The organism is Pseudomonas sp. 2024-210 (assembly GCF_045062345.1).
Lineage (GTDB): Bacteria > Pseudomonadota > Gammaproteobacteria > Pseudomonadales > Pseudomonadaceae > Aquipseudomonas.
The window spans coordinates 57,672-171,758 of the sequence record NZ_JBJGEJ010000005.1 but is presented as its reverse complement, the minus strand read 5'-3'; the positions used below and the strand labels follow the sequence as shown (position 1 = coordinate 171,758).

Here is a 114,087-nt window from a genome sequence, read left to right as displayed (position 1 = left end):
CCCGCAACCAAACATTAAAAGGCTACTCGAAAGAGTGGCCTTTTTTGTGCGCGCGTGTTTTTCACGATGATTGCCAAGCCAGGCCATCAAGCATTAAAACGGCGTATTTCAATCACTTACGCGATTTAAGCTTGACACCCCGGCGATCCTCTGTAGAATCCACCCCACAGACGCGGGATGGAGCAGTCTGGTAGCTCGTCGGGCTCATAACCCGAAGGTCGTCGGTTCAAATCCGGCTCCCGCAACCAAACATCAAAAAAGGCTACTCGAAAGAGTGGTCTTTTTTGTGCGCGCTCAAAAAGTCATGTGCAGACGTTTATTGACAATAAACGTCATATTTCTGAAAGTTCGACAGTCCATGCTTCGCGCCCACAATTAACTGTTTTTCACACACCTAACCTGAACATCAGGCAAACAGCTGCAAGTTTTTCAAATTATTTTGACCAAAAGGATTGGTAACTTGAGTCGATGCCTCCATCCTGTCGCGCACGATCCACGAGGTGATTGATGCCCGATAATTCGCCAGAACCCACAGAAGCCGTTACAGCTACCCACCCCATTGCCGCAACACGGTTGCGCTGGCTGGACTTGCTGAGCAAATACCGCCAACCCATTGGACTCGCACTGACCCTGCTGCTGTTTGCAATAGCATTGATCGCTTGTCGTCATTTGTTAAGCGAACTGGATCTCTACGCCCTGCAAGACTCCCTTCAGGAAGTCCCCAAGCCCGCCCTCCTCGGCGCCTTGGCTGCGACAGCCGTGGGGTTTTTGATACTGCTTGGGTATGAGTGGTCGGCGAGTCGTTATGCAGGGGTCAAGCTGCCCACCAAGACCCTGGCCTTCGGCGGCTTTACGGCGTTTGCCATTGGCAATGCCATCGGACTGTCCTTGCTGTCTGGCGGATCAGTGCGCTATCGGCTTTACGCGCGCTATGGCGCAGGTGCCTCTGAAGTCGCCCACATGACGCTGTTTGCCAGCCTGTCACTGGGGTGCGCATTACCGCCTTTGGCTGCACTCGCAACGCTGAGTAATCTGCCAGCAGCTTCGACAGCCCTGAATATTCCTGTCTGGATATTAGGCTCAGTGTCTGTTGCCGTACTCGCGCTGTTTGCGCTACTGGCGCTGGGCATTTACCGCCGTCGTTTGCCTGAGCAACCCATCCCGAATAATCTGCTGGTGAAGGCCGGACGGCGCACCCTGCGATTGCCCAGCCCACGCTTGACCTTGCTGCAACTGGTGATTACCGCGCTGGACGTCGCGGCTGCGGCCACAGTGCTGTACTTACTGCTGCCTGAAGCGCCCCCGTTTGGCCCCTTCCTGCTGGTTTATTTGCTGGCACTGGCCGCAGGCGTTCTCAGTCATGTGCCTGGCGGCGTCGGGGTTTTTGAAGCCATCTTGCTCGCTGCGTTCGCCGACAAACTGGGCGCGGCCCCACTGGCAGCCGCGCTGCTGTTGTATCGCATGATTTACGTGATTTTGCCGCTGCTGGTCGCGTGCTTCATGCTGCTGCTCAATGAGGCACAGCGACTGATCCATACCCGACAAAGCTTGCGGGTAGCCTCCGGTCTGGCAGCACCGATTCTTTCAGTTCTGGTTTTTATGTCCGGCATCGTGCTGCTGTTTTCAGGCGCGACGCCCGAAATTGATACACGCCTTGAACACATCGGGTTTCTGATCCCCCATCGCTTGATCGATGCTTCGCACTTCGGCGCGAGCCTGATCGGCGTGCTTTGCCTATTGTTGGCTCAAGGCCTGAGACGCCGCCTGTCGGCCGCCTGGATGCTGACCACGATTCTCTTGCTGGTCGGCGCCGTGCTATCCCTGCTCAAAGGTTTTGACTGGGAAGAGGCCACTATTCTGGTACTGACTGCCAGCCTGCTGGGGCTGTTTCGCCGCTCCTTCTACCGCCCGAGCCGACTGACCGAACTGCCCTTTTCGCCGCTGTATCTGGTGTCCAGCATCTGTGTGCTAGGTGCCTCTATCTGGCTACTGTTATTCGCCTATCAAGATGTGCCTTACAGCCATCAACTGTGGTGGCAATTCACCCTCGATTCCGACGCACCCCGCGGCCTGCGCTCTCTGCTGGGTGCTGCCGTGCTGCTGGTGATTGTCTCGCTCACTTGGCTGCTGCGCACCGCACGCCCGGTCATCCATTTGCCGGATGCCAGTGAGTTGGATAAAGCCGCCAAAATCATCCTGGCCTCTGACCAGCCCGATGGCGGGCTGGCCTTGACGGGCGATAAAGCACTGCTGTTTCACCCTGATGACAACGCCTTCTTGATGTACGCACGTCGTGGACGCAGTCTGGTTGCGCTGTATGACCCGATCGGGCCGCCTCAGCAACGGGCCGAATTGATCTGGCAATTCCGTGACCTGTGTGACGTCTATCATGCTCGCCCCGTGTTCTATCAGGTTCGCGCCGAAAACTTGCCGTTCTACATGGACATCGGTCTGACTGCGATCAAGCTGGGAGAAGAGGCCCGGGTGGACTTACATCGATTTGATCTCGACGCCAAAGGCAAAGAGATGAAAGACCTGCGCTACACCTGGAACCGTGGCACCCGCGACGGCCTGTCGTTGGAAATACACGAGCCGGGTGAGGCGCCAATGGCTGAACTCAAAGTGATTTCCGATGCGTGGCTGACGGGCAAGAATGTGCGCGAAAAGGGCTTCTCGCTGGGGCGCTTCAGCGAGGACTACATCAAGCATTTTCGCGTGGCGATTATTCGTTTCGAAGGCAAACCGGTGGCTTTTGCCAACTTGCTCGAGACCCACAGCCATGAACTGTCGAGCCTCGACCTGATGCGCGCTCACCCGCAAGCCCCCAAGCTGACCATGGAGTTCATGATGGTCGGTCTGATTCAGCATTATAAAAAGCATGGATACGCACGATTCAGCCTGGGCATGGTGCCCTTGTCTGGCCTGCAACCGCGCCGCGGCGCGCCACTGACTCAGCGTTTAGGGTCAATGTTGTTCCAGCGTGGCGAGCACTTGTACAACTTTCAGGGTTTGCGTCGCTTCAAAGACAAATTCCAGCCTGACTGGGAACCTCGTTATATGGCCGTTCCCGCCGGACTTGATCCACTGGTGGCACTGGCCGATACCGCCGCCCTGATTGCAGGCGGCTTGACTGGATTGGTGAAACGTTAATGAAACATCGTTCCTGGCGGTTTTTATGGCTTGCATTGGTTGTTCTGGTCGCGCTCGCCGCTGGCGGTTATGGGTGGTGGAATCGTCCCGCCCCCGAACCCACCGTTGAACACCTGACCCAGACTGACGGCTCGACCCTGACCAGGGTGTCACCAGGGCAGAAGGCCCAAGCCCGCGTGGTTATCGCAACGCCGGCCGAAGAGGCCTTGACCGACAAACAACTCACGGCGTTAAGCCAGGGTGGTAAAGCGCAACTGGTGCAAGTGATCCTGCCCAAGGATGATTGCACCTTGCAGCACAAAGCCCTGGAAACGGCCCTGCAACAGCTTAAGGGCCCTGCCACGCTGGTCAGCGGCATTGGCCCAGGGGCAACGCTGGCGTGGCGCTGGCTAGCCGAACAGACAAACGACAAAGCCCAGGCCGTGTCGGTGGGTTTCAAGCTGGAAGAACCCGGTTGTACCCTGCCCGTGCCGAAATCCGCAGCCCACGGCAACTGGCTGGTGGCTTGGAATGACAACCCTGACGACCCGAGCGCAGCCTTTGTGCGCGATCAACCCAATGCCCAAACCAGCATCAGCGATTACGACATTCACTTCCCACAAGTGTTGAGCAACGAACTGCGCAAAATTCTGGTGGGCGATGACAACGGTGGGCTGAACATGCCCGTGGTTGAAGTGCCTGCTGGCCAGCAAAACAGTACCGTGACGTTATTTCTGTCAGGCGACGGCGGATGGCGTGACCTGGATCGCGACGTGGCCGGGGAAATGGCCAAGATCGGTTACCCGGTCGTCGGCATCGACATGCTGCGTTATTACTGGCAGCACAAGACCCCCGAGCAAAGCGCCACCGACCTGACCGAACTGATGCAACACTACCGCCAGAAGTGGGGCACTCAGCGCTTTGTGCTGGTGGGCTATTCGTTTGGCGCGGACGTATTGCCCGCCACCTACAACCGTTTACCCGAAGCCGAACAGAATCGTGTCGACGCCATCATGCTGCTGGCCTTTGCCCGCAGTGGCAGCTTTGAGATCCATGTCGATGGCTGGCTGGGTAAAGCGGGTGCAGAAGCGGATACCGGCGAAGAAATGTCCAAACTGCCTGCCAGCAAAGTGGTGTGCATCTATGGCGCAGAAGAAGTCGATGAAAGCGGCTGCACGGCCAAGACGGCGGTGGGCGAAAGCCTGAAGCTGCCGGGCGGGCATCACTTTGACGAGAATTACCCGGCGCTGGCCCAGCGTCTGGTTGACCTGATCAAGAAGCATCAAGTGACACCGGAGTAAAGGCCGACCCTCACCCCAGCCCTCTCCCAGAGGGAGAGGGAGCTTGATTGTGATGTTGCCCAAATCTGCTTTTGCTTTTAGTCCCCTCTCCCTTTGGGAGAGGGAGCTTGATTGTGGTGTTGCCCAAATCTGCTTTTGCTTTTAGTCCCCTCTCCTTCTGGGAGAGTGAGCTTGATTGTGGTGTTGCCCAAATTTGCTTTTGCTTTTAGTCCCCTCTCCCTTTGGGAGAGGGAGCTTGATTGTGGTGTTGCCCAAATCTGCTTTTGCTTTTAGTCCCCTCTCCCTCTGGGAGAGGGAGCTTGATTGTGGTGTTGCCCAAATTTGCTTTTGCTTTTAGTCCCCTCTCCCTTTGGGAGAGGGAGCTTGATTGTGGTGTTGCCCAAATCTGCTTTTGCTTTTAGTCCCCTCTCCCTTTGGGAGAGGGAGCTTGATTGTGGTGTTGCCCAAATCTGCTTTTGCTTTTAGTCCCCTCTCCTTCTGGGAGAGGGAGCTTGATTGTGGTGTTGCCCAAATCTGCTTTTGCTTTTAGTCCCCTCTCCCTTTGGGAGAGGGAGCTTGATTGTGGTGTTGCCCAAATCTGCTTTTGCTTTTAGTCCCCTCTCCCTTTGGGAGAGGGAGCTTGATTGTGGTGTTGCCCAAATCTGCTTTTGCTTTTAGCCCCCTCTCCCTTTGGGAGAGGGAGCTTGATTGTGGTGTTGCCCAAATCTGCTTTTGCTTTTAGTCCCCTCTCCCTTTGGGAGAGGGCTAGGGTGAGGGGGCTTTGGCCTTTTCTACATCTCCACCTGCGTCCCCAACTCAATCACCCGATTGACCGGCAACTTGAAGAAACGCAGGTTGCCATTGGCGTTCTTCAACATAAAACCGAACAACGCTTCGCGCCAACGCGCCATGCCCACCAATTTTGACGCGATCACCGTCTCGCGACTCAGGAAATAAGTGGTGCGCATCGGATTGAAGTCCAACTCATCGAGATGGCACAACTTCAGCGCTTGCGGCACATCCGGCTCATCCATAAAGCCAAAGTGCAGAATCACCCGAAAGAACCCCTCCCCATAGGCATCCACTTCAAAACGTTGCTGTTCTGGCACTCGCGGGGTGTCTTCGTTCATCACCGTCAACAACACCACCTGCTCATGCAGCACCTGGTTATGCAGCAGGTTGTGCAGCAACGCATGAGGCACTGCATCAGGTCGGGCAGTCAAAAACACGGCCGTACCTTGCACACGATGTGGCGGCTGTATTCGAATGCTGCTGATAAACAACGGTAACGGCAGCGCATTTTCATCCAGGCGATCTACCAGTAACTGTTTGCCGCGCCGCCAGGTGGTCATCAAGATGAACAGCACAATCCCCGCCAGAACAGGGAACGCCCCGCCTTGCACGACTTTCGGTACGTTGGCAGCAAAAAACAATCCGTCCACCAACAAAAACCCTATCAACACCGGCACCGCCAACACGGGTGGCCACTTCCACAGCAACAACATGACGGCGGACACCAGAATACTGGTGATCAGCATGGTGCCCGTGACGGCCACGCCGTAGGCCGATGCCAGCGCCCCCGAAGACTCAAAGCCCAGCACCAGCAAAATCACCCCGACCATCAACGACCAGTTCACCGCACCAATATAAATCTGCCCCTGCTCAGCGCTGGAGGTGTGCTGAATGTGCATGCGCGGGATATAACCGAGCTGAATGGCTTGGCGGGTCAACGAGAAGGCGCCCGAAATGACCGCCTGGGACGCAATCACGGTCGCCAGCGTGGACAGGACAACCAACGGGATCAACGCCCAGCTGGGTGCCAGCAAATAGAACGGGTTGCGCGCCGCGTCAGGGTTCTCCAGCAACAGAGCACCCTGCCCGAAGTAATTGAGCACCAGCGCGGGCAGTACCAGCACAAACCAGGCGCGAGCAATCGGCTTGCGCCCAAAGTGCCCCATGTCTGCGTATAGCGCTTCAGCGCCGGTCAACGCCAGTACCACAGCCCCTAAAATGGCCACGCCCATGCCGGGATGTGAGACAAAGAAACGCACGCCCCACATAGGGTTCAGCGCATGCAACACCTGCGGATGCTGGAGGATGCCGTGAACCCCCAGCCCTGCCAGCACCACAAACCACAGCACCATGATCGGGCCGAATAGCTTGCCCAGCGTCGCCGTGCCTCGTCGTTGAATCAAGAACAGCGCCACCAGCACGATCAAGGCCAAAGGCACGACCCAGCGATCCAGACCGCTAAACGCCAGCTCAAGCCCTTCAACGGCCGACAAAACCGAGATCGCCGGGGTAATCATGCTGTCGCCGTAAAACAGCGAGGCACCCACCAAACCCAGAATCACCAGCACCGAGCGCAATTTGGGATAAGGCGAGGCTGCCCGCCGTGCCAGCGCCGTCAGCGCCATGATGCCGCCCTCGCCTTCGTTGTCCGCGCGCAAGATGAACAGCACGTACTTGATCGACACGACCCAGATCAGCGACCAGAAGATCAGCGCCAAAATGCCGAACACCCCGTCGTGATTGACTTGAACGCCATACCCACCGGAAAACACTTCTTTGAGGGTGTACAACGGACTGGTACCGATATCGCCATACACCACACCGACGGCGGCAACCAGCATACCAATGGGCTTTGCTGTTGAATGACCGTGTTCCGCTGCCTGACTGCTGACCTGCCCCATCGACCACTCCTACGACTCTAGATCGCACTTTTAAACACCGAGCACCGCACTGAACAGCGCACTCTGTTTTTCTGACTGCTTGTGCAGACACTTTCCTGCAAAACACGGGCGTAAAATACGCTCTTTTCACGACGGCGCGCAGCATAGCGCAGCACTCGTCGCAAATCCCCGTTTAACGCTGGTCAAGCGCGTTGCCCATAGCTAGAATTGCGCACTTTTTTTCATTAGAGGCGCACTAAGCGCCCGTTCGTCGTGCAGCCTTTTACGGGCATGTAACGTCACTACATACCGAGGTTCGCCATGTCCACCGTTACCAAGCCAGCCAACCCGAAGGTCGGGTTTGTTTCCCTGGGTTGCCCTAAAGCCCTAGTCGACTCCGAACGCATCCTGACGCAGCTGCGTATGGAAGGCTACGATGTTGTTTCCACCTACCAGGACGCTGATGTCGTGGTGGTCAACACGTGCGGCTTTATCGACAGCGCCAAGGCTGAATCGCTGGAAGTCATCGGCGAAGCCATCAAGGAAAACGGCAAGGTCATCGTCACCGGCTGCATGGGCGTCGAAGAAGGTACTATCCGCAACGTGCACCCTAGCGTTTTGGCCGTGACCGGCCCGCAGCAGTACGAGCAAGTCGTCAACGCCGTACACCAGGTTGTACCGCCCCGCCAGGATCACAACCCGCTGATCGACCTGGTGCCACCACAAGGCATCAAGCTGACACCGCGCCACTATGCCTACCTGAAAATTTCCGAAGGCTGCAACCACAGCTGCAGCTTCTGCATCATCCCTTCCATGCGCGGTAAATTGGTCAGCCGCCCGGTCGGTGACGTGCTCGACGAAGCCCAGCGCTTGGTCAAGTCCGGCGTTAAAGAGCTGCTGGTGATTTCCCAGGACACCAGCGCTTATGGCGTTGACGTAAAATACCGCACCGGTTTCTGGAACGGCGCGCCGGTTAAAACCCGCATGACCGAACTGTGCGAAGCCCTCAGCACTCTGGGCGTATGGGTGCGCCTGCACTACGTTTACCCGTACCCGCACGTTGACGAGCTGATCCCGCTGATGGCGGCAGGCAAAATCCTGCCCTACCTGGACATCCCCTTCCAGCACGCCAGCCCCAAAGTACTCAAAGCCATGAAACGTCCGGCTTTTGAGGACAAGACCCTGGCCCGCATCAAGAACTGGCGCGTCATCTGCCCAGACCTGATCATCCGTTCGACCTTTATTGTCGGCTTCCCCGGCGAAACCGAGGAAGACTTCCAATACCTGCTCGACTGGTTGACCGAAGCACAACTTGATCGTGTTGGCTGCTTCCAGTACTCGCCAGTAGAAGGCGCACCCGCCAACTTGCTCGATGCCGCCATCGTGCCGGATGACGTCAAGCAAGAGCGCTGGGAGCGCTTTATGGCTCACCAGCAGGCCATCAGTGCCGCCCGCCTGCAACTGAAGATCGGCAAGGAAATCGAAGTGCTGATCGATGAAGTGGACGAACAAGGTGCTGTGGGTCGTTGCTTCTTCGACGCTCCGGAAATCGACGGCAACGTGTTTATCGCCACCGAGAAAGATATCAAGCCCGGTGACAAAATCATGTGCCGTGTGACCGACGCCGACGAGTACGACCTGTGGGCTGAAGCGATTTAAACCGCTAACGCTTCTAAAAAAGCCCTGCCGTGCTCGCGACAGGGCTTTTTTTACGGCTATGGTTAATCCATCACGCTCGCCATCTGCGCCAGGAGACACGCCGATGCTACACAAGTGGGCCATTCATACACCGCGCCTTGGCGATTTTGCAGAATTGACTGACGTATGGGAGTCATCTGTTCGTGCTACCCACGATTTCTTGCCTGACAGCTATATCCAACTGCTGCGGCCCTTGGTCAAAGATCAGTACCTGGACAGCGTGATGCTCGCGTGCTGCAAAGACTTGGCTCGCAAAAAAATCTGCGGCTTTGTGGGCGTGGCAGCCAACAAGGTTGAAATGCTTTTTATCCACCCTGACTATCGGGGCCTGGGAATCGGCAAAAGCCTGCTCTCATTCGCCATAAACGAGCTCAACGCCCAGGAACTGGACGTCAACGAACAAAATCCGCAAGCCATCGGCTTTTACATCAAACAAGGCTTTGAAGTTGTCGGCCGCTGCGAAAAAGACGGCTTGGGCCAGCCCTATCCGTTGCTGCACTTGCGTTATAAACGCCCACTCCGCGCTTTCGGTAAATGTAGCCGGGCTTAACCAGCGCCAGCCGGGTACAATAGTCGCCCCATTCTATTACGGCCCCTGTCATGTCTGAACCGATACGTCTCTCCAAACGCCTCATCGAACTCGTCGGCTGCTCGCGCCGTGAGGCCGAACTGTTCATTGAAGGTGGCTGGGTCACGGTAGATGGCGAAGTCATCGACGAGCCACAATTCAAGGTCGGCGACCAAAAGGTCGAGCTGGATCCGCATGCCAAGGCCACACCACCCGAGCCTGTGACCATTTTGCTGAACGCACCTGCGGGCCTGGACACTGACAGTGCCCTGGCTCTGATTGGCCCAGAGACCCTGAGCGAAGAACACCGCTACGGCAAGCGACCGCTTAAAGGGCATTTCCTGCGTCTGACCGTTGGCAATGAGTTGCAAGCCAACGCCAGCGGCCTGCTGGTGTTCACCCAAGACTGGAAAATCGTGCGCAAACTGACTGCCGACGCCAACAAGATTGAGCAAGAGTATGTGGTTGAAGTCTCTGGCGAGATGGCCCCGCACGGTTTGAACCGCCTTAACCACGGCATGACCTACAAAGGTCGCGAGCTACCTGCCGTGAAGGCCAGCTGGCAGAGCGAAAATCGTCTGCGCTTTGCGATGAAGAATCCGCAGCCGGGTGTCATTGCACAATTCTGCCAGGCCGTCGGCCTGACCGTCATTTCCATGCGCCGTATTCGTATTGGTGGCGTATCGATGGGCAAGCTGCCTGTCGGCCAGTGGCGCTACATGGCGACCACCGAAAAGTTCTAAACACCGCCTGCCCCGAACATTTCGACACCGCAGCATTGCCTGCGGTGCTCACTGCTGAATATCAGGATTGACCCTATGATTCATAACGACGTACTGCGTAGCGTGCGCTACATGCTCGACATCAGCGACAACAAGGTTGTCGAAATCATCAAACTGGGCGGTATGGACGTCACCAAAGAAGACGTGCTGACCTACCTGAAAAAAGACGAAGAAGAAGGTTTTGTACGCTGCCCTGACGACGTCATGGCGCACTTCCTTGATGGCTTGGTGATCTTCAAGCGCGGCAAGGACGAAAGCCGTCCGCCGATGCCGGTAGAACTGCCCGTGACCAACAACATCATCTTGAAAAAACTCCGGGTGGCCTTCGAGCTGAAAGAGGATGACATGCACGCCATCCTCAAGGCGGCAGAGTTCCCGGTATCCAAACCCGAATTGAGCGCCCTTTTTCGCAAGTTTGGCCACACCAACTACCGCACCTGTGGCGACCAGTTGCTGCGCAATTTCCTGAAAGGGCTAACCCTGCGGGTTAGAGCTTAAAAGCAGCGTTAAGCTGCAAGCTGCAAGCTGCAAGCTGCAATCAAAAGCATCATTGTGAATACTTGTCGCTTTTAGCTTGCAGCTTAAAACTTGCAGCTTGCCACTGGGAGCCCGCGACCATGACCTACAGCGTTTCACCTATTGGCTTTGTGCGCTCCTGCTTCAAGGAGAAGTTCGCCATTCCGCGTCAGCCGCAGTTGGCCCCGGCTGCCCGCGGTGTACTGGAGCTGGTTGCGCCTTTCAATCAGGGCGACGCAGTACAGGGACTGGAACAGGTGAGTCACGTCTGGCTACTGTTTGTGTTCCATCAGGCACTCGAAGACAAGCCTCGCCTCAAGGTGCGCCCGCCCCGGCTGGGCGGCAACACGTCGATGGGCGTATTCGCTACCCGCGCCACCCATCGCCCGAATGGTATTGGCCAGTCAGTGGTCAAGCTGGACAAGGTTGAACCCGGGCGCTTGTTTATCTCTGGAATTGACCTGCTAGATGGCACGCCGATTCTGGACATCAAGCCCTACGTGCCTTACGCCGACATCATCGACAGCGCCAGTAACAGCATGGCAAGTGCACCCCCGGCCTTGATCACCGTGCACTGGAGCGAGAACGCGCTGCACCAGGCGCAAGACCATGCCCTGCGCATTCAAGAGCCGCTGGTGGCGCTGATAGAGCAATGCCTGGCCCAAGACCCACGGCCGGCCTACCAAACACCTACAGCCGAGCGCGAATACGGCGCAGTTTTTTGGGATGTCGATGTGCGTTGGCATTACCCGGAACCCGGAGTAATTCGCGTGCTTGAAGTGATTCCAAAGCTGTAAGCGCAAACGAAAAGAGGGAGCTGGCAAGCCAGCTCCCTCTTTTTTTGATCAGCGCTGCTTACTTCTCGACGAAGGCACGCTCGATCAAATAGTCACCCGGCTCGCGCATCCGCGGCGAAACAGTCAGGCCGAAGCTGTTAAGCACTTCGCTGGTTTCGTCGAGCATGCTTGGGCTACCGCACAACATGGCACGATCGTCCTGCGGGTTGATCGGCGGCAGACCAATATCGGAGAACAGCTTGCCGCTGCGCATCAGATCGGTCAGACGCCCCTGATTTTCGAAAGGCTCACGGGTTACGGTCGGGTAGTAGATCAGCTTTTCGCGCACCGCTTCACCGAAGAACTCATTCTGCGGCAAGGTCTCGGTGATGAATTCGCGATAAGCCACTTCATTGACGTAACGTACGCCGTGGCACAGGATCACCTTGTCGAAACGCTCGTAGGTTTCAGGGTCCTGAATGACGCTCATAAACGGCGCCAAACCTGTGCCCGTGCTCAGCAGGTACAAATGCTTGCCCGGCTTCAAATCGTCAAGAACCAGCGTACCAGTAGGCTTTTTGCTGATCAGGACTTCATCGCCTTCCTTCAAGTGCTGCAATTGGGAGGTCAGCGGACCATCCGGCACCTTGATGCTGAAGAACTCCAGATGCTCTTCCCAGTTAGGGCTGGCGATCGAATAGGCACGCATAAGCGGACGACCGTTAGGCTGCATCAGGCCGATCATCACGAACTGACCGTTCTCAAAGCGCAGGCCCGGGTCACGGGTGCACTTAAAGCTGAACAGGGTGTCGTTCCAGTGGTGAACACTGAGGACACGTTCGTGGTTCATGTTGCTCATGTACGGGGCTCCTAAAATTCGCCTGCGCTGACAATGGGCGCGATTGCGCAGCATTCTAATGGCGAGGACAATATCTGTTAACTGAATTATTAAGATAAGGGTTATCGGTTATATCGATATGCGATTTACTCTCAGACAACTCCAGGTTTTTGTCACCGTCGCCCAACAAGAGAGCGTGTCACGCGCTGCGGGTTTGTTGGCCCTTTCACAATCAGCTGCCAGTACATCCATCACTGAACTGGAACGTCAAACCAGCTGTCAGCTATTTGATCGTGCGGGCAAACGACTGAGCCTCAATGCCTTGGGTCGCCAGTTATTGCCTCAGGCCGTCGCGCTATTGGATCAGGCCAAGGAAATCGAGGACTTGCTCAATGGCAAATCAGGTTTCGGCTCGCTGACCGTGGGTGCCACACTGACCATAGGCAACTACCTGGCCACGCTGCTGATCGGTAGTTTTATGCAGGCGCACCCTGAAAGCCAGGTCAAATTGATCGTTCAAAACACGGCGCATATCGTGCAACAAGTGGCCCACTACGAAATTGATCTGGGCCTGATCGAGGGTGATTGCAGCCACCCTGATATCGAAGTGCAAAGCTGGGTTGAAGATGAATTGGTGGTGTTTTGCGCCCCTCAACACCCGCTGGCTGCACGTGGGCACGCGACACTGGAAGAGCTGAGCCGCGAAGCATGGATTTTACGAGAACAGGGATCCGGCACCCGCCTGACTTTCGATCAGGCCATGCGCCATCATCAGACGTCGCTCAATATCCGCCTCGAACTGGAACACACCGAAGCGATTAAGCGAGCGGTGGAATCAGGACTGGGTATTGGATGTATCTCTCGTCTGGCCCTGCGCGATGCTTTTCGGCGGGGCAGCCTGGTGGCAGTAGAAACCCCTGATCTGGATCTCGCTCGCCAGTTTTTCTTTATCTGGCATAAAAAGAAGTACCAGACCTCTGCAATGCGCGAGTTTCTGGAACTGTGCCGCGCTTTTACCGCAGGTGTTCAGCGCAGCGACGAGATCGTGCTGCCGAGCATTGCTTAAAGCAGGATCACGGCCCACACCACGGCAATCAGCGTGAGCACCACAAATTGCGCGGCACTGCCCATGTCTTTGGCGTTTTTGGACAACGGGTGCAGATCAAGGGAGATTCGATCGATGGCTGCTTCAATGGCCGAGTTCAGCAACTCCACGATCAGTGCCAGCAAACACACAGCGATCAATAGCGCACGTTCTACCCGACTGACATTCAAGAAGAATGTCAGCGGGATCAACACCACATTAAGCAACACCAATTGCCGAAATGCCGCCTCGCCGGTGAAGGCTGCTCGTAAACCGTCCAGCGAGTAGCCGCTGGCATTCAAAATCCGTTTAAATCCGGTTTTACCCTTAAAAGGCGACATAGATAAGCAACTGCACAAAAAATGAGGGTGGAACGCTAGTTCACTGCTTGTTAAAAAAGCGTGAAAGCCAAGCGCTTAATGGCTTGAAATTGATTCAAGCTGTTGCAGAAGGAGCGCCGCCTGAGTGCGGGTACGAACCCCCAACTTGCGGAAGATAGCCGTAACATGCGCCTTGATGGTGGCTTCGGACACGCTCAATTCATAAGCGATCTGCTTATTCAGCAGCCCTTCACAGACCATGGTCAACACCCGGAACTGTTGTGGCGTGAGGCTGGCCAACCCTTCACTTGCCGCTTTGGCCTCAGCAGAGACCTGAACAGGCTCAAACGCCTGAGGCGGCCAGCTGACATCACCCTCCAACACAGCACGCACAGCCTTCTGAATGTCTTCCATCGAGCTGGATTTGGGGATAAAACCACTGGCGCCAAATTCACGCGAGCGCACCATAATTGACGCTTCTTCCTGAGCCGAAACCATCACCACCGGAATTTGCGGGTACTGCCCACGTAGCAATACCAGCCCGGAGAAACCGTAAGCACCCGGCATGTTAAGGTCGAGCAGCACCAGATCCCAATCGGCTTTGGCTGCCAGCTGTGCTTCAAGCTCGGCAATACTGGCGACCTCGACCAAGCGGACATCAGAACCTAAGCCCATTGTTACCGCTTGATGCAAGGCAGTGCGGAACAATGGATGGTCGTCAGCAATCAGGATTTCGTATGTGGCCATTTTTTAAATGATCCTGTTTTTTAGGCGAGCCCTGAAGCATTTCAGTACTCGCTAAGGCAACTCGAACAACAGCGTATAGGCGCGTTTCAAAACACGCGTTTTACGCTAAACGTCGGTAAATATAAGCGTTTTAACAGCCGTTGCCGCCCAATGGGCGCCAAGCATGCCGAGCGAAGCCAGAGGGGTCAAGTCGAAAACCTGACGCCAGACTCAACTAAATGCCATTACAGCGCCATCATGCAAAACCGTTGATGGCGTTAAGTGACATCGCGGTCAAAATTGTAGCGCTACTTCTTTAGTCTATTGAGAGCGATTCTGGGGAAGGTCTTTTACAAAAACGCCCAGTTCGCGGTGTGCGGCACTGCACTCATTCATCGGCAACTGGTTTTTCGCATCCAGATAATGCTGACTGAATACATCAAAGTAAGCGTCCAGCGCACAGGAGGCCTCGGTGTCTCCAGCAAGGTCCAGGCACAAGCTGGCCACCTCGGCTGTACACAAGTGCTCGCTGCGCGTTGATCTGCGTAAACGATAGCGAGACAGTTTTTCTGGCAGCAAACTCAAAATCGGCAAGGCATCAAAATACGGGCTTTTGCGAAAGATCTTTCGCGCCTCAGTCCAAGTGGCGTCAAGCAAAATAAAGAGCGGGCGCTTGCTGCCATCCAACGCCACCGAATGCGTGACACGCTCAGGGGCTACATACTCGCCCGGAAACACCAGATAAGGCTGCCACTGTGGGTCAGCCAGCAAGGCAAGCAATGCATCATCGGTTTCAGTGCGCGACCAGATAAAAGCAAAGTTGTCCCTGACCACGTCAGCAATCAACCAGCCTGTATTGCTCGGCTTGAAGACTTCCTTTTTGGTCATGATCAGGCACACGCCAGCGCGAGTACTGACCTGGGGCCGCCAGTTGCACAGACAATGACTTACGATCACTCGACACGTATGACAGCGCGGCGCACGTGAACCACGCGCCAGATAAGGCTTGGTGCTCTCCTCTTCACGCTCGTCACGTAAACGGGCAACAGCATTGGGGGAAAAGGTCATCAGGGTCATGGTCTGGGGCAACGACGGATAGTAAAAAGAGAGCCGGGAAGTTTAACAGAGGCCGAGCCACCATGACCGGGGGCATTTCCTGTCCTCGAATGCTGACCTATACTCCTGCGCCACTGAACGCACCGATCTATGACGGGTCGAAGCTTGCGTCACTGAAATCAGGAGAGTTTCATGCTGCGCACTATCATCCCGACCCTTGCTCTACTGTTTGCACTGCCACTGAGCGCACAAGCGGCCTCTCTTGCAGAGTTCAACTTGAACAAGGACTTGCTCAAAGTTGCCAAAGTCAGCAATGAAGGGAAACCCCGCGCCATCAGCCCCGACCTTCTGGACAAAGGCTTTTCCGTTGACAGCACGGTGCTGATCAATCATCTGGAAGCCAGCCCTACCCTGTCAGCACAAATGCGCTCTGCTCCGGAAGCCGCCGTTCCGCAACTGGGACGCAGCGTTTGCAGTAACCCGAATTTCCGTAAATTGATGGCCAAGGGCGCGACCATGCGCTTTGACATCCGGGAATACAAAACCAACACAGCGGTTTTGACCCAGGACATCGGCGCCGACAACTGCCAGCGCAAATAACCGTTACCTGCTTTTCTTCGCGCGCGCCGTGGCATAAAGCGGCGTGCAGCCCTCGCCGTATTTTTCATCGTAATCCCATGTCTTCTTCCACATCAGGCAATTAGCTATTGCCAGTCAAGACAACACCGGACCATCATCAAGGCATCGCTTTTGACACCTTGTGTCGTCGCGCTTGGCTGATCGGGCGCACCCAAGGATGTTGTCTAGAAGGAGCTATAAATGCCCGACCAAACCCAGGACACCCTGTCACTTTACTTCGAGAGCCACGGCCTGAACGTTGCCGAAGAGGTTGAAGCACAATTACAGCGGGTGGCCCCTAACAGCCCGAACCAACCGCTTTATCGTGAAATGCTGCTGACCGTCTTGCGCATGGCCCATGACGATATCGATCGCTGGAATGCCAAAATCACCCTGCAAGCCATTCGCGAGCTTGAGAAAACCTTTCGCGTACTGGAGCAATTCAAAGGACGCCGCAAAGTAACCGTCTTCGGTTCAGCCCGCACGCCCGCTGAAGATCCGCTGTATGCGCTGGCCAGGGAGGTGGGCGTAACACTGGCACGCTCAGACATGATGGTCATCACCGGAGGTGGCGGCGGAATAATGGCCGCTGCACATGAAGGCGCCGGTCTGGAATACAGTTTAGGGTTTAATATCACCCTGCCGTTTGAACAACGCGCCAATGCAACGATCATTGATTCAGAGCATTTGCTGGCTTTTCACTTCTTCTTCACCCGCAAGCTGTTTTTCCTCAAAGAAGCGGACGCCTTGATCATTTGCCCCGGCGGTTTTGGCACGCTGGACGAGGTGCTGGAAGTGCTGACGCTGATGCAAACCGGCAAAACACCCTTGGTGCCGATCGTGCTTCTGGATATGCCCGGCGCATCGTTCTGGCAAAGTGCCCTGGACTTCATCCATAACCAGTTGCAAGCCCATCAGTACATACTGCCCAATGATCTGAAATTGATGCGTCTGGTCCACAGTGCTCAAGACGCGGTTGATGAGATCGAGCAGTTCTACAGCAACTATCATTCAAGCCGCTGGCTCACCAAAACCTTTGTCGTACGCATGAAAAGGGCTGTAAATGGCGAAGCCCTTGAACAGATCAAGCTGAACTTTGCCGACATTTGCGTTCATGACAGTTTTCAACAGCAAGCCTATGGACAGGTTGAGCACGACAATCCTGCGCTCAACCACTTGACGTGTCTGAGCTTCGCCTTTAGCGGGCGTAATCAAGGGCGCTTACGCGAACTTGTCAATTTCATCAATCTGCCCGAAAACTGGGCGACAGCAACGTCATCGCTGGCACCGCAAAGGCCCGAGTCGGTCACTGAATAAGAGAGGGGGAGTGAGGCTACGACACGTTGCTTAGTGATCAAGCCTTCGTAGTAGGAACGAAGGTCAGACAACGCTTATCGTAGCCTGCGGCAGTGACTACAGATGGCCGCCGTCAGTCATCAAATTCTCGGCCACTTAACAAGCGGCCGATCATTTCTAGCGGATACCCTCGATAACTCAAGAAGCGCCCTTGGCGAGCACGTTCTTTCGCATCTTCCGGTAACTGCGCAGAGAACTTGCGACGCCAAGTTTCTTCCAATCGTTCTTGCCAGTTAAATCCGCACTCGCGCAGCGCATCCTCTACATCGCCACGGGGCAATCCGCGCTGATTAAGTTCTTCGCGGATGCGCAATGGACCATAACCGGAACCGGCACGATAAGAGATATAGCTTTCAAGGTAACGCGCCTCCGACAGCAAGCCATCTTCCGTTAAACGGTCGAGGGCGATGTCGATCATGTCGGGGCAAGCACCGCGCTGACGCAACTTGCGTGTCAATTCAACTCGACCATGCTCGCGTCGCGCGAGCAGGTCCATAGCAGTTCGACGCACCGCGGCCAGATTATCCAGAACTACGGTCATGAGTCAGATCAGTTGTTATTGGAGTCTGAGCCGTTTTCCAGCGCCATTTCTGCTGCTTCAGCTTCATCCGCGGCCGCTTTGGCTGCTTTACTCATTTTTGGCATGATTTTGATGTCAGCCATCTCGGCATCCGACTTTGGCCCCAACAACTTGGCGCGCAACTGCTTCTCAAGGGCTTCCTTGATTTCAGGGTTATCGTCCAGGAACTTAGCCGAGTTGGCTTTGCCCTGACCAATCTTGCTGCCGTTGTAGCTGTACCAAGCGCCCGCCTTCTCGACGAAACCGTGCAATACACCCAGGTCGATCATCTCGCCATTGAGATAGATGCCTTTGCCGTAAAGAATCTGGAATTCAGCCTGGCGGAATGGCGGAGCCATTTTATTTTTGACCACTTTGACGCGGGTTTCGCTGCCGACCACCACATCGCCTTCTTTCACCGCACCCGTGCGGCGGATGTCCAGACGTACCGAGGAGTAGAACTTCAGCGCGTTACCACCGGTGGTGGTTTCCGGGCTACCGAACATCACGCCGATTTTCATGCGGATCTGGTTGATGAAGATCACCAGGCAGTTGGCGTTTTTGATGTTACCGGTAATTTTACGCAGAGCCTGAGACATGAGACGGGCTTGCAGACCCACGTGCATGTCACCCATGTCGCCTTCGATTTCGGCTTTTGGGGTCAAGGCTGCCACAGAGTCGATGATGATCACGTCAACGGCGTTGGAACGCACCAGCATGTCTGTAATTTCAAGCGCCTGTTCGCCGGTATCAGGCTGAGAAACCAGCAGATCATCGACGTTAACACCCAGTTTGGCAGCGTATTCAGGATCAAGGGCGTGCTCGGCATCGACGAAGGCACAGGTGGCACCCGCCTTTTGTGCTTGAGCGATTACCGACAGAGTCAGTGTGGTTTTACCCGACGATTCTGGGCCGTAAATTTCAACAATACGACCTTTTGGCAGACCGCCAATGCCTAGCGCGATGTCCAGACCCAGCGAACCGGTAGAGATTGCCGGCACTTCCTGGCGCTCTTGCTCGCCCATGAGCATTACGGCACCCTTGCCGAATTGACGTTCGATCTGACCCAAGGCCGCAGCCAAGGCTTTCTTCTTGTTGTCGTCCATTAAAGTCCTCTCGTAATCAATAAGGCCGGTCGGCCGATAACTGTATAAGTAGCCAGTATTATTCCACAGGGTTAAACGATCGCCTACCCCTGTTTTTTTATTTCTCGTACCGTTCGGCGTATTAGGCCTTCCAAAGCCGCGATTACGGTTTGCCGACGCACCTCATCACGGTCACCGGCAAAATACCGGCGTTCGGTCGTGACCTCGCCGCCATCCCCCCACGCCAGCCAAACGGTGCCGACCGGTTTCTCTTGCGATCCACCACCAGGCCCGGCCACGCCACTTACGGCCACAGCAAAGCGTGCTCCGCTTTGCACCTGAGCCCCCGCAACCATTGCCTCGACCACTTCGCGACTGACAGCACCTACTTGGTCGAACAAGCCCTCAGGAACCCCCAATTGCTTAGTCTTTTGCAGGTTGGAATACGTGACAAAACCTGCCTCGAACCAGGCAGAACTGCCGGGGATACGGGTAATGGCTTCAGCAATACCACCTCCAGTGCAGGATTCAGCCGTCGTGACCTGAGCATCTAGCGCCTGCAGCAGGTGTCCGAGTTCGGCAGCAAGGTGAGACAGTGAGTCCATAGTAATTTCCTGAGCGGCAAGGGTTTCGACATCGTTGTAAGCACTGATCGATGCCATAACCTACACGAAAACTAAGGATCGATACGTGAGTCCGTTGCAGAACTCTCCACCCCAAGCCGCTTAGCAGCCCAACGTTGGTACAGGCTGATTGCAGCATCTGCACCGGCCAATGCAGTCAGGCATCCAAAGGCTCCCGCCGCCAGCACGGACATACCTGCCGAATACAACAACATAAAGGTCGAGACGCCGCAGACCACGCAGGCCCCCGAGCGCAGCGCAAGGCGTCGGATCAGCAACCATCCACTGGCACCGTCTTTATCAGCACGCCACATCTCGCCAAAAACCCCCCCCACCAAAGCCAGAAGGATGACCAGTAAAACCGGCATATCCAGCAATACCTGCGGTTCATTCATCGTGTCATCACTCCTGGGTCCTTAGGGATAAATAGTCAATGCCGACCTGAGGTGCCGGCGCTTTCGATCGCGCCACTTCCCTGTTTGAATTCGATCGCCGACCGTCATGCAAACTAGACTATGCATGTATGGATATACAGTCAATGCACCAGTGCATATATTTATATACCGCCCAACTCAAGCCACCCTTGAATACGTGTTGCGCAATAAACACCGCTTTAAAACCAGAAAAGCCCACGTTTATGTGGGCTTTTTACATGAGATGTAGCTCAGCGTGCGTACATGCCCCACCAGAACACATGGCCTAGAATGACCAGTTGCTCATCCTCCATGTCACTGTAGGCATAGTCCTCGTCTGGATACTCGTCCCGGTTAAAACTTCGCAAACGAATACCTTGGGGCAACCGATAGAGCTGCTTTACCCGTAGCTGACCGTTGTGATTGATCGCATACAGATCACCATCAATGACCTCTTCAAGCGCACGCTTGCCTGCATTGACACCCACCGTTGCGCCATCGCGCAAAACCGGGAGCATGCTGTCACCGCGCACTGTTACACACTTGGCCTGATCGAATTGCACGCCATTATGGCGCAGGCTGCGCTTGCCAAAACGAAGCTTCGCACGCTCGCTCTCTTCAATGGCAAAACGCCCGGAACCGGCTGCTAATTCGACCTGGCGCAGAAAGGCGATGGCCACTTCATCATCAGCCACAGGGGTGTCGTCATCCCATAAGCAAATATCCCGCAGCTCCGGATGTCTCGGGTCGGCATCGGATAAAACAGGCCTGCGAGGACTCCCCCGGCCACGTAATTGATCGGTACTGATTTGGAAATACTCGGCGATTCTTGAGATTTGCCTGTCAGACGGATCGACAATTTTGCCATTCAAAATTCGCGAAAGTGTTGACTGCGGCACACCCGTACTACGGTGCAGCGCCATGGCCGTGAGCTGATGGCGAGCAAGCAGTTCTTTGAGGACGATAGAAACAGTTCGTTTAGGCATGGAGAGAATAGTGCTAGCGGTGTTTATAGATGGCAAATGCTATTTCTTCTATTAATAGCAGCGCCCATGAGCGCCTGTAGATGCACATGGCTGACATGTTAACCTTGCGCCCATTGCGAAAACTTCAGGCCACGCGCCTGCCTTTGCCCACTTTTAAAACGAATCCGCCTAAGCCTCTCATGAGTAAAAATACTTCCGACCTTTCCGGCCACACGCCAATGATGCAGCAGTACTGGCGCCTGAAGAACCAGCACCCTGATCAGCTGATGTTCTATCGCATGGGCGATTTCTACGAGATCTTCTACGAAGACGCGAAAAAAGCCGCCAAGTTGCTGGACATCACCCTCACCGCACGTGGGCAATCTGCCGGGCAGGCTATCCCTATGTGCGGGATTCCTTACCACGCGGCCGAAGGTTATTTGGCCAAACTGGTAAAGCTTGGCGAGTCGGTGGTGATTTGTGAGCAGGTGGGCGACCCGGCAACCAGTAAAGGCCCGGTCGATCGTCAGGTGGTGCGAATTATCACACCCGGCACGGTCAGCGATGAAGCGTTGATGGATGAGCGCCGCGACAACCTGATTGCCGCCGTACTGGGCGACGAGCGTTTGTTTGGGCTGGCGGTGCTGGACATTACCAGTGGCAACTTTTCGGTACTGGAAATCAAAGGCTGGGAGAACCTGCTGGCCGAACTGGAGCGAATTAACCCGGTTGAGCTGATGATCCCGGATGACTGGCCTCAAGGCTTGCCAGCAGAAAAACGCCGTGGTGTACGTCGCCGCGCGCCGTGGGATTTCGAGCGCGACTCCGCCTTTAAAAGCCTGTGCCAGCAATTCTCTACCCAAGACCTTAAAGGCTTCGGTTGCGAGAACCTGACCCTGGCTATTGGTGCCGCCGGTTGCTTGCTCAGCTATGCCAAGGAAACTCAACGTACCGCCCTGCCCCATTTGCGCAGCCTGCGTCACGAACGCCTTGATGACACCGTGGTGCTCGACGGTGCCAGCCGACGCAATCTGGAACTGGACACCAACCTGGCGGGCGGGCGCGACAACACGTTGCAATCGGTGGTTGACCGCTGCCAGACGTCGATGGGCAGCCGCTTGCTGACCCGTTGGCTGAATCGTCCACTGCGCGACTTGAGTGTACTGCTCGCGCGCCAGTCGTCGATTACGTGCCTGCTCGATGGCTATCGCTTTGAAAAGCTCCAACCGCAGCTTAAAGAAATTGGCGACCTGGAACGCATTCTGGCTCGAATCGGTTTGCGTAACGCCCGCCCGCGAGATCTGGCCCGGTTACGCGATGCCCTGACGGCCCTGCCAGAGCTGCAGGATGCGATGATTGGCCTCGAAGCCCCGCATTTGCAGCAACTGGCCAGCCTCACTGGCACCTATCCTGAGCTGGCTGCGCTGCTCGAAAAAGCCATCAACGACAACCCGCCTGCCGTCATCCGCGATGGCGGTGTACTCAAGACCGGCTATGACGCCGAGCTTGATGAACTGCAATCATTGAGCGAGAACGCGGGCCAGTTCCTGATTGATCTTGAAGCCCGCGAAAAAGCCCGTACGGGCCTCGCCAACCTCAAGGTCGGTTACAACCGGGTTCATGGCTACTTTATTGAGTTGCCCAGCAAACAGGCCGAACAAGCCCCGGCAGATTACATTCGTCGCCAGACGCTTAAAGGGGCCGAGCGCTTTATCACACCGGAGCTAAAAGCCTTCGAAGATAAAGCCCTGTCTGCCAAAAGTCGCGCATTAGCCCGCGAGAAGATGCTCTATGAAGCCTTGCTCGAAACCTTGATTGGTGAGTTGCCGCCCCTGCAAGACACAGCCGCCGCGCTGGCCGAACTGGATGTACTGAGCAATCTGGCTGAGCGTGCGTTAAACCTCGACTTGAACTGCCCACGTTTTGTCGACGAGCCGTGCATGCGCATCAACCAGGGGCGTCACCCGGTGGTTGAACAAGTGCTGACCACGCCGTTTGTGGCCAACGATCTGGCGCTGGATGACAACACCCGCATGCTGGTGATCACAGGTCCGAACATGGGCGGTAAATCGACCTACATGCGTCAAACCGCATTGATCGTTTTGCTTGCGCATATTGGCAGTTTTGTACCGGCGGCGAGTTGCGAGCTATCACTCGTTGATCGCATCTTTACTCGCATCGGCTCCAGCGATGACCTGGCGGGCGGACGCTCGACCTTCATGGTTGAAATGAGCGAGACCGCGAATATTCTGCACAATGCCACCGACCGCAGCCTGGTTCTGATGGACGAAGTGGGTCGAGGCACAAGTACCTTTGACGGCCTGTCGCTGGCCTGGGCTGCCGCTGAGCGGCTGGCTCAACTGCGTGCGTATACCTTGTTCGCCACTCACTACTTCGAGCTGACGGTTCTGCCCGAGAGTGAACCATTGGTCGCCAACGTGCACTTGAGTGCAACCGAGCACAATGAGCGCATCGTATTTCTGCACCACGTGCTGCCGGGGCCAGCCAGCCAAAGTTATGGTTTGGCCGTGGCACAACTGGCTGGTGTGCCAACTCCCGTTATCACCCGTGCCCGCGAGCATTTGAGCCGCCTGGAGACCACCAGCCTGCCGCACGAATTGCCAAAACCAGCCCCTGGCAAGAAGGCCGCGCCCCAACAAAGTGATTTGTTTGCCAGCCTGCCTCACCCGGTTCTGGATGATCTTTCCAAGCTGGATCTGGACAATCTCACACCGCGTAAAGCACTTGATTTGCTCTACACATTAAAGACACGCCTTTAAAAGCTGCTAGAATCGCGCGCGGTTCGGGATGCTACTGACCTTTTAGCCTGTTCAGTAGATATCACTCCCGAACCCTGCGAGCCCGAACTGGAAGGGCTTCGCTGCCGCCGCCTGAGGAGAAAATTAGAAATGACCTTCGTCGTCACCGACAACTGCATCAAGTGCAAGTACACCGACTGCGTAGAAGTCTGTCCGGTGGACTGCTTTTACGAAGGCCCGAACTTCCTGGTGATTCACCCGGATGAGTGCATTGATTGCGCGCTTTGTGAGCCTGAATGCCCAGCTCAGGCCATCTTCTCTGAAGATGAGATTCCTGCTGGCATGGAGAATTTTATTCAGTTGAATGTCGAGCTGGCTGAAATCTGGCCAAACATCACTGAGCGTAAAGACCCTCTGCCGGACGCGGCAGAGTGGGATGGCAAGCCAGGTAAGATTGCCGACCTGGAACGCTGATTGATGCTGTAGCTGAAAAGCCCCGTCTCGTTTGAGCCGGGGCTTTTTGCGTTTCAAGGCCGTTACGCGCTTATTTTGCAACCTGTGGCTTCTTGTAGTTGCTCACGCGTCACGCCTGACGCCAGCTCTACCAGTGTCAGACCGTGCTCGGTGACGTCGAGCACGCCCAGATCGGTAATGATCCGGTCAACCACGCCAACCCCGGTCAGGGGCAAATCGCAGGCTTGAAGCAGTTTATGGGCACCGCCTTTAGCGGTGTGCTCCATCAGCACAACGACACGCTTGACCCCCGCTACCAAATCCATCGCGCCACCCATGCCCTTAACCATCTTGCCAGGGATCATCCAGTTGGCCAGATCGCCTTTCTCCGAGACTTGCATCGCCCCCAGAATAGAAAGATTGATATGCCCTCCACGGATCATGGCGAATGAATCGGCACTGTTGAAAAAACTGCTGCCGGGCAAGGTGGTGATGGTTTGCTTGCCTGCGTTGATCAGGTCGGCGTCCACTTCGTCTTCAGTCGGGAACGGGCCAATACCGAGCAATCCATTCTCACTCTGTAGCCAGACATCCATGCCCTCAGGGATGTAGTTGGCGACGAGCGTCGGCAAGCCGATACCCAGATTGACGTAAAAACCATCCTGCAATTCTTGGGCGGCGCGGTGCGCCATTTCTTCACGAGTCCAGGCCATGATCAGGCGCTCCGCACAGTGCGTTGTTCGATGCGTTTTTCCGGGGTGGCGTTGAGCACCAGCCGTTGTACGTAAATACCCGGTAAATGAACGTGGTCAGGTTCGATCTCGCCAATCTCAACGATTTCTTCCACTTCAACCACACACACCTTGGCTGCCATGGCCGCTAAAGGGTTGAAGTTACGTGCAGTTTTGTTAAACAGCAGATTGCCGGATTTGTCAGCCTTCCACGCTTTAACCAAGGCGACGTCGGCCCGCAACGAACGCTCCATGACATACCACTCACCGTCGAATTCACGCGTTTCCTTGCCTTCAGCCACCAACGTCCCGTAACCCGTCTTGGTGTAAAACGCTGGAATACCGGCTCCACCAGCCCGAAGCTTTTCAGCCAGGGTGCCTTGTGGGGTGAATTCAAGCTCCAGCTCGCCTGCCAAATACTGACGCTCGAACTCTTTGTTTTCACCGACGTAAGAGGAAATCATTTTACGAATCTGACGAGTCGTCAGCAGTTGCCCTAAACCAAAACCATCGACGCCGGCATTGTTGCTGATCACGGTCAGGTCACGTTTGCCGGTATCCCGCAGGGCTGCAATCAAGGCTTCAGGGATGCCGCACAACCCAAAACCTCCCACAGCCAGGGTCATGCCGTCTTCAACAAGCCCCAGTAAGGCGGATTCAGCACTCGAGTAAATCTTGTTCACTTGTTATTCCTCGAATTTGCCGCGACGCTCTCGGCGATTCGCAGCCTGTTTGCTTAAGTTCAGGCAGTCCAATTGACCGGCACGCTGAACTCTGGCAGCTCTGGCCCAAGGCCAAAGCGTGTGCCGAGTGTAGGGGATACGTAGGCAACAACTCTAGATGCGCAAAAAAAGTCGAGGCTTTTTCGCAGTTCCACACCTGAACGACGCTCAAGCAAAAGGTTGCTTGAGGCACGACTTAATAGACTCTTAACCATACGGTAACAATTGGGCTACAAAATACTTAGCTGGCTACCTTTAAACCCGCGACCTAGACGTATATAAAGACCGCTCGGAATGAAACGGCCTCGATTGGGAAATCTTCCTACCCTTATTCTTTGTTCCGACTAAACTCTGAGCGAATTTGGCATTATTTGCGTAGGCTCAGGCTCAAGCTGATCATTTCGATGCCGGCATCAACCCATATTTCAGCTTCCTTGTGCAGCTCGAAGCTGTCGGGAACCAGTAGCCATTGACCGAGAATTCCGTCGATGTAGGCATGCAGACAAATAGCCGCGCGACGAGCATCGAGGTTTTTGGGGAGTTGATTGCGATGGATCGCGTTATTCAGTGTGAGCTCGATTCGACTATTACAGTCGACCATCGCCACTTGGCGTTGACGACGCAAATCGCACATTTCGTCAGTGAATTCACACTTATGAAACAAAATCTCATTGATGCGCCGGGTTTTAGGGTCAATGGCAATCTGGCAAAACAAATGGACCAGCAGCTTGCGCATGCACCCAAGCGGGTCAAGCTCATCCTGGCTTTCACTGGCTTTGGCCAGCTCCTCCAACGGCTCATGCAAACTGTCCAGCATGGCTTGCACAAGATCAGCCTTGTTGCTGAAGTGCCAATAAATGGCGCCTCGTGTAACGCCAGCCAACGCGGCAATATCGGCCAGCGTCGTGCGCGCGACACCACGCGTATAAAAGGCCTGCTCAGCCGCTTCGAGAATCGCACTGCGCGTTTCCTGAGCTTCTTCTTTGGTACGACGCACCATGGCAATAAAAACCTCAATCAGGAGGATCTGGACGGTTGCACTCACGCGTCCAAACCGACATCGGGTGGCGGTTGTTATGCCTTATCCCGGCCTACTTCACGCTCTAAAAAGGACTCAGTAGCGCACGTTGCAAAAGGGCCACGCTATTTACAAACAGACACGAATGTAAGTATATTCCTTAGCAAGCTACTTATCCACCCGGAACAGCTTTCTTTACCCTTCCACTATTCTTGTGCGCTTTCGCGTGCCTGACCCGAGGATCTTCATGCAATTCAAGCCAGCTGTTACCGCTCTGGTTGCTGCCATCGCCCTAGCTTCGCTTATCAGCGGATGTAAAAAGGAAGAGGCAGCACCTGCCCCGCAAATCCCTCAGGTCGGCGTCGTGACGCTGAAAACCCAACCATTTACCCTGACCACCGATCTTCCAGGGCGCACGACGTCTTATCGTTCGGCAGAAGTTCGTCCCCAGGTAAACGGGATTATTCTTAAGCGCTACTTCAAGGAAGGCAGTGACGTCAAAGAAGGTCAACAGCTGTATCAAATCGATCCGGCTATTTACCAAAGCAATGTATTGAGCGCCAAGGCAACGCTACAGTCCGCCAAATCACTGGCTGACCGCTACAAGCAATTGGTCGCAGAGCAAGCCGTAAGCCGTCAGGAATACGACAACGCCGAGTCGTCCCGTCTTGAAGCCGAAGCGGCCCTCAATACTGCGATGGTGAACTTGCGATACACCAAAGTACTGGCTCCGCTGACAGGCCGTATTGGCCGCTCGATCTACACTGAAGGCGCTCTGGTGACCAGCGGTCAGGCCAACGCATTGGCCGTGATCACGCAACTGGACCCGATCTATGTTGACGTGACCCAGTCCTCCGTCGAGATGCTCGAACTGCGTCGTGACCTGGCTGATGGCCGCTTGAAATCCGCAGGCGCCAACGCTGCCAAAGTGAAACTGACCCTGCCAGATGGCAGCCAATACTCAGAAGAAGGCCGTCTGGAATTCTCTGAAGTGTCAGTGGACGAAACCACCGGCTCCGTCACCCTGCGTGCCGTGTTCCCGAACCCGAAAGATATCCTGCTGCCGGGCATGTTTGTTCATGCGCAACTGGAAGCCGGTATCAACAGCGATGCCATTCTGGCCCCGCAAATCGGTGTGACCCACAACTCCAAAGGCCAGCCGACGGCACTGATCGTAGGCCCGGATAACAAGGTTGAGCTGCGCGTACTGCAAGCGACCCGTACCGTCGGTAGCGACTGGTTGGTGGAAGACGGCCTGAAACCGGGTGATCGTCTGATCACTGACGGCCTGCAATACGTCAAACCAGGTGTTGAAGTGAAAATCATGGATAAATCTCCAGGCGCATCCCCGGCATCTGCCCCGGCCACAGAAAAAGCTGCGGGCACTAAAGGGGAATAAACCATGTCGAATTTTTTCATCGACCGTCCGATTTTCGCCTGGGTAATAGCCCTGGTGATGATGCTTGTCGGAGCGCTGTCGATCCTCAAGCTACCGATCAACCAGTACCCGAGCATTGCACCACCGGCCATCTCGATTTCCGTGACCTACCCGGGCGCTTCGGCGCAGACCGTGCAGGACACCGTGGTTCAGGTGATCGAGCAGCAATTGAACGGTATCGATCATTTGCGTTATGTCTCGTCGGAAAGTAACTCCGACGGCAGCATGACCATTACCGCGACCTTCAACCAGGGTACTGATCCTGATACTGCTCAGGTTCAGGTACAAAACAAGCTCAACCTGGCGACACCGCTGCTGCCGCAAGAAGTTCAGCAGCAAGGTATCCGCGTGACCAAGGCAGTGAAAAACTTCCTCATGGTCGTTGGCGTGGTGTCCACCGATGGCTCGATGAACAAGGACGACTTGTCCAACTACATCGTTTCCAACATGCAGGACCCTATCTCCCGTACCGAAGGTGTGGGCGACTTCCAGGTGTTCGGTTCCCAGTACGCCATGCGTATCTGGCTCGACCCGGCCAAGTTGAACAAGTACAACCTGACCCCGGTAAGCGTCAAAACGGCCATTTCAGCTCAGAACGTGCAGGTGTCCTCCGGGCAACTGGGGGGTCTGCCAGCCGTCAAAGGCCAAGAACTCAACGCCACCATTATCGGCAAGACGCGTTTGCAGACCGCCGAAGAGTTCAAGAAAATCCTGCTCAAGGTCAACACGGACGGTTCTCAGGTTCGCCTGAGTGATGTGGCCGATGTGGCACTGGGGGGCGAGAACTACAGCGTCAGCGCTCAGTACAACGGCAAGCCGTCCTCCGGTCTGGCAATCAAGCTGGCCACTGACGCTAACGCACTGAACACCGCCAAGGCGGTACGCCAAACCATCGCGGATCTGCAACCCTTCTTCCCGCCTGGCATGGAAGTGGTTTACCCGTATGACACTACACCCGTGATCTCTGCCTCCATCGAAGGGGTTGTAGAAACACTGGTTGAAGCGGTTGTGCTGGTGTTCCTGGTGATGTTCCTGTTCCTGCAAAACTTCCGCGCCACCATCATCACAACGATGACGGTGCCGGTGGTATTGCTGGGTACGTTCGGGATCCTCGCTGCAGCTGGCTTCAGCATCAACACCCTGACCATGTTTGGCTTGGTGCTTGCCATCGGCTTGCTGGTGGACGATGCCATTGTCGTGGTTGAAAACGTCGAGAGGGTGATGGCCGAAGAGGGATTATCGCCCAAAGAAGCCACCAAAAAATCCATGGGGCAGATTCAGGGCGCCCTGGTCGGTATCGCCCTTGTACTGTCAGCCGTATTGCTGCCAATGGCGTTCTTCGGCGGCTCTACCGGTGTGATCTACCGTCAGTTCTCGATCACCATCGTATCGGCCATGGCGCTGTCGGTTATGGTCGCCTTGATCTTTACTCCAGCCTTGTGTGCCACGATTCTCAAACCGATTGCCAAAGGCGATCACGGCGAGAACAAGCGCGGGTTCTTCGGTTGGTTCAACCGCACGTTCGACAGCGGCGTCAAGCGCTACGAAAACAGCGTCGGCAGCATCCTGCGCCACAAAGCTCCGTACTTTCTGGCCTACGTATTGATCGTCGTGGGCATGATCTTCCTGTTTACGCGCATTCCTACCTCCTTCCTGCCAGAAGAAGACCAGGGCGTATTGTTTGCTCAAGTTCAGACACCACCCGGAACAACAGCCGAACGCACACAGGACGTCATCGACAGGATGCGTGAATACCTGCTCAAAGATGAGTCGTCGTCCGTATCGTCAGTCTTTACGGTAAACGGCTTCAACTTTGCAGGTCGCGGTCAAAGCTCTGGTCTGGCATTCATCATGCTCAAGCCGTGGAGCGAGCGTGGCCCTGAAGACAGCGTATTTGCCTTGGCAGCACGGGCACAAAAGCACTTCTCCACATTCCGCGATGCGATGGTGTTCGCCTTTGCTCCCCCTGCCGTAATGGAGCTGGGTAACGCCACCGGTTTTGACGTTTATCTGCAAGACCGGGCCGGTATCGGTCATGACAAACTGATGGAGGCGCGTAACCAGTTCCTCGGTATGGCCGCGCAAAGCAAGATCCTGTCCGGCGTACGTCCAAACGGATTGAACGACGAACCTCAGTACAAACTGATCATCGACGATGAGGCCGCGCGCGCTCAGGGCGTCAGTCTGTCAGACATCAACGACACGCTGTCTATCGGTTTGGGTGCCAGTTACGTCAACGACTTTATCGACCGTGGACGGGTGAAGAAGGTGTTCTTGCAAGGCAATGAGACCTCGCGCATGAACCCCGAAGACCTGAAAAAGTGGTACGTCACCAACGATGAGGGAACGATGGTGCCCTTCTCGGCCTTCGCCCGCGGCGAATGGACCTACGGCGCACCCAAGCTGTCGCGTTACAACGGTGTAGAAGCCATGGAGATTCTGGGTGCACCCGCTCCGGGCTACAGCAGCGGCGAGGCGATGGCAGAAGTTGAAGCGCTGGCCAAGAAGTTGCCTGCAGGTGTGGGTATAGCCTGGACGGGGCTGTCTTACGAGGAGCGTCTGTCCGGTTCGCAAGCACCTGCACTGTACGCAATCTCCTTGCTGATGGTCTTCCTGTGCCTTGCAGCCTTGTATGAAAGCTGGTCGATTCCAATTGCGGTCATGTTGGTGGTGCCACTGGGGATTATCGGTGCATTGCTGGCCACCAGCCTGCGCGGTTTGTCCAACGACGTTTACTTCCAGGTGGGGCTGTTAACCACCATCGGTCTGGCAGCGAAAAACGCCATTCTGATTGTTGAATTTGCCAAAGAGCTACACGAACAAGGGCGAACGTTGACGGAGGCCGCGATTGAGGCGTGCCGTATGCGTCTGCGTCCGATCATCATGACGTCGCTGGCCTTTATCCTCGGGGTGGTGCCATTGGCCATTTCCAATGGTGCAGGTTCGGGCAGCCAGCATGCCATCGGTACCGGCGTAATCGGTGGTATGTTGAGCGCTACCATTCTGGCCATCTTCTGGGTGCCTCTGTTCTTCGTAGCCGTGTCCTCCATCGGCAGCCGCGCCGAAGGTAAAAAGAAAGTGGACCTGACTAAAACTCCAAACAAAGAGGCTGGCCAATGAGCAAGTCGCTTCTCGCAGTAGCTATCGCCGCGTTTACGCTGGGCGGCTGCTCGTTGATTCCGGATTACCAGCGCCCTGAAGCGCCGGTAGCCGCGCAGTACCCTAAAGGCCCGGCTTACTCGCCTACGGAGGCGGCCAATCAGGCCGCCGCCGAACAAGGCTGGCGTCAGTTTTTCCATGACCCAGCCCTGCAACAGCTGATTCAAACGGCCTTGGTCAACAACCGCGACCTTCGGGTCGCGGCGTTGAACATCGACGCGTATGCCGCGCAATACCGTATCCAGCGCGCCGATCTGTTTCCGGCGGTCAATGCGGATGCCAGCGGCAGTCGTCAACGCACCCCGTCGCGCATGTCGCAAACCGGAGAGTCGGGCATCACCAGCCAGTACTCGGCGACCCTTGGGGTCAGTGCTTACGAACTGGACCTGTTTGGCCGAGTCCGCAGCCTGAGTGACCAAGCGCTTCAGAACTACTTTGCAACCGAAGAAGCGCGACGCACCACCCAGATCAGTCTGGTGGCCAGTGTCGCCAACGCCTACTTGACCTGGCAGGCTGACAAAGAACTGCTGAAGCTCACTGAAGACACACTGAAAAACTTCAACGAGAGCTACAAGCTGACTTTGCGCAGCAACGAAGTGGGTGTGGCCTCGGCGCTGGATGTGAGCCAGTTGCGGACCTCAGTCGAGAATGCCAAGGTGCAACTGGCACGGTATACCCGTCAAGTTGCCCAGGATCAGAACAGCCTGGTTCTCCTGTTAGGGACATCGTTGCCGGACAACCTGCCAGCAGCCAAACCGCTGGCCGTCGACTTGTTGAATGAAGTCCCGGCAGGCTTGCCGTCGGACTTGCTGCAACGTCGCCCGGACATCCTTGAAGCCGAGCATCGGCTGTTGGCCGCCAACGCCAACATTGGGGCCGCACGTGCTGCGTTCTTCCCCAGCATCAGCCTCACCGCCAATGCGGGGACCTTGAGCCCTGATTTGTCTGGGCTGTTCAAGGGCGGTTCGGGCACGTGGCTGTTCTCGCCGCAAATCACCCTGCCGATCTTTAACGCAGGGGCTTTGCGCGCCAGCCTCGACTACTCGAAAATCCAGAAAGAGATCACCGTTTCTCAGTATGAGAAAACGATCCAGACGGCGTTCCAGGAAGTCTCCGACGGTCTCGCATCCCGCGAGACTTACAAACAGCAGTTAGAGGCTCAAAGCCAATTCGTCAATGCCAACCAAGATTACTATCGCTTGGCAGAGCGTCGTTATCGCATCGGCATCGACAGCAACCTGACCTTCCTTGATGCTCAGCGCTCGTTGTTCAGTGCGCAGCAATCCTTGATCACTGATCGCCTGTCGCAGCTGACCAGTGAGGTCAATCTGTACAAGGCGCTAGGTGGCGGCTGGTATGAACAGACCGGGCAAAACCGTCCGATTTCGGACGAACCGCCCAAGGCTTGATGCCTGCCGGTTAAACAACAAACCCGCCTTTTGGCGGGTTTGTTGTTTAACCGGAACGTAAATCTCGTAGCAGCTGACGAGTAATGCGAGGCAGCGTTCGACGATGCAATCGTCGCAAGGACCTAAGCCGAGAAACGTTTACGACTGCTGCGCAGCCGGACGTAGCCTCGTACTACTCGTCAACTGCTACGCAGGTATTGCTTAGCCGCGCGACTCTATGCCCAGCTCATCCCACACCGACTCAGCCAGATGGAATGTCGCATTGGCCGCCGGGATGCCGCAGTAAATGGCACTCTGCATCAACACTTCCTTGATCTCGGCCCGGCTCACCCCATTATTCGCCGCTGCGCGCAGGTGCAACTTCAACTCTTCACTGCGGTTCATGCCGATCAGCATCGCTATGGTAATCAGGCTGCGGGTATGGCGCGGCAGACCGGGGCGCGTCCAGATGTCACCCCAGGCATGGCGGGTGATCATTTCTTGAAACTCACTGTTGAATTCGGTCAGGGCATTGAGGCTGCGATCCACATGGGCATCGCCGAGCACTTCACGGCGCACGCTCATGCCTTCGTCATAACGTTGTTTTTCGTCCACAAAACGCTCCTTAGATCGACGTCTCAACTAACAGAAATTCAAGCACTCGTTGGCTGAAGGCATCACCGGCTTGCACGTTGGACAGGTGAGCCGCATGGAACTCGGCATACTGCGCGCCCCGTACATGCTCCTGAATGAAATGACTGCCCGCTGGCGGGGTGACCGCGTCTTCAGTGCCGGCGATCACCAGCAGGGGAACCGTAATTGCGCCCAACTGGTCACGAAAATCAGCATCGCGTACCGCCGCGCAATTGGCGGCATAGCCCTGTGGCGAGGTGGCGGCCAGCATATCGGTAATGCGCTTGGCTTGCTGCGGGTTGGCCTGCGCAAAGTCAGGGGTGAACCAGCGGGCAATTGACGCATCGCGCAGGCCAGCCATTGCCGCAGCCCCCTCACGCAACACCGTTTCAATACGCGGGTTCCACACGGAGGGCTCGCCGATCTTGGCGGCGGTGTTGCAGACCACTAATTTGTTTAAGCGTGAACCGGCATTGATGCCCAACCATTGGCCGATCAATCCGCCCATCGACAAGCCGCAAAAATGAGCACGCTCGATAATCAGCGCATCCAGCAAAGCCAGCACATCGGCGCCCAGTTGCCCAATGGTGTACGGGCCTTCGGTGACCAATGACTGACCATGACCCCGGGTGTCGTAGCGCAATACCTGAAAATGCTGGGTAAACGCAGGCATCTGAGCGTCCCACATGCCTAGATCAGTGCCCAGCGAGTTGGACAAAACCAACACCGGCGCACCTTGCGGGCCGTCCAGCTGGTAATTGAGTTCACCTTCAGCAAGTTGTACACGTCCCACGCAGTGCTCCTTCTTATGATTCAAGTGCAAAATGTTCAGCCCGCGCGCGCTCAACCCACGTCGTCGCCTGACCAAGGTAATGAGCCGGATCGAGCAAGCGATCCAATTCGTGTGACGACAGTTGGGCGCACACTTGAGGTTCTTCGCCCAGCACCGCGCGCAGGTGGCGGTGCTCAGCGACGGCCCGCTTGCAGCATTTTTCCAGCAAGTGATGCGCTGTTTCACGCCCTACGCGCTGAGCCAGCACACTGCTGACCGCCTCTGCCAGCACCAACCCGTGAGTCAAATCAAGGTTACTGGCCATGCGCTCGGCATCCACTTCCAGCCCTTGCGCAATCGTGAGCGCTTGAACAAGGGCCCCGGACACCAGGCAACAGATCTCGGGCAGGGTTTCCCATTCGGCATGCCACAGCCCCAGGCTGCGCTCATGTTCTTGCGGCATGGCGCTGAACAAGGTGCTCAGCAAGCCCGGTACGCGTGTGGCAGCACTGATCAACACCGCCGAGCCCACAGGATTGCGTTTGTGCGGCATGGTTGAAGAGCCGCCCTTACCCGGTGCCGAGGGTTCGAATACTTCAGCGGCTTCGGTCTGCATCAATAAACTGATGTCACGGCCAAGTTTGCCGAGACCGCCCGCAATCAAGCCCAATACCGCGCCGAACTCCACCAAACGATCACGTTGGGTGTGCCAAGGTTGATCAGGCAGCTGCAAGTGAAGTTCTTCGGCCAACGCGTGCGCCACGGGTAATGCGTGATCACCCAGTGAAGCCAGGGTGCCCGCAGCTCCGCCAAATTGCAGGCACAGCAAGCGGGGCTTTAATTCATCCAGACGTTGACGGTTGCGACTGACCGCGCCCAGCCAACTGCCTATTTTCATGCCCAGAGTGACAGGCGTCGCCTGCTGAAGCCAGGTACGGCCTGCGAGCGGCGTGTTCGCATAGCGCAGGGCTAACTCGGCCAGCACATTGCCCAGCCGACGCAAATCCTGATCAATTAAGGCCAAGGCTGATCGCAGTTGCAACACCAACCCGGTATCCATCACGTCCTGACTGGTAGCACCCAGATGCACATAGCGCTCTGCCTCAGGCGCGGCGATGGCTATCTGCTTGCCCAAGGCTTTGACCAAAGGGATCGCCGAGTTACCCGCCGTGGCAATCGCCTGCCCCAAGGCTTCGAAGTCATACAGACTGGCTCGGCATGCCACGTGAATTGGCATCACCGCGGACTGTGGGATCAGCCCGACTCGCGCCTGAGCACGCGCCAGTGCCGCTTCAAAATCCAGCATGGCCTGAACCCGACCATGATCACTGAACACGTCCCCCATGGCCTTGGCCGTGAAGTACGCATCGAACAGCTGGTGACTCTTGCACTCGCTCATAAACCCTTCCTGGAAGGCGCGCGCCCTTCAAAGACGCGCGCGGTACTTCATAGGTCGTGGTGCAGGTACTTGGGTTGCTTGGGCAAGCGGAAGCTGAACAGAAATGCAATGGCCATCATGGCCGTCACATACCAATAAAAGGTGTTTTCCATGCCCATCGACTTCAGCCCCAACGCCACGTATTCCGCTGACCCGCCAAAAATGGCATTGGCCACGGCGTAAGCCAGACCGACGCCCAGCGCTCGCACTTGAGGTGGGAACATTTCAGCCTTAACCAACCCGCTGATCGAGGTGTAAAAGCTGACAATCGCCAGCGCCAGCGTGATGAGCACAAACGCCAAAAACGGACTGGAGATGGTTTTCAGTGTCATCAGAATCGGTACGGTGCACAGCGTGCCCAGCGCGCCAAACCACAACATCGACTGGCGGCGGCCAATCTTGTCCGCCAACATGCCGAACACCGGCTGCATGCACATATAAAGGAACAGCGCGCCGGTCATGATGTAGCTGGCGGTTTTGGCATGCATACCGGCCGTGTTCACCAGGTACTTCTGCATGTACGTCGTAAAGGTGTAGAAAATCAGCGAACCACCTGCGGTGTAACCCAGCACGGTAATAAACGCGGCTTTATGGTCGCGGAACAAGGCCCTGATACTGCCAGCGTCCTTATCCTGTCGCGTTTCAGCACTGGTGGTTTCCTTCAGGGAGCGACGCAGCATCAACGAGATCAGCGCAGCCAGCGCACCGATCACGAAGGGCACGCGCCAGCCCCAGGCACGCAACTCGTCTTCCGACAAAAATTGCTGAAGGATCACCACCACCAATACGGCCAGCAGTTGCCCGCCGATCAGGGTGACGTACTGGAAAGACGCAAAAAAACCACGCTGACCTTTAAGGGCCACTTCGCTCATGTAAGTGGCTGTGGTGCCGTACTCACCGCCGACCGACAGCCCTTGGAACAGCCTCGCGACCAGTAGCAACGCCGGCGCCCAAGCGCCGATTGAGGCATAGGTGGGCAAAAAGGCGATGACCAGCGAACCGGCGCACATCATCAGCACCGAGATCATCATTGAATTCTTGCGGCCGTGTTTGTCGGCCACCCGGCCGAAAATCCAGCCGCCGATAGGGCGCATCAAAAAGCCAGCTGCAAATACCCCGGCCGTATTCAGCAATTGAACCGTAGGGTCATCTGACGGGAAGAAAGCCGGCGCGAAGTAGATCGCGCAAAAGGCATAAACGTAGAAGTCGAACCATTCGACGAGGTTGCCGGAAGACGCACCGACAATCGCAAAAATCCTTTTTCTGCGTTCCTCTCCTGTGTAGTGAGTGGCTGTTGTCATGTTTTTATACTCATCAGGGTTAAGTTGCATACCGACATACCTTGCAACATGTAACGCCTCAATCACAATAAGCCGAACGATTGATTCAACAATCGCCCGGCTTTTTCACATCGCGCTATCAGACCCGTTCGATCGCCAATGCCAGACCTTGGCCGACGCCGACACACATGGTCGCCAGACCTTTTTTGCCGCCGGTTTTCTCCAGCTGATGCAAGGCGGTCAGCACAAGACGCGCCCCGCTCATTCCCAATGGATGACCCAAGGCAATCGCCCCGCCATTGGGATTCACCTGCGGCGCATCGTCTGCCAGACCCAGCTCGCGCAACACGGCAAGCCCCTGGCTGGCAAAGGCTTCATTGAGTTCGATTACATCAAAGTCACTGACGGCCACACCCAGGCGCTCAATCAGTTTGCGCACCGCAGGCACCGGACCAATGCCCATGACCCGAGGCGCGACGCCGGCACTGGCCATGCCCAGCACACGCGCCCGAGCCGTAAGACCGTGACGCTTCACTGCCTCGGCGGAAGCCAGAATCAAGGCTGCCGCGCCATCATTGACACCCGAAGCATTGCCCGCGGTGACGGTTTTTTCCGGGCCGTTTACCGGCTTGAGCTTGCTGAGTGTTGCCAGTGTCGTGTCGCCACGCGGGTGCTCATCGTGCTCAACCACGGTCTCGCCTTTTTTATGGGCGATGCGTACCGGCACGATTTCCTCGGCGAAGTAGCCTGCTGCCTGGGCTGCCGCCGTGCGCTGCTGGCTGCGCAGGGCAAACGCATCCTGATCGGCGCGGGAGATGCCGTAGTCGTCAGCCACGTTATCTGCCGTCTGCGGCATGGCATCCACGCCATATTGAGCTTTCATCAACGGATTGATGAAACGCCAGCCAATCGTGGTGTCTTCCAGCTTCATGTTGCGCGAAAACGCAGCATCCGCTTTGCCCATGACGAAGGGCGCACGAGACATTGACTCGACACCGCCAGCAATCGCCAGCTCCATTTCGCCGCTGGCAATCGCCCGGAAAGCCGTGCCAATGGCATCCATGCCTGAAGCACACAAGCGGTTGAGGGTCACTCCAGGAATTGTCTCCGGCAGACCGGCCAGCAAGGCGGCCATGCGCGCCACATTGCGATTGTCTTCGCCGGCCTGATTGGCGCAACCGAAGAACACCTCGTCAACTTCATCCCATTGCACGCTCGGGTTGCGCGCCATCAGCGCCTTGATCGGCGCGGCGGCCAAATCATCAGCGCGCACCGCCGCCAATCCGCCGCCAAAGCGGCCAATGGGTGTGCGAATGGCGTCACAGATAAAGACCTCACGCATCACGCTTCTCCTGGCGCTTGGCCGTGGGCCAAAGCGGTACGCGTTTCAAGATCACGCAAGGCCTTTAGCTCGACTTCGGTAGGGGCTGGGGTGTGCTCAACGTTATCGGCAAAACGAATGGCCCACCCCGTCGCTGCAACCACTTGTTCACGAGTCACGCCCGGATGCAGGGCAGTCACTACAAATTCGTTGGTCTGGGCTTCCGGCTCCATGATGCACAGGTCAGTAATGATGCCCACTGGCCCCGCGCCCGGCAGGCCCAGACGCTTGCGTGAATCGCCGCCCTCGCCATGCCCAACAGACGTAATGAAATCCAGACGATCAACAAACGAGCGCGCCGACTGTTTGAGGATAATCAGCACGCTTTTCGCCGAACCGGCGATCTCCGGCGCTCCTCCGGCTCCCGGCAGGCGGACTTTTGGCTGATGATAATCACCGACTACGGTGGTGTTGATATTGCCAAAGCGGTCGACTTGAGCCGCGCCCAAAAAGCCAACGTCTACCCGACCGCCTTGCAACCAATAGCGAAAAATCTCACTGGTGGAGACGACAGTGTCTGCCGTTTCAGCCAGTTCTCCATCGCCAATCGACAACGGCAACACGTTCGGCTTGGCGCCAATCGGGCCGGATTCATAAATCAGTACCACGTCAGGCGACGAGGTGAGGCGCGCCAGATTAGCGGCTTTGGAAGGCAGACCAATGCCGACAAAGCAGACCGAGCCATTTTTCAGGCGACGAGCAGCGGCAACGGTCATCATTTCATTCGTGGAGTACGTCATTATTTTGCCTCCGAAGCGCGCGCCAACTTGGCTTGGAATTCACTGAAATTGGCGGTGCCACGAATGAACTCATTAATCCACGCGGTGAACGTCTCGCGATCGCGGGCAATGGGGTCCCACGCTTGATAAAAGCGGTTATCTCGCTCGGTGTAGCCGTGGGCATAGGACGGATGGGCCCCGCCGGGCACATGGCACACGGCGCTCAAAGCCCAGGTCGGCAACACGCAGGCGTTCATGGGCGCTTGCAGATCGTCGACGATTTCTTCAACGGTCACGATGCAGCGCTTGGCAGCCAGTGCAGCTTCTTTCTGAACGCCCAAAATCCCCCACAGCAGCACATTGCCTTTGCGGTCTGCCTTTTGTGCGTGAATGACGGTAACGTCCGGGCGCACCGATGGCACCGCTGCAAGGACTTCGCCTGTAAACGGGCAAGTGACGGTTTTGATCAGTGGGTTAACCTTGGGCAAGTCTGAACCGGCATAGGCGCGCAGCACGGCGAAGGGTAAGCCTGAAGCCCCTGCCACGTAGGCATTGGCCAGATCAGCGTGGCTGTGTTCTTCAATTTCCAACGGCTGCGGCCACTGTTTTTCGACGGCATCGCGCAAACGGTGCAATGAACCCACGCCCGGATTGCCCCCCCATGAAAAGATCAATTTGCGTGCACAGCCGGCACCGATCAACTGGTCGTAAATCAGGTCAGGCGTCATGCGTACCAAGGTGAGGTCTTGCTTGCCCTGACGAATGATTTCATGACCTGCAGCCGTCGGAATCAAATGTGTAAAACCTTCGAGGGCAACGGTATCGCCATCGCGCACAAATTGTTTCACGGCGTCGTGCAGTGAAATGATGTCTGCCATGAGGGGGGAGCTCCCGTTTCTTGTTGGCCACTTGCAGTAGAGAAAGGCGCGCCGGGGCGACACCGTATGCTCAGCAGGTTAAGCCGCCGTCACGGGCCAAAACAATCCGATAATCGACTATGTGTTCGTTTATCGAACACATAGTTAGTGTGCTGACTAATGGAATGCGTGCGCCTTAAGTGAACAGCTGGGCACTCAATTCACGGCTGGAGCTGAGCATGATGGGCAGAAAACGTTGCTCCAGCTCTGTTCGTGATACCCGCCCGGCATGGGTGCTGACGTTCAAGGCGGCCAGAACCTGGCCGGAAGCGTCATAGACCGGCACGGCAATAGAACGCAGTCCTTGCTCCAGTTCTTGATCAACAATGCACCAGCCCTGCTCCCGCACTTGGTGCAAGCATTCAAGGAGCGCCTGGGGCGTGTGCACGGTACGGCTGGTTTTGGCCTGAAATTCGCTATTGGCCAAATATTCATGCAGCGTTACATCGTCCAGCGCGGCCAGCAAAATGCGGCCCATTGAAGTGCAATACGCCGGTAAGCGCCCGCCCACCGAAAGGTCCACCGAGATCAAGCGTTGTGTGGTTGCCGAACGGGCGATGTACAAAATGTCGTCGCCCTCAAGGGTCGCCATATTGCACGCCTCATGTAACTGTTCGCTCATGCGGTCCAGATAAGGCTGGGCTGAAACCGCCAGCGGTGTTGATGACAAGTAGGCATGCCCTAATGTCAACACCTTGGGCAACAAGGAATAGGTGCGGCCGTCGGTGGTGGCATAACCCAATTTAATCAGCGTGTATAAACATCGACGCACCGCGGCTCGCGGAATTTCGGTGCGGTGGCTGATCTGCGCGATGGTCAAATGCCGTTTGCGTTCCTGAAACGCTTGCACCACCGCCAGCCCACGAGCCAACGACGCCATAAAGTCAGGGTCACCGGTGAAGGCCTGGATCCGCTTTGCAGGAGACGCCACGATAGGCGGAGCGAGAGAGGGAGTGGACGTGCGCATGTGATCATTCATTACTAACCCCTGCTTCGACTATTGACTGCAATGTCAGGCTTGCCTGAGCCAAAAACGTGTAGGGCGCACGCAAAGTTGGGCGATTATCGAACCTTCGTCCGATAATCGCAATCTGCTTTCCTGACACCCTCAGTATGTCGCTCCGTGCGGGTATTGATCACTTACATACAGAGAAGATGTTCGATCGAAACTCTTTTTATAAGCGCACGTGTTAAATCCGTTCAGGGCAGACACTAATATCCGCGCCTACTTCAGCGGTTCACCGTTATTAACCGGTTTGGCGCAGCGCTTAGTTTATCGTGCCGTTTCTGTAACACGTCGATCATCTGGAAGTTGACGTAAACGAAGTTATTCAGCGATAGTAGGCGCCATCCCTTGAGCCTTTATGGCCAGCAGCTTCATGAGTGCAGGAATTCAGGCGCATTGATGCGGATTGGATCCAATCTATTCCAAGGCTTCTTGCCCACGGTGGTGGAACAATCAAGTGTTTGCTGCTCACGGCGTCATTATTAATTGATACCGGCGTAATGGACACGATGTTTGTCACTCAAGTTGCTGACAGGTAGTTTCAAAAGACGAGTTTAATTAACTCCTCTACCGGCTCTCATACACCATGGTCTAATCCATTCAAACTCTACTCAATTAGGTAACACTGTGACGACGAAAGACGAACTGCGCGCAGAACTTGAGCGTCAGGAACAACGTTACAAGGAAGTCTACGGCGGCGAAATAACGACCTACGCCGCGCAACCTGAGCCCGAGCGCAAACCCTGGAAAAAACGCGCCAGCCTGCTCGATCAGGCCTTCAGCCAGGAAATTCAAAAAATTGAAAAAGAGCTCAAATCCGAGGAGTCGTGAGCCTCGGATTGAGCACCCCGAGCCTTGCTCGATGCCCTGTATTTAAGATCATGAATGTGCCCGTTTGCTGCGTTGAAGCTGGAACCTGCCTCAGCCGAACGTCTGATATGAGATATTTCATACGACAGAATCAGACTCATCCAGAAGCGTAAGCCACTCATTAGTGATCGCTTATAGCCTTTGTTTTCAGGGGCTTGTAGCGCTTTTTCTGGTTGCAGAACCCATTGCGTCTTACAAGATTTTTCATTTATAGATGTTACCAACCAGCAGCTAGTGCATTGATAACCGGGGTTTTCTGGCATAATTCCGCCCCCTTTATGTCCGTGTCAGAAAACCTTCATGATCGATTTACTAAGCGCATTGGATGCCTGGGTTCTCATCAGCCTCTTCTTCGCCCTAGCCTTTGTTCTCGCGTTTGAGTTCATTAATGGCTTTCATGACACCGCGAATGCGGTAGCGACCGTCATCTACACCAAAGCCATGCCGCCTCATCTGGCGGTGTTCTTCTCCGGTGTGTTCAACTTTCTCGGCGTTCTGCTGGGCGGTGTCGGCGTGGCTTATGCCATCGTCCACCTGCTGCCCGTAGAGCTTCTGGTGAACGTGAATACCGGACACGGCCTGGCTATGGTGTTCTCACTGTTGGCTGCTGCCATTACCTGGAACCTGGGAACCTGGTATTTCGGGATTCCGGCGTCGAGCTCTCACACCTTGATCGGTTCGATCCTCGGTGTAGGCCTGGCCAATGCCTTGATCACGGGTATTCCTGTGAGTGAAGGCGTGAACTGGCAGAAGGCAATCGACATTGGCGCCTCGCTGGTCTTCTCGCCACTCGCCGGCTTTCTGATTGCAGCGCTGCTGTTGATCGGCCTGAAGTGGTGGCGCCCTAATTCCAAGATGCACAAAACTCCGGAACAGCGCCGCAAGATGGATGACAAAAAGCATCCACCCTTCTGGAACCGTCTGGTACTGGTAATCAGCGCCATGACCGTGAGCTTTGTTCACGGCTCGAACGATGGCCAGAAAGGCATTGGCCTGATCATGCTGGTACTGATTGGTATCGTCCCGAGTGTCTTTGTTTTGGACCTCAACAGTACGACCTATCAAATCGAGCGGACTCGCGACGCCACCCTGCATCTGAGCCAGTTCTATCAGCGTAACAACGCCACCCTGAGCGAGTTCCTGGCACTGGGTAAAAGTGCCAAAGGCGACTTGCCAGAGCAGTTCAGCTGCAACCCTCAGCAAACCGAGCCGACCATTGCAGCTTTGTTGGGCTCATTGAAAGGCGTAGCTGACTATCATTCGATCCCTGCTGAAAAGCGCATCGAAATTCGTCGCTACCTGCTGTGCCTGGACGACACCGCCAAGAAAGTCAGCAAATTGCCAGTTCTTGATAACCGCGAGAAAGCGGACCTCGAAAAACTACGCAAAGACCTGACCGCTACCACTGAATACGCCCCGTTCTGGGTGATTCTGGCGGTCGCGCTGGCATTGGGCCTGGGCACAATGGTTGGCTGGAGACGTGTGGTTAAGACTATCGGTGAGAAAATCGGCAAGCAGGGCATGACCTACGCCCAAGGTATGTCGGCGCAAATCACTACAACCTTTGCAATTGGCTTGGCAAACATCTACTCGCTGCCAGTATCGACGACGCATATTTTGTCGTCGGGTGTAGCGGGCACGATGGTCGCGAACAAAAGCGGCCTGCAAGGCGGTACGATCAAGACCATCCTGATGGCTTGGGTCCTGACCTTGCCCGCTACCATTGCCCTGTCTGCGACGCTGTTCTGGCTGGCTTCTAAAGCACTCGCCTGATAACCGCCTGGCAACATGAGAAGGCACGCCCCCAGGGTCGTGCCTTTTTTTATGCCCAAAAACCCTCACCCTAGCCCTCTCCCAGAGGGAGAGGGGACTAAAAGCAAATCTGCGCACAACCACAATTGAGCCCCCTCTCCCTCTGGGAGAGGGCTGGGGTGAGGGCCAGCCGCGCCGCTCTCATCCTGGATTGCGCTCAGCCTAGTTTTCTTCGGGCAAAAAAATAGGCGACCGAAGTCGCCCAAAATGCCTTGCGTGCTCATACCCCAAAAAAACTCGCGCTACTTACGCTTGCGAGAGTCCTTCCAGATAAAAATGCCCAGACCCGCAAAAAACACCATCATGAGTCCCACCGTAAGTACCCCGGCGATAACAACGTTATCGAGAAACATGACAGCCTCCTGCGTGTCTGTCTGTGTGTTGAAGCTAGATTAACCAGTCACGCAGGCGCAGACCTTGACCGGGATCAATACTGATCCACGAGCAGAGTCACTTCAGCGGGAGGGTTGACACAGATCATTGAAAACGCCGGACTTTAGCGCTTTTTAGATTTCTTCTTGGGCTTTTTCTTGACAGTTTTCAGTGGCATCGCCTGCTCGAAAGCCAAGCGTACTTCGTTCAACTTCTTTTCTTTCAGGTCATGCACTCGCTTGGCGCGCTCGGCACCCAAGTCGACCAATGTGTTGTCTTGGCTCATGGCGCTATAGGGTCACTGTCTGTGTGAGATGAGCCAATAATGCGACGGCCCCATCCCCATGACCAGTAAAAACAGCTCAGACTTTGATATCCACCCACACGCCTTGGCGCTGCAACCCATCTACAGCAGGCAGATCAACCACATCGCTTTCTTCGCCCGACTCATCGTGAAGCAACGAGGCCTCTGCTTCACCGCGGCGCTTATCCTGTTGACGCTGCTGTTCTTCACGCAGCAACAACGCGGCCCGCTCACGGTCGCCCTCACTCAGGTTGATGGTGCTGTCTGCCGACGAAGGCTGGGCAGGCACTACGGGTGGAATGTCCGGGCGCGGGCGCACCGGATCCTGTTGCGAAGTCACGGGTGCAACGCTTAAAGGCAAGATCGGTGGCAGCATGCAGGTGTTCTCCTTAACCACTTATCGAATACTCATTCGGTAGCTGATCAGCTTTTTGTGAGAGACCTTTGGACTGAGGCCCCTGCTGCGTTAATATACTCGGCTTTTTCAAAGCGGGAGTCAGGCAGCATGGCGCAGCAGTATCAACCGGGGCAACGCTGGATTAGTGACAGCGAAGCAGAGCTAGGTTTAGGCACCGTTCTGGCACAGGACGGTCGCTTGTTGACCGTGCTCTATCCGGCCACTGGCGAAACCCGCCAATATTCGCTGCGCAACGCACCGCTGACGCGGGTTCGTTTTTCGCCGGGTGACACCATCATCCACTTCGAAGGCTGGAAAATGACCGTGCGCGAAGTCGAAGATGTCGACGGCTTGATGGTCTACCACGGGCTCAACGAGCAAAACGAGCCGGTCACCCTGCCCGAAACGCAGCTGTCTAACTTTATCCAGTTCCGCCTGGCCAGCGACCGCCTGTTCGCAGGCCAGATCGACCCGCTATCCTGGTTCTCGCTGCGTTATCACACCCTGGAGCACACCAGCCGCCAACTGCAATCGCCGTTATGGGGCCTGGGTGGCGTACGTGCGCAACCCATCGCGCATCAATTGCACATTGCCCGCGAAGTGGCCGACCGAATCGCCCCACGCGTATTGCTGGCGGATGAAGTAGGCCTGGGTAAAACCATTGAAGCCGGCCTGGTGATTCATCGCCAACTGCTCAGTGGCCGCGCTAACCGGGTACTGATCGTCGTCCCGGAAAACCTCCAGCATCAATGGCTGGTCGAGATGCGTCGTCGCTTCAACCTTGAAGTCGCACTGTTTGATGAAGAACGCTTTATTGAAAGCGACGCCAGCAACCCGTTTGAGGACTGCCAACTGGCCTTGGTCGCTCTTGAATGGCTGGTTGACGACCCTAAAGCTCAGGCCGCCCTCTTTGATGCCGATTGGGACCTGTTGGTGGTCGATGAGGCTCACCACCTGGTATGGCACGAAGATCAAGTCAGCCCTGAATACGGCCTGGTGGAGCAACTCGCCGGCGTCATCCCGGGCGTGCTGCTGTTGACCGCGACGCCGGAGCAACTGGGGCAGGACAGTCACTTCGCCCGTTTGCGCCTGCTTGACCCCAATCGTTTTCACGATTTGGCCGCCTTCCGCGCCGAGAGCGAAAACTATCGCCCGGTGGCTCAAGCCGTACAAGAACTGTTGGATAAAGGCCGTCTTTCGCCGCAGGCTCACGACACCATTCACAATTTCCTCGGCGCTCAGGGCGATGCCTTGCTGGCAGCCGTCAACGAAGGTGACAGCGAGGCCAGCGCCCGCCTGGTTCGCGAGCTGCTCGACCGTCATGGCACCGGCCGCGTCCTGTTCCGTAACACCCGTGCCGCGATTCAGGGCTTCCCTGAGCGCAAATTGCATGCATACCCGCTGCCATGCCCGGACGAATACCTTGAGCTGCCGCTGGGCGAACATGCCGAGCTGTACCCCGAGGTCAGCTTTCAGGCACAGCCAGACGCCACGGATGAACAACGCTGGTGGAACTTCGATCCGCGTGTTGAGTGGCTGATCGATACCCTGAAAATGCTCAAACGCACCAAAGTGCTGGTGATCTGTGCCCACGCAGAAACGGCCATGGATCTGGAGGATGCCCTGCGTGTGCGCTCCGGTATTCCAGCCACCGTTTTCCATGAAGGCATGAACATTCTTGAGCGCGACCGTGCAGCCGCCTACTTCGCTGATGAGGAGTTCGGTGCTCAAGTACTGATCTGCTCGGAAATCGGCAGTGAAGGTCGCAACTTCCAGTTTGCCCACCATTTGGTGTTGTTCGACCTGCCGTCACACCCTGACTTGCTGGAACAGCGCATCGGGCGTCTGGACCGCATCGGTCAGAAGCACGTTATTGAGCTGCATGTGCCCTACCTTGAGACCAGCCCCCAACAGCGCTTGTTCCAGTGGTACCACGAAGCGCTGAATGCCTTCCTCAACACTTGCCCGACCGGTAACGCACTGCAACATACGTTCGGTCCTCGGTTGTTGCCATTGCTGGAAGCCGCTGACGATGAAGAGTGGCAAAACCTGATCGATGAGGCCCGTGCAGAACGCGAGCGCCTGGAACAGGAACTGCACACCGGCCGTGACCGCCTGCTGGAGCTGAACTCCGGGGGGTCGGGTGAAGGCGAAGCACTGGTTGAGGCGATTCTTGAGCAAGACGATCAATTCACCCTGCCGATTTACATGGAAACGCTGTTTAACGCCTTTGGTATCGACAGCGAAGACCACTCGGAAAACGCTCTGATCCTCAAGCCGAGCGAGAAAATGCTCGACGCCAGCTTCCCGCTTGGCGATGACGAAGGCGTAACCATCACCTACGACCGCAACCTCGCGCTGTCCCGTGAGGACATGCAGTTCATCACTTGGGAACACCCGATGGTGCAAGGCGCGATGGACCTCGTCAGGTCTGGCTCCATGGGCAACACGGCTGTCGCGCTGATCAAAAACAAGGCGCTGAAACCCGGCACTGTGCTGCTTGAGCTGATCTACGTGAGCGAAGTGGTGGCGCCTCGGTCGCTGCAACTGGGCCGTTACTTGCCGCCAGCAGCACTGCGTTGCCTGCTGGATGCCAACGGCAATGACCTGTCATCGCGCGTGGCCTTTGACACCTTGAATGAGCAACTGGAAAGCGTTCCACGCGCCAGCGCTAACAAGTTCATTCAGGCTCAGCGCGACACACTGACACCGAAGATCAACGCCGGTGAAGCCAAGATCGCGCCACGTCACGCCGAGCGCGTCGCCGAAGCCAAACGCCGCCTGGCTGCCGACACCGAAGAAGAACTGGCCCGCCTGACTGCCTTGCAAGCGGTCAACCCGAGCGTACGTGACAGCGAACTGGTTGCTTTGCGCAAACAACGTGAACAAAGCTTGGCCATGCTTGAAAAAGCAGCCTTGCGTCTTGAAGCCATTCGAGTACTGGTCGCAGGCTAATCGACCCTAAGCGACAAGCCCTCTCCCAAGTGGTGGGGGCTTGTAACGCTTGAAACGCCACAGCACTGACTGTAGCGATTATCTACGGCAATTCGCCACTATCCTGAAACAGGTTACTTCCCTACCCGTTCCTTACGCCTAAAGGAATGAACAGGTACGCCCCATAATGGTGCGCGAAACTATTGCTGCGCCCTTTCCTGGACCATTACCCAAGGCGAAACCACCACGGCCCAGAGCTGCGGGTCGCGCTCAAGCACGTCTAGCGCCTGCTCCCCAGTCATTCTCCCAAGCAGACCGGATGCCATCCAGGCCGAGACTTTCGCTGCATCATCCTGAGTCACGGCCTGCGCTGCTTCGATTAAGTCCAGACCCGGCTCAACCCACAATAGGTCCCCTTTGGCGAAGAACGGCTGTAAGGCGTTCCATTCAATAGTTGAAGTCTCGCCAAGCAGCTTGGCATAGAGGGTGCTAGGTTCTTGCGTCATGGGTTCCACCAGGTAAAAAAATCGGCGTAATGATAGCGCCGCTGCCCCGGTAGAAAAACCCGAATAAAGGCGCAGAGCGACGAAAGAACTAAGGCGCAGAAATGCCTGAATTAGCTGGCAACATCCTGATAACAATCACCAGCAAAATTCGCCGCATTTCTGTCTCTTTCTTTCGTTTAAGCGACATTCCCTGTTTATTCCACCTGCAGCCTGCTATTCAAGCGCAGAACCGGCGCTCTACACTGTACCGGTACAGTTGCGGGGGGGGATTGACCGGGAAATTCGCGCAGAAGAATACCCGGTCCGGCTGCCTTGGCTTCCAGGACTATAAAAATTACAACATAGAGTGGAGCACCAATAGAGATGGCTACTAAGCACATTACTAAACTGTTTGCCGCAATGGTTCTGGCCGGGGTTGCCAGCCATTCATTTGCCGCAGATACCATCAAGATCGGTATTGCCGGCCCTAAAACCGGCCCTGTTACCCAGTACGGTGACATGCAGTTCACAGGCGCTAAACAGGCCATCGCCGATATCAATGCCAAAGGCGGTATCGATGGCAAGATGCTAGAAGCTAAAGAGTACGACGATGCTTGCGATCCAAAACAAGCAGTAGCCGTGGCTAACAAGGTCGTCAACGACGGCGTCAAGTTTGTAGTCGGTCACCTGTGCTCCAGCTCCACTCAGCCTCCATCTGATATTTACGAAGATGAAGGCGTGATTATGATCACTCCCGCAGCCACAGCCCCCGAAATCACTGCGCGTGGTTACAAGAATATTTTCCGTACTATTGGCTTGGACAGCGCCCAAGGCCCAGCGGCTGGTAACTACATCGCTGACCACGTAAAACCTAAAGTCGTTGCGGTGATACACGATAAACAGCAATACGGTGAAGGCATCGCCACGGCTGTTAAACAAACCCTGGATAACAAAGGCGTCAAGGTTGCTGTCTTTGAAGGTATCAATGCCGGTGACAAGGACTTCGCTTCCCTAATCGCCAAGCTCAAGCAGGCCAATGTCGATTTCGTTTACTACGGTGGCTACCACCCGGAGCTGGGCCTGATTCTGCGTCAAGCCCAAGAAAAAGGCCTGAAAGCCAAGTTTATGGGCCCGGAAGGTGTGGGTAACGACTCCATCTCACAGATTGCACAAGGTGCGTCAGAAGGGTTGCTGGTCACACTGCCTCAGGCTTTCGACCAACTGCCTGAAAACAAAGCGTTGGTAGCGAAGTTCGTTGCGGACAAAAAAGACCCTACCGGTCCGTTTGTTTTCCCAGCCTATGCAGCCGTTGAAGTTATAGCGCAGGGCATCGAGGCCGCTAAAAGCGAAGACACCGCAAAAGTTTCCGAAGCCATCCATAAAGGCACATTCAAGACCCCAATGGGTAACCTGAGCTTCGACGCTAAGGGCGATCTCAAGGACTTCAAGTTCGTGGTCTACGAATGGCACTTCGGCAAACCTAAAACCGAAGCAAGCCCTCAGTAATGTCTGACTGCTGATCTGACAACTTAGCCCACTGCGCGAGCGGTGGGTTTTGTTTTACCGATCATTGTTTTGCGCACATGGGGCCGCGCCTTCGTGATCCGAAGATTCGCCCACCTGAAAATCTTTAAAACCGTCACCAGCGGTTCGCTGGCAAATGACTTGTGTGCGAAGTGGGTGAAATCCCATGCAACACAGGCCGGAAAATGACTCCACCAGTGAAATGCGTCTCAGGTTTTTAGGAGCTTTGTAATGCCTGACATCTATCACTTCTTCCAAATGCTGGTTAACGGCCTCAACGTTGGCAGCACGTATGCCCTGATCGCCATCGGCTACACGATGGTTTACGGCATCATTGGAATGATCAACTTCGCCCATGGCGAGGTGTACATGATTGGTTCCTATATCGCGTTTATTGCCATCGCCGGCCTGACCATGATGGGTCTGGACAGCGTGCCTTTACTGCTGACCGGGGCGTTTATCGCCAGCATCGTGGTCACCAGTGCCTATGGTTACAGCATTGAACGGGTGGCCTACCGTCCTCTACGGGGCAGCAATCGCCTGATCCCGTTGATTTCTGCCATCGGTATGTCGATCTTCCTGCAAAACATGGTGCTTCTGTCTCAGGACTCCAAAGACAAATCGATCCCTAACCTGATTCCCGGCGGTTTCACCTTCGGCCCGGGCGGTGCGAGTGAAGTCGTTGTCTCTTACATGCAAATCGTCGTTTTCGTGGTCACGCTTCTGGCCATGCTCGGTCTGACTCTGTTTATCTCCCGTTCACGCTTGGGCCGAGCCTGCCGCGCCTGCGCCGAAGACATGAAGATGGCCAACCTGTTGGGCATCAACACCAACAACGTCATTGCCCTGACCTTTGTGATTGGCGCGGCGTTGGCCGCCGTTGCCGCCGTTCTGATCAGCGTTCAATACGGCGTGATAAACCCTGGCTCCGGCTTCCTGGTAGGGCTAAAAGCCTTTACTGCGGCCGTTTTAGGCGGGATCGGCAGCATTCCCGGCGCGATGTTGGGTGGTCTGGTTCTCGGTGTAGCCGAAGCCTTTGGTGCCGATCTTTTTGGCGACCAGTACAAAGACGTAGTGGCCTTCGGCCTGCTCGTATTGGTACTGCTGTTTCGTCCGACCGGCATTCTGGGACGTCCGGAGATTGAAAAAGTATGACTAGGCATCTTAAATCGGCGCTCTTCAGCGCTCTGTTGGTCTGGGCCGTGGCCTACCCGATACTCGGTCTGAAACTGACTATCGTCGGGGTCAACATCGAAGTTCACAACACCAGCGCCTTTACGCTCAGCGTCATCGCCATCTGCTCGTTGCTGTTGTTCCTGCGCGTGCTGTTCAGCGATCAACTGAGTGCCGCCTGGAAATCCACCCCCAACCTGCCCAAGGTTCCAGGCAAAGCGACCAACTTCCTGACCCTACCCAGTACACAGCGCTGGATCATTCTCGGGCTGGTAATCGTGGCATTGATCTGGCCGTTCTACGGATCACGCGGCGCAGTCGACATCGCCACCCTGATCCTGATCTACGTCATGTTGGGCCTGGGCCTTAACATCGTGGTCGGTTTGGCGGGCCTGCTCGACCTCGGTTACGTGGGTTTCTACGCCGTGGGTGCTTACACCTACGCGTTGCTTTCACACTATTTCGGCTTCAGCTTTTGGGTCTGCCTGCCATTAGCTGGCTTGATGGCCGCTACCTTCGGCTTCCTGCTCGGGTTCCCGGTACTGCGTTTACGCGGCGACTACCTGGCAATCGTCACCTTGGGCTTTGGCGAGATCATTCGCTTGTTCCTGCGTAACCTGACGGACATCACCGGCGGGCCAAACGGCATCAGTAACATCCCGAAACCGACGCTTTTCGGCCTTAGTTTCGATCGAACAGCCGCTGAGGGCATGCAGACGTTTCACGAATATTTCGGCATTCCCTACAACTCGATCAACAAAGTGATCTTCCTGTACCTGATCGCGCTGGTGCTGGTGCTGATCGTTCTGTTCGTGATCAACCGCTTACTGCGCATGCCTATCGGCCGCGCCTGGGAAGCGTTGCGTGAAGACGAAATCGCCTGCCGTGCACTGGGCTTGAATCCGACCATCATCAAACTGTCGGCTTTCACCCTCGGCGCTACCTTTGCCGGTTTTGCAGGCAGCTTCTTCGCCGCACGCCAAGGCTTGGTGACGCCAGAATCCTTCACCTTCCTTGAGTCGGCAATTATTTTGGCCATCGTGGTGCTGGGCGGCATGGGCTCACAACTGGGCGTGATTCTGGCGGCCGTGGTGATGATCCTGTTACCCGAATTGATGCGAGACTTCAGTGAATACCGGATGCTGCTGTTCGGGGCATTGATGGTGCTGATGATGATCTGGCGCCCGCAAGGCCTGCTACCCATGCAACGTCCTCACCTGGAGCTGCGAAAATGAGCCGCGAGATACTGAAAGTCAGCGGCCTGAGCATGCGCTTTGGCGGCTTGTTGGCGGTGAATGGTGTATCCCTGACCGTCAAGGAAAAACAGGTGGTTTCAATGATCGGCCCTAACGGCGCCGGCAAAACCACGGTCTTCAATTGCCTGACCGGGTTTTACAAACCTTCGGCAGGTACCATCCTGCTGGACGATCAGCCTATCCAGGGTCTGGCCGGGCATGAAATCGCGGCAAAAGGTGTGGTGCGCACCTTCCAGAACGTGCGCCTGTTCAAGGACATGACCGCCGTTGAGAACCTGCTGATTGCTCAGCATCGCCACCTCAACACCAACTTCTTCGCCGGGCTGTTCAAAACCCCCGGGTTCCGCAAAAGCGAACGCGAGGCCATGGAGTACGCCGCCTATTGGCTGGACAAGGTCAACTTGACCGAGTTTGCCAACCGCCCGGCAGGCACCCTCGCCTACGGACAACAACGTCGACTGGAAATCGCCCGCTGCATGATGACCCGCCCGCGCATCCTGATGCTCGACGAACCGGCTGCGGGTTTGAACCCCAAGGAAACCGAAGACTTGAAGGCGCTCATCAGCGTATTACGCAATGAGCACAACGCCACGGTGCTGCTGATCGAGCACGACATGAAACTGGTCATGAGTATTTCTGACCATATCGTCGTGATCAATCAGGGCAAACCGCTGGCTGACGGCACACCGGAGCAGATCCGCGATAACCCGGACGTGATCAAAGCCTATTTGGGGGAAGCGTAAATGCTTAAGTTCGAAAACGTCTCGACCTTTTACGGCAAGATCCAGGCACTACACAGCGTCAATGTTGAAGTGCGTCAGGGCGAAATCGTGACCCTGATCGGTGCCAATGGCGCGGGCAAATCGACCTTGATGATGACGTTATGCGGCTCACCTCAAGCCCAAAGCGGCAGCATCCGCTACCTGGGCGAAGAGCTGGTGGGGCTGAGTTCGGCACAAATCATGCGCAAGAGCATCGCTGTAGTACCTGAAGGTCGCCGGGTATTTGCTCGCCTGACCGTCGAAGAAAACCTCGCCATGGGTGGTTTTTTCACCGAGAAACACGACTATCAGGAGCAAATGGACAAGGTTTTGCACTTGTTCCCGCGCCTGAAAGAACGCTTCACCCAGCGCGGCGGCACCATGTCCGGCGGTGAGCAACAAATGCTTGCGATTGGCCGGGCGCTGATGAGCAAACCAAAATTGTTGCTCCTGGACGAACCCTCCTTGGGGCTGGCACCGATCATCATCCAGCAGATTTTCGACATCATCGAACAGCTGCGTGATGAAGGTGTGACAGTGTTCCTCGTGGAGCAAAACGCTAACCAGGCGCTGAAAATCGCCGACCGCGCCTACGTGCTCGAAAACGGTCGGGTGGTCATGCAAGGTACAGGCGAGCAACTGCTCAACGATCCCAAGGTACGTGACGCGTATCTGGGTGGCTGAGCCTTGACCTTTGACAGACAACGGCCCTACGGGGCCGTTTTTTTTTGTCATGCCTGCCCCCATGACAGATTTTTTTTGAGAGTGCTGTAACAAACTCGATCGTCGTTTCTCTAGTGAGTAAGCCGCAGCTATCACTGCCGGTTTACCTAAACCTCACACTGGAGTTACGTCATGAACAATAAAACTACACGCACCCTCTCCACTGCCGCCCTGGCACTCGCCCTGGGATCTGCGCTAAGCATCGCCGCCCTGCCCGCGCATGCCGCTGATGACATGGAGAAGTGCTTCGGTGTGGCACAGGCAGGAAAAAATGACTGTGCCGCCGGCGCTGGCACGACGTGCGCAGGCACGGCCAAAACCGACTATCAGGCCAATGCCTGGAAACTCGTTCCCAAAGGCACCTGCGAGAAAACCGCCAGCACTACCTCGCCGACCGGTTATGGCCAATTGGCCGCTTATAACGCCAAATCCTGATCCTTAATCAAACCGAGTCTTGATGATGCACAGCTCATCAGCTTCCTTCATCGCGCCTCGTGCGCCTCAGCTCCCGCCTCGCGCGGGGCTGGGGCTCAAGGCCGAACATTTTATGGATGTGCTGCAAAGCCTGCCTGACCTCGGCTTCTTTGAAGTACATGCCGAAAACTACATGGTGGCAGGCGGGCCTTTCCATCATTACCTGGGCCTGATCAGTGAGCACTATCCACTGTCGATTCATGGCGTGGGCTTGTCGATTGGCGGTGAGGACCCGCTCAACCGTGAACATTTACAGCGTTTAAAGACATTACTTGAGCGTTACCGGCCGCAGATGTTTTCCGAACACTTGGCATGGTCCAGCCATGGCTCGGTTTTCCTCAATGATTTGCTGCCCTTACGCTATAACCAGGCCACGCTGGCACGGGTCTGTACCCATATAGATCAGGTGCAGGACATATTGCAGCGCCAGATTCTGATGGAAAATCCGGCAACCTATGTCGAGTTTGACGAAGCTGATTTCGACGAGGCCAGCTTCATTCACCACGTGATAGACCGTAGCGGCTGCGGCCTGTTGCTGGACGTTAACAACGCCTTTATTTCCTGCATCAATCACGCTCGGGATCCTTTGGCCTATATCGAAGCGTTGCCGCTCAAGTCTGTCGGCGAGATTCATCTGGCAGGTTTTGCTGAAGACTGCGATCACGCTGGGCAACGCCTGCTGATTGACAACCACGGAGCCCCTGTCGACCAAGCCGTGTGGCGCTTGTACCAACAGGTACTGGGGCGCATTGGGCCGATGGCCACCTTGATTGAACGTGATAACCAGTTGCCTTCGCTCACTGACCTCATTGACGAAGCCCAGCTCGCGGATCGCTACCTGCTCAGGGCACAGGTGCAAAGATGAACAGCCAAAAGGCTTTCAGCGCGGGCGTGCTGAACCCGCAACGGCCTTGCCCGCAAGGATTGGTGAGCACGCAAGGTGACGTTGCCAGCCGTTTCGCGGTGTATCGCAACAATGTGCAACGTGGATTGATCAACGCGCTGGCAGGGAACTTCCCGGTTGTGGTGCAACTGGTCGGAAGCCCTTTTTTTGAGGCCATGGCACAGGTTTTTATTCAAAAGTACCCGCCCGACAACCCCGTGATGAGCACCTACGGCAGCCAATTCGCAAACTTCATCGAACAGTTTGCCCCTACCAGAGGCGTTCCTTATCTGGCCGATACCGCACGACTGGAGCGCTTGTGTGTACACGCTTTTCACGCAGCTGATGCCAGCGCAGTCAAGCTTGAGGTGCTGGCACGAGTACTCAACACCCCGGCTGGCCTTGATCTATTGCGCTTGCAACTGCATCACAGCGTCTCGACGCTGAACTCGCCCTACGCGATTGTCAGTATATGGACCGCACACCAACGCCACCTACAGAACCCTGACTTCAACCCCGCGGCGCCACAAAGCGCGCTGATCTTGCGCAAGGACTTGAGGGTTCAGGTATTCGCTATCAATTCGGCTTGTGTCGAGTTTGTTCGCTCCCTGCAAGCGGGTTGTACCTTGGCACTTGCAGGCGATCGGGCACTGAAAACCGCCCCAGCGTTTGACTTGAGCCAAGCCTTGGCCCTGCTCATTGCTCAAGGCGCCATTATCGGCTTACTGCCCAATGACGAGGTCATACCATGAGTGTTCCCGCTACCTGTTCGTATCCGATCCGCCACTGGATTGAAAAAACCGTTGGATTGCTGCAACGCATCCCCCACACATTGATCGCTCTAGTAGCACGATTATCCATTGCAGCCGTGTTCTGGAAATCTGGCCAAACCAAGATCGAAGACTTGGCTATCGACCTTGTGCAGGGCACATTTGAGTTCGGTTTACCCAAACTGAGCAGTTCGGCGGTGTACTTGTTTCGTACCGAATATCAAATCCCCTTGCTTCCCCCTGAAGCAGCGGCGCTAATCGCTGCTTTCAGCGAGCATTTATTCCCCGTGTTGATCGTGCTGGGCTTGGCCACGCGCTTATCGGCGCTGGCTCTGCTGGGAATGACCCTGACCATACAGTTATTTGTCTACCCCGATGCCTACCCCACCCATGGCACCTGGATCGCCATTCTGTTGTACCTGATGGCCAAAGGTCCTGGCTCGATGTCTCTTGACCATCTGATCGCTCTACGTTTTCGTTAAAGCGGGTTGATCGCCTTACCGCTGCACTGGAGCCCGCCCACGAGGTGAAAAGGCCAACTCGGTCAGTCCAACTGTACTGCTTGAGGCGATGGATAAATACGCCCCGTACTTCCGTGGATTCAAGCCTGTAGCAGCCGCTGAGGCAGCACTGGCTTACGCCAAAAGTGTAGAGGGCTTACAGACGGGGCAAACGTATCAAGTGGGGTGGTCCAAACATATCCCCCTTGTGATGCTCGGTCAGGCTGAGTAACGTGGCGGCATTAGTCAGGAGTCCCAATGATGCGTGCTGTCCGCCCTTTTGTTTTACTCGCCCTGTTACCCGTGTTTGCCGGTTGCCAACTGTTCAACAGTAAACCCGTTGACAGCAACGCCGGCCTGACCCGCCTACAAGGCGAACTGGTGTCGGCCAATGACCAACTGATTTTTCAACCCTGTGTCGGCCAACAACGCTATGTGGTGCGCGACGGCGCTAACACCACTCTGATTCAAGACGCCACCGATATGCCCAACCTGCCAGGCAAGCTGTTCGCCGACATCCGTGGCAGCTTTACCTCGGCTAAAACTCCCGGGACTGAAGGCGAGGTGCAGGTACAACAGCTGTATCGCCTGGAACGCAGCAACACCGCCTGCAAAGATCCCCACTTCAAACAACTGACCGTGCACGCCAATGGCAATGGCCCTGCATGGGAAGTGCAAGCGAGCGGCAAAGGCATGATCATCAAGCGTGACGGCCAGCCGGATCTCGCGCTGCCCTTCGTTGAAGAGCAAGTGGGCGAGGGTCGCTTCTCGCTGTCTACCGAAGCCAACCACCAACGTATCGAGCTATGGGTCGCCCCACAACGCTGCACCGACAGTGCCAATGGCAGCTTGCAGCATCTGGCCGCAGAGCTGCGAATCAACGATCAGGTACAGCGTGGCTGTGGCTATTTCGGGGGCGCTCGAAACGACTAACCGACGATTGTGACCTCATTGTGCTGACCGTTAAGGGGCCAAGCAGCTTATAATCGCCGGTTCGCATAAGGCTGCCGGGGTTTACCCGGCCCCGATACTGGACACTGTCATGTTACGAATCACCGAACTCAAGTTGCCGATCGACCATCCCGAAGAAGACCTGCGCCCTGCCATCCTGCAGCGCCTGGGCATCGCCAGTGATGACCTGCTCGATTTCACCTTGTTCAAGCGCAGCTACGATGCGCGCAAAAAATCGTCCGAGCTGTGCTTTATCTACACCATCGATTTGAACGTGCGTGATGAAGCGCCGCTGCTGATCAAGTTTGCCGACGACCGTAACGTCAATCCAGCACCCGATGTCAGCTACAAAGTCGTCGGTCAGGCCCCTCAGGACTTGAACGAACGCCCGATCGTCGTAGGCTTTGGCCCGTGCGGCATTTTTGCTGGCCTGCTGCTGGCACAAATGGGTTTTAAACCGATCATTCTCGAGCGCGGCACCGAAGTGCGCCAGCGCACTAAAGACACTTGGGGCCTGTGGCGTAAAAACGTACTCAACCCGGAATCAAACGTGCAGTTTGGTGAAGGCGGCGCGGGCACGTTCTCGGACGGCAAGCTCTACAGCCAAATCAAAGACCCGAAACACCACGGTCGCAAAGTGCTGCACGAGTTCGTCAAAGCCGGTGCTCCTGACGAAATCCTTTACGTCAGCAAACCGCATATCGGTACATTTCGTCTGACCGGCGTCGTTGAGAACATGCGTCAGCAAATTGAAGCGCTGGGCGGCGAAGTTCGCTTCCAGCAGCGTGTAACCGATGTGCTGATCGATAACGGCCAATTGACCGGCGTGGTTCTGGCGGATGGCGAACAGCTGAACTCACGTCATGTGATCATGGCTCTGGGCCATAGCGCCCGTGACACCTTCCGCATGCTGCACGAGCGCGGCGTGTACATGGAAGCCAAGCCGTTCTCTGTGGGCTTTCGTATTGAACACCCGCAATCGTTGATCGATAGCGCTCGTTTGGGCAAGTACGCCGGTCACCCGAAACTCGGTGCTGCCGACTACAAACTGGTGCACCACGCCAAAAACGGTCGTTCGGTTTACAGCTTCTGCATGTGCCCGGGCGGCACTGTGGTTGCCGCTACCAGCGAACCGGGCCGAGTCGTGACTAACGGCATGAGCCAATACTCACGCAATGAGCGCAATGCCAACTCGGGGATCGTCGTCGGTATTACACCTGAAGACTACCCGGGTGGGCCTTTGGCAGGTATCGAGTTGCAAGAGCGCCTGGAGTCTCACGCGTATGTGTTGGGCGGCAGCAACTATGAAGCGCCCGCTCAGTTGGTGGGCGACTTTATCGCCGGCAAACCCTCTACGGCATTGGGCAGCGTTGAGCCGTCCTACAAGCCGGGCGTGTCTCTGGGTGATTTGGCGCTGGCATTGCCGGACTTTGCCATCGAAGCCATCCGCGAAGCTTTGCCGGCCTTCGAGAAGCAGATCAAAGGCTTCTCGATGCATGACGCGATTTTGACCGGCATTGAAACCCGTACCTCGTCGCCGTTGCGCATGACCCGCGACGCGTCAATGCAAAGTCTCAACGTCAAAGGGCTGTTCCCGGCCGGTGAAGGCGCAGGCTATGCCGGCGGTATTCTCTCGGCAGGCGTTGATGGCATCCGCATTGCCGAAGCTGTGGCGCGGGATATTTTGGGTCTCGAAGCCTGACACTCTCTCGCACCCTCTAGCTGCTGCCAAAGGCTCGTTCCCACGGCAGCTGCTACGGACTTCTCGTAGCAGCTGCCGTGGCTGTTTTCGTCTCAATTTGTCACACAACTGCTAGTCTCTTTCTCGGAAAGAGATCCATCGGCTGCTTATAACAAAAACGAATATAGTTTTTGTTTTAACTCCTAAGAAGTCGGGTTAGGGTGTCGCACCTTATAACTATTTGATGGAGAGCCACCTTGCCTCTGCGTAGCACTTTCACTCGTTTCTTTCAGTTGGAAGCTGCCAGCGGCTTGTTGTTGATTGCCGCAGCGGCGCTGGCTTTGATCATCAACAATTCGCCGCTTTCTCACTACTACACGGCTTTTCTGGATGTTCCGGTAGCGGTTCAGATCGGCGCCCTGCAAATCGCCAAACCTTCATTGCTGTGGATCAACGATGGCCTGATGGCCCTGTTTTTCCTGCTGATCGGCCTTGAGGTCAAACGCGAACTGCTGGAAGGCCAATTGTCCAAGCCCTCTCAGGTCGTACTGCCCGGCGGTGCTGCCATTGGCGGGATGGTCGTACCTGCGCTTATTTACTGGTTCATCAACAAAGACTTCCCCGACGCACTCGATGGTTGGGCCATTCCGATGGCCACCGACATCGCCTTCGCCCTTGGCGTGTTGGCACTGCTCGGTAAGCGCGTGCCGGTGTCGTTGAAGTTGTTCCTGATGACGCTGGCAATCATTGATGATCTGGGCGCAATCATTGTGATTGCCGTGTTCTACTCCAGCGAATTGTCAGGCGTGTCGTTGATGTTGGCCGCTGCCTGTCTTGTGGCGTTGATCGCGATGAACCGGATGGGTGTGGTGAAGATAGCCCCCTATATGATCATCGGCCTGATCCTTTGGGTCTGCGTACTGAAAAGCGGCGTGCATGCCACGCTGGCCGGTGTGACGCTGGCATTCTGCATACCGCTGCGTACTAAGAACTCCGAACCCTCCCCCCTCATGGGCATCGAGCACGCGTTGCACCCCTGGGTGGCCTACGCGATTTTGCCTTTGTTTGCGTTCGCCAATGCGGGCGTCTCGCTGACCGGCGTCAACTTGCACAGCTTCACCCACCACGTACCCCTGGGTATTGCCGCCGGCTTGCTGATCGGTAAAACAGTGGGTGTGTTTGGCTTTACCTGGATCGCGATAAAAACCGGCATGGCCGCATTACCGAATGGCGCGAATTGGGGCCAGGTGTTTGGCGTCGCGATTCTCTGCGGCATCGGCTTTACCATGAGCTTGTTTGTAGGCTCTCTGGCATTTGTGCCGGGCAGCAGCGATTACGTCGGTATGGACCGCATGGGCATCTTGACCGGCTCCATTCTGGCCGCACTCATCGGCTATGCCGTGACTGCAGCCTTTAGTCGCAAGCAGCCAGCACTCTGAATCCAGAACGCTGAGCACAATAAAAAACCCCGACCCATTCAAATGGGTCGGGGTTTTTTATTGAACGGCCCTGAAGGCTTATTGGGTAACGCGGCTTGTACCATCAACGGTCATGATGCGAACGCGCTCGCCGGTACGGAACACTTGGTTAGGCTCTACCTGCTGCACGTAAGCACGGGTGCTGCCGTCGTCTTCACGAACGGTGATTTCAACACCTTGGGTCTTGGTCAAGCCTGACTCAGCGGCCGAGCCTAGCAGGCCACCCGCTACCGCACCGATCACGGCGGTCACAATGCTGCCACGGCCGCCGCCAATGGCGCTGCCGCCGACACCGCCGATTACGGCACCGGTTGCCGCACCGATTGGGGTTTTGGTGCCCTCGATTTGTACGGGACGCAGGGCAACGATTGTCCCCATGCGAACGGTTTGAACACGACGCGCTTCATCGCGCGAATAAGAGTCGCCCGTCAGGTTCGAGGTGCAGCCGCCCAACAAGACCGTCATGGTCGAAAATGCAGCGATTAACAGTACGGACTTACGCATAGGTTCAACTCCAAAAGAACAGGGGGTCATTAAAACTCCGCAGCCGGGTGCCTGTCACCGCACAGCACGGAAAACGGGGTGTTCATTCAGCGCCAGTACAGCCAAATCAACACCAACCGTCGTTGCAAGCCATATTAAAGGATAGCTCGTTGAGCCGTTTTTTCCTGCGCGCAAACCCTATGACTCAATAGCGATCAGGGCGCCAGTCGCTCACGGCCCCAGTGCGCACCCTTGCGCAAATAATTGAGTCGGTCATGCAAGCGGCTGGGACGGCCCTGCCAGAATTCGATGCGCTCAGGCAGCAGGCGATAACCCCCCCAGTGCTCCGGGCAATGCGGCTGTGTATCACTAAAGCGTGCCTGCGTGGCCTTGAGCAGCTCGTTTAGCTCCTCGCGATCAGCAATGACCTGGCTTTGCGGTGATGCCCACGCCCCGATCCGGCTCCCCAAGGGGCGAACCTGATAGTAGGCGTCGGATTCCTGCGACGAGACTTTTTCGACTCTCCCTTCGATGCGTACCTGCCGCTCCAGGGTTGGCCAGAAAAAAGTCATTGCCGCAAAAGGATGCACGGCCAATTGCTGCCCTTTGGCGCTGGAGTAGTTGGTGAAGAAGGTAAAGCCCAACTCATCCAAGCCTTTGAGCAGGAGCACCCGACAATGTGGGCGCCCCTGAGCATCAACTGTTGCCAGCGTCATGGCATTGGCTTCGACCGGCGCTTGCTCGGTGCTGACTGCGTCACTGAACCATTGACGAAACAGGGCAAAAGGCTCGTCAGGTGCTTGCGCTTCGACCAGCCCGTCTCGGGTGTAATCACGGCGCATATCTGCCAGCGCTTGGGTCATGAGGCGTTCCTTGGCCAGGCGAATCAGTTTTTGGCTTGATCGTTGGTCGCAACCTTTTTAGCCGCTGCCGTTTTAGCAACGACTGCTTTTTTGGCTGGAGCCGGCTTCACCGCTTTTTTAGCCGGTGTGGCTTTCTTGGCCACGGTGGCTTTTTTCGCCGGAGCAGCTGCCTTTTTAGCTGCGGAAGCCGCAACGGCGGGTTGCACGGCGGCCAATTGCTCAGCGGTCAGTGCAGGTTGAGCGTATTGGCTGACCAGCGCGACCATAGTGGCTTGCGGCGTCATCATAATTTCGACGCGGCGATTCAATGCACGGCCTTCATTACTGTCGTTCGCTGCACGCGGCATCACCGAACCCATACCACGAAGGGTCAGACGATTACCCTGCAAACCGCTCATACGAAAGATGGCGGCCACTGACTTGGCGCGATCCAGGCTCAACTTGGTATTGCTGGCCATGGCGCCGGTTGAGTCAGCATGACCGAGCACTAATACGGCGGTTTTAGGATCACCTTCAACCACTTTGGCGACACGAGTAAACGGGCCGAGCATCGATGGCATCAACAAGTCTGGACGCGTTGCCTTGAACGAGCTGTCAGCAGAGGCCACCACCACTAACAGGTTTTCGCGACGCTCCAACTTCAAGTCGGTGCCTTTAATAGCAGTACGCAGACGTGGCTCGTACTCATCAAGCCAGGCCTGAGTCACTTTCGGATCTGGCATCGGGATCACGCCAATAGGCGCCGCCTGGGTTTCTTTAGCGACGCTATCGAACGGCCACCACCATTTTTTAGCCGATGTCGTGGCAGCAGCAGGCGCAGCGGTTACGGCCACTTTAGGCTTTTCAACAGCAGGAGCGGCTTTCTTGTCTGAAGCGTCTGCACTTTTATCGGTCGATGTCGAAGAACCGAAAGAGTCGAACTGCCACCATTTGTGGCCACTTTCGGCATTATTCTGTGGAGTTTGTGCGCAACCAGTAATTGCAAGGCAAAGTGCCAAGGCGAGAGTCTTATTAGATGACATTGAATATCCACACAATGAATTGATGAAAACAGGCTATATGCCCACTAAAAAAACGTATTAACCGGATAAAAGCTACAGCGTTCCGACCTACGGACTACAAATACACCGTTACAGACAGGCGGCCAATACCTTAACCAACTTTTGCGCCCTCGGATCCATCAATACATAAGGTCCCAAGGTGTTGGTTACAAATCCGAAAGCTACCTCCCGCTCCGGATCAGCAAACCCTATTGACCCTCCTGCGCCAGGGTGACCAAACGCCTTTGGCCCCAGTCCGAACGTAGCGTTCGGTAAGTCCGGCTGATCCAGCATGCAACCCAGCCCGAATCGTGTCTGGGTCAGCAAGGTTTTATCTTCGCCAATGCTGTGTTCGCGGGTCAGTTGTTCAAGCATCTCCGCTTCCAGCAAACGACCATCAAGCAAACCGCTGTAAAAGCCGGCCAGACTTCGGGCATTACCATGACCATTGGCCGCTGGCTGCTCCATCCGGCGCCACTCGGGCGTATTGGTGCTGGTCATAATAGACGGCGGATTCGTAAATGCCCGCGTGGACATCGCATCAGGCTCATTCATCATCGTCATTAACAGACGTTTCGAGGCCGCATCGCCGGTGTTTCCCTTGCCGCGGGCAATGTGCGCTACCCGGTAGAACTCTTCGTCCGCTAACCCCACATGAAAATCCAGGCCCAGCGGTTTGGCCGTACGAGCGACAATCGATTGGCCGGGGCTACGACCGTCTGCACGGCGAATCAACTCACCCACCAGCCAGCCATAGGTAATTGCTGCATAACCATGACCGTCACCGGGCGTCCACCAAGGCTGCTCGGCGGCCAAGGCATCGACCATCGTCTGCCATTCATACAACGACTCGCGCGGCAGGGTTTCGCGCAAGGCGGGTAAACCGGCCCGATGACTCAGCAACTGGCGCAGCGTGATGGCCTGCTTGCCTGCTGCCGCAAACTCGGGCCAGTAACGGGCGACAGGCACATCCAGCTCCAGCTTGCCTTCCTCGACCAATTGCAGCGCTGTGACTGCGGTAAAGGTTTTGGTGCACGAAAACAGATTAGCAATCGTGTCGGTATGCCAGGGTTGCTGAGCGTCCTTGTCAGCAGTCCCCGCCCACACGTCCAGCACTGTTTCACCGGCTATCTGGACACATAAGGCCGCACCGCGCTCTTGCGGGTCGTTGAACAGGTCTGCAAATGCCTCGCGAACTGTTTCAAACTGAAGGTCGTGAAAACCTTGAATCTGCACCCCTACCTCCTGGATCAAGCATGGCTTTCAATGGCGTGCATTGTTCCAGCCCCGGTCAAATTTTGAAACAGAGCAAAGGTCTCAACCGCACAAATTTTGTGCATTCAGTAATGCTTCGATGACTGTATCAGCGGCGCAGTGGATTTTTTGTGAAACGCGAGAGAGCGATAAGGGATAAGTAGCAGCTTTTCAGAGCCCAATCCAACGCAAGAGGGCCCTGAAGAGTGATGCTCAGAGTGCGGCGTAGACCAGAGTGGCCAGCTGTCTGGCCCGTGGGTCCATCAAGACGTGACTGCCCATTGTCGTGGTGACAAAACCGAAGGTCACGTCGCGTTCCGGGTCTGCGAAGCTGACGGGGCCGCCCAGCCCCACATGGCCAAACGTATTGGGGCCCATGCAGTTAGACGCTACGGGGTCGGCTGGCTGCTCCATCATGCAGCCCAGGCCATAGCGCATAGGTCGCAAGAGCGTGCGGTCCATGCTGTTGCTATGTTCGCGGGTGAATTCACTCAGCAACTCCGATCCGATCAATTGACCGGCCAGCAGCGCACTGTAGAAGCCCGCCAGCCCATGGGCCGTGCCATGACCATTCACGCCAGGCTGGCGATAACGCCACCATCGGGGATCGTGGGTGGCTTTAGGACCAATCCCCGGATTGGTAAAGGCAAGCGTGGCAACGTGCTCAGGCTCATTGACAATCACCTCGCGCAGATCGAGCGCGTATTGATCACCGACTCGCCCTTCGGCGCGATCGAAATGTGCAATACGATGAAAATGCTCGTCAGCCACCCCCATGTGCACGTCCAGCTCATGGGGCTGTGAGATGTTCTCTGCGATAAACGTACAAGGGTCCCGCCCATCCACCCGCCGGATCAGCTCACCGATAATCCAGCCATAGGTCAGGGCCCCGTAGCCCAAATCAGTGCCAGGCTGCCACCACAGGGGTTCGGCCGCCGTTATTTCCACCATGTCATCCCAGTCAAACATGATGGGCGTGCGATTAGGCAGCCGTAGGGCGGGAATGCCCGAGGTGTGAGACATCACCTGACGCAAGGTGATGCGCTCTTTGCCGCCTTGAGCGAACTCTGGCCAGTAGCGGGCAACTGGGGCGTCCAGCTCCAGCTTGCCCTCTTCCACCAACATCAAGGCAGCCACTGCCGTAAACGGCTTTATCGCACAATACGTATTAACCAGAGTGTCGCGGTTCCAAGGCTTTTGACCCTCCAGATCCGCCACACCCGCCCACAGATCGACCACTGTTTCGCCGCCGACCTGCACACACAGTCCTGCCCCACGCTCCTGCGGATCGTCGAAGATTGCCTCAAACGCCTGCTGAACGGCTTCGAACCCACTTGCACATCTTCCTTTAGCTTCCATCTCGAAGACTCCATTCAGTTGGAACGGATGACCTTAGTTTTTAAATGGCGTTAATAAAGAAGCTAACCCGTGATGAGCGACGAAATGCATCGCCACTCATCGGGTTCAGATGATCAGTGGCCTTTACCCGAGTGACCGCCCGCATGCCCCGCGCCAGAGCGCTCGCCATTGCCTTCCTGCGGGGTTTGGTGAGCGGCTTTGACTGCCTGATCAGCATCCACTTGCGCCTTGGCGGCTTGATCGCCCAATTGATCAAGGGCTTGAAGGTTGGTTTTGCGTACACTTTCAACAAAGCCGGTAAAGGGCAGGTCAGTGATGCCGATCATGCCAAAGTGACCGTTCTCACCATCCAGCAAGCGCCCTGTCACGGGCTGATCCAAATACTGGAACCAATGCACACCGACAATCGAAGGTTCAGCCACGGCCTGCGCGATGAACTTCGCATAAGCCGGTCCACGGGCCTCTTCGTTGGCAACTTCGGTTACTCCCCCCCAGAACGGGCCACGGTCACGCGAACCGAAGTTGAATTCGGTAATCATCACCGGCTTGTTCAACTCGCGCAGCTTGGCGAAGTCATAGCCGTCCTGCGGTTGCAGGGTATAAAAGTTGAAACTCAAGACATCACAGTACTGCGCGCACGAAGCAACGGCTTCAGGCGTGCTGACTGAAAATCTCCCGCCGAGCAGCAAATGATTGGGCGCATGCCATTTCAGAGAGTCAGAGATGGTCTTGAAATACGTATCGGCGAAGACCTTTTGGAAGTACTGATAGTCCGCCTCGATTTCCGGATGTTCAGGATTGGGCATGGGGGCCTCGAAACCCGGATCTTCCATTAATTCCCACGCAGGAATGTCGACGCCCCAGGCTTTGGACAGGCCTTGCTGGTTGCGGTATTTGTCACGCAGTTGTTTGAGGAACGCCCGCTTGGCAGGTACATCGGTGGTCAAGCGCAAAGTGCCGAAAGCGAGTGCATAGCGCGACTTTGGATCAGCTCCGGGGCCAGCCCACGCCAGTTCGTTATCGGCAAAGTAGCCAATCAGCCACGGGTCATCACGGTGATCGCGGGCGGCAATGGCCACCGCACGCTCTGTGGCCATGGCAAAACGCGGGTCGAACGGGTCAGGCATGCCGCCCCACCAGTCGGTGCCGGTACTGATGCTGGCATAATCGCCCACAATCGAAAGCGGCAGGGTGTAAGGCACGCGGTCATTGAGGCCCAGTGCCGGATCACTCCAGTTACCGATGGTGTTAAAGCCCCAGGCTTGCAAACGATCCAGCGTATGGGTTTGCCAGCGCTTGGCGTCAAACGCTTCAGGGGCGCACGGGATAACAGGTTCTGCACCGGGCTGTGTTTTACCGGCGACGCAGGGTTCACCGTAAATACGTTGCAGGTTGGCCCCATAGAAGTTGTACCAACGGCCAGCGTTGAACCCGCGGCCCTGCGAGGCACCGTTGCCGTTGTTATTGTTCGAAGAACCGTAATAACCCGCCAGCGGTGCATCGCCGTTTGGCAAATCGGTAAACATCCACTCTCGGCCATCGATATAGGTCTGACTGTCGTTGGCGGTGACCGCGTTTAGCCCCAGCGAGTAAAACGGGTGCCCTTCGGGGGTCACCAGATTCCAGCGACCATTGCGCTTTTCAGTGTGAAAGAAGCCGGTGGCGGTCAATGCCGGACCTTTTAGCCAGCCGCCGTATTTGTCCACATCAGTACGGTTGGCCAACCAGCCCTTGAGTTGCTGCTGCTCTTTGGCAGCAGCGGCCTTGAGCTGTTCGTCATTGGCCACACGCTCAGGCCATCTAGCCCGGGTCGACTGGCCATAACCATCGACGATTGAGCCGTAAACCGACTTGATGACGCCCTCGCCGTCCTGTACACCAAAACGTTCCAGCAAGATGCTTTGCGCGGCTTTGGGCTGCGGGATCGACAGTGTCACTGAAGCCACTTGACTGCGATCTATCTGGCCCTGGCTGCTGGCCAGCAGAATGCGTTGCCCGTCCAGGGTCATCGGCATCGGCGGGCCTGCGCGCATGCCTTGGCTGTGCGGCGTATTGGCCTGCAATGGCAGCAGCAGGGTTTGCGCAGGCCCTGCCGGCAAGTCGACGCGACTGGTGAGGGTCTTGCCGTCGGAGCTCTTGACGGTGATATCGAGGGTCAATGCCCAGTTCATCGCGTTCTGAATGCGCAGGGTCATCATGCCCGACTGTGACCAGTCCCAGACCCCGGTCTGCGGGGTTAACCGCACACTGGGCGCCGCCGCCGGACTGAACGTCACGCGGCGCAGCACTTCGCCTTCGGCCGTTTGTTCCGCATTGTATTGCGGCAAATCTGCATCTTCAGTTGCCACTTGCACCACATCGGCGGGGCGAACGAAGTTAAACAGGGTTTGTTGACTGGTAGGCGCCGCCAACAGCGGCGTCGTGACCAGCAGCGCAAAAACAGCAGAGAGCGAGCGGCAAATCATATGGATCAGGTTCTCCCAAACGGCCGAAAGCCGGCCTGTGAGGTTTCGAATGTCACAGCATAGACGACTGCAAAGCCGGTAATTGAGCCGGCCTGCACTTATGAAATTTCACGACGAAAAGGCGGCAGGGCATTAAGGATCGCCTTGCCATAGCGCTGAGTCACCAGCCGACGATCCAGCAAGGTGATGGTGCCGCGGTCCTGCTCAGTGCGCAGTAAACGACCACACGCCTGTACCAGTTTGAGCGAGGCATCAGGCACTGAAATCTCCATGAAGGGGTTACCGCCCCGGGCTTCGATCCACTCAGCCAATGCGGCTTCGACCGGATCATCGGGCACCGAGAACGGAATTTTAGCGATGACCACGTGTTCGCAGTACGCGCCGGGCAAATCCACCCCTTCGGCAAAACTGGCCAGCCCGAACAGCACGCTGGAATCGCCGCCGTCCACTCGCGCCTTGTGTTTGTTGAGGGTTTCCTGTTTTGACAGGTTGCCCTGAATGAACACTTGTTTTCGCCAGTCACGCTCCAGGCCATCGAAGACGTCCTGCATTTGCTTGCGCGAGGAGAACAGCACCAGCGTGCCCCGCGAGCCCTCAACCAGGCCGGGCAAGTCACGAATGATTGCCGCCGTATGGGCCACGGCATCGCGCGGGTCGGCTTTGAGGTCAGGTACGCGCAAGACTCCGGCATCTGCGTGATGAAATGGGCTTGGCACCACCGCCGTGACCGCGGCTTTGGGCAGCCCGGCACGCATGCGAAAACGGTCAAATGTGCCCAGTGCAGTCAATGTCGCCGACGTCACCAACGCGCCGTAGGCGACATTCCACAGGTTACGGCGAAGCATTTCGGCGGCAAGAATCGGGCTAGCATTCACCTCAATATCAAACAGCGAGCCACTCTCGGCCAGCGTTAGCCAGCGTGCCATAGGCGGGTTGTCTTCAGGATCTTCGGTGGTGAATGCCGTCCACAGCTCCCAATTACCCTGAGCACGGGATAACAGACTGCCAAAGAGTGGGTACCATTCTTCGGCCTGATTGCTGGTGATGCCGATATTGACCTCACCATCCATGCCGTCCTTGAGAATCTCGGTCAGGCGAGTGAACAGATCGGTCAGGCGCGAGAAGCCTTTTTTCAGTTCGATGCCCATTTCACGCAAGTGGTCTGGAATCAGCCCCCCGACGAAACGGTGGCGTGGGCGTTCTCGGCCTTCGGGCTCGTCACCGGGTTTGAAATCAGCGATTTGCTCGCAGGCGCTAAACATGAACTGTTGCTGGCCCTTGATCTCTTTCGCCAACTCCGGAACCTGCTCCAGCAAACGCCCCAAATCACCCGGCAACGGATGTTGAGCCAGCAATTTGGTCAGGTTTTTTGCGGTTTGCTCCAGCCAGTCGGCCGTTGAGCGCAAACGGGTGTAATGCGCGAAATGACCAATGGCCTTGTCGGGCAAGTGATGGCCTTCATCGAACACATACAGCGTGTCCCGTGGATCGGGCAGCACCGCGCCGCCGCCCAGCGCCAGATCGGCCAGCACCATGTCATGGTTGGTGACGATCACATCCACCTTGCTCATGCCTTCGCGCGCCTTGTAAAAGGCGCACTGACCGAAGTTGGGGCAATGACGGTTGGTGCACTGACTGTGATCGGTGGTCAGGCGCGCCCAGTCCTGATCTTCCAGGGCTTGGGGCCAACTGTCGCGATCACCATCCCACTTATTACCGGCGAGCTTTTCGATCATGCTGGTAAACAGTTTTTGGCTGGCTTCATCGACTTCAATCTTGAAGCCTTCCTCTTCAAACAACTGCGCCGTTGCGGTCTGTGCATGGCCTTCTTGCAGCAGCATGTCGAGTTTGGACAGGCACATATAGCGCCCGCGGCCTTTGGCCAGCGCGAAGCTGAAATTCAGCCCGCTGTTGCGCATCAGGTCGGGCAGGTCTTTGTAGACAATTTGCTCTTGCAGCGCGACAGTCGCCGTGGCGATCACCAGGCGCTTACCAGCCGCTTTAGCAGTGGGAATGGCCGCCAGGCTATAAGCAACGGTTTTACCCGTGCCGGTGCCGGCCTCAACGGCGACCACGGCCGGGTCACCACTGCGGTGGCCTTCATCATCGGTGTCGATGTCGCCCAGCACTTTAGCCACTTCGGCGATCATCAAACGCTGGCCATAGCGTGGCTTGAGGCTCTTGGCTTCGAGAAAACGCGAGTATGCGCCCTGGATCTGGGATTTGAGTTCGTTACTAATCATGGTTCTTCGGGCGCAAGAAACGCTGGATAAATTTTCAGTGGTTCGAATGGCCGCTATCATACCCCGCTAATTCATCCCGCGCCGAACGGAGTACCCCAATGACAACCTTTGCCCTCGCCTACAGCCTTCATTTATTGGCCGCCATGCTGTGGGTGGGCGGCATGTTTTTCGCCTGGATGATCCTGCGCCCCGCCGCTGTAGCGGCCCTTGAGGGTCCCGCACGGTTGAAGCTGTGGTTAGAAGTGTTTCAGCGTTTTTTTGTGTGGGTCTGGGCAGCGGTGATTATTTTGCCGATAAGCGGTGTGGGTCTGTTACAGATGCGGTTTAGCGGGTTTGAAACCGCGCCACGGTATGTGCAGGTGATGATGGGTTTGTACATTGTGATGGTGGCGTTGTTTATTCGGGTTCAGTCATTGCAGGTGCCGGAGTTACGCCGGGCAGTTGAGGCGCAGGAGTGCGCGGCCGGTGCGGCGGTGATGGTCAAGATTCGGCGCATGGTGGGGTGTAATTTGATGGTGGGAGTCGTGCTGGTAGCCATTGCAGCCGCACGACCAATGTTTTAGAGGCAGCTATAAAGCTGTGAGCTGCAAGCCTCAAGCCTCAAGCTTGTAGCTTGTAGCTTGTAGCTTGTAGCTTGCAGCTTGCAGCTCGTAGCTTGCCGCTTGCAGCTAGATCTAACTTACAACCGAGTAATCGTTACAGCACCCGCACTGCCTGCATCGCCAGGCTGGCCTGCCAGGCCTGGACGTCCCGGTTTGGCGCCATCGGTGCGGTAAACCACGCAACCTTTGGATTTACCCCCCGCACCAGGCCGACCAGCTTCGCCCGGGTTACCCCCCGCGCCGCCATCAACCTGAACACTGACCGCGTCATCGGGGTAGTCGCGGGGCAGTTCGAGACGCACGTGTGCACCCGGTGCCCCCGCCTGTCCATCACCGCCATTCTCTCCGTTATGACCTTTGCCCGCAGAACCCCATGTGCATCCCGGCTCCGAGCCGTTGCCACCATCAAGCCCCGCATAACCGGGTGCCCCTTTGCCGCCACGCGCATCAATGATCAACTTGGGCGCTTGCAACGATTCAATCCGCACATTCAGATCACGGGCCGATCGGGCAGGTTTTTCATAATTGCCAGCAGCGCCACGGGCGTTGATCTGGCTGCCTTCTTCAAGTTCAGCCTGAGCCACGCGCAGTTCAATGGCGTTGTCGGCCGGCACGATGGTGATGCGTGCCTCTCGTCCCAAATGCAATTGGTCGATGCTGACCTGAGTCACACCCGCCGGAATCAACAACGTGCCGTAATCAGCCACATCGAGTTTTTCCAGCTGCAGCACGCCCGTATTGGCAGGTAAACGCATGAAGGTATTGGCTTCAACCATGACAACTTCAGCATGGGCAAAAGGGCTGCACAGGGCAGCCAACAGGCATAACTTACGCATGGCTGGGGTCTCGTTCGGTCGAAGGGCGAAAAGTCTGTACGTGAAGAATGCCTAACAACAGGATGTAAAGGCGATCACGCCAAGGATGCGGACGATCCCGCAAGCTGCGATTGAATAACAGTATTTCAAGCAAATGGGTCAGCAACAGTAAGCTGCCAGCCAGATTAATCAGTAGATCAAAGGGGTTAATCAGCGGTTTGAAGACGTTGTAGAGCGCCACTCCCCAAAACAACACCATCAATATTTTCCCCAACCCCCAAATCACCTTCATACCCCTGCCCTTTATAAGTTTTTCTTTAAACGCACATTAACGGCTCACGGGAGGCTGACGCCAGTGAACATGATAAATAAATTGCCCGCCGCTTGATGACTCTTACCCAACATCACCGCGCGTGAGGATTTTGGCACAAGCGCTCTAGATCGGGGTTTGCCCGCGTTTTTTTTTCAGCCCCGAAAATGTCATTGCTAGTCAGCGGCCACACGACTGGAAAGTAAAGACCCGCCTCAGGTTCTGCGCCAGCCGAGTGATCGGCACTAGGCCGCAAGGCGTGAGCAGGCTAGTCTTGGTCGTTCTGATTGAGGACTTTCCATGACGTCTGGTTTTTCTACACGCACGCCCCAGCAAGCACTGGCTGCATTGCTTGATCGCTATGCGCCACCACGCCTGCTGGTTGTCGGCGCCAGCGAGTTCCCGGCGCTGGCCGCGTTCAAGAACGCGCACCCGGATGCCGTTGTCTGCCATGCCAGACCCGGTGCTTTACCGCCACATCTGGCGGCACAACGCTTTGATCTGGCACTGGTGCTCGATTGTCTGGAGCATCTGCCCAAGCGCGAAGGGCTGGAACTGTTGGGGGGTATTCGTAACCTCAATGCCAGCCGTATTGCTGTGCTGGCGGATCTGAATGCCTGTGGCTGGACAGAAACCGACTTTTTCGCCCTGGCCTTACAAAGCAGTGAGCACTTTCAGCGCGATGAACAGGTACTGACGCTGTTCACGTACGATTTGCGCGAGTACAAGCAAGTACCCGACTGGCTCAATGCCAGGTTTTGGGCCAATCCCGAGAATTTTGGCAAATATTGGTGGTAAATCGATGAGTACGTCTATTTGCCCGTGCGGCAGCGGAAATTCACTCGACGCCTGCTGCGGTCAGTATCACGCCGGGCATCCGCCTCCCAGTGCCGAATTGCTGATGCGGTCACGCTACAGTGCCTACGTGTTGGGGCTGATTGACTACCTTGTCGGGACCACACTGCCCGTGCAACAAGCAGGGCTTGATCGCCAGTCTATTTCCCAGTGGAGCGCGCAAAGTACGTGGCTGGGTCTGGAGGTTGAAAACAGCGAAGTGTTCGGCGGTCAACCGGAACACGCGTTTGTGACCTTTACTGCACGGTGGCACGACGCCGCTGGCGAACACAGCCATCGCGAACGCTCTTCATTTGTACAACAGGCAGGTCGTTGGTATTTCATCGACCCAACCGTGCCCCTTAAAGTCGGACGCAATGACGCTTGCCCTTGTGCCAGCGGATTTAAATTCAAAAAATGTTGCGCCGGTTTTTTCAACCAGTAATCGGGGGATAACCCGATCAGGAGTAGCGAATGGATTCTCGAACTCGAATAACTCGAACCCTCTTGTTGATGATGGTTCTGACACTCTCGGGTTGCGCCTCCTGGTTTGGTTCCGGTGACAAAGACCCACAAGTGCAGTTGGTTCGCGTCGAACTGGTCAAGGCCAAGGTGCTGGAACAACGTTTCAAGTTGCACTTCAGGGTCGACAACCCCAATGACTCGACATTGACCGTGCGCGGTATCCGTTATGTGGTGTACCTGGGGCCGATAAAACTCAGTGAAGGTGAATACAGCCAGTGGTTCAGCGTAGCGCCCAACAGCCACGCCCAGTTTGTGGTGCCGATCCGCACTAACCTATGGCCCCATGTGCGCACGTTGGTCAAATTGCTGGAAACACCCGAGCAGGCCATCCCCTATCGTCTCGAAGGCACACTTGAAACAGGCCTGTTCTTCGGTTACGACGTGCACGTGATGCGTAAAGGCGAGATAATCGCCGCCGATTTTATTCCAGAGTGATTCAGTAATGACCCAGCAACCCCACGTTCATGGCCCAGACTGCAACCACGATCATGATCACCATGATCACGCCCATGACCACGACAACGGTCACGTACATGGCCCTCATTGCGGCCATGCGCCTCAAGAACCGGTGCGCAACGAACTGAAAGACGTTGGCCGCAACGACCCGTGCCCTTGCGGCAGCAACAAGAAATTCAAAAAGTGCCACGGCGCCTGATCCTTAAAAAACGCCCCACTCACGCCGCACCTGCCTTCGGCACGTGCGGCGTGTGTATTTTTGCAAAGATGAAAATTCCCACAAACACTTTCAACCGATGCGCCATAGGGAGTAAAACTGAGAGTCCGCAGTGAATCGCCAAGGCTGCGTGAACCTTTCCTTCTGGAGCCCTTCATGATCGATCTTTATTACTGGACCACCCCCAACGGGCACAAAGTCTCGTTATTTCTTGAAGAAGCCGGCCTGCCCTACACGATTCATCCGATCAACATCAGCAAGAACGAACAGTTCGCCCCGGACTTTCTGAAGATTTCACCGAATAACCGCATACCGGCGATTATCGACCAGGCGCCAGCCGATGACGGCGGCCCCCTCTCCCTCTTTGAATCAGGCGCCATCCTGCTCTACCTCGCAGAAAAAACCGGGCGTTTCCTGCCTAAAGACCTGCGTGGCCGGCAAATGGCCTTGCAATGGCTGTTTTGGCAAATGGGCGGCCTTGGCCCAATGGCCGGACAAAACCATCACTTCAGTCGCTTCGCCCCCGAAAAAATCCCCTACGCGATAAAACGTTACGTCGACGAAACCGCGCGCCTCTACGGGGTGCTGAACAAGCACTTGGAAGGCCGCCAGTTCGTAGCGGGAGACGAGTACAGCATCGCCGACATGGCCATTTACCCGTGGATTGTGCCGCACACGTGGCAAGGTCAGAACCTCGACGACTTCCCGCACCTGAAAGTGTGGTTTGAGCGCATCCAGGAACGCCCGGCCACCGTACGGGCCTATGCGCTGGTCGAAAAAATCAACCCGCCGCAATAGGCAACATCTGTAGCCGGTGACGAGCAGCGCGAGGCTACGTTCGAACGCGAAACGATCGTAAACCTGACCACTGTGATGCGCCTGACACACTGGAGTGAATGGTTTTACGACTGCGATGCAGCCGGACGCAGTCTCGCGCTGCTCGCCAACTGCTACAGGTTTTACATTCTCAATCGGGCGCCAAGATAGCGCTTGCGCAGTGTCATCGGCCTCACTAACGTAGCGCCTTTCGACGACACTACCCCCCCGCAGGAGCTTCGCCATGGCCTCGCCAGCCCTTTTTCGTTTTTTACCCCGGTTCGGCGTTGCCGCGGCAATGGGCACCTTGCTGGGTCTGGCCGGTTGTCAGAGCCAAAATAATGCCGGCGAGACTCTGGTTCCCACCTCCGGCACACAGCCGCTCAAAGGGCTGGCACAAAACGTGTCGGTTCGGCGCAACAGCCAAGGCATGCCGCTGATAGAAAGCAGCAACTTTCATGACGCCTTGTTCACCCTGGGTTACGTACACGCCAGCGACCGTATCAGCCAGATGGTGCGCCTGCGCCTGATGGCTCAAGGCCGATTGGCGGAACTCAATGGCAGCGACGCACTGCCTGCCGACCGCCTGATGCGCAGTATCAATCTGAAAGCCAATGCCGATGAACTGTATAGAAGCGCGTCCCCGCGCCTCAAAAAGTTCTTCGAGGTTTATGCGCGCGGAGTCAACGCCTACCTGTTCCGCTATCGCGACAAGCTCCCGGCCGATCTGGCTCAGGCCGGCTATAAAGCCGAGTACTGGAAGCCCGAAGACAGTGCGCTGATTTTCAGTTTGTTGAGCTTCGGCATGTCGACCAACCTGCAAGAAGAGTTGAACTCGCTCGCACTCGCGCAAACAGTCGGCACTGACAAACTCGCCTGGCTAACCCCCACCTACCCAAGTGAAGCCTTGCCTGCAGCCGAAACCGACAAACTCAAAGGGCTCGACCTTGGCCGCCAGTTGCAAGGTTTGAGCGGTGTGACCCAAGCCCTTGAGCAGGTCACCCAACTGAGCCTGCCCGGCGTTACAGCGTCCAGTGACTGGGCCATCGGCCCACCACGCAGCCGTAGCGGCAAAAGCTTGCTGGCCAATGACATTCACCAGCCCATCGGCGTACCGTCAGCCTGGAGTTACGTGCAAATCCGCGCGCCTAAATACCAGGCAGCAGGCGCCACGATCGCCGGCCTGCCCACCTTGTTTGCCGGGTTCAACGGCAAGGTTGCCTGGGGCATGAGCATGGCCATGGGCGATAACCAGGATGTGTTTCTGGAAAAACTCAAACTCCAGGGCAACACGCTTTATTACCTGGCCAACGGCAAATGGCTACCGGCGACCGCCCGCACTGAAACCTTTTTTATCAAAGGCCAGCGCCCGGTCCGTGAAACGATTTATGTCACCCGCCACGGGCCATTACTCAACAGTGCACTGGGTACACCGACAGCGCTGAATAGCGGCCTGGGTCTTGCCCTACAAACGCCGGACGTCAAAGGCGACAAAACCCTGGATGCCTTCTTCGACCTGTCCCGCGCCCAAAACAGCGAAAAAGCGTCTGACGCCAGCCGAGAAATCCGCGCTGTCGCGCTCAATCTTCTGTATGCCGATGCCAGCCATATTGGCTGGCAAGTCACCGGGCTATATCCAAACCGCCAGGAAGGCATCGGGCTGCTGCCGTCGCCGGGTTGGGACAGCCGCTATGACTGGAATGGTTACGCCGACGCGATGCTTCACCCCTACGATCAGGACCCGACTCAGGGCTGGCTGGGTACGGCCAATCAACGCACGGCGGCGTTTGGTTACGGCATGCAGTTGTCCAATTCGTGGCTGTCGCCGGAGCGCAGCGAACGTCTTGCGCAATTGGCTGGCAGTGGCAAGCAGGACGCTCGCAGCATGATTGCGATGCAATATGACCAGACCACCCTGTTTGCAGCCAAACTCAAAGCCATGTTCAGTGCCCCCGGCATGGCCCAGCCGTTGAAGCAGGCCATTGCTGCTTTGCCTGCGGCAGATCAAAGCAGAGCCCGCGAAGCCCTGACCCGGTTAATGGCCTTTGACGGCAAACTCAGCGCGACATCAGCCGATGCAGCGCTGTACGAGCTGTTCTTGCAAACCAGTACCCAACAGATTTTTCAGGATGAACTGGGCCCTGACAACAGCCCGGGCTGGAATGCCTTTATCGCCAATGGCGGCCAATCGTATTCCGCTCAGGCCGATCACTTGTTGGGCCGCGAAGACAGCCCGTTCTGGGATGACATCAGCACCCCGCAAAAAGAGGACAAGCCGGCCATCCTGGCCCGCAGTCTTGCCGCCGCAATCAACACGGGCGAAAGCCTGATGGGCAGCGATCACAAGGCGTGGCAGTGGGGCAAACTGCATCATTACCTGTGGCGCAACAACAATGGTCAGACGGTTCGCGGCCCGATAGCGGCAGGCGGCGACCACACCACGCTCAACATGGCGGCTTACAACGTGGGCGCAAACACCTTCGAAACGACCCTCATTCCGGCGATGCGCATGATCGTCGACTTTGGTCAGATTGAACCGATGATGGCTCAAAACAGCACCGGCCAATCCAGCAACCCGGCCAGCCCGCACTACCTTGATGGCATTGATCCGTGGCTGAAGGGCCACTACCTCAGTTTCCCGATGCATCCGCAAAATTTCGACAGGGTGTACGGCAAAACCCGCCTGACATTGGTGCCGGGTAAATGAATCAACCCGGATAAACCGTAGCCGTTGACGAGTAATGCGAGGCTACGATCGGCGGCGCAGCCGTCGTAAACCCTTATATCGGGTACATCGTCGAACGCAGCCTCGCATTACTCGACAGCGGCTACAGGCGTTGCACCTCGGGATCGAACTTCCCGCCCTCTCCTGCGCTCTCAATTAACAAGCCCTCTGCCCCGGCATGCTTATGGACCTTGTTATCGCTCGCCCCGAAGGGTTGTATTGCCCGCCCGGTGATTTCTACATCGACCCATGGCGTGCCGTGGAGCGTTCTGTCATCACTCACGGCCACGGCGACCATGCCCGTACCGGCAATTCACACTATCTGGCCGCAGAACCCGGCGCTGGAATCCTGCGCGCGCGACTGGGGCAGGACATTAACTTGCAAACCCTGGCGTACGGCGAAACGCTCAAACACCACGGGGTCACCCTCAGTTTTCATCCCGCCGGGCATGTATTGGGTTCAGCCCAGGTTCGACTGGAATATGAGGGCGAGGTGTGGGTCGCGTCAGGGGATTACAAAGTCGAGCCCGATGGCACCTGCGCGCCGTTTGAACCCGTGCGCTGTCACACTTTCATCACGGAATCGACCTTTGGCCTGCCGATTTACCGCTGGCAGCCTCAAGCCGAGATATTTGCCGAAATTAATCAATGGTGGCGGGCCAATCAGCAACAGGGCAAAGCCAGCGTGCTGTTCTGTTATGCGTTCGGCAAAGCGCAACGCATCTTGCACGGGATTGACTCAACCCTCGGCCCCATCGTCGCCCACGGCTCAGTCGAACCGCTGAACCGCGTCTATCGCGACGCCGGCATTTTCATCCCGCCAACGCTGTATGCCGGCGACATCAAAAAAACCGACCCGCTGTTGCGCCAAGCGCTGATTCTGGCACCGCCGTCCGCGGGGGGCAGCACCTGGATGCGCCGTTTTGGCGACTACAGCGACGCCTTTGCCAGCGGCTGGATGCGCCTGCGAGGGCCTCGTCGGCGCCGGGGTGTAGACCGTGGTTTTGTGCTCTCCGACCATGCTGACTGGCCTGGACTGTTGTGGGCGATTGAGCAGACCGGCGCCGAGCGGGTGATGGTGACCCATGGTTCAGTGGCCACGTTGGTGCGCTATCTGGCTGACAAAGGCCTCAACGCTCAGGGTTTTAGCACTGAGTACGGGGACGACGAAGAGGCGATGCCAGAACCGGAGCCTGCCCCATGAAAGCCTTTGCGCAGTTATATGGTCAGCTTGATGCCACCACGTCCAGCAATGCCAAGCTGGCTGCGTTGCAAGGCTACTTCAGCCAGGCTCAACCCAGTGACGCGGCGTGGGCGGTGTACTTCCTGGCCGGTGGTCGCCCACGGCAATTGGTGCCCAGCCGGGTTCTACGTGAAATCGGCATGCAATTGGCGAACTTGCCCGAATGGCTATTTGAAGAGAGCTATCAAGCGGTCGGAGACTTGGCTGAAACCCTGTCCCTGTTGCTTCCCGAAAACCGCCACAGTAGCGATGCCGGATTAGCCGAGTGGGTTGAACAGCAACTGTTGCCCTTACGCGGCCAGCCGCCAGCAGACTTGGCGCAGCGATTACCTGAATTATGGGAGCAACTGGATCAGCAAAGCCTGATGGTGTGCATCAAGCTGATCACCGGCAACTTTCGAGTGGGCGTATCCAAACTACTGGTCACCCGCGCCCTTGCCGCTTTAGCCAGCGTCGACAGTAAACGCGTGGCTCAGCGTTTGGTGGGCTATACCGAACTCTCCCGCACACCCGTCGCGGCCGATTACCTCAAGTTGATCGCCACTGAGTCCGCTGACGAACACGCCCTGCGCGGAGGCCAGCCTTATCCTTTTTTTCTGGCTCACCCGCTGCAACTGCCCACAGAACAGTTCGATGCGCAGTTGGGGCCATGCGGCGACTGGCAGGTGGAATGGAAGTGGGACGGTATCCGCGCCCAAATCGTCAAGCGGGACGGTCAAGTGTGGATATGGTCAAGAGGCGAAGAGTTGATCAGCGAGCGCTTTCCGGAATTGCAGCGCATGGCCATCGACTTGCCCGACGGCACGGTTTTGGATGGTGAAATCGTCGTCTGGAAAGACGCTCCCGATGCTCAGACGCCTGCCGTCCAGCCTTTCGCACTGTTGCAACAGCGGATCGGCCGAAAAACCCTCAGCAAAAAAATACTCACCGATATTCCCGTGGTGCTGCTGGCTTATGACCTGCTGGAGTGGCAAGGCGATGACTGGCGTCAACACCCCCAACATCAACGCAGGGCGCAGCTGGAATGCGTGATCAACAGCAGCAACGACTCGTGCTTGCGCCTGTCCCCCGTCCTGCAGGGCAAAGACTGGGAGGATCTTGCACAACAGCGCCTCGCGTCACGCAGCCTCGGGGTTGAGGGCATGATGTTGAAGTCGCGCAATGCCCACTATGGCGTTGGACGCACTAAAGAGGTGGGCGTGTGGTGGAAGTGGAAAGTCGACCCGTTCAGCGTTGATGCGGTATTGATTTACGCTCAGCGCGGCCATGGCCGGCGCGCCAGCCTCTACAGCGATTACACCTTTGCCGTATGGGACGGTCCCGCCGAAAAAGCCGACCGCCAGCTAGTCCCGTTCGCCAAAGCGTATTCCGGACTGACCGATGAAGAAATGCGCAAGGTCGATGCGATTGTGCGCAAAACCACGGTTGAAAAATTCGGCCCGGTCAGCAGCGTCACGCCCAGTTTGGTGTTTGAGCTGGGCTTTGAAGGGATCGCCCTGTCAAAACGCCATAAAAGCGGCATTGCCGTGCGCTTTCCGCGCATGCTGCGCTGGCGGCATGACAAGGGTATCGAGGACGCCGACAGCCTGGAAACACTTGGCGCCTTATTGAATTGAAGCGCTGCCCTGTTTTGGAGCGCCTCTGTGTTCATGCTCGATTAATGAACACTCACGTCTTGGTTGACCCTTTTAATCCCTTTTACCGACTGGCCTTTGGACTGTGGATCGGAAATTGCTACTGCGCCTCTGTCGTGGCTTTGCAGTAACAGTACTCACGCGCCACAAGCGCTCATTGGTTTTAGGGAATGAATAATGAAAAAAGTCTTTCTGGCCCTTTCTGCACTCACCTTATGCATGGCTGCGGGCACCGCGTTTGCCAAAGAGTACAAAGAGCTGCGCTTTGGTGTAGACCCTTCCTACGCCCCTTTTGAGTCCAAGGCCGCCGATGGCAGCCTGGTAGGGTTTGACATCGATTTGGGCAATGCCATCTGCGCCGAGCTGAAAGTGAAGTGCAAATGGGTCGAATCCGATTTCGACGGCATGATCCCGGGGCTTAAAGCCAAAAAATTCGATGGCGTTATCTCGTCCATGACCGTTACCCCGGCCCGAGAAAAGGTCATCGACTTCTCTGACGAGCTGTTCTCTGGCCCTACATCGCTCGTGTTCAAAAAAGGCTCGGGCCTGGACGCAACCCCAGAATCGCTCAAAGGCAAAACCGTTGGCTATGAGCAAGGCACCATTCAGGAAGCCTACGCCAAAGCGGTTCTGGACAAAGCCGGGGTTAAAACACAGGCCTATGCCAACCAGGACCAAGTGTACGCAGACCTGATTTCAGGACGCCTGGACGCCTCCATTCAAGACATGTTGCAAGCCGAGCTGGGCTTTTTGAAATCGCCGCAAGGCGCCGGTTATGAAGTCAGCAAACCGGTAGACAGTGAATTGCTGCCCTCGAAGACAGCCATCGGTATCAATAAAGGTAACAAAGAGCTACAAGCCCTGTTGAACAAAGGTATCAAAGCGTTACATAAAGACGGTACTTACAACGAAATCCAGAAAAAACACTTCGGTGATTTGAACCTGTACAGCGGCAAGTGAAACCCCGGCGCCCACCGTCCCGTGGGCGCTTTTCTGCACGCCATAGGTTTGATTGTCATGGTCGAAACACTCCTGCATAACCTTGGGCTTTCCGCTTTCAGCTTGCAGGGCTTTGGCCCGCTGTTGCTGGAAGGCACGTGGATGACCCTCAAATTATCGGTACTGTCGCTGGCAGTGAGCGTTCTGCTCGGCTTGCTGGGTGCCAGCGCCAAACTCTCCCCCCTAAAAGTGCTGCGCGTCCCCGCTCAGCTCTACACCACACTGATTCGGGGGGTCCCCGACCTGGTGCTGATGTTGCTGATTTTCTACAGCCTGCAAACCTGGTTAACGAGCCTTACGGACGCTATGGAATGGGAGTACATCGAAATCAACCCGTTCAGTGCCGGGGTTATCACCTTGGGGTTTATCTACGGGGCGTACTTCACCGAAACCTTTCGCGGGGCAATCCTGTCTGTTCCCCGTGGTCAGGTCGAGGCCGCCACTGCTTATGGGCTCAAGCGCGGGCAACGGTTCCGGTACGTGGTGTTCCCGCAAATGATGCGCTTTGCCCTGCCGGGCATCGGCAATAACTGGATGGTGATGCTCAAGGCCACCGCACTGGTGTCAATCATTGGCCTGGCTGATCTGGTCAAGGCGGCACAGGATGCGGGCAAAAGCACCTATCAACTGTTTTACTTTTTGGTGATTGCCGCGCTGATCTATCTCGCCATTACCAGTGCCTCCAACTACGTCATCCGTCGGCTGGAACGCCACTATGGCGCAGGCGTTCGGGAGGCGGTGCGATGATTGAACTCCTGCAAGAGTACTGGCGCCCGTTTCTCTACAGCGACGGCTATCACCTGACCGGCCTGGCAATGACGTTATGGCTCTTGAGTGCCGCCTTGGTGATCGGCTTTGTGGTGTCGATTCCGCTGTCGATTGCGCGGGTCTCCACCAATCCCTGGGTACGCTGGCCGGTGCAGTTCTACACCTACCTGTTTCGCGGCACGCCGCTGTATATCCAGCTGCTGATTTGCTACACCGGGATTTACAGCATTGCAGCCGTTCGCGCCCAACCCCAGCTGGATGCGTTCTTTCGCGATGCCATGAATTGCACGATTCTGGCCTTTGCCCTGAACACCTGTGCCTACACCACCGAAATTTTTGCCGGGGCCATTCGCAGCATGGCTCACGGGGAAGTCGAAGCGGCCAAAGCCTACGGCCTGAGCGGCTGGAAACTTTATGCGTATGTGATCATGCCTTCAGCCTTGAGGCGCTCGTTGCCGTTTTACAGCAATGAAGTGATCCTGATGCTGCACTCGACCACAGTGGCGTTCACTGCAACCATCCCCGATGTTTTGAAAGTGGCACGGGACGCAAACTCAGCGACGTTTCTGACCTTTCAATCATTCGGCATCGCAGCCGTCATTTACCTGTGTATTACCTTTATGTTGGTCGGTTTGTTTCGTTTGGCAGAACGCCGCTGGTTGGCCTTCCTTGGGCCTGCTCACTAGGATTTTCACATGCAGCGACATCAGTCCCATCCCTTGCTGGCACCTGTTCCCGGCACAGAACGGCATATCCACAGCTTCCACTACGGCCCTGCCGCCCCACAGGGCAAGGTCTACATACAAGCCTCGCTGCATGCCGATGAGCTACCCGGCATGTTGGTGGCCTGGCACCTCAAGCAGCGCCTGGCCGAACTGGAAAGCGCCGGCCTGTTACGCAGTGAAATAGTGCTGGTGCCTATTGCCAACCCGGTGGGCCTTGAACAAGTGTTGATGGACATCCCGCTGGGACGTTTCGAGCTCGAAAGCGGGCAAAACTTCAATCGGCACTTCCTCGACCTCAGCACGCAAATCGGTGACGAGCTTGAAGGCCTGTTAAACCAAGACCCGGCGCATAATCTGCACCTGATTCGCCATCACCTGCGTCAGGCCTTGTCGGCGCAGACTCCGACCACGCAACTGCAGTCACAACGCCTCACCCTGCAAACGCTGGCTTGCGATGCCGATGTGGTCGTGGATTTGCACTGCGACTTTGAGGCCGTGGCCCACCTCTACACCACGCCGCAAGCCTGGCCGCAGGTTGAGCCGTTGGCGCGCTATCTGGGCGCTCAAGCCAGCCTGCTGGCAACGGACTCGGGCGGCCAGTCATTTGACGAATGCCTGCCCTTGCTGTGGTGGCAATTGCAACAACGCTTTGAGCATTGCTATGCCATCCCGCAGGGCTGTTTGGCCGTCACCGTTGAGCTGCGAGGCCAGGGCGATGTCAGCCACGCCTACGCTGAGCAAGATTGCCAGGCCCTGATCGATTACTTGATCGACTTTGGCGCGATTTCAGGTGCTGCCAAACCCTTGCCGCCGCTGCTATACCCCGCCACCCCATTGGCCGGGGTCGAGCCTGTTGCAACACCAGTGGGAGGGTTACTGGTTTTTAGCGCAAAACCCGGCGACTGGATTGAGAGTGGCCAGTTGATTGCCGACATTATTGACCCTGTCAGTGACCGCCTGACGCCGGTGCATGCCACCCACGCCGGTCTGCTCTACGCCCGTTCGGTAAGACGAATGGCCACGGCGGGCATGGTGATTGCCCACGTGGCCGGCCGTGACGCTTATCGAAGCGGCTACCTTCTTTCTGCTTGAGGTGTGCATGTACAAACTGACCGTTGAAGGCCTGCACAAGCGCTATGGCGACAATGAAGTGCTTAAGGGGGTATCGCTCAAGGCCAAAACCGGGGATGTCATTTGTCTGATCGGCGCCAGCGGCTCAGGCAAGAGCACCTTCTTACGCTGCATCAACTTTCTTGAAACCCCCAACGATGGCGCCATGACGCTGGATGGACAGTTGATTCGCATGGTAAACGACAAAAACGGCATGCGGGTTGCCAGCGACGATGAGCTACAGCGTTTGCGCACCCACCTGGCCATGGTCTTTCAACACTTCAACCTGTGGAGCCATATGACCGTGCTGGAAAACATCACCCTGGCACCGCGCCGGGTGCTGGGCGTGAGCAAAAAGGAGGCCGAAGAACGTGCTCGACGCTATCTCGACAAGGTGGGCCTGGCGTCCCGCGTTGCGGACCAATACCCGGCATTCCTGTCAGGCGGCCAGCAGCAACGCGTGGCGATCGCACGGGCATTGGCGATGGAACCTGAAGTCATGCTGTTCGATGAGCCAACCTCGGCACTGGACCCTGAGCTGGTGGGCGAAGTGTTACGGGTGATTCAAGGGCTGGCCGAAGAAGGCCGCACCATGATCATGGTGACCCACGAAATGAACTTTGCGCGCAAAGTGGCCAGCCAGGTGATGTTCTTGCACCAAGGTCTGGTCGAAGAACAAGGCCCCCCTGATGAGGTTCTCGACCACCCCAAAAGCGAGCGCTTGCGCCAGTTCCTCAGTGGCAATCTGAAATAGCCCGGGATGGTTTTGTGCGGCACTAATGCCAGTCGCGTGCGGTCTCTGAAACAAGCCCACTCGGAGTGTCGCACTCGCCATGGCACGTTCATCCCGCTACGCAACCCAGTGGTTCAGCAGCCGCCAGTGGAAGCCTTTCAGCTTTCAACGCGAGGTGTGGGCCGCCATTAATCAGGGTCAATCCGGCTTGCTGCATGCGTCGACAGGCGCAGGTAAGACCTATGCCGTGTGGTTTGGCGCACTCAATCGCTTTGCAACATCGACGCCGCCCCCTCCAAATGCACCCGCTCGCGCGCGAAAACCTGCGTTCGCGCCCCTCACCGTGGTATGGATCACACCCATGAGGGCGCTGGCGGCAGACACGGCCCGCGCCCTTGAGGCGCCGCTGGCCGAGCTGAACATCCCCTGGAACGTGGGTTTACGCACCGGCGATACCAGCAGCAGCGAACGCGCCCGCCAAGGCCGACGCCTGCCCAGCGCCTTGGTGACCACGCCCGAGAGCCTGACACTCTTGCTCACTCGAGCCGATGCCCAGACACAAATGAGTCATTTGCGCATGGTGGTCGTGGACGAATGGCACGAATTGATCGGCAACAAGCGCGGCGTGCAATTACAACTGGCCCTCGCTCGACTGCGGCGCTGGAACCCCGCATTGATCGTATGGGGGGTTTCTGCCACGTTGGGCAATCAGGCACACGCACAGCAGGTGCTGCTTCCTCAAGGCGGCGGAGTGAGCGTGGAGGGCAAGGTCATCAAGGACTTGCACATTGACACCTTGCTGCCGCCCACGCTTGAACGCTTTCCATGGGCCGGTCATATCGGCCTGCGCATGTTGCCTGCGGTGGTGGCCGAGGTTGAGAGCAGTTCCAGTTGCTTGATCTTCACCAACACCCGAGCGCAGTCAGAGCTGTGGTATCAAGCCTTGCTGGAGGCTCGCCCCGACTGGGCCGGGCTGATCGCCTTACATCATGGTTCATTGGCCCGCGAGGTACGCGATTGGGTGGAACGAAGCCTCAAGGACGGACGGCTAAAAGCGGTGGTGTGCACCTCCAGCCTTGATCTGGGCGTGGATTTTTTGCCCGTTGAACGCGTTTTACAGATCGGTTCAGTCAAGGGGATTGCCCGCCTCATGCAACGCGCCGGCCGATCTGGACATGCACCTGGGCGTGCCTCGCGAGTGACGCTGGTGCCCACCCATAGCCTGGAACTGGTCGAAGCGGCGGCCGCCAAAGCAGCCGTGGCCGCACGCATGATCGAACCGCGCGAATCCCCGCACAATCCGCTGGACGTGCTGGTCCAGCATTTAGTGAGTATGGCGCTGGCCGGTGGCTTCAGGCCTGACGAATTACTCAGTGAAGTCCGCAGTACGTGGGCCTATCAGGACTTGAGTAACGAGCAGTGGCGCTGGGCCTTGGCGTTTGTCCGCCACGGCGGCCACTCCTTGACGGCCTACCCCGACTATCAGCGGGTAGAGCCGGATGCCGCAGGGCGCTGGCAAGTGCCCAATGCCCGGCTGGCACGGCGCCATCGCATGAGCATCGGCACTATCGTCAGCGATGCCAGCATTCAGCTTAAATACTGGAGTAAAGGCGGCGGGGGTAAAGCGTTGGGCAGCGTGGAGGAGGGATTTATCGCCCGCCTCAAACCCGGCGACGGATTTTTGTTTGGTGGGCGTTTGCTGGAGCTGGTGCGGGTTGAAAATATGACCGCCTATGTCAAACGCACGACAGGCAAAAAAGCCGCCGTCCCACGCTGGAACGGAGGCCGCATGCCGCTGTCCAGCGAACTGGCAGAGGCTGTTGTGGCACAACTGGACGCGGCTCGTCATGGGCGCTTCGAGGGCCCCGAAATGCAAGCGGTAAAGCCTTTGTTAGACGTGCAACAGCAATGGTCAGCGCTGCCCGGTAGCCAAACCCTCTTGGCCGAAGCCCTTAAGTCTCGTGAAGGGTGGCACGTGTTTATTTACCCGTTCGCCGGGCGTCAAGTGCACTTGGGGCTGGCCAGCCTGCTGGCATGGCGCATCAGCCAACAACGACCATTGAGCTTTTCAATCGCGGTCAACGACTACGGGTTCGAGCTGCTGTGTGCGACTGAGGTGGATTGGTCAGCGCTATTGCGACCCGATTTATTCAGCGAAGAACATCTGCTGGCCGATGTGATGGCCAGTCTCAATGCCGGAGAGTTGGCATTGCGACGCTTTCGCGAAATTGCACGTATTTCCGGTCTGGTGTTTGGCGGCTACCCTGGCGCGCAAAAAAGCACGCGGCAAGTGCAAGCTTCAAGCGGATTATTCTACGAGGTGTTCAAAAACTACGACCCTGACAACCTGCTACTCACCCAGGCTGAAGAGGAAGTCTTGCGTCAGGAGCTCGATATTACGCGCCTTGAACTCACGCTCAGCGACATTCGTTCGCGAAGGCTGGATCTGCAACTGATAAAACGCGCCACGCCTTTTGCCTTCCCCCTGCTGGTGGAACGCTTGCGTGAAAGTTTGAGCAGCGAAAAACTCGCCGACCGCGTTGCCCGAATGGTCAAGGACCTGGAAGCGGCGGTGACAAAAGGGTCGAAAAAACGATGACACGCTCACTGACCGTACATCTCGAGGGCGAAGACATCTGCTTGCTGGCAGAAAAAGCCCTGTATTGGCCGCGTCACAGGGCACTCCTGATCGCCGACGCACACTTCGGCAAAGCAGCCGCTTATCGACGTCTCGGGCAACCGGTCCCCGTCGGTACCACTCAAACGAACTTAAACGTACTGGATCAGCTGCTGGCCGAACACGACTGCCAGCAAATCATTTTCTTGGGGGATTTCTTACACGCCAAAGAGTCACACGCGCCTCGCACACTGGCGTTGCTTGAGCAATGGCGAGAACGACATGCGGAACTGAAGTTGACGCTGATTCGTGGCAATCACGATCTGCGTGCGGGCGATCCACCGGCGCAACTGCGCATAGAGGTCGTCGCTGAACCTTTACTGATAACGCCGTTTGCCTTGCAACATGAACCCGTGCCCCACTCGACACATCACGTGCTGGCCGGGCACGTACACCCGACGTTTCGACTGCATGGCAAAGGCCGGCAAAGCGTACGCGCGCCCTGCTTCAGCCTGGGCGATCGCATTAGCTTATTGCCTGCCTTTGGTGCTTTCACCGGCGGGATGAATATCGACGCCGACGCCAGCACCCGCCGTATTTATCTGATTGCAGACAGGGCCGTCTGGCCACTCACCCTATACGCGTGATCACGCCACGGGGGCGGGTGGTGGCTCGTCGGGAATGGTCGGTACGCCAGGCTCAGTGGGCTGTGGGGTATCCGGATCAGGCTGACCGGGAATACCACCGGCTTGCAGGTGAGGCTGGGCGAGAAGCGACCACGCCAAGAGGCCGACCTGATTGGGCTCAAGGCTTGCCAATTGGGCTTGGATACTCGGATCAATCTTCATAGGGCACTCCTGAGCGATGATCCGGCCCGCGGGGTGCGCAACCGGAAATACACTCAATAGAGTGCAAAATCGCTCAAGAATTCCCTAGGGTCATCAGGTACGCGGCAAGGTAACGCCGCGCTGGCCCTGATACTTGCCGCCACGATCCTTGTAAGACACTTCGCATTCTTCGTCGGATTCGAAGAACAGCATCTGCGCGACACCTTCGTTGGCGTAGATCTTGGCCGGCAGTGTTGTGGTGTTGGAAAATTCCAGCGTCACATGACCTTCCCACTCGGGCTCAAGCGGCGTGACGTTAACGATGATGCCGCAACGTGCATAGGTGCTTTTACCCAGACAGATCGTCAGCACGTTACGCGGGATACGGAAGTACTCAACGGTGCGCGCCAGCGCAAAGGAGTTGGGCGGAATGATGCAAACATCGCTCGTGACATCTACAAAGCTGCCTGCATCGAAGTTCTTCGGATCAACGGTCGCCGAATTGATATTGGTGAACACCTTGAATTCATTCGCGCAACGAACGTCGTAGCCGTAGCTCGATACGCCGTAGGAGATAAGACGGTTCTCACCCTCTTCACGCACCTGCCGCTCGACGAAAGGTTCGATCATGCCGTGCTCTTGCGCCATGCGGCGAATCCACTTGTCTGGTTTGATGCTCATGGCGGGTGTCCTGAATAGCGAGGTAGAAAAATTCTGATCGGCATCTTACCGCCCCATAAGGCCCGGTTCAAAAGTCTGCGGCAAAAATATTGTAAATAGCTGCAGAAGCCGTGAATACAGGGTGTAAGGGCAACCGCCAGTCACGTTTTTAGAGAAACCTTCGCAAAGACCCTTTGCACGTTTGGAAAAAAGCGTTAAGGTGGCGCCACTGTGTTGCTTGTGTCACTGAGAATCTCTACACGATATGTTGAATTTCGATCCAACCATCTCCAAGAATTTTTCCTGCTCTTTGCACTCAGTCTCGGCCAGGGCTTTTCCTGCGTCGCAGTTATCTTTGTTCAAGGAGTTACACCATGTCTAATCGCCAAACTGGTACCGTTAAGTGGTTCAACGATGAAAAAGGCTTCGGCTTCATCACTCCACAATCCGGTGACGACCTGTTTGTTCACTTCAAAGCAATCCAATCCGACGGCTTCAAAAGCCTGAAAGAAGGCCAACAGGTTTCTTTCATCGCTACTCGCGGTCAGAAAGGCATGCAAGCTGAGGAAGTTCAAGTTATCTAACTTGTACTGATCCAGTAAAAAACCCCGCCCTCAAAAGCGGGGTTTTTTTATGCGTGAAATTCACTCGCCCCCCCGTCAGCCTTAACTCAACAATTACGCCAAGTCAGCAATCAACATCTTGTAGTCGCCGACAATGAACGAAGGCTGCGATCAGCGGTACAGCCGTCGCAAACACCTTCAATCCACTGCATCATGCACATCTCGGCGTGTCGGGGTGATCAGTTCGTTGCAGCAACGCACCCAACCCACCCGCCACAAAAAAGATCAGTCGTCGCTCGTCGTGATGACCGGCATTGCCTGCGCATCGGCTTCCTGCAAGACAATCCGCGCGCCCACATGGCGAGCCAGCTCTTGATAGATCAAAGCAATCGGGCTATCCGGATCAGAAACAGCCGTAGGCTTGCCATGATCGGCCTGCTCACGAATCTCCATGGCTAACGGCAGCGACGCGAGTACTTCAACACCGTACTGAGTCGCCAGCTTCTCGCCACCACCCTCACCAAACAAATGCTCTGCATGACCGCAATTAGAGCAAATATGCACCGCCATATTTTCCACCACGCCCAATACCGGAATGTTCACCTTGCGGAACATCTCGACACCCTTGCGCGCATCCAGTAATGCCAGATCCTGCGGCGTGGTCACAATGACTGAACCCGTCACCGGGACTTTTTGCGCCAGCGTCAGCTGAATATCACCCGTACCGGGCGGCATATCGATAACCAGATAATCCAGATCATTCCAGGCCGTCTGCGTCACTAATTGCAACAGCGCGCCAGACACCATCGGGCCACGCCACACCATCGGCGTGTTGTCGTCGGTCAGAAATGCCATGGACATCACTTGGACGCCATGAGCTTCAATGGGCACAAACCACTTTTGATCACGAATCTGGGGGCGCGTGCCTTCTGCGATGCCAAACATCACACCCTGACTCGGACCGTAAATGTCCGCGTCCAGTATCCCAACGCGTGCCCCTTCACGCGCCAATGCCAACGCCAGATTGGCAGCTGTGGTCGATTTGCCTACTCCACCTTTGCCGGAAGCGACAGCCACAATGTTCTTCACATTGGCCAGACCGGGAATCTGTGCTTGCGCCTTGTGCGCAGCAATCACACAGCTGACCTCAACGTTGGCAGAAGAAACACCGTCCAGATTGCTGATTGCCATTTGCAGCATTTGCGCCCAACCGTTCTTGAACAGGCCGGCGGCATAGCCCAGCTCTAGTTGAACACTGACGTGCTCACCTTGAACCTCAATGTTGCGCACGCAGCCCGCACTGACAGGGTCCTGATTCAAATAAGGGTCGGTGTATTGGCGAAGGACGGCTTCCACCGCCGCGCGATTCACTGCGCTCATAAGCAACTCCCGGAAGACTGAGTAAAAACAGGCCGCCATCGTACCTGTAAAAAAGCACCCTAAACACAATCTAAAACACCGTAATCGTCCAGATAGTCGCCCACGGGGTGAAATAAATTGCCCGGCGCTTTATAGTGGCCGACCACCGTCTCATCAAGTAGCCGAGCCCCATGTCCGAGCCACGCAAGATCCTCGTCACCAGCGCCCTGCCCTATGCCAATGGTTCAATCCATCTTGGCCATATGCTTGAGTACATCCAGACCGATATGTGGGTGCGCTTCCAGAAGCATCGCGGTAATCAATGCACTTATGTCTGCGCAGACGACGCCCACGGCTCGGCAATCATGTTGCGTGCCGAGAAAGAAGGCATCACGCCCGAGCAACTGATCGCCAACGTGCAGGCTGAACATAGCGCCGACTTTGCAGAGTTCCTCGTCGACTTCGACAATTTCCATTCGACCCACGCCGAAGAAAACCGTGAGCTGTCGAGTGCGATTTACATCAAATTGCGAGAGGCTGGCCATATTGCCACCCGCTCGATCACCCAGTATTTCGACCCGGAAAAGAAAATGTTCCTGGCCGATCGCTTCATCAAGGGCACCTGCCCGAAATGCAGCGCGGAAGATCAGTACGGCGACAACTGTGAAAAATGCGGCGCCACCTACGCCCCGACTGACCTGAAGAATCCCAAGTCAGCGATTTCGGGCGCCACGCCAGTCCTTAAAGACTCCGAACACTTCTTCTTCAAGCTGCCTGACTTTGACGCCATGCTGAAAAGCTGGACGCGCAGCGGCGCTTTGCAAGATGCAGTGGCCAACAAGATTGCTGAATGGCTGGATGCTGGCTTGCAGCAGTGGGATATTTCCCGTGATGCGCCGTACTTCGGCTTCGAGATCCCGGACGCGCCAGGCAAGTATTTCTATGTCTGGCTAGACGCTCCAATCGGCTACATGGCCAGCTTCAAAAACCTCTGCGCCCGCCGTCCTGACCTGGACTTCGATGCCTATTGGGCCAAGGACTCCACCGCTGAGCTGTACCATTTCATCGGCAAGGACATCGTTAATTTCCACGCCCTGTTCTGGCCCGCCATGCTTGAAGGCGCAGGCTATCGCAAGCCAACCGCAATCAATGTGCACGGCTACCTGACCGTCAACGGCCAGAAGATGTCCAAATCACGCGGCACCTTCATCAAGGCTCGTACGTATCTGGACCATCTATCGCCGGAATACCTGCGTTATTACTATGCCTCCAAACTGGGTCGCGGCGTCGATGACCTTGACCTGAACCTGGAAGACTTCGTACAGAAGGTCAACTCTGATCTGGTCGGCAAGGTCGTCAACATTGCCAGTCGTTGTGCAGGCTTTATTCAGAAAGGGAACGCAGGCGTCCTGATTGAAGGCAATGCAGCGCCTGAACTGACCGACGCGTTTCTAGAGGCAGCGCCAAGCATTGCCGAAGCTTATGAAGCTCGCGATTTTGCACGCGCCATGCGGGAAATCATGGGTCTGGCTGATCGAGCTAATGCCTGGATTGCCGAGAAAGCGCCTTGGGCAATGGCCAAGGTCGACGGCAAACAGGACGAAGTACAAGCCGTATGTGCTTTGGGCATTAACCTGTTCCGTCAGCTGATCATCTTCCTCAAGCCGGTATTGCCGATGCTTGCCGCGGATGCCGAAGCGTTCCTGAATGTCGAGCCACTGAAGTGGGATGACCATCGCGCCTTGCTGGCCAACCATCAGTTGAATGCATTCAAACCATTGATGACCCGCATTGACCCGGTAAAAGTACAAGCCATGACCGACGCCTCCAAAGAAGACCTGGCAGCCAGCCAGACGGATACTGGCGCTCAAGCACCGCAAGGCAACGGCGAGCTGGTTAAAGAGCCGTTGGCTGCCGAAATCGACTTCGATGCCTTTGCCGCAGTCGACCTGCGTGTCGCCCTGATTGTTAAAGCCGAGGCGGTAGAGGGCGCTGACAAATTGCTGCGACTGACACTGGATATCGGCGACGAGCAACGCAACGTATTCTCTGGTATCAAAAGCGCTTACCCGAATCCGGCCGAACTGGAAGGTCGTCTTACCATGATGATTGCCAACCTGAAGCCGCGTAAAATGCGCTTCGGCATGTCAGAAGGCATGGTGATGGCTGCAGGCCCGGGCGGTGAAGAAATTTACCTGCTAAGTCCGGACAGTGGCGCCAAGCCGGGTCAACGCATCAAATAAAGCTCCCAAATCCGCTAACAGCTTGCTGGCTGTTAGCGGACATTCACCCGTTATCTGCTTATGATCTTCCCGCCTGCTCAGTTCTGCTCGCTCGACTGTACCGACCATGACAGACCTGACATTGATACTTGATCACCCCACCCTAATTAATCACTGCGCACCATGAGTGCCGCCGAGGTGCGACCCACTGTCGCTGGACTGATCACGCCATGAGTCTGATTCAACGAATTGATGCCTTGTTACCGCAAACCCAATGCGGAAAATGCGGACATCCGGGCTGCAAACCTTATGCAAAGGGTATTGCTCAAGGCGAAGCCATCAACAAATGCCCGCCAGGAGGCACTGAAACAATCGCTGCCTTGGCGAATTTTTTGAACATTCCCGTGATCGCCCTGGACACTGAACGCGGTAACGCACCCGCACAAGTGGCTTACATTCGCGAAGCGGAATGCATCGGCTGCACAAAGTGCATACAAGCCTGCCCGGTCGATGCAATTCTCGGTGCCGCCAAGCTAATGCACACCGTCATTGTCGACGAATGCACCGGATGCGATCTCTGTGTCGCCCCCTGCCCTGTGGATTGCATAGAAATGAGACCACTGCCTGCCAATGTCACGCCTATTGTCAGCGGGTTAGCTTACGAATCAGAAGCCCTGACAGCGCGTATGCAAAAGCGCAACCACGCGCGCATTCGTCATGAGCACCGTGAAGAGCGCCTTCGTCGCGAAGAACTGCACCGACAGGCAGAACGGCTGGCACGCCTCCAGCGCTCGCCTACGCCGGCTCAAAGCACTGAAACCCTTAAAGACGAGACAAGTTCCCCTGCGAACCTGAATGATGCGGCATTGAAAAAGGCCAAGGTCTCACTCGCAATGGCACGCGCACAATTGAACAAATCATTGAAGGCATTCGGCCACCCCCCAACGGCCTCTCAGCAAGCCCAGCTTGTTTTGCTTCAGCAACAATTTGAATTGGCAGAACATTCACTGGCCCAATTGGAAGCTGAAACCGAAATCTCGACACCCATTCCTGCGGCTAATACTGCAGAGCTCAAACGCGCAAAAATACAACTCGCCATGCGTCGTGCCGAGCTCAAAAAGGCAATCGCCCAAGCGCTTTCTAGCACACAACTTGGACTAATGGAGGAAGCCGTAAGACAGGCAGAATCCACTCTGACCGCCTTGGATCCAGACAAAACCCACTAATCGTTGCAACCTATCAAGCTTCACTCGTTTATCGGACCGCCTCTCCAGGAAACGCTTTATCCATGAATGCCGCCAAGCGCCTTGAAATATTCCGCCGGTTTCACGAAGACAATCCCGAGCCCAAAACGGAACTGGTCTATTCATCACCGTTCGAGCTATTGATCGCCGTAATCTTGTCTGCTCAAGCCACCGACGTGAGCGTGAACAAGGCAATGGCAAAATTGTTTCCAGTCGCGAATACACCAGAAGCCATCTACGCTCTGGGTGTTGAAGGACTGTCCGAGTACATCAAGACAATTGGCCTGTACAACAGCAAGGCCAAGAACGTGATTGAAACTTGCCGGCTTTTGATTGAAAGGCATGGTGGTGAGGTGCCGCAAACCCGAGAGGAACTGGAAGCCCTGCCAGGCGTAGGTCGTAAAACGGCAAATGTCGTGCTCAATACGGCTTTCAGGCAATTAACCATGGCAGTTGACACTCACATCTTCAGAGTGTGCAACCGAACCGGAATCGCGCCGGGTAAAAACGTAGTAGAGGTCGAACAGAAATTAATGAAATTTGTTCCCAAGCCCTACCTGATGGACGCGCATCACTGGCTGATCTTGCATGGCCGGTACGTCTGCCAGGCACGAAAACCGCGATGTGGCAGCTGCCGCATTGAGGATCTGTGTGATTACAAGTCAAAAACCTCTGACGATTGAGTGATAGCCATTTTATGAGTTGATCGATTGAGAAAATCTTTTTTACCCTTGAAGCGATTATCGCTATAAGAGGCGCCATTACACGTCTTGGCCTGGAGTGAACTGAATGAGCACTGGCAAAGAAGAACTGGAAGTAGAAGAAGATTTTCCTGTCGTAGACCAGGATCAGGCTGTGGATGCTCCTGTGGAAGTCGCTAAAACCAATCTGGCTAAGCGCCGCACTATTGATGCGCTTTTAGCTGAAAAGCGTCTGCAGAAAGAGCTGGAAGACTACCCTTACGATCTATGAGCCCAAGAAAAATCAAAAGCCTCCTGAAGCGGAGGCTTTTTGTGTTCAGCCAGCCAGAAGAATCAGAGCTTCGAGCTTTTCGTCATACCAACCCATTACGCTGTGCAAGCTCAATGAGGTCGACCAGCGACCGAGCATTGAGTTTCAATAAAAGGCGTGTCTTGTAGGTGCTGACGGTTTTGTTACTGAGAAACATACCGTCTGCTATTTCTTTATTACTTTTACCCCTGGCCAACTGTTGCAGAACCATCATCTCTCGCCCGGAGAGGCGATTGACCATATCAGCTTCACTGGCATTTCCTAAACTTGAGCGAACTGAATGCAAGGCTTGATTTGGAAAGTAACTATATCCCGACAGCACGGCTTTAATTGCACTCAACAGCTCTGTTAAGTCCTGCTGTTTGCAAACATAACCCGCGGCACCCGCTTGCATGCAACGCATGGAAAAATGACCCGGCGCCTGAGACGTCAACACCAACACCTTGATAGGCACAACCGGCGTTGACAGACGCGCAATGACTTCAAGCCCGTCAAGTTTCGGAATTCCAATATCCAAAATTACAATATCAGGCGCATGCTCGCGCGCGAGTTGTAATGCATCTACTCCATTATCCGTCTCTGCAACAACTTCGTAGCCATGTCGTTCCATAAGCATACGTACAGCAAGACGAATGACAGGATGATCATCCACGATCAGCACTTTATTCATGGGTAATTCCAATTTTTTCGCTGTTCGAATTTTAGAGCCAGCACAATAGCCTAGTCACAACACCCTGGGCATAGCACTCCCCCCCAAGCACCAACAGCCAAAGACATTTCCTACGGACAATCAAGATTTGCCCTACAAAAAAATCACTCATAAATATTAAGCTCTTGCTACATCCTCTCGCAAAATGCTCAGCGTGCGAGCGCACAATATGCAGGTCCATCTTCATATTTAAAAAGAAAATTCTAATGATGAGCGGCCTCCGCCTTATACCACCATCAGGAAATGCATTGACTTAAATCCACCTACTTTTATCGTTTTACAAATCGGCCTGAATCATTAAAAACCAAATACGATATTCAAACAATAGCTCATCAATGTGTCCGTTCAACCTCAACCTTCACTTTTTCCTGATTAACACGTGGACACATAACACTTTGAAAACAGCATAAAACAATTTAAAAACGCACATGAAACCCAGATAAACACAACCAGAACGATACTTCAGCCAGCTCAAAAATATGCTCAGACAATGAGTTCCAAGGCTTCTAGCCCGCCCGGAAAATCATGGACGACGTCGGTAAAAAAACGCTCCACACGTTAGGTACTAATGCTTGATATGCAGCACCTTTAACACTGAAATGTCAAAAAACTAACCTTATTTTTCTGTAAGAAATATTACCATGTCACCTACAAAGCTTAGGACTACATACGAACCAGAAATAGCCTAACAATGTGCTCCAAGAATCACTCTCCCTTCGTCTCCATCCATAACCACCAAAGACACAAATGAAACGCCTTTCCCTCCTACAAAAACAGCAAAATCCTACACATCAATACCAAGTTAAACTTTTCTAAAAACAGTGCGCCCCTGCTTAACACATGATCAGTCATGAATTTTCCTTCAATAAAAAATCCACATCCCACTGAAACCCAAGCCTCACCCTCTCTATCCTGACGCTACCCTTCAAATACTAACCCCCCTTTTCTTTAACACACCTTAATCACCCACTGGACGCTCTATTCAATGCAGGTTAAAAAATGATTAAACGACCTATAAAAGTCAGCAACCCCCTCACGGTAATCGCCATTTTTTCAATGTTAACGGAGACCTCTGCAGCTATCTCCCTGCCCTACATTGATAGTGGCAACCAGAATATATATGTCTGGTTTTTGATTATATTCCCCTGCGTCTTGATTACTCTTTTCTTTCTCACGCTGAATTTCAACAATAAAACACTGTACTCACCCAAGGAACGCACTAGAGAAAGCAGTCGGGCTTCTCGCGACTCTGAAGTTCGCCTCCATGACACCGAACAGGCTCTGACACAGGAACACTCACCTCAACAGGAGCACGCATCCATCTCGCTGTCCAAACTGGATAACAAGTCCAGCGCGTTTCAGCCTCAACGATTCACCTTTTTGCCACAAGGGCACAGGGATTACGACCCTGAATCAAGCCGTACCGCTGAATCAACAAAAACTTCGCTCGTTTCTTCGGCAGACCAACATCTGCTGTTAGAAGGTGCTGAGCTCAACCATTTACACGTGGTCGACATAAGCCACCCATCTTTACTGCTGTCGCACAAAGATACCCTCACCGACATCTTGCATGCTTACAAGAAGAGAACACGCACACACAGTATCCACAACAATAAAAATGACATTTTGCTCTTGTTAACCACCCCTCGCTCGGAACCACAACTCCACGTTCAAAAACGCTCACTGATGGGCTTTATAATGCCCTCTCCCTTCGCAGACTCAACGATCATTACTTACAACATTGAAACCCGAGAATTAAATATTTTGAGCCCTGCCTGATTATGTGTGACTGTCCCGAGCCTCTTATCAAACAAAAAAAAGCCCTGGTCATTGACCAGGGCTTTTTACTCAACCAGGGCGATCAGAAGAACGAACGACCTTTGTTAGCTGCAATACGCATGCGCAAAGCATTCAACTTGATAAAGCCGGCAGCGTCTTCCTGATTGTAGGCACCACCATCTTCTTCGAAGGTGGCAATATTGGCATCGAACAGCGAGTCGTCAGACTTGCGACCGGTAACGATGACATTGCCTTTGTAAAGCTTGAGGCGCACAACACCATTAACATGGGCCTGCGACGCATCAATCATTTGTTGCAACATCAAGCGCTCAGGACTCCACCAGTAACCGGTGTAAATCAGGCTCGCGTACTTGGGCATCAACTCATCTTTCAAGTGAGCCACTTCACGGTCCAGCGTAATCGACTCTATGGCACGGTGAGCACGCAGCATGATGGTGCCGCCCGGCGTTTCGTAGCAGCCACGGGACTTCATACCCACATAGCGGTTCTCAACGATGTCCAGACGACCGATGCCATTCTCGCCACCGATACGGTTCAGTGTCGCCAAAACCGTAGCCGGGGTCATTTCAACACCGTCCAGCGCTACAATATCGCCATTGCGATAGGTCAGTTCCAGATAGGTCGGCGTATTCGGCGCGTCTTCCGGCGACTTGGTCCAACGCCACATTTCTTCTTCGTGCTCGGTCCAGGTATCTTCCAGCACACCGCCTTCGTAGGAGATGTGTAGCAGGTTGGCGTCCATCGAGTACGGTGACTTCTTCTTGCCGTGACGCTCAATAGGGATGTTGTGCTTTTCAGCGTAATCCATGAGTTTTTCACGAGACAGCAAATCCCACTCGCGCCAAGGGGCAATAACTTTGACACCCGGCTTAAGTGCATACGCGCCCAGCTCGAAACGGACTTGGTCGTTACCTTTGCCCGTCGCGCCATGGGAGATGGCATCAGCCCCTGTTTCGTTGGCGATTTCGATCAGACGCTTGGCAATCAGAGGACGCGCGATGGAAGTACCCAGCAGGTACTCACCTTCATAAACGGTGTTGGCGCGGAACATCGGGAACACGAAGTCTCGAACAAACTCTTCACGCAGGTCATCGATGTAGATTTCCTTGACGCCCATGGCGAGCGCCTTGGCGCGTGCAGGTTCAACCTCTTCACCCTGACCCAGGTCAGCGGTAAAGGTTACGACTTCACAGTTATAAGTATCCTGCAGCCACTTGAGGATCACCGAAGTGTCCAGGCCGCCCGAATAAGCCAGAACGACCTTGTTTACGTCCGCCATGCCATCACTCCACGGGTTGTTCGAAAAGCCGAACAGTCTACCGCTCAAGTCCGCTAAATTACAGAGGGGCGACACCTTAAGACGACAAAGCGACAGTAAGTTTCAACAAGGCGACGAGAATAGTTCTCAAGAAATACTCGCAGGGTTGCTAAGCGCCGTTTGAGGCACCGTTATATCTGGTACGCCCCCACGCTCCAATCGTACGGTTACTCGTCGATTTTTGGCACGGTTAGCCGCACTGATGTTGGGTACCAAAGGATACTGTTCGCCGTGAAAACGCAGGCTGATCTGGGATTCGTCGAATCCATGGGCCTTAAAAAAGTCCATGACGGCCAAAGCCCGCCGCCGTGACAGTTCGCGATTGGTTAAACGATTGCCACTGTTATCTGAGTAGCCGTCAAGAATGATGCGATTGACGGTGGGGTCTACCTTTAAATACTCAACGATCCCATTAAGGCTACGCAGCGCGGAGGCATCAAGCTCAATGGCGCTCCCGGGAAACGCAATTCGGCTGTGTCGAACCTGTTCAAAATTCTTGGGCAGCAGCTTTGTAGTGCACGCTTGGTAATCACCATAGGCCTGACGAAACTTGACGGGTAGCAATCGAACTTCTGACACACCACTGGTCGCGGAGTAATGCCTTACCACTGGACTGCGCCCCTCCAGCAAGCCACGAAACAAGCCCCCTGCCTGACCCTGAGAGCTATTGAACAGCACATGCCCGCGACCGATACGCACTGAGCCGAGGTTAATATCCCCCCGACCAGGCTGCCACGGCGCCGCTGCTGCCAACAAGGTTGCAGAGCCCTCCCCCAGCACGGAATTGAAGCTGTTAAGCCGAAAAACAGCTTGCTCACCCGCACGACGGACAAAAGCTCCAGAACCAAAATCGGTGATGGGCTGAATCAGACGGCATTCAAACTTGTCCCCTTCTACTTTCCACTCGATATTCTCCAGTCGCGTCTGGAAAGTCATCGCCATGGCTGGCAGGCAGGTGAACAGAGTCAGCAGGAATAAATAACACTGGCGCACGGCAAGCTCCACAGGCTTGAAAAGCAAAAAATCAGGCCATTGGTTTACGGCAGACCTTTTTTATATCGGTGAGCAGCCACAAAACTTGATAGCGAGTGCCTGAAAGAGTCTTTTCCGGTAGCATTCGCTTCAGTTTGACCCGCCTGGAATCCCCAATGTCTGACCGCCTGACCCTGCTGCGTCCCGACGACTGGCATATACATCTTCGTGATGGTGCTGTGTTGCCCCACACTGTTGCGGATGTCGCGCGTACTTTTGGCCGCGCCATCATCATGCCTAACCTGGTGCCGCCGGTGCGTAATGCTGCCGAAGCCGATGCCTACCGCCAGCGCATTCTGGCTGCCCGCCCTGTTGGCAGCCGTTTCGAACCGCTGATGGTGCTTTACCTGACTGACCGCACACAGCCCGAAGATATTCGTACTGCCAAGGCCAGCGGCTTCGTCCACGCAGCCAAGCTTTACCCGGCTGGCGCTACGACAAACTCCGACTCTGGCGTGACCAGTATCGATGCGATCTTCCCGGTACTGGAAGTCATGGCCGAAGTAGGCATGCCTCTGCTGATACATGGCGAAGTCACTCGTACCGACGTGGACGTCTTTGACCGTGAGAAAATTTTTATTGATGAGCATATGCGTCGAGTCGTTGAACGCTTTCCTACACTGAAAGTAGTGTTCGAGCACATCACTACGGCTGACGCCGTGCAGTTCGTCAACGAGGCTTCGGCCAACGTCGGCGCAACCATCACGGCTCATCACCTGCTTTACAATCGCAATCACATGCTGGTGGGCGGAATTCGCCCGCACTTCTATTGCTTGCCGATCCTCAAGCGCAACACTCATCAGGAAGCGTTGCTGGATGCGGCCACCAGTGGCAGCAATAAATTCTTCCTGGGCACCGACTCTGCGCCTCACGCTCAACACGCTAAAGAAGCTGCGTGTGGATGTGCCGGCTGCTACACCGCCTATGCGGCGATTGAAATGTATGCCGAGGCCTTTGAACAGCGTAATGCGCTGGACAAACTGGAGGCGTTTGCCAGCCTTAACGGCCCTCGCTTCTACGGACTGCCTGCCAGTACCGAACATATCACTCTGGTTCGCCAGGAGTGGACCGCACCTACAAGCCTGCCATTTGGCGAGCTGACCGTAATTCCGCTGCGCGCCGGTGAAAAACTGCGCTGGCGCCTGCTGGAGGAAACGCTGTGAGCGACGACCATTATGATGACGAACACGAAGGCGGCCATGGCGGCCCACGCCACCCGATGGCTGAGCGCTTTCGCGGCTATCTGCCTGTCGTAATCGACGTTGAAACCGGCGGTTTCAATTGCGCCACCGATGCCCTGCTGGAAATCGCAGCCGTGACGATCGGCATGGACGAAAAAGGCTTTGTGTTCCCGGAGCACACTTATTTTCACCGTGTTGAACCGTTCGAAGGCGCCAATATCGAAGCAGCGGCGCTGGAATTCACCGGCATCAAGCTTGATCACCCGTTGCGTATGGCCGTCAGCGAAGAAACTGCGCTGACCGACATCTTCCGTGGCGTGCGCAAAGCCCTGAAAGCCAATGGCTGCAAACGCGCCATTCTGGTGGGTCATAACAGCAGCTTCGATTTGGGCTTCCTGAATGCTGCGGTTGCTCGTCTGGACATGAAACGCAACCCGTTTCACCCATTCTCAAGCTTCGACACTGCAACGCTGGCAGGTCTGGCGTATGGCCAGACGGTGTTGGCCAAAGCCTGCCAAACGGCCGACATCGACTTCGATGGCCGCGAGGCGCACTCAGCACGCTACGACACTGAAAAAACCGCTGAGCTGTTCTGTGGCATCGTTAACCGCTGGAAGCAAATGGGCGGTTGGAAAGATTTCAACGACTGAATCTGCTGTTCAGGCTGAAATCTAGGCATAAAAAAACCGGACATTAAGTCCGGTTTTTTTATGCCTGGGCGAACGCTTACAGTTTGCCAGCATTCTCAGTCAGGTAAGCCGCTACACCTTCAGTAGAAGCGGTCATGCCCTTGTCACCTTTTTTCCAGTTGGCAGGGCACACTTCACCGTGCTCTTCGTGGAATTGCAATGCGTCAACCAGACGTAGCAACTCGTCCATGTTGCGACCCAGCGGCAGATCGTTAACGATTTGCGAGCGAACAACGCCCTTGTCATCGATCAGGAACGCGCCGCGCAATGCAACACCGCCTTCAGTTTCAACGTCATAAGCCTTGCAGATAGCGTGATTGATATCGGCAGCCATGGTGTATTTGACCTGACCGATTCCGCCATTGTTCACCGGCGTGTTACGCCACGCGTTGTGAGTGAAATGGGAGTCGATCGACACGGCAACCACTTCAACGTTACGCGCTTGAAACTCAGGAATGCGGTGATCCAGAGCAATCAGCTCGGATGGGCACACAAAGGTGAAATCCAGCGGGTAGAAAAACACCAGGCCATATTTGCCTTTGATGGCGGTGGACAACGAGAAGCTGTCTACGATTTCGCCATTGCCGAGTACGGCTGCGACGGTGAAGTCAGGCGCTTGCTTGCCTACGAGTACGCTCATTGGTTATCTCCTGGTGCATCGTAAAAACGAAACCGAGCAAAATCTTGTTAAAAAACAATAATCTGAAACTCGATCTCACGTAAAAGTGACCCGGCATCATACACCGCTCGTCGGCCCCGGCCTTAAGCCTTTTTAAAGACCATCAACCTAGCGGTCTTCACCGTTCGTCAGCATGTAGGAAATTAGACTCAATCGAGACCCAATGCACTTTGACAATCATTCTCGTTAACATTAAGATCTTCGTCATTGAATCCAACCAGCGATGGTTCTTATTTATGTACGTTTGCATCTGCACTGGCGTCACTGATGGCAAAATCCGCGACGCAATCTATGAAGGTTGCTGCAGTTACCGAGAAGTGCGCGAAGCCACTGGCGTTGCCAGCCAATGCGGTAAATGTGCGTGCCTAGCCAAGCAAGTCGTACGCGAAACCCTCACCTCGTTGCAAGCCAGTCAGGCAACGCTGGGTTTTCCAGCAGAATTTTCTGCGGCCTGAACATCATATTTTGAAGAACCGGACTTAGTGTCCGGTTTTTTTATGCCCTGAATTCAAGTGCTTACGACCAAGACGCGGAACACAAACATTCTTATTCCGATTAATTTTCATTTATTATTCAAATACTTAGGTTTGACAGTCTTCTATGTGCGGCTCAAACTCTGCCTTATACACGGTTAATTAAGGCAGGCCCCAGCCATGAAAGGCGATATCTCAGTCATCCAGCATCTCAACAAAATTCTCGGCAATGAGCTGGTTGCGATCAACCAATACTTCCTGCATGCGCGCATGTATCAGGATTGGGGTCTGGAAAAGTTGGGGGCACACGAGTACCACGAATCCATTGATGAGATGAAGCACGCGGATAAACTGATCAAGCGCATCTTGTTTCTTGAGGGCCTGCCCAACGTACAAGACCTCGGCAAGCTGCACATTGGTGAGCACACCAAGGAAATGCTGGAGTGCGACCTGCGCATTGAAAAGACAGGCCACGCCGACCTTAAAGCCGCAATCGCACACTGTGAAGTTGTGGGTGATTTCGGTAGCCGTGAACTTCTGGAAGATATTCTTGAATCTGAAGAAGAACATATCGACTGGCTGGAAACACAGTTAGGCCTGATCGATAAAGTAGGTATTGAGAATTACCTGCAATCGCAAATGGGCGAGTAAACGCCCACTAAAAAGCCCCGCTCTGATTAATCAGAAGCGGGGCTTTTTTATGCGCGGATACTTGATTAAAGATACCCGTGCAACTGAAGTCAGGCTTCAGTCTTGGTTGCAGCTGCTTTCTCAACAGCGTCCTTGATCAACGCCTGCAACGAACCATCTGCCGCCATCTCAGTCATGATATCGCTACCACCGACCAACTCGCCACCTACCCACAGCTGTGGGAAAGTTGGCCAGTTAGCGTACTTCGGCAGGTTGGCGCGGATTTCAGGGTTCTGCAAGATGTCCACGTAGGCGAACTTCTCACCACAAGCCATGACCGCTTGAGCTGCTTTAGCCGAAAAGCCGCACTGCGGGGCATTCGGGGAGCCTTTCATGTAGAGCAGAATGGTGTTGTTGGCAATCTGTTCTTTAATAGTTTCGATGATATCCATGGAGCACCTCGGCTGAACTTTCCGACTCAGTTGTCGGCACGGTGGCGCATTGTAACGGAAAGCCGAGCCTGACGCTCGGTCTCCCCGACAGACAATAGTCTGCCCCCAGCCCCTAAGAATTGCCAAGCAGTACAGGGCCAGTGTACAAATGTGCAGCTGAGGAGAGGCGAACCACGCAACAGTGGTGCTAGTCATGCGCCCGTGCAGCTTCCGACACGCCCCCCTCTAAATGTGACCCTTATTGGCAAGACGCGACATTTCCTTATAAGATCGCGCCTTCCCCTATTTCGTCGCCACGTGCGGCTTTCGCCGCAGGTCTCGCCCGTTTTTCCGAAAAACCCGGCTCTGAGCATCTGCGGTCGTTGCAAAAAAGGTAGTTAATGATGAGCGCAAGGCACTTTCTCTCCCTGATGGATTGCACGCCCGAAGAACTACTCAGCGTGATTCGTCGCGGTATCGAGTTGAAGGACCTGCGCCAGCGCGGCGTGCTTTTCGAACCGTTGAAAAATCGCGTGCTGGGCATGATTTTCGAAAAGTCATCAACCCGTACACGCCTGTCGTTTGAAGCAGGCATGATCCAGCTCGGTGGTCAGGCCATTTTCCTGTCCCCGCGTGACACCCAACTGGGTCGTGGCGAACCCATTGGGGACTGCGCAATCGTTATGTCGCGCATGCTCGACGCAGTGATGATCCGCACCTTTGCTCACAGCACCCTGACCGAGTTCGCCGCAAATTCCCGCGTGCCGGTCATCAACGGCCTGTCAGACGACCTGCATCCGTGCCAACTGCTGGCTGACATGCAGACGTTTCTTGAGCACCGTGGCTCGATCAAAGACAAAACTGTTGCCTGGATTGGCGACGGCAACAACATGTGCAACAGCTATATAGAGGCGGCCATCCAGTTTGACTTCAACCTGCGCGTTGCCTGCCCGCAAGGCTATGAGCCTAATCCTGAGTTCGTTGCCCGAGCCGGCGATCGCGTGACCATCGTGCGTGATCCGCGTGAGGCGGTCATTGGCGCCCATCTGGTGAGCACAGATGTGTGGACGTCTATGGGTCAGGAAGAAGAAACAGCCAAGCGCTTGAAGCTATTTGCGCCCTATCAGGTGAACCGCGCCCTGCTCGACCTGGCAGCTGAAAACGTGCTGTTCATGCATTGCCTGCCAGCTCATCGCGGCGAAGAAATCAGTGTTGACCTGCTGGACGACACACGCTCAGTCGCGTGGGATCAAGCGGAAAACCGACTGCATGCGCAAAAAGCCCTTCTCGAGTTCCTGGTCCAACCGGCGTACACATCCGCATGAGCCAGCCGCTATTGCTTAACCTCCGTGATCTGGCGTGTGGGTATCAAGGCCAGAGCGTGGTGCAAAACCTTAACCTGCACCTCAATGCCGGCGACATTGGATGCCTGCTGGGTTCTTCCGGATGCGGTAAAACGACCACGCTGCGGGCCATAGCCGGGTTTGAGCCGGTTCATCAGGGCGAAATCCAGCTCGCCGGGGAAGTCATCTCCAAGGCCGGTTTCACGCTGGCGCCTGAGAAGCGTCGCATCGGGATGGTGTTTCAAGACTACGCACTGTTCCCGCATCTTAGCGTGGCTGACAACATCGCCTTCGGCATTCGCAAGCACCCTGATAAAGAGCGTGTCACCCAGGAGCTGCTGGAACTGGTCAACCTGAAGAACCTTGGCAAGCGCTTCCCCCATGAACTGTCGGGCGGGCAACAGCAACGTGTCGCGCTCGCCCGCGCTCTGGCGCCGGAACCGCAACTGCTCTTGCTCGACGAACCGTTCTCCAACCTCGATGGCGAACTGCGCCGCAAGCTTAGCCACGAAGTACGGGACATCCTTAAAGCTCGCGGCACCAGTGCGATTCTGGTGACACACGACCAGGAAGAAGCCTTCGCTGTGAGCGACCACGTCGGCGTATTCAAAGAAGGTCGTCTTGAGCAATGGGATACGCCCTACAACCTCTACCACGAGCCAAAAACCCCGTTTGTGGCGAGTTTCATTGGCCAGGGTTATTTCATTCGCGGACAGCTGTTGAGCCCCGAATCGGTGCAAACAGAGCTGGGCGTGCTGCGCGGTGATCGAGCCTACAATTGGCCCATCGGTGGCGCTGTCGATGTATTGCTGCGCCCGGACGATATCGTTTACGCACCCGACAGCGAACTAAAAGCCCGGATAGTCGGCAAAACCTTCCTCGGCGCATCGACGCTTTACCGTCTGCAATTGCCCACCGGCAGCCAACTTGAATCTATTTTTCCAAGCCATGCCGATCACTTGCCGGGGACTGACGTGGGTATTCGGGTGGCGGCCGAACACTTGGTCATGTTTCAAACCAGTGGCAGTACGGCAGCACAGATCGCTCACACTGAATCAGGCGTAAGACGCTTCAGTACCGCCAGTTAAGTGCCGCAGCTTTAAACGCGCCCTATACCCGCAAACTTGGCCTGCGTGTGCTCTGCCAGCACCGCAGGCGCTAGCTCTACTTCAAGTCCACGCCGTCCGGCACTGACAAAAATCGTCTCAAACCCCTTGGCACTATCATCAATGAACGTGCGCAGGCGCTTTTTTTGACCCAATGGACTAATCCCGCCCAGCAGATAGCCCGTCGCCCGTTGAGCGGCAGCAGGCTCAGCCATTTCGACTTTTTTGGCACCCGCCGCATGCGCCAGCGCTTTCAAATCAAGCGTTCCGACGACCGGTACCACAGCGACTAACAATTCGCCTTTTTCACTGCTGGCCAATAACGTTTTGAAAACCCGGGCAGGTTCAAGATTCAGCTTCTCTGCAGCTTCCAAGCCGTACGAGGCTGCTTTGGGGTCATGTTCATAGCTGTGAATCCGATGTTCGGCACGAACTTTTTTCAGCAGGTCCAGTGCGGGCGTCATGGCAACTCCTGTGTTGATTTGAATAGAGACATCAGGGAAGCGGACTTAATGCTTTTGGATTAGCAAACAGGCGTTGATGTTGGCCTTTGCGACTTCCTGGAAGGGTAAATTACAGGCTTTACCCTACAAAAATGTATTCTTTTCTTACACAAAAATCAGCACTCAACCACTACCTAAAAGTCAGAATATGAATCCCCGTTCACTTTCGACCTTTGACAGCCGTGTTTCTTGTCTATATTTTTTCGATTCTGAATATGCCATGCCGTAACTTGTTTTCCGTTACGAACACATGAATTGCCGAATTTTACCGATCCGGCTTCCGCGCAGCTTCATTACCACTCTGACTGACAACGTCAAAAAACAAAAAAAATGAGGTTTTAAATGACGACTGCAACGCAGCACCCCACCCTTTCAGGGCAGTGCATCGCCGAATTCCTAGGCACTGCACTCTTAATCTTCTTCGGCACCGGTTGTGTGGCGGCTCTCAAAGTCGCAGGCGCCAGCTTAGGCTTGTGGGAAATCAGCATCATCTGGGGCATCGGTGTGAGCCTGGCCATCTACTTGACAGCCGGTGTGTCAGGCGCGCATTTGAATCCCGCCGTGAGTATCGCACTCTGCCTGTTCACTGATTTTGACAAGCGCAAACTGCCTTTCTACATCCTTGCCCAAATAGCGGGCGCCTTCTGCGCGGCAGCATTGGTGTACACGCTGTACAGCAACCTATTCTTCGATTACGAACAAGCCCACAACATGATTCGCGGCAGCAAAGAAAGCCTGGAGTTGGCCTCGGTCTTTTCCACTTATCCGCACCCCGCGCTTTCGACGCTGCAAGCTTTCTTGGTTGAAATGGTGATTACGGCCATTCTCATGGGCGTGATCATGGCCTTGACTGACGACAAGAATGGATTGCCGCGTGGCCCATTGGCACCCCTGCTGATTGGCCTGCTGATTGCCGTCATTGGTAGCTCAATGGGACCGCTGACCGGTTTCGCAATGAACCCTGCGCGTGATTTCGGGCCTAAGCTGATGACATTTTTTGCCGGCTGGGGTGAAATTTCATTCACAGGTGCCCGCGACATACCGTATTTCCTGATTCCAATCTTTGCACCGATCGTCGGTGCTTGCCTCGGCGCAGCTATTTATCGCGGGATGATTGCCCGCCACCTGCCTGCTGTCGAGCCCACGGCAATGGAAGCCCAAACCACCACAGAGGTGAAAACCCAAGCTTCCTGACATCGAATTTTGAAACGGGGCGCACGAGAGCACTGCCCACTTCCTTCTCGCGCCCTGAAACCATTACCTCATTCTGCAAGGCAATCACATGACCGACTCTCAGAATAAGAATTACATTATTGCGCTGGACCAAGGCACCACCAGTTCGCGAGCGATCATCTTCGATCGTGACGCCAACGTGGTGTGCACGGCTCAACGTGAGTTTCAACAGCACTACCCGCAAGCAGGCTGGGTTGAACACGACCCGATGGAAATTTTCGCCACCCAAAGCGCCGTGATGGTTGAAGCCCTGGCTCAGGCTGGGCTTCATCACGACCAGGTAGCTGCTATCGGCATTACAAACCAGCGTGAAACCACCGTGGTGTGGGACAAAATCAGCGGCCGTCCGATCTACAATGCGATCGTTTGGCAATGCCGACGCAGCACCGAGATCTGCGAACAACTGAAGCGCGATGGCCACGAGCAATACATCAGCGAGACAACAGGTTTGGTTACCGACCCTTACTTCTCCGGCACCAAGCTGAAGTGGATCCTGGATAACGTCGAAGGCAGCCGCGAACGAGCACGTAACGGCGAGCTTCTGTTTGGCACCATAGACAGCTGGCTGATCTGGAAATTTACCGGCGGCAAAACGCACGTTACTGACTACACCAACGCCTCGCGAACCATGCTGTTCAACATTCACACGCTGGAATGGGACTCCAGGATGCTGGAGGTACTGGATATCCCGCGTGAGATGCTGCCAGAGGTTAAGTCCTCGTCTGAAATCTACGGGCGCACCAAAAGCGGTATCGCCATCGGCGGTATTGCCGGCGACCAGCAGGCTGCCTTGTTCGGCCAAATGTGTGTTGAGCCGGGTCAGGCAAAAAACACTTACGGCACTGGCTGCTTCCTGCTGATGAACACCGGCACCAATGCCGTCAAATCCACACATGGCATGTTGACCACTATCGCCTGCGGACCGCGCGGTGAAGTGGCCTACGCTTTGGAAGGCGCTGTGTTTAACGGCGGCTCCACTGTCCAGTGGTTGCGCGATGAACTGAAAATCATCAATGACGCTCACGACACGGAATATTTTGCCAGCAAGGTCAAAGACAGCAACGGTGTGTATCTGGTGCCTGCATTCACGGGTCTCGGCGCACCGTACTGGGACCCGTATGCGCGCGGCGCACTGTTTGGCCTGACCCGTGGTGTACGTGTGGATCACATCATTCGTGCTGCTCTGGAGTCGATTGCCTACCAGACGCGTGACGTGCTGGATGCTATGCAGCAAGACTCGGGTGAACGTCTGAAAGCGCTGCGCGTGGATGGCGGCGCAGTGGCCAACAACTTCCTGATGCAGTTTCAGGCTGACATCCTCGGCACAATGGTTGAGCGCCCGCAAATGCGCGAAACCACGGCACTGGGTGCCGCTTACCTGGCCGGTCTGGCGTGTGGTTTCTGGGGCAGCCTGGATGAGTTGCGCGGCAAGGCGGTGATTGAACGCGAGTTCGAGCCTGCTCTGGAAGAAGCCTGCAAAGAGAAGCTGTACGCAGGCTGGAAGAAGGCCGTAGACCGTACACGTGACTGGGAACCCCACCAAGAAAGCAACTAAGTACTCACGCAATAACCCGCAACGGACACCCTCGGTGTCCGTTGCTGCATAAGCGTTTCAGCGTTGCTACGAGTAGCAGACAGTTCTTTCCTGCGGCATGATGGGCGAATTTTGCTTCGCCGCCTAAAGGAAACTCCATGAATCTGCCTCCCCGCCAGCAGCAGATCCTCGAACTGGTTCGCGAACGCGGCTACGTCAGCATCGAGGAAATGGCGCAGTTGTTCGTCGTCACGCCGCAGACCATCCGTCGAGACATCAATCAATTGGCCGAGGCCGATTTATTGCGTCGTTATCACGGAGGCGCCGCCTATGACTCCAGCGTTGAAAACACCGCCTACGCCATGCGCGCCGACCAAATGCGCGATGAAAAACGTCGTATTGGCGAAGCCATCGCCGCGCAGATTCCTGACCACGCCTCTATTTTCATCAATATCGGTACGACCACCGAGTCAATTGCCCGGTCGTTGCTCAACCACAATCATCTGAAAATCATCACCAACAACCTCCATGTGGCGTCAATCCTGAGCGCGAAAGACGACTTCGAAGTATTGATTGCCGGCGGCAAAGTCCGCCGCGATGGCGGAATCGTCGGTCAGGCCAGTGTCGACTTCATTAACCAGTTCAAATTCGATTTCGCGCTCGTTGGTATCAGCGGCATTGATTCCGACGGCAGCCTGCTGGACTTTGACTACCAGGAGGTGCGCGTCTCCCAAGCCATTATTGCCAACGCCCGACAAGTCATTCTGGCAGCGGATTCCAGCAAATTCGGGCGTAACGCTATGGTTCGTCTTGGCCCGATCACCTTGATTGACTGCCTTGTCACAGACCAGCCACCTGTACCAGAGCTCGCTCAATTACTGGCACAGAACAAAATTCGTCTAGAAGTCGTTTAAGCGCAAGATCAAACGCGGGAGGGGGGCGAGTTGACTGCCATGCAGGCAAGACCCGGCATGAGCCCCTCTCAGAGCGCTGGAGCTTTTGCTCGCACAGCTCTCCACGCTCAAAATGTTCGTAATTTTTCTTTTAAGCGCTGTTCGATGAGTTTTTTCAATCGAACTTGTCTGGCTGTGCGCGTATTTATCCGCTACTATTTTCGCAAATGAACATTAATGTTCGAATTCAAAAATATGCGTAAAGAACGCGAGGCCCAATCATGCCCCTGACCACCTTGCCTGCCACCCCCCTCGCAGAGGTTTACGACGTTGCCGTTATCGGCGGCGGGATTAATGGCGTCGGTATTGCGGCAGATGCAGCCGGTCGCGGCTTGTCTGTGTTTCTTTGCGAAAAAGACGATCTGGCCAGCCATACCTCGTCAGCCAGCAGCAAGCTGATTCATGGCGGCCTGCGCTACCTGGAACATTATGAGTTTCGCTTGGTGCGCGAAGCATTGGCTGAGCGCGAAGTGTTGCTGGCAAAAGCCCCGCACATCGTAAAGCCAATGCGTTTTGTATTGCCTCACCGCCCTCACCTGCGCCCTGCCTGGATGATTCGGGCAGGGTTGTTTCTGTATGACCATTTGGGCAAGCGTGAAAAACTCGCGGGCTCCAAAAGCCTCAAATTTGGGGCCGATAGCCCGCTGAAGTCAGAAATCAATAAAGGCTTCGAATACTCCGACTGCTGGGTAGATGACGCGCGCCTGGTGGTACTCAATGCCATGGCTGCGCGCGAAAAGGGCGCGCATGTTCACACCCAGACCCGCTGCGTCGGGGCTCGTCGAAACAAAGGCCTGTGGGAATTAAATCTTGAGCGTGCCGACGGCAGTCTGTTCTCAATTCGCAGCAAATCGCTGGTCAACGCTGCTGGCCCGTGGGTTGCCAAATTCATCAAGGACGACCTGAAACTGGACTCGCCTTATGGCATCCGCCTGATTCAAGGCAGCCATCTGATCGTACCCAAACTGTATGACGCACCCAACGCTTTCATTTTGCAGAATGAAGACCAGCGAATTGTGTTCACCATCCCGTACATGGATCAATTCACCATCATCGGCACAACCGACCGCGAATACACCGGCGATCCGGCCAAGGTCGTCATTACCGAAGAAGAAACCGACTACCTGTTGAACGTGGTCAACGCTCACTTTAAGCAACAGGTCAGCCGTGCCGATATTCTGCACACCTATTCCGGCGTGCGCCCGCTGTGCAATGACGAGTCGGATAACCCTTCAGCCGTCACACGTGATTACACCTTGGCGTTGTCCGGCGCACAGGGCGAAGCCCCGCTGCTGTCTGTATTTGGTGGCAAACTCACCACTTACCGCAAACTGGCCGAATCGGCCATGGCACAGTTGACTCCGTTCTTCACCCAGATCAAACCGAGCTGGACTGCCAGTGCAACGCTGCCGGGTGGTGAAGACATGACCACACCCGCTGCGCTAAGCGCCGCGCTGACCCAAAAACATGGCTGGCTGGATACAGCCATCGCCAAACGCTGGGCAATCACCTACGGCAGCCGCTCATGGCGCTTGCTGGAGGGTGTCAATGCACTGAGCGATATGGGAGAGCACATCGGCAGCGGCCTCTATAGCCGAGAAGTCGACTACTTGTGCAGTCAGGAATGGGCGCTGGATGCACAGGACATCCTGTGGCGTCGGACTAAACTGGGCCTTTTCACCACCGCTCAAGAGCAAGAGCATCTGGCGCTTTACATGAACAGCCTGAACCTCAAGCATCGTAAAGTTAAAGCCGCTTAAATTCCTGCCTGCTACATCACCTGCCAGGGGCGCCAATTAGGCGCCCTGGCAAGTCCTCCTGATTCGGTTTTCCGAACACCTCGCACCACATTGATTCGGCTTTCCGGGTATTCCCCTCTCAAAAAGCCGTTAATCAAAAATAATATCTCTATATATATCAGCAAGTTATGTGTGAAAACCGTATTTGGCATGAGTCATGCTCTACACTCCATGCCGAATGCAATACAGCGCATTCAAGCGGTTGAGTTGTACGCAGTACCTATAAGGGCCTATCAACGGGCTCAATAAAAAAAACAATGTCGAGGAAATACCGATGCGCATCGTTCCGCAACTTTTAGGCGCCGCTATTGCTGTCGCGCTGATGAGCACTCCAGTTTTTGCAGCCGAATTGACCGGCACACTGAAGAAAATCAAAGAATCCGGCACCGTTACCCTTGGGCATCGCGACTCCTCCATTCCTTTCTCCTACATCGCAGACGCTTCCGGCAAGCCGGTTGGCTACTCACACGATATCCAGTTGGCCATTGTTGAAGGGCTGAAAAAGCAACTCGACATGCCAGACCTTAAGGTCAAGTACAACCTGGTCACTTCCCAGACCCGTATCCCGCTCGTCCAAAATGGCACAGTTGACGTTGAGTGTGGTTCTACCACCAACAACGCAGAACGCGCCCAGCAAGTCGACTTCTCGGTCGGCATCTTCGAGATCGGTACTCGCCTGCTGTCCAAAAAGGACTCGCCTTACAAAGATTTTGCCGACCTCAAAGGCAAGAACGTTGTGACCACTGCTGGCACCACATCTGAACGCATCCTCAAGTCGATGAATGCCGACAAACAAATGGGCATGAACGTGATCTCCGCAAAAGACCACGGCGAATCCTTCCAGATGCTTGAGTCGGGCCGCGCTGTAGCGTTCATGATGGATGATGCCTTGCTGGCCGGTGAAATGGCCAAAGCCAAAAAGCCAACCGACTGGGCTGTGACCGGCACACCGCAATCGTTTGAGGTGTACGGCTGCATGGTGCGCAAAGGCGACCCGGACTTCAAAAAAGCGGTTGATGACGCCATTGTGGGTATCTACAAATCGGGCGAAATCAATAAAATCTATGAGACGTGGTTCACTAAGCCAATTCCACCAAAAGGCTTGAACCTCATGTTCCCGATGAGCGACAAAGTCAAAGAGCTGATCGCTAATCCAAACGACAAACCAGCGCCTGAAGTGAAAATCTAATTATTCACGACTGACGCCCGAGCGTGGCTGATCGCGCTCGGGACGTTGCCCACAGGCCGTACAAGCTTCTTTAATTGCTGAGAGAACACTCGAACCGCTGGTTGTCGAGCGGTAAGCGTGTACCCGACGAGACTGTCGGGAGAGAACGGACTCCCTGAAGCAAGTGCTTGTTAATAGACCCATCTAAGGGGAGACCCTGCATGAATTACAACTGGGACTGGAGCGTATTCTTCAAGTCCACCGGCGTAGGCAGCGAGACGTATCTCGACTGGTTTATTTCGGGGCTTGGCTGGACTATCGCGATTGCTGTTGTCGCCTGGATTGTGGCCCTGATCCTGGGTTCACTACTGGGTGTGATGCGCACCCTGCCGAACCGTTTCCTGGCCGGCATCGCCACGGTTTACGTGGAAATTTTCCGTAACGTTCCACTGCTGGTGCAGCTGTTTATCTGGTACTTCCTGGTACCCGATCTACTGCCGCCCGGTTTGCAAGAGTGGTACAAGCAAGACCTCAACCCGACCACTTCGGCTTACCTGA

The 114,087-nt window shown here is 55.7% G+C and carries 108 protein-coding genes, 2 tRNA genes and 1 pseudogene (2 of these 111 running past the window's edge); 68 read left to right on the top strand and 43 right to left on the bottom strand.

Features of this window, described 5'->3' with window-relative positions; translation table 11 throughout:
- The 4 genes from ACI7MX_RS09735 to ACI7MX_RS09720 all read left to right on the top strand — a co-directional run.
- Nucleotides 1–10 (top strand) — tRNA-Met (locus ACI7MX_RS09735); it begins 67 nt to the left of the window's first position.
- A 161-nt stretch (nucleotides 11–171) separates the two neighbouring features.
- Nucleotides 172–248, top strand: a tRNA-Met gene (locus ACI7MX_RS09730).
- A 259-nt stretch (nucleotides 249–507) separates the two neighbouring features.
- Entirely contained in the window at nucleotides 508–3,150 is a 2,643-nt protein-coding gene (gene mprF / locus ACI7MX_RS09725) for a bifunctional lysylphosphatidylglycerol flippase/synthetase MprF (RefSeq protein WP_405587205.1), read from the top strand.
- The gene (locus ACI7MX_RS09720; RefSeq protein WP_405587208.1) at nucleotides 3,150–4,430 is read left to right on the top strand and encodes a virulence factor family protein; all 1,281 of its coding nucleotides are present in this window, start codon (nucleotides 3,150–3,152) and stop codon (nucleotides 4,428–4,430) included. The genes mprF and ACI7MX_RS09720 overlap by 1 nt, the downstream gene beginning before the upstream one ends.
- A gap of 770 nt (nucleotides 4,431–5,200) precedes the next feature.
- On the opposite strand, the gene ACI7MX_RS09715 is transcribed toward ACI7MX_RS09720, so the two are convergent.
- Nucleotides 5,201–7,102, bottom strand: coding sequence for a potassium transporter Kup (locus ACI7MX_RS09715; protein WP_405587211.1), 1,902 nt, complete (start codon nucleotides 7,100–7,102; stop codon nucleotides 5,201–5,203).
- Nucleotides 7,103–7,402: 300 nt separating this feature from the next.
- Between ACI7MX_RS09715 and rimO the strand changes: the two genes are divergently transcribed.
- The 5 genes from rimO to tsaA all read left to right on the top strand — a co-directional run bounded on the left by rimO (nucleotide 7,403) and on the right by tsaA (nucleotide 11,442).
- The gene (gene rimO, locus ACI7MX_RS09710) at nucleotides 7,403–8,740 is read left to right on the top strand and encodes a 30S ribosomal protein S12 methylthiotransferase RimO (protein ID WP_314488155.1); all 1,338 of its coding nucleotides are present in this window, start codon (nucleotides 7,403–7,405) and stop codon (nucleotides 8,738–8,740) included.
- 103 nt (nucleotides 8,741–8,843) lie between these two features.
- Nucleotides 8,844–9,329 (top strand): GNAT family N-acetyltransferase, encoded by a 486-nt coding sequence (locus tag ACI7MX_RS09705; RefSeq protein WP_405587215.1) that lies wholly within the window; start codon nucleotides 8,844–8,846, stop codon nucleotides 9,327–9,329.
- Nucleotides 9,330–9,379: 50 nt separating this feature from the next.
- A complete protein-coding gene (locus tag ACI7MX_RS09700) occupies nucleotides 9,380–10,090 on the top strand; it encodes an rRNA pseudouridine synthase (RefSeq protein ID WP_314488159.1) in 711 nt (236 codons plus the stop codon).
- Between the two features lie 75 nt (nucleotides 10,091–10,165).
- Nucleotides 10,166–10,627, top strand: a complete 462-nt coding sequence (locus ACI7MX_RS09695) for a DUF1456 family protein (RefSeq protein WP_122784700.1) — start codon at nucleotides 10,166–10,168, stop codon at nucleotides 10,625–10,627.
- Between the two features lie 119 nt (nucleotides 10,628–10,746).
- Nucleotides 10,747–11,442, top strand: coding sequence for a tRNA (N6-threonylcarbamoyladenosine(37)-N6)-methyltransferase TrmO (gene tsaA, locus ACI7MX_RS09690; RefSeq protein WP_405587219.1), 696 nt, complete (start codon nucleotides 10,747–10,749; stop codon nucleotides 11,440–11,442).
- A 58-nt stretch (nucleotides 11,443–11,500) separates the two neighbouring features.
- On the opposite strand, the gene fpr is transcribed toward tsaA, so the two are convergent.
- The gene (gene fpr, locus ACI7MX_RS09685; RefSeq protein ID WP_122784702.1) at nucleotides 11,501–12,280 is read right to left on the bottom strand and encodes a ferredoxin-NADP reductase; all 780 of its coding nucleotides are present in this window, start codon (nucleotides 12,278–12,280) and stop codon (nucleotides 11,501–11,503) included.
- Nucleotides 12,281–12,398: 118 nt separating this feature from the next.
- Here fpr and ACI7MX_RS09680 point away from each other — a divergent pair, with 118 nt between their 5' ends.
- Nucleotides 12,399–13,325 carry a LysR family transcriptional regulator gene (locus ACI7MX_RS09680; protein WP_122784703.1) on the top strand — a complete coding sequence of 309 codons (927 nt, stop codon included), beginning with the start codon at nucleotides 12,399–12,401 and terminating at the stop codon, nucleotides 13,323–13,325.
- Here ACI7MX_RS09680 and ACI7MX_RS09675 read toward each other — a convergent pair.
- The 3 genes from ACI7MX_RS09675 to ACI7MX_RS09665 all read right to left on the bottom strand — a co-directional run bounded on the left by ACI7MX_RS09675 (nucleotide 13,322) and on the right by ACI7MX_RS09665 (nucleotide 15,457).
- Nucleotides 13,322–13,684 carry a diacylglycerol kinase gene (locus tag ACI7MX_RS09675; RefSeq protein WP_153377699.1) on the bottom strand — a complete coding sequence of 121 codons (363 nt, stop codon included), beginning with the start codon at nucleotides 13,682–13,684 and terminating at the stop codon, nucleotides 13,322–13,324. The two genes, ACI7MX_RS09680 and ACI7MX_RS09675, sit on opposite strands and share 4 nt — an antisense overlap.
- A 75-nt stretch (nucleotides 13,685–13,759) precedes the next feature.
- The gene (erdR, locus tag ACI7MX_RS09670) at nucleotides 13,760–14,410 is read right to left on the bottom strand and encodes a response regulator transcription factor ErdR (RefSeq protein WP_314488172.1); all 651 of its coding nucleotides are present in this window, start codon (nucleotides 14,408–14,410) and stop codon (nucleotides 13,760–13,762) included.
- A 300-nt stretch (nucleotides 14,411–14,710) separates the two neighbouring features.
- Nucleotides 14,711–15,457 carry a tRNA-uridine aminocarboxypropyltransferase gene (locus tag ACI7MX_RS09665; RefSeq protein ID WP_314488175.1) on the bottom strand — a complete coding sequence of 249 codons (747 nt, stop codon included), beginning with the start codon at nucleotides 15,455–15,457 and terminating at the stop codon, nucleotides 14,711–14,713.
- A 180-nt stretch (nucleotides 15,458–15,637) separates the two neighbouring features.
- On the opposite strand from ACI7MX_RS09665, the gene ACI7MX_RS09660 reads away from it, so the two are divergent.
- Nucleotides 15,638–16,045 carry a PA3611 family quorum-sensing-regulated virulence factor gene (locus ACI7MX_RS09660; protein ID WP_405587224.1) on the top strand — a complete coding sequence of 136 codons (408 nt, stop codon included), beginning with the start codon at nucleotides 15,638–15,640 and terminating at the stop codon, nucleotides 16,043–16,045.
- A gap of 219 nt (nucleotides 16,046–16,264) precedes the next feature.
- A complete protein-coding gene (locus ACI7MX_RS09655) occupies nucleotides 16,265–17,380 on the top strand; it encodes a TIGR00730 family Rossman fold protein (RefSeq protein WP_314488182.1) in 1,116 nt (371 codons plus the stop codon).
- 112 nt (nucleotides 17,381–17,492) lie between these two features.
- Here the strand turns inward: ACI7MX_RS09655 and recX are convergent, their stop codons facing one another.
- From recX to ACI7MX_RS09630, 5 genes are all read right to left on the bottom strand, one after another.
- Nucleotides 17,493–17,960, bottom strand: coding sequence for a recombination regulator RecX (recX, locus tag ACI7MX_RS09650; RefSeq protein ID WP_122784708.1), 468 nt, complete (start codon nucleotides 17,958–17,960; stop codon nucleotides 17,493–17,495).
- A gap of 8 nt (nucleotides 17,961–17,968) precedes the next feature.
- Nucleotides 17,969–19,084 carry a recombinase RecA gene (recA, locus tag ACI7MX_RS09645; protein ID WP_314488187.1) on the bottom strand — a complete coding sequence of 372 codons (1,116 nt, stop codon included), beginning with the start codon at nucleotides 19,082–19,084 and terminating at the stop codon, nucleotides 17,969–17,971.
- An 83-nt stretch (nucleotides 19,085–19,167) separates the two neighbouring features.
- A complete protein-coding gene (locus tag ACI7MX_RS09640) occupies nucleotides 19,168–19,668 on the bottom strand; it encodes a CinA family protein (RefSeq protein WP_405587441.1) in 501 nt (166 codons plus the stop codon).
- A gap of 71 nt (nucleotides 19,669–19,739) precedes the next feature.
- The gene (locus tag ACI7MX_RS09635) at nucleotides 19,740–20,081 is read right to left on the bottom strand and encodes a phage holin family protein (RefSeq protein WP_314488190.1); all 342 of its coding nucleotides are present in this window, start codon (nucleotides 20,079–20,081) and stop codon (nucleotides 19,740–19,742) included.
- A 269-nt stretch (nucleotides 20,082–20,350) separates the two neighbouring features.
- Nucleotides 20,351–21,085 carry an XRE family transcriptional regulator gene (locus ACI7MX_RS09630; protein WP_314488193.1) on the bottom strand — a complete coding sequence of 245 codons (735 nt, stop codon included), beginning with the start codon at nucleotides 21,083–21,085 and terminating at the stop codon, nucleotides 20,351–20,353.
- Between the two features lie 179 nt (nucleotides 21,086–21,264).
- Here ACI7MX_RS09630 and mutS point away from each other — a divergent pair, with 179 nt between their 5' ends.
- Both mutS and fdxA read left to right on the top strand, forming a co-directional pair.
- Entirely contained in the window at nucleotides 21,265–23,844 is a 2,580-nt protein-coding gene (gene mutS / locus ACI7MX_RS09625; protein WP_405587231.1) for a DNA mismatch repair protein MutS, read from the top strand.
- A 129-nt stretch (nucleotides 23,845–23,973) separates the two neighbouring features.
- Complete coding sequence (gene fdxA / locus ACI7MX_RS09620; protein WP_122784713.1) at nucleotides 23,974–24,297, top strand: ferredoxin FdxA; 324 nt, start codon at nucleotides 23,974–23,976, stop codon at nucleotides 24,295–24,297.
- A gap of 62 nt (nucleotides 24,298–24,359) precedes the next feature.
- On the opposite strand, the gene ACI7MX_RS09615 is transcribed toward fdxA, so the two are convergent.
- The 3 genes from ACI7MX_RS09615 to ACI7MX_RS09605 form a co-directional block, all read right to left on the bottom strand.
- Nucleotides 24,360–24,989, bottom strand: a complete 630-nt coding sequence (locus tag ACI7MX_RS09615) for a CoA transferase subunit B (RefSeq protein ID WP_405587235.1) — start codon at nucleotides 24,987–24,989, stop codon at nucleotides 24,360–24,362.
- A 2-nt stretch (nucleotides 24,990–24,991) separates the two neighbouring features.
- Entirely contained in the window at nucleotides 24,992–25,690 is a 699-nt protein-coding gene (locus ACI7MX_RS09610; RefSeq protein WP_405587238.1) for a CoA transferase subunit A, read from the bottom strand.
- Between the two features lie 406 nt (nucleotides 25,691–26,096).
- A complete protein-coding gene (locus ACI7MX_RS09605) occupies nucleotides 26,097–26,729 on the bottom strand; it encodes a TetR family transcriptional regulator (RefSeq protein ID WP_405587443.1) in 633 nt (210 codons plus the stop codon).
- Between the two features lie 265 nt (nucleotides 26,730–26,994).
- On the opposite strand from ACI7MX_RS09605, the gene ACI7MX_RS09600 reads away from it, so the two are divergent.
- From ACI7MX_RS09600 to ACI7MX_RS09590, 3 genes are read left to right on the top strand one after another with little or no spacing between them, the layout of a single operon-like run.
- On the top strand, nucleotides 26,995–28,146 hold the full coding sequence (locus ACI7MX_RS09600) for an efflux RND transporter periplasmic adaptor subunit (protein WP_405587241.1): 1,152 nt from the start codon (nucleotides 26,995–26,997) through the stop codon (nucleotides 28,144–28,146).
- Nucleotides 28,147–28,149: 3 nt separating this feature from the next.
- On the top strand, nucleotides 28,150–31,305 hold the full coding sequence (locus tag ACI7MX_RS09595) for an efflux RND transporter permease subunit (RefSeq protein WP_314488209.1): 3,156 nt from the start codon (nucleotides 28,150–28,152) through the stop codon (nucleotides 31,303–31,305).
- Nucleotides 31,302–32,753 carry an AdeC/AdeK/OprM family multidrug efflux complex outer membrane factor gene (locus tag ACI7MX_RS09590; protein ID WP_314488213.1) on the top strand — a complete coding sequence of 484 codons (1,452 nt, stop codon included), beginning with the start codon at nucleotides 31,302–31,304 and terminating at the stop codon, nucleotides 32,751–32,753. Before ACI7MX_RS09595 ends, ACI7MX_RS09590 begins: the two co-directional genes overlap by 4 nt.
- 201 nt (nucleotides 32,754–32,954) lie before the next feature.
- On the opposite strand, the gene pcaC is transcribed toward ACI7MX_RS09590, so the two are convergent.
- The 8 genes from pcaC to pcaR all read right to left on the bottom strand — a co-directional run bounded on the left by pcaC (nucleotide 32,955) and on the right by pcaR (nucleotide 40,851).
- The gene (pcaC, locus tag ACI7MX_RS09585; protein WP_405587245.1) at nucleotides 32,955–33,347 is read right to left on the bottom strand and encodes a 4-carboxymuconolactone decarboxylase; all 393 of its coding nucleotides are present in this window, start codon (nucleotides 33,345–33,347) and stop codon (nucleotides 32,955–32,957) included.
- 10 nt (nucleotides 33,348–33,357) lie between these two features.
- Nucleotides 33,358–34,158: a 3-oxoadipate enol-lactonase gene (gene pcaD / locus ACI7MX_RS09580; protein WP_405587248.1), complete on the bottom strand. Its 801-nt coding sequence runs from the start codon at nucleotides 34,156–34,158 to the stop codon at nucleotides 33,358–33,360.
- Nucleotides 34,159–34,171: 13 nt separating this feature from the next.
- Nucleotides 34,172–35,536, bottom strand: a complete 1,365-nt coding sequence (locus ACI7MX_RS09575; protein WP_405587250.1) for a 3-carboxy-cis,cis-muconate cycloisomerase — start codon at nucleotides 35,534–35,536, stop codon at nucleotides 34,172–34,174.
- A 47-nt stretch (nucleotides 35,537–35,583) separates the two neighbouring features.
- On the bottom strand, nucleotides 35,584–36,876 hold the full coding sequence (locus ACI7MX_RS09570) for an MFS family transporter (protein ID WP_122784723.1): 1,293 nt from the start codon (nucleotides 36,874–36,876) through the stop codon (nucleotides 35,584–35,586).
- Nucleotides 36,877–36,994: 118 nt separating this feature from the next.
- Nucleotides 36,995–38,200, bottom strand: coding sequence for a 3-oxoadipyl-CoA thiolase (gene pcaF, locus ACI7MX_RS09565; RefSeq protein ID WP_405587253.1), 1,206 nt, complete (start codon nucleotides 38,198–38,200; stop codon nucleotides 36,995–36,997).
- Nucleotides 38,197–38,979, bottom strand: coding sequence for a CoA-transferase subunit beta (locus ACI7MX_RS09560; RefSeq protein ID WP_314488247.1), 783 nt, complete (start codon nucleotides 38,977–38,979; stop codon nucleotides 38,197–38,199). Before ACI7MX_RS09560 ends, pcaF begins: the two co-directional genes overlap by 4 nt.
- Nucleotides 38,976–39,833 (bottom strand): CoA transferase subunit A, encoded by an 858-nt coding sequence (locus ACI7MX_RS09555; protein ID WP_314488227.1) that lies wholly within the window; start codon nucleotides 39,831–39,833, stop codon nucleotides 38,976–38,978. The genes ACI7MX_RS09560 and ACI7MX_RS09555 overlap by 4 nt, the downstream gene beginning before the upstream one ends.
- 175 nt (nucleotides 39,834–40,008) lie before the next feature.
- Nucleotides 40,009–40,851: a pca regulon transcriptional regulator PcaR gene (gene pcaR, locus ACI7MX_RS09550; RefSeq protein WP_405587256.1), complete on the bottom strand. Its 843-nt coding sequence runs from the start codon at nucleotides 40,849–40,851 to the stop codon at nucleotides 40,009–40,011.
- Nucleotides 40,852–41,505: 654 nt separating this feature from the next.
- On the opposite strand from pcaR, the gene ACI7MX_RS09545 reads away from it, so the two are divergent.
- Both ACI7MX_RS09545 and ACI7MX_RS09540 read left to right on the top strand, forming a co-directional pair.
- Nucleotides 41,506–41,709, top strand: a complete 204-nt coding sequence (locus ACI7MX_RS09545; protein WP_122784728.1) for a hypothetical protein — start codon at nucleotides 41,506–41,508, stop codon at nucleotides 41,707–41,709.
- Nucleotides 41,710–42,048: 339 nt separating this feature from the next.
- Nucleotides 42,049–43,521 carry an inorganic phosphate transporter gene (locus ACI7MX_RS09540; protein ID WP_314488231.1) on the top strand — a complete coding sequence of 491 codons (1,473 nt, stop codon included), beginning with the start codon at nucleotides 42,049–42,051 and terminating at the stop codon, nucleotides 43,519–43,521.
- A 281-nt stretch (nucleotides 43,522–43,802) separates the two neighbouring features.
- Here the strand turns inward: ACI7MX_RS09540 and ccoM are convergent, their stop codons facing one another.
- The 3 genes from ccoM to ACI7MX_RS09525 form a co-directional block, all read right to left on the bottom strand.
- Nucleotides 43,803–43,913 carry a cytochrome c oxidase subunit CcoM gene (gene ccoM, locus ACI7MX_RS09535; protein ID WP_280116024.1) on the bottom strand — a complete coding sequence of 37 codons (111 nt, stop codon included), beginning with the start codon at nucleotides 43,911–43,913 and terminating at the stop codon, nucleotides 43,803–43,805.
- 143 nt (nucleotides 43,914–44,056) lie between these two features.
- Nucleotides 44,057–44,218 (bottom strand): hypothetical protein, encoded by a 162-nt coding sequence (locus ACI7MX_RS09530; RefSeq protein ID WP_314488235.1) that lies wholly within the window; start codon nucleotides 44,216–44,218, stop codon nucleotides 44,057–44,059.
- A gap of 76 nt (nucleotides 44,219–44,294) precedes the next feature.
- Entirely contained in the window at nucleotides 44,295–44,612 is a 318-nt protein-coding gene (locus tag ACI7MX_RS09525) for an aspartate-semialdehyde dehydrogenase (protein ID WP_405587261.1), read from the bottom strand.
- Between the two features lie 129 nt (nucleotides 44,613–44,741).
- Here ACI7MX_RS09525 and rapA point away from each other — a divergent pair, with 129 nt between their 5' ends.
- Complete coding sequence (rapA, locus tag ACI7MX_RS09520; RefSeq protein ID WP_314487739.1) at nucleotides 44,742–47,588, top strand: RNA polymerase-associated protein RapA; 2,847 nt, start codon at nucleotides 44,742–44,744, stop codon at nucleotides 47,586–47,588.
- 179 nt (nucleotides 47,589–47,767) lie between these two features.
- On the opposite strand, the gene ACI7MX_RS09515 is transcribed toward rapA, so the two are convergent.
- On the bottom strand, nucleotides 47,768–48,073 hold the full coding sequence (locus ACI7MX_RS09515; protein WP_122784733.1) for a DUF2288 domain-containing protein: 306 nt from the start codon (nucleotides 48,071–48,073) through the stop codon (nucleotides 47,768–47,770).
- Nucleotides 48,074–48,174: 101 nt separating this feature from the next.
- Between ACI7MX_RS09515 and ACI7MX_RS09510 the strand changes: the two genes are divergently transcribed.
- The 14 genes and pseudogenes from ACI7MX_RS09510 to nhaA all read left to right on the top strand — a co-directional run bounded on the left by ACI7MX_RS09510 (nucleotide 48,175) and on the right by nhaA (nucleotide 60,187).
- On the top strand, nucleotides 48,175–48,447 hold the full coding sequence (locus tag ACI7MX_RS09510) for a hypothetical protein (RefSeq protein ID WP_405587265.1): 273 nt from the start codon (nucleotides 48,175–48,177) through the stop codon (nucleotides 48,445–48,447).
- Complete coding sequence (locus ACI7MX_RS09505; RefSeq protein WP_314487829.1) at nucleotides 48,431–49,558, top strand: branched-chain amino acid ABC transporter substrate-binding protein; 1,128 nt, start codon at nucleotides 48,431–48,433, stop codon at nucleotides 49,556–49,558. The genes ACI7MX_RS09510 and ACI7MX_RS09505 overlap by 17 nt, the downstream gene beginning before the upstream one ends.
- Before the next feature lie 249 nt (nucleotides 49,559–49,807).
- Complete coding sequence (livH, locus tag ACI7MX_RS09500) at nucleotides 49,808–50,731, top strand: high-affinity branched-chain amino acid ABC transporter permease LivH (protein WP_314487743.1); 924 nt, start codon at nucleotides 49,808–49,810, stop codon at nucleotides 50,729–50,731.
- Nucleotides 50,728–51,984, top strand: coding sequence for a high-affinity branched-chain amino acid ABC transporter permease LivM (locus ACI7MX_RS09495; RefSeq protein WP_314487745.1), 1,257 nt, complete (start codon nucleotides 50,728–50,730; stop codon nucleotides 51,982–51,984). Before livH ends, ACI7MX_RS09495 begins: the two co-directional genes overlap by 4 nt.
- The gene (gene livG / locus ACI7MX_RS09490) at nucleotides 51,981–52,748 is read left to right on the top strand and encodes a high-affinity branched-chain amino acid ABC transporter ATP-binding protein LivG (RefSeq protein ID WP_153377729.1); all 768 of its coding nucleotides are present in this window, start codon (nucleotides 51,981–51,983) and stop codon (nucleotides 52,746–52,748) included. The genes ACI7MX_RS09495 and livG overlap by 4 nt, the downstream gene beginning before the upstream one ends.
- The gene (locus ACI7MX_RS09485; protein ID WP_405587272.1) at nucleotides 52,749–53,450 is read left to right on the top strand and encodes an ABC transporter ATP-binding protein; all 702 of its coding nucleotides are present in this window, start codon (nucleotides 52,749–52,751) and stop codon (nucleotides 53,448–53,450) included.
- Between the two features lie 171 nt (nucleotides 53,451–53,621).
- Nucleotides 53,622–53,924 carry a DUF2282 domain-containing protein gene (locus ACI7MX_RS09480; protein ID WP_314487754.1) on the top strand — a complete coding sequence of 101 codons (303 nt, stop codon included), beginning with the start codon at nucleotides 53,622–53,624 and terminating at the stop codon, nucleotides 53,922–53,924.
- Nucleotides 53,925–53,946: 22 nt separating this feature from the next.
- The gene (locus tag ACI7MX_RS09475) at nucleotides 53,947–54,828 is read left to right on the top strand and encodes a DUF692 domain-containing protein (protein WP_405587275.1); all 882 of its coding nucleotides are present in this window, start codon (nucleotides 53,947–53,949) and stop codon (nucleotides 54,826–54,828) included.
- A complete protein-coding gene (locus ACI7MX_RS09470; protein WP_314487759.1) occupies nucleotides 54,825–55,598 on the top strand; it encodes a DNA-binding domain-containing protein in 774 nt (257 codons plus the stop codon). The genes ACI7MX_RS09475 and ACI7MX_RS09470 overlap by 4 nt, the downstream gene beginning before the upstream one ends.
- Nucleotides 55,595–56,098, top strand: coding sequence for a DoxX family protein (locus tag ACI7MX_RS09465; protein WP_314487762.1), 504 nt, complete (start codon nucleotides 55,595–55,597; stop codon nucleotides 56,096–56,098). The genes ACI7MX_RS09470 and ACI7MX_RS09465 overlap by 4 nt, the downstream gene beginning before the upstream one ends.
- Before the next feature lie 37 nt (nucleotides 56,099–56,135).
- A pseudogene (locus ACI7MX_RS09460) lies at nucleotides 56,136–56,348 on the top strand (hypothetical protein); the annotation flags it as partial.
- Nucleotides 56,349–56,377: 29 nt separating this feature from the next.
- Nucleotides 56,378–57,049, top strand: coding sequence for a COG3650 family protein (locus ACI7MX_RS09455; protein ID WP_405587446.1), 672 nt, complete (start codon nucleotides 56,378–56,380; stop codon nucleotides 57,047–57,049).
- 109 nt (nucleotides 57,050–57,158) lie between these two features.
- Nucleotides 57,159–58,769, top strand: coding sequence for an NAD(P)/FAD-dependent oxidoreductase (locus tag ACI7MX_RS09450; protein ID WP_405587279.1), 1,611 nt, complete (start codon nucleotides 57,159–57,161; stop codon nucleotides 58,767–58,769).
- A 236-nt stretch (nucleotides 58,770–59,005) separates the two neighbouring features.
- Nucleotides 59,006–60,187 (top strand): Na+/H+ antiporter NhaA, encoded by a 1,182-nt coding sequence (gene nhaA / locus ACI7MX_RS09445; RefSeq protein WP_122784741.1) that lies wholly within the window; start codon nucleotides 59,006–59,008, stop codon nucleotides 60,185–60,187.
- 78 nt (nucleotides 60,188–60,265) lie between these two features.
- Here nhaA and ACI7MX_RS09440 read toward each other — a convergent pair whose 3' ends face one another.
- The 7 genes from ACI7MX_RS09440 to dinG all read right to left on the bottom strand — a co-directional run bounded on the left by ACI7MX_RS09440 (nucleotide 60,266) and on the right by dinG (nucleotide 69,933).
- Nucleotides 60,266–60,730, bottom strand: coding sequence for a glycine zipper 2TM domain-containing protein (locus ACI7MX_RS09440; protein ID WP_122784742.1), 465 nt, complete (start codon nucleotides 60,728–60,730; stop codon nucleotides 60,266–60,268).
- A gap of 194 nt (nucleotides 60,731–60,924) precedes the next feature.
- Nucleotides 60,925–61,572 (bottom strand): pyridoxamine 5'-phosphate oxidase, encoded by a 648-nt coding sequence (gene pdxH / locus ACI7MX_RS09435; RefSeq protein WP_314487769.1) that lies wholly within the window; start codon nucleotides 61,570–61,572, stop codon nucleotides 60,925–60,927.
- A gap of 23 nt (nucleotides 61,573–61,595) precedes the next feature.
- Entirely contained in the window at nucleotides 61,596–62,594 is a 999-nt protein-coding gene (locus ACI7MX_RS09430) for an OmpA family protein (protein ID WP_405587284.1), read from the bottom strand.
- Nucleotides 62,595–62,702: 108 nt separating this feature from the next.
- Complete coding sequence (locus ACI7MX_RS09425) at nucleotides 62,703–63,848, bottom strand: serine hydrolase domain-containing protein (RefSeq protein ID WP_405587287.1); 1,146 nt, start codon at nucleotides 63,846–63,848, stop codon at nucleotides 62,703–62,705.
- 231 nt (nucleotides 63,849–64,079) lie between these two features.
- Nucleotides 64,080–65,225, bottom strand: a complete 1,146-nt coding sequence (locus tag ACI7MX_RS09420) for a serine hydrolase domain-containing protein (protein ID WP_405587290.1) — start codon at nucleotides 65,223–65,225, stop codon at nucleotides 64,080–64,082.
- 113 nt (nucleotides 65,226–65,338) lie between these two features.
- Nucleotides 65,339–67,690: a beta-galactosidase gene (locus ACI7MX_RS09415; protein ID WP_405587293.1), complete on the bottom strand. Its 2,352-nt coding sequence runs from the start codon at nucleotides 67,688–67,690 to the stop codon at nucleotides 65,339–65,341.
- Nucleotides 67,691–67,788: 98 nt separating this feature from the next.
- A complete protein-coding gene (gene dinG / locus ACI7MX_RS09410; RefSeq protein WP_314487780.1) occupies nucleotides 67,789–69,933 on the bottom strand; it encodes an ATP-dependent DNA helicase DinG in 2,145 nt (714 codons plus the stop codon).
- Nucleotides 69,934–70,031: 98 nt separating this feature from the next.
- Between dinG and ACI7MX_RS09405 the strand changes: the two genes are divergently transcribed.
- A complete protein-coding gene (locus tag ACI7MX_RS09405) occupies nucleotides 70,032–70,496 on the top strand; it encodes a CopD family protein (protein WP_405587297.1) in 465 nt (154 codons plus the stop codon).
- Nucleotides 70,497–70,612: 116 nt separating this feature from the next.
- Here ACI7MX_RS09405 and ACI7MX_RS09400 read toward each other — a convergent pair whose 3' ends face one another.
- Together ACI7MX_RS09400 and ACI7MX_RS09395 are read right to left on the bottom strand one after the other, a co-directional pair.
- Complete coding sequence (locus tag ACI7MX_RS09400; RefSeq protein WP_314487787.1) at nucleotides 70,613–71,371, bottom strand: collagen-like protein; 759 nt, start codon at nucleotides 71,369–71,371, stop codon at nucleotides 70,613–70,615.
- On the bottom strand, nucleotides 71,364–71,642 hold the full coding sequence (locus ACI7MX_RS09395; RefSeq protein ID WP_405587300.1) for a DUF1145 domain-containing protein: 279 nt from the start codon (nucleotides 71,640–71,642) through the stop codon (nucleotides 71,364–71,366). Before ACI7MX_RS09395 ends, ACI7MX_RS09400 begins: the two co-directional genes overlap by 8 nt.
- A gap of 318 nt (nucleotides 71,643–71,960) precedes the next feature.
- Here ACI7MX_RS09395 and ACI7MX_RS09390 point away from each other — a divergent pair, with 318 nt between their 5' ends.
- The 15 genes from ACI7MX_RS09390 to pdeM all read left to right on the top strand — a co-directional run bounded on the left by ACI7MX_RS09390 (nucleotide 71,961) and on the right by pdeM (nucleotide 87,709).
- Nucleotides 71,961–72,458, top strand: coding sequence for a DUF6231 family protein (locus ACI7MX_RS09390; RefSeq protein WP_314487791.1), 498 nt, complete (start codon nucleotides 71,961–71,963; stop codon nucleotides 72,456–72,458).
- Between the two features lie 4 nt (nucleotides 72,459–72,462).
- On the top strand, nucleotides 72,463–72,939 hold the full coding sequence (locus tag ACI7MX_RS09385) for a YchJ family protein (RefSeq protein ID WP_314487793.1): 477 nt from the start codon (nucleotides 72,463–72,465) through the stop codon (nucleotides 72,937–72,939).
- Between the two features lie 29 nt (nucleotides 72,940–72,968).
- On the top strand, nucleotides 72,969–73,454 hold the full coding sequence (locus ACI7MX_RS09380) for an LEA type 2 family protein (protein ID WP_314487796.1): 486 nt from the start codon (nucleotides 72,969–72,971) through the stop codon (nucleotides 73,452–73,454).
- A gap of 7 nt (nucleotides 73,455–73,461) precedes the next feature.
- Entirely contained in the window at nucleotides 73,462–73,674 is a 213-nt protein-coding gene (locus ACI7MX_RS09375) for an SEC-C metal-binding domain-containing protein (RefSeq protein WP_122784755.1), read from the top strand.
- 174 nt (nucleotides 73,675–73,848) lie between these two features.
- Nucleotides 73,849–74,490 carry a glutathione binding-like protein gene (locus tag ACI7MX_RS09370; protein ID WP_314487799.1) on the top strand — a complete coding sequence of 214 codons (642 nt, stop codon included), beginning with the start codon at nucleotides 73,849–73,851 and terminating at the stop codon, nucleotides 74,488–74,490.
- A gap of 262 nt (nucleotides 74,491–74,752) precedes the next feature.
- Complete coding sequence (locus ACI7MX_RS09365) at nucleotides 74,753–77,215, top strand: penicillin acylase family protein (protein ID WP_405587305.1); 2,463 nt, start codon at nucleotides 74,753–74,755, stop codon at nucleotides 77,213–77,215.
- 202 nt (nucleotides 77,216–77,417) lie between these two features.
- Nucleotides 77,418–78,437 carry a ligase-associated DNA damage response exonuclease gene (locus tag ACI7MX_RS09360; protein ID WP_405587308.1) on the top strand — a complete coding sequence of 340 codons (1,020 nt, stop codon included), beginning with the start codon at nucleotides 77,418–77,420 and terminating at the stop codon, nucleotides 78,435–78,437.
- A complete protein-coding gene (locus ACI7MX_RS09355) occupies nucleotides 78,434–80,092 on the top strand; it encodes an ATP-dependent DNA ligase (protein ID WP_405587311.1) in 1,659 nt (552 codons plus the stop codon). The genes ACI7MX_RS09360 and ACI7MX_RS09355 overlap by 4 nt, the downstream gene beginning before the upstream one ends.
- A gap of 195 nt (nucleotides 80,093–80,287) precedes the next feature.
- Entirely contained in the window at nucleotides 80,288–81,070 is a 783-nt protein-coding gene (locus tag ACI7MX_RS09350; protein WP_405587314.1) for an ABC transporter substrate-binding protein, read from the top strand.
- Between the two features lie 57 nt (nucleotides 81,071–81,127).
- Nucleotides 81,128–81,856: an ABC transporter permease gene (locus tag ACI7MX_RS09345; protein WP_405587317.1), complete on the top strand. Its 729-nt coding sequence runs from the start codon at nucleotides 81,128–81,130 to the stop codon at nucleotides 81,854–81,856.
- Nucleotides 81,853–82,563, top strand: coding sequence for an ABC transporter permease (locus ACI7MX_RS09340; RefSeq protein ID WP_405587320.1), 711 nt, complete (start codon nucleotides 81,853–81,855; stop codon nucleotides 82,561–82,563). The genes ACI7MX_RS09345 and ACI7MX_RS09340 overlap by 4 nt, the downstream gene beginning before the upstream one ends.
- 9 nt (nucleotides 82,564–82,572) lie before the next feature.
- Nucleotides 82,573–83,694: a succinylglutamate desuccinylase/aspartoacylase family protein gene (locus tag ACI7MX_RS09335; protein ID WP_405587323.1), complete on the top strand. Its 1,122-nt coding sequence runs from the start codon at nucleotides 82,573–82,575 to the stop codon at nucleotides 83,692–83,694.
- Nucleotides 83,695–83,701: 7 nt separating this feature from the next.
- Nucleotides 83,702–84,466: an ABC transporter ATP-binding protein gene (locus tag ACI7MX_RS09330; RefSeq protein ID WP_405587449.1), complete on the top strand. Its 765-nt coding sequence runs from the start codon at nucleotides 83,702–83,704 to the stop codon at nucleotides 84,464–84,466.
- 79 nt (nucleotides 84,467–84,545) lie between these two features.
- On the top strand, nucleotides 84,546–87,044 hold the full coding sequence (locus ACI7MX_RS09325; RefSeq protein ID WP_405587326.1) for a ligase-associated DNA damage response DEXH box helicase: 2,499 nt from the start codon (nucleotides 84,546–84,548) through the stop codon (nucleotides 87,042–87,044).
- Nucleotides 87,041–87,709, top strand: coding sequence for a ligase-associated DNA damage response endonuclease PdeM (gene pdeM, locus ACI7MX_RS09320; protein ID WP_314487821.1), 669 nt, complete (start codon nucleotides 87,041–87,043; stop codon nucleotides 87,707–87,709). Before ACI7MX_RS09325 ends, pdeM begins: the two co-directional genes overlap by 4 nt.
- Here the strand turns inward: pdeM and ACI7MX_RS09315 are convergent, their stop codons facing one another.
- Together ACI7MX_RS09315 and dcd are read right to left on the bottom strand one after the other, a co-directional pair.
- Complete coding sequence (locus tag ACI7MX_RS09315) at nucleotides 87,710–87,910, bottom strand: hypothetical protein (RefSeq protein WP_122784766.1); 201 nt, start codon at nucleotides 87,908–87,910, stop codon at nucleotides 87,710–87,712. It abuts the gene before it with no gap.
- A gap of 93 nt (nucleotides 87,911–88,003) precedes the next feature.
- Complete coding sequence (gene dcd / locus ACI7MX_RS09310) at nucleotides 88,004–88,570, bottom strand: dCTP deaminase (RefSeq protein ID WP_016779707.1); 567 nt, start codon at nucleotides 88,568–88,570, stop codon at nucleotides 88,004–88,006.
- Between the two features lie 353 nt (nucleotides 88,571–88,923).
- Here dcd and ACI7MX_RS09305 point away from each other — a divergent pair, with 353 nt between their 5' ends.
- A complete protein-coding gene (locus ACI7MX_RS09305) occupies nucleotides 88,924–89,133 on the top strand; it encodes a cold-shock protein (RefSeq protein ID WP_002554837.1) in 210 nt (69 codons plus the stop codon).
- Between the two features lie 264 nt (nucleotides 89,134–89,397).
- Here ACI7MX_RS09305 and apbC read toward each other — a convergent pair whose 3' ends face one another.
- Nucleotides 89,398–90,492 carry an iron-sulfur cluster carrier protein ApbC gene (gene apbC, locus ACI7MX_RS09300; protein ID WP_405587331.1) on the bottom strand — a complete coding sequence of 365 codons (1,095 nt, stop codon included), beginning with the start codon at nucleotides 90,490–90,492 and terminating at the stop codon, nucleotides 89,398–89,400.
- Between the two features lie 170 nt (nucleotides 90,493–90,662).
- Between apbC and metG the strand changes: the two genes are divergently transcribed.
- The 4 genes from metG to ACI7MX_RS09280 all read left to right on the top strand — a co-directional run bounded on the left by metG (nucleotide 90,663) and on the right by ACI7MX_RS09280 (nucleotide 94,909).
- Complete coding sequence (gene metG, locus ACI7MX_RS09295; RefSeq protein ID WP_405587334.1) at nucleotides 90,663–92,714, top strand: methionine--tRNA ligase; 2,052 nt, start codon at nucleotides 90,663–90,665, stop codon at nucleotides 92,712–92,714.
- A gap of 209 nt (nucleotides 92,715–92,923) precedes the next feature.
- Entirely contained in the window at nucleotides 92,924–93,919 is a 996-nt protein-coding gene (gene rsxB / locus ACI7MX_RS09290; RefSeq protein WP_405587337.1) for an electron transport complex subunit RsxB, read from the top strand.
- Between the two features lie 62 nt (nucleotides 93,920–93,981).
- On the top strand, nucleotides 93,982–94,620 hold the full coding sequence (gene nth, locus ACI7MX_RS09285) for an endonuclease III (protein ID WP_314492126.1): 639 nt from the start codon (nucleotides 93,982–93,984) through the stop codon (nucleotides 94,618–94,620).
- A 106-nt stretch (nucleotides 94,621–94,726) separates the two neighbouring features.
- Nucleotides 94,727–94,909 (top strand): PA3496 family putative envelope integrity protein, encoded by a 183-nt coding sequence (locus tag ACI7MX_RS09280; RefSeq protein ID WP_314492123.1) that lies wholly within the window; start codon nucleotides 94,727–94,729, stop codon nucleotides 94,907–94,909.
- Nucleotides 94,910–94,991: 82 nt separating this feature from the next.
- On the opposite strand, the gene ACI7MX_RS09275 is transcribed toward ACI7MX_RS09280, so the two are convergent.
- Nucleotides 94,992–95,618, bottom strand: a complete 627-nt coding sequence (locus ACI7MX_RS09275) for a response regulator transcription factor (RefSeq protein ID WP_122784772.1) — start codon at nucleotides 95,616–95,618, stop codon at nucleotides 94,992–94,994.
- Between the two features lie 1,038 nt (nucleotides 95,619–96,656).
- On the opposite strand from ACI7MX_RS09275, the gene ACI7MX_RS09270 reads away from it, so the two are divergent.
- Nucleotides 96,657–97,436, top strand: a complete 780-nt coding sequence (locus ACI7MX_RS09270) for a hypothetical protein (protein ID WP_405587341.1) — start codon at nucleotides 96,657–96,659, stop codon at nucleotides 97,434–97,436.
- 82 nt (nucleotides 97,437–97,518) lie between these two features.
- Here the strand turns inward: ACI7MX_RS09270 and ACI7MX_RS09265 are convergent, their stop codons facing one another.
- Nucleotides 97,519–98,736 (bottom strand): argininosuccinate synthase, encoded by a 1,218-nt coding sequence (locus tag ACI7MX_RS09265; protein WP_314492116.1) that lies wholly within the window; start codon nucleotides 98,734–98,736, stop codon nucleotides 97,519–97,521.
- 126 nt (nucleotides 98,737–98,862) lie between these two features.
- Entirely contained in the window at nucleotides 98,863–99,768 is a 906-nt protein-coding gene (locus ACI7MX_RS09260) for an OmpA family protein (protein ID WP_314492114.1), read from the bottom strand.
- 155 nt (nucleotides 99,769–99,923) lie between these two features.
- Between ACI7MX_RS09260 and pyrC the strand changes: the two genes are divergently transcribed.
- Both pyrC and rnt read left to right on the top strand, forming a co-directional pair.
- On the top strand, nucleotides 99,924–100,970 hold the full coding sequence (gene pyrC / locus ACI7MX_RS09255) for a dihydroorotase (RefSeq protein ID WP_405587344.1): 1,047 nt from the start codon (nucleotides 99,924–99,926) through the stop codon (nucleotides 100,968–100,970).
- A complete protein-coding gene (rnt, locus tag ACI7MX_RS09250) occupies nucleotides 100,967–101,638 on the top strand; it encodes a ribonuclease T (protein WP_146384099.1) in 672 nt (223 codons plus the stop codon). The genes pyrC and rnt overlap by 4 nt, the downstream gene beginning before the upstream one ends.
- A gap of 76 nt (nucleotides 101,639–101,714) precedes the next feature.
- On the opposite strand, the gene ACI7MX_RS09245 is transcribed toward rnt, so the two are convergent.
- A complete protein-coding gene (locus ACI7MX_RS09245; RefSeq protein ID WP_019411008.1) occupies nucleotides 101,715–102,317 on the bottom strand; it encodes a peroxiredoxin in 603 nt (200 codons plus the stop codon).
- A 275-nt stretch (nucleotides 102,318–102,592) separates the two neighbouring features.
- Here ACI7MX_RS09245 and ACI7MX_RS09240 point away from each other — a divergent pair, with 275 nt between their 5' ends.
- Complete coding sequence (locus ACI7MX_RS09240; protein WP_153377768.1) at nucleotides 102,593–102,811, top strand: bacterioferritin-associated ferredoxin; 219 nt, start codon at nucleotides 102,593–102,595, stop codon at nucleotides 102,809–102,811.
- A 198-nt stretch (nucleotides 102,812–103,009) separates the two neighbouring features.
- The gene (bfr, locus tag ACI7MX_RS09235) at nucleotides 103,010–103,480 is read left to right on the top strand and encodes a bacterioferritin (protein WP_048378033.1); all 471 of its coding nucleotides are present in this window, start codon (nucleotides 103,010–103,012) and stop codon (nucleotides 103,478–103,480) included.
- Between the two features lie 89 nt (nucleotides 103,481–103,569).
- Here bfr and grxD read toward each other — a convergent pair whose 3' ends face one another.
- The gene (gene grxD / locus ACI7MX_RS09230) at nucleotides 103,570–103,911 is read right to left on the bottom strand and encodes a Grx4 family monothiol glutaredoxin (protein WP_405587350.1); all 342 of its coding nucleotides are present in this window, start codon (nucleotides 103,909–103,911) and stop codon (nucleotides 103,570–103,572) included.
- A 383-nt stretch (nucleotides 103,912–104,294) separates the two neighbouring features.
- Here grxD and argF point away from each other — a divergent pair, with 383 nt between their 5' ends.
- Both argF and ACI7MX_RS09220 read left to right on the top strand, forming a co-directional pair.
- The gene (gene argF, locus ACI7MX_RS09225) at nucleotides 104,295–105,215 is read left to right on the top strand and encodes an ornithine carbamoyltransferase (RefSeq protein WP_405587353.1); all 921 of its coding nucleotides are present in this window, start codon (nucleotides 104,295–104,297) and stop codon (nucleotides 105,213–105,215) included.
- On the top strand, nucleotides 105,212–106,321 hold the full coding sequence (locus ACI7MX_RS09220; protein WP_314483631.1) for an ABC transporter ATP-binding protein: 1,110 nt from the start codon (nucleotides 105,212–105,214) through the stop codon (nucleotides 106,319–106,321). The genes argF and ACI7MX_RS09220 overlap by 4 nt, the downstream gene beginning before the upstream one ends.
- An 11-nt stretch (nucleotides 106,322–106,332) precedes the next feature.
- On the opposite strand, the gene ybaK is transcribed toward ACI7MX_RS09220, so the two are convergent.
- Nucleotides 106,333–106,803 (bottom strand): Cys-tRNA(Pro) deacylase, encoded by a 471-nt coding sequence (gene ybaK / locus ACI7MX_RS09215; protein WP_405587356.1) that lies wholly within the window; start codon nucleotides 106,801–106,803, stop codon nucleotides 106,333–106,335.
- A gap of 381 nt (nucleotides 106,804–107,184) precedes the next feature.
- Between ybaK and ACI7MX_RS09210 the strand changes: the two genes are divergently transcribed.
- From ACI7MX_RS09210 to ACI7MX_RS09185, 6 genes are all read left to right on the top strand, one after another.
- A complete protein-coding gene (locus tag ACI7MX_RS09210) occupies nucleotides 107,185–108,036 on the top strand; it encodes an MIP/aquaporin family protein (RefSeq protein ID WP_314483627.1) in 852 nt (283 codons plus the stop codon).
- An 88-nt stretch (nucleotides 108,037–108,124) separates the two neighbouring features.
- Entirely contained in the window at nucleotides 108,125–109,630 is a 1,506-nt protein-coding gene (gene glpK / locus ACI7MX_RS09205) for a glycerol kinase GlpK (RefSeq protein WP_314483625.1), read from the top strand.
- A 137-nt stretch (nucleotides 109,631–109,767) separates the two neighbouring features.
- The gene (locus ACI7MX_RS09200) at nucleotides 109,768–110,523 is read left to right on the top strand and encodes a DeoR family transcriptional regulator (protein WP_405587359.1); all 756 of its coding nucleotides are present in this window, start codon (nucleotides 109,768–109,770) and stop codon (nucleotides 110,521–110,523) included.
- Between the two features lie 260 nt (nucleotides 110,524–110,783).
- Nucleotides 110,784–112,322 carry a glycerol-3-phosphate dehydrogenase gene (gene glpD, locus ACI7MX_RS09195; RefSeq protein ID WP_405587361.1) on the top strand — a complete coding sequence of 513 codons (1,539 nt, stop codon included), beginning with the start codon at nucleotides 110,784–110,786 and terminating at the stop codon, nucleotides 112,320–112,322.
- 313 nt (nucleotides 112,323–112,635) lie between these two features.
- The gene (locus ACI7MX_RS09190; protein WP_405587364.1) at nucleotides 112,636–113,550 is read left to right on the top strand and encodes a glutamate/aspartate ABC transporter substrate-binding protein; all 915 of its coding nucleotides are present in this window, start codon (nucleotides 112,636–112,638) and stop codon (nucleotides 113,548–113,550) included.
- A gap of 200 nt (nucleotides 113,551–113,750) precedes the next feature.
- On the top strand, nucleotides 113,751–114,087 hold the beginning of the coding sequence (locus ACI7MX_RS09185) for an amino acid ABC transporter permease (RefSeq protein WP_153377779.1). 410 nt of this gene lie beyond the right edge of the window; only the first 337 of its 747 coding nucleotides appear in the window; it begins with the start codon at nucleotides 113,751–113,753; its stop codon lies beyond the right edge, outside the window.

Coding starts and splice junctions, on each gene's coding strand:
- mprF (WP_405587205.1), top strand. CDS start 508: ATGCCCGATAATTCGCCAGAACCCACAGAAGCCGTTACAGCTACCCAC.
- ACI7MX_RS09720 (WP_405587208.1), top strand. CDS start 3,150: ATGAAACATCGTTCCTGGCGGTTTTTATGGCTTGCATTGGTTGTTCTG.
- ACI7MX_RS09715 (WP_405587211.1), bottom strand. CDS start 7,102: ATGGGGCAGGTCAGCAGTCAGGCAGCGGAACACGGTCATTCAACAGCA.
- rimO (WP_314488155.1), top strand. CDS start 7,403: ATGTCCACCGTTACCAAGCCAGCCAACCCGAAGGTCGGGTTTGTTTCC.
- ACI7MX_RS09705 (WP_405587215.1), top strand. CDS start 8,844: ATGCTACACAAGTGGGCCATTCATACACCGCGCCTTGGCGATTTTGCA.
- ACI7MX_RS09700 (WP_314488159.1), top strand. CDS start 9,380: ATGTCTGAACCGATACGTCTCTCCAAACGCCTCATCGAACTCGTCGGC.
- ACI7MX_RS09695 (WP_122784700.1), top strand. CDS start 10,166: ATGATTCATAACGACGTACTGCGTAGCGTGCGCTACATGCTCGACATC.
- tsaA (WP_405587219.1), top strand. CDS start 10,747: ATGACCTACAGCGTTTCACCTATTGGCTTTGTGCGCTCCTGCTTCAAG.
- fpr (WP_122784702.1), bottom strand. CDS start 12,280: ATGAGCAACATGAACCACGAACGTGTCCTCAGTGTTCACCACTGGAAC.
- ACI7MX_RS09680 (WP_122784703.1), top strand. CDS start 12,399: ATGCGATTTACTCTCAGACAACTCCAGGTTTTTGTCACCGTCGCCCAA.
- ACI7MX_RS09675 (WP_153377699.1), bottom strand. CDS start 13,684: ATGTCGCCTTTTAAGGGTAAAACCGGATTTAAACGGATTTTGAATGCC.
- erdR (WP_314488172.1), bottom strand. CDS start 14,410: ATGGCCACATACGAAATCCTGATTGCTGACGACCATCCATTGTTCCGC.
- ACI7MX_RS09665 (WP_314488175.1), bottom strand. CDS start 15,457: ATGACCTTTTCCCCCAATGCTGTTGCCCGTTTACGTGACGAGCGTGAA.
- ACI7MX_RS09660 (WP_405587224.1), top strand. CDS start 15,638: ATGCTGCGCACTATCATCCCGACCCTTGCTCTACTGTTTGCACTGCCA.
- ACI7MX_RS09655 (WP_314488182.1), top strand. CDS start 16,265: ATGCCCGACCAAACCCAGGACACCCTGTCACTTTACTTCGAGAGCCAC.
- recX (WP_122784708.1), bottom strand. CDS start 17,960: ATGACCGTAGTTCTGGATAATCTGGCCGCGGTGCGTCGAACTGCTATG.
- recA (WP_314488187.1), bottom strand. CDS start 19,084: ATGGACGACAACAAGAAGAAAGCCTTGGCTGCGGCCTTGGGTCAGATC.
- ACI7MX_RS09640 (WP_405587441.1), bottom strand. CDS start 19,668: ATGGACTCACTGTCTCACCTTGCTGCCGAACTCGGACACCTGCTGCAG.
- ACI7MX_RS09635 (WP_314488190.1), bottom strand. CDS start 20,081: ATGAATGAACCGCAGGTATTGCTGGATATGCCGGTTTTACTGGTCATC.
- ACI7MX_RS09630 (WP_314488193.1), bottom strand. CDS start 21,085: ATGCCTAAACGAACTGTTTCTATCGTCCTCAAAGAACTGCTTGCTCGC.
- mutS (WP_405587231.1), top strand. CDS start 21,265: ATGAGTAAAAATACTTCCGACCTTTCCGGCCACACGCCAATGATGCAG.
- fdxA (WP_122784713.1), top strand. CDS start 23,974: ATGACCTTCGTCGTCACCGACAACTGCATCAAGTGCAAGTACACCGAC.
- ACI7MX_RS09615 (WP_405587235.1), bottom strand. CDS start 24,989: ATGGCCTGGACTCGTGAAGAAATGGCGCACCGCGCCGCCCAAGAATTG.
- ACI7MX_RS09605 (WP_405587443.1), bottom strand. CDS start 26,729: ATGGTGCGTCGTACCAAAGAAGAAGCTCAGGAAACGCGCAGTGCGATT.
- ACI7MX_RS09600 (WP_405587241.1), top strand. CDS start 26,995: ATGCAATTCAAGCCAGCTGTTACCGCTCTGGTTGCTGCCATCGCCCTA.
- ACI7MX_RS09595 (WP_314488209.1), top strand. CDS start 28,150: ATGTCGAATTTTTTCATCGACCGTCCGATTTTCGCCTGGGTAATAGCC.
- ACI7MX_RS09590 (WP_314488213.1), top strand. CDS start 31,302: ATGAGCAAGTCGCTTCTCGCAGTAGCTATCGCCGCGTTTACGCTGGGC.
- ACI7MX_RS09575 (WP_405587250.1), bottom strand. CDS start 35,536: ATGAGCGAGTGCAAGAGTCACCAGCTGTTCGATGCGTACTTCACGGCC.
- ACI7MX_RS09570 (WP_122784723.1), bottom strand. CDS start 36,876: ATGACAACAGCCACTCACTACACAGGAGAGGAACGCAGAAAAAGGATT.
- ACI7MX_RS09555 (WP_314488227.1), bottom strand. CDS start 39,833: ATGGCAGACATCATTTCACTGCACGACGCCGTGAAACAATTTGTGCGC.
- pcaR (WP_405587256.1), bottom strand. CDS start 40,851: ATGAATGATCACATGCGCACGTCCACTCCCTCTCTCGCTCCGCCTATC.
- ACI7MX_RS09540 (WP_314488231.1), top strand. CDS start 42,049: ATGATCGATTTACTAAGCGCATTGGATGCCTGGGTTCTCATCAGCCTC.
- ccoM (WP_280116024.1), bottom strand. CDS start 43,913: ATGTTTCTCGATAACGTTGTTATCGCCGGGGTACTTACGGTGGGACTC.
- ACI7MX_RS09530 (WP_314488235.1), bottom strand. CDS start 44,218: ATGAGCCAAGACAACACATTGGTCGACTTGGGTGCCGAGCGCGCCAAG.
- ACI7MX_RS09525 (WP_405587261.1), bottom strand. CDS start 44,612: ATGCTGCCACCGATCTTGCCTTTAAGCGTTGCACCCGTGACTTCGCAA.
- rapA (WP_314487739.1), top strand. CDS start 44,742: ATGGCGCAGCAGTATCAACCGGGGCAACGCTGGATTAGTGACAGCGAA.
- ACI7MX_RS09515 (WP_122784733.1), bottom strand. CDS start 48,073: ATGACGCAAGAACCTAGCACCCTCTATGCCAAGCTGCTTGGCGAGACT.
- ACI7MX_RS09510 (WP_405587265.1), top strand. CDS start 48,175: ATGCCTGAATTAGCTGGCAACATCCTGATAACAATCACCAGCAAAATT.
- livH (WP_314487743.1), top strand. CDS start 49,808: ATGCCTGACATCTATCACTTCTTCCAAATGCTGGTTAACGGCCTCAAC.
- ACI7MX_RS09495 (WP_314487745.1), top strand. CDS start 50,728: ATGACTAGGCATCTTAAATCGGCGCTCTTCAGCGCTCTGTTGGTCTGG.
- livG (WP_153377729.1), top strand. CDS start 51,981: ATGAGCCGCGAGATACTGAAAGTCAGCGGCCTGAGCATGCGCTTTGGC.
- ACI7MX_RS09485 (WP_405587272.1), top strand. CDS start 52,749: ATGCTTAAGTTCGAAAACGTCTCGACCTTTTACGGCAAGATCCAGGCA.
- ACI7MX_RS09480 (WP_314487754.1), top strand. CDS start 53,622: ATGAACAATAAAACTACACGCACCCTCTCCACTGCCGCCCTGGCACTC.
- ACI7MX_RS09475 (WP_405587275.1), top strand. CDS start 53,947: ATGATGCACAGCTCATCAGCTTCCTTCATCGCGCCTCGTGCGCCTCAG.
- ACI7MX_RS09470 (WP_314487759.1), top strand. CDS start 54,825: ATGAACAGCCAAAAGGCTTTCAGCGCGGGCGTGCTGAACCCGCAACGG.
- ACI7MX_RS09465 (WP_314487762.1), top strand. CDS start 55,595: ATGAGTGTTCCCGCTACCTGTTCGTATCCGATCCGCCACTGGATTGAA.
- ACI7MX_RS09455 (WP_405587446.1), top strand. CDS start 56,378: ATGCGTGCTGTCCGCCCTTTTGTTTTACTCGCCCTGTTACCCGTGTTT.
- ACI7MX_RS09450 (WP_405587279.1), top strand. CDS start 57,159: ATGTTACGAATCACCGAACTCAAGTTGCCGATCGACCATCCCGAAGAA.
- ACI7MX_RS09440 (WP_122784742.1), bottom strand. CDS start 60,730: ATGCGTAAGTCCGTACTGTTAATCGCTGCATTTTCGACCATGACGGTC.
- pdxH (WP_314487769.1), bottom strand. CDS start 61,572: ATGACCCAAGCGCTGGCAGATATGCGCCGTGATTACACCCGAGACGGG.
- ACI7MX_RS09430 (WP_405587284.1), bottom strand. CDS start 62,594: ATGTCATCTAATAAGACTCTCGCCTTGGCACTTTGCCTTGCAATTACT.
- ACI7MX_RS09420 (WP_405587290.1), bottom strand. CDS start 65,225: ATGGAAGCTAAAGGAAGATGTGCAAGTGGGTTCGAAGCCGTTCAGCAG.
- ACI7MX_RS09415 (WP_405587293.1), bottom strand. CDS start 67,690: ATGATTTGCCGCTCGCTCTCTGCTGTTTTTGCGCTGCTGGTCACGACG.
- dinG (WP_314487780.1), bottom strand. CDS start 69,933: ATGATTAGTAACGAACTCAAATCCCAGATCCAGGGCGCATACTCGCGT.
- ACI7MX_RS09405 (WP_405587297.1), top strand. CDS start 70,032: ATGACAACCTTTGCCCTCGCCTACAGCCTTCATTTATTGGCCGCCATG.
- ACI7MX_RS09400 (WP_314487787.1), bottom strand. CDS start 71,371: ATGCGTAAGTTATGCCTGTTGGCTGCCCTGTGCAGCCCTTTTGCCCAT.
- ACI7MX_RS09395 (WP_405587300.1), bottom strand. CDS start 71,642: ATGAAGGTGATTTGGGGGTTGGGGAAAATATTGATGGTGTTGTTTTGG.
- ACI7MX_RS09390 (WP_314487791.1), top strand. CDS start 71,961: ATGACGTCTGGTTTTTCTACACGCACGCCCCAGCAAGCACTGGCTGCA.
- ACI7MX_RS09385 (WP_314487793.1), top strand. CDS start 72,463: ATGAGTACGTCTATTTGCCCGTGCGGCAGCGGAAATTCACTCGACGCC.
- ACI7MX_RS09380 (WP_314487796.1), top strand. CDS start 72,969: ATGGATTCTCGAACTCGAATAACTCGAACCCTCTTGTTGATGATGGTT.
- ACI7MX_RS09375 (WP_122784755.1), top strand. CDS start 73,462: ATGACCCAGCAACCCCACGTTCATGGCCCAGACTGCAACCACGATCAT.
- ACI7MX_RS09370 (WP_314487799.1), top strand. CDS start 73,849: ATGATCGATCTTTATTACTGGACCACCCCCAACGGGCACAAAGTCTCG.
- ACI7MX_RS09365 (WP_405587305.1), top strand. CDS start 74,753: ATGGCCTCGCCAGCCCTTTTTCGTTTTTTACCCCGGTTCGGCGTTGCC.
- ACI7MX_RS09360 (WP_405587308.1), top strand. CDS start 77,418: ATGGACCTTGTTATCGCTCGCCCCGAAGGGTTGTATTGCCCGCCCGGT.
- ACI7MX_RS09355 (WP_405587311.1), top strand. CDS start 78,434: ATGAAAGCCTTTGCGCAGTTATATGGTCAGCTTGATGCCACCACGTCC.
- ACI7MX_RS09350 (WP_405587314.1), top strand. CDS start 80,288: ATGAAAAAAGTCTTTCTGGCCCTTTCTGCACTCACCTTATGCATGGCT.
- ACI7MX_RS09345 (WP_405587317.1), top strand. CDS start 81,128: ATGGTCGAAACACTCCTGCATAACCTTGGGCTTTCCGCTTTCAGCTTG.
- ACI7MX_RS09340 (WP_405587320.1), top strand. CDS start 81,853: ATGATTGAACTCCTGCAAGAGTACTGGCGCCCGTTTCTCTACAGCGAC.
- ACI7MX_RS09335 (WP_405587323.1), top strand. CDS start 82,573: ATGCAGCGACATCAGTCCCATCCCTTGCTGGCACCTGTTCCCGGCACA.
- ACI7MX_RS09330 (WP_405587449.1), top strand. CDS start 83,702: ATGTACAAACTGACCGTTGAAGGCCTGCACAAGCGCTATGGCGACAAT.
- ACI7MX_RS09325 (WP_405587326.1), top strand. CDS start 84,546: ATGGCACGTTCATCCCGCTACGCAACCCAGTGGTTCAGCAGCCGCCAG.
- pdeM (WP_314487821.1), top strand. CDS start 87,041: ATGACACGCTCACTGACCGTACATCTCGAGGGCGAAGACATCTGCTTG.
- ACI7MX_RS09315 (WP_122784766.1), bottom strand. CDS start 87,910: ATGAAGATTGATCCGAGTATCCAAGCCCAATTGGCAAGCCTTGAGCCC.
- dcd (WP_016779707.1), bottom strand. CDS start 88,570: ATGAGCATCAAACCAGACAAGTGGATTCGCCGCATGGCGCAAGAGCAC.
- ACI7MX_RS09305 (WP_002554837.1), top strand. CDS start 88,924: ATGTCTAATCGCCAAACTGGTACCGTTAAGTGGTTCAACGATGAAAAA.
- apbC (WP_405587331.1), bottom strand. CDS start 90,492: ATGAGCGCAGTGAATCGCGCGGCGGTGGAAGCCGTCCTTCGCCAATAC.
- metG (WP_405587334.1), top strand. CDS start 90,663: ATGTCCGAGCCACGCAAGATCCTCGTCACCAGCGCCCTGCCCTATGCC.
- rsxB (WP_405587337.1), top strand. CDS start 92,924: ATGAGTCTGATTCAACGAATTGATGCCTTGTTACCGCAAACCCAATGC.
- nth (WP_314492126.1), top strand. CDS start 93,982: ATGAATGCCGCCAAGCGCCTTGAAATATTCCGCCGGTTTCACGAAGAC.
- ACI7MX_RS09280 (WP_314492123.1), top strand. CDS start 94,727: ATGAGCACTGGCAAAGAAGAACTGGAAGTAGAAGAAGATTTTCCTGTC.
- ACI7MX_RS09275 (WP_122784772.1), bottom strand. CDS start 95,618: ATGAATAAAGTGCTGATCGTGGATGATCATCCTGTCATTCGTCTTGCT.
- ACI7MX_RS09270 (WP_405587341.1), top strand. CDS start 96,657: ATGATTAAACGACCTATAAAAGTCAGCAACCCCCTCACGGTAATCGCC.
- ACI7MX_RS09265 (WP_314492116.1), bottom strand. CDS start 98,736: ATGGCGGACGTAAACAAGGTCGTTCTGGCTTATTCGGGCGGCCTGGAC.
- pyrC (WP_405587344.1), top strand. CDS start 99,924: ATGTCTGACCGCCTGACCCTGCTGCGTCCCGACGACTGGCATATACAT.
- ACI7MX_RS09245 (WP_019411008.1), bottom strand. CDS start 102,317: ATGAGCGTACTCGTAGGCAAGCAAGCGCCTGACTTCACCGTCGCAGCC.
- ACI7MX_RS09240 (WP_153377768.1), top strand. CDS start 102,593: ATGTACGTTTGCATCTGCACTGGCGTCACTGATGGCAAAATCCGCGAC.
- bfr (WP_048378033.1), top strand. CDS start 103,010: ATGAAAGGCGATATCTCAGTCATCCAGCATCTCAACAAAATTCTCGGC.
- grxD (WP_405587350.1), bottom strand. CDS start 103,911: ATGGATATCATCGAAACTATTAAAGAACAGATTGCCAACAACACCATT.
- argF (WP_405587353.1), top strand. CDS start 104,295: ATGAGCGCAAGGCACTTTCTCTCCCTGATGGATTGCACGCCCGAAGAA.
- ACI7MX_RS09220 (WP_314483631.1), top strand. CDS start 105,212: ATGAGCCAGCCGCTATTGCTTAACCTCCGTGATCTGGCGTGTGGGTAT.
- ybaK (WP_405587356.1), bottom strand. CDS start 106,803: ATGACGCCCGCACTGGACCTGCTGAAAAAAGTTCGTGCCGAACATCGG.
- ACI7MX_RS09210 (WP_314483627.1), top strand. CDS start 107,185: ATGACGACTGCAACGCAGCACCCCACCCTTTCAGGGCAGTGCATCGCC.
- glpK (WP_314483625.1), top strand. CDS start 108,125: ATGACCGACTCTCAGAATAAGAATTACATTATTGCGCTGGACCAAGGC.
- ACI7MX_RS09200 (WP_405587359.1), top strand. CDS start 109,768: ATGAATCTGCCTCCCCGCCAGCAGCAGATCCTCGAACTGGTTCGCGAA.
- glpD (WP_405587361.1), top strand. CDS start 110,784: ATGCCCCTGACCACCTTGCCTGCCACCCCCCTCGCAGAGGTTTACGAC.
- ACI7MX_RS09190 (WP_405587364.1), top strand. CDS start 112,636: ATGCGCATCGTTCCGCAACTTTTAGGCGCCGCTATTGCTGTCGCGCTG.